The 89,338-nt window shown below is 43.8% G+C and carries 77 protein-coding genes, 3 tRNA genes and 2 riboswitches; of the genes, 34 read left to right on the top strand and 46 right to left on the bottom strand.

Annotated features, from left to right (window positions below):
* Nucleotides 1-129: 129 nt before the first annotated feature.
* The 4 genes from B0I21_RS18985 to B0I21_RS18970 all read left to right on the top strand — a co-directional run bounded on the left by B0I21_RS18985 (nt 130) and on the right by B0I21_RS18970 (nt 4,143).
* The gene (locus B0I21_RS18985; protein WP_133642072.1) at nt 130-762 is read left to right on the top strand and encodes a hypothetical protein; all 633 of its coding nucleotides are present in this window, start codon (nt 130-132) and stop codon (nt 760-762) included.
* Nucleotides 763-951: 189 nt separating this feature from the next.
* Complete coding sequence (locus B0I21_RS18980; RefSeq protein ID WP_133642071.1) at nt 952-1,767, top strand: DUF2971 domain-containing protein; 816 nt, start codon at nt 952-954, stop codon at nt 1,765-1,767.
* 440 nt (nt 1,768-2,207) lie between these two features.
* Nucleotides 2,208-2,669 (top strand): JAB domain-containing protein, encoded by a 462-nt coding sequence (locus B0I21_RS18975; protein ID WP_133642070.1) that lies wholly within the window; start codon nt 2,208-2,210, stop codon nt 2,667-2,669.
* A gap of 733 nt (nt 2,670-3,402) precedes the next feature.
* Nucleotides 3,403-4,143 carry a hypothetical protein gene (locus B0I21_RS18970; RefSeq protein WP_133642069.1) on the top strand — a complete coding sequence of 247 codons (741 nt, stop codon included), beginning with the start codon at nt 3,403-3,405 and terminating at the stop codon, nt 4,141-4,143.
* A gap of 79 nt (nt 4,144-4,222) precedes the next feature.
* Here the strand turns inward: B0I21_RS18970 and B0I21_RS18965 are convergent, their stop codons facing one another.
* The 7 genes from B0I21_RS18965 to htpG all read right to left on the bottom strand — a co-directional run bounded on the left by B0I21_RS18965 (nt 4,223) and on the right by htpG (nt 14,593).
* A complete protein-coding gene (locus B0I21_RS18965; RefSeq protein WP_133642068.1) occupies nt 4,223-6,151 on the bottom strand; it encodes an NACHT domain-containing protein in 1,929 nt (642 codons plus the stop codon).
* A 433-nt stretch (nt 6,152-6,584) separates the two neighbouring features.
* Nucleotides 6,585-7,364: a HEPN domain-containing protein gene (locus B0I21_RS18960; protein ID WP_133642067.1), complete on the bottom strand. Its 780-nt coding sequence runs from the start codon at nt 7,362-7,364 to the stop codon at nt 6,585-6,587.
* Between the two features lie 14 nt (nt 7,365-7,378).
* On the bottom strand, nt 7,379-8,539 hold the full coding sequence (locus B0I21_RS18955) for a DUF262 domain-containing protein (protein ID WP_133642066.1): 1,161 nt from the start codon (nt 8,537-8,539) through the stop codon (nt 7,379-7,381).
* A 443-nt stretch (nt 8,540-8,982) separates the two neighbouring features.
* A tRNA-His gene (locus B0I21_RS18950) sits at nt 8,983-9,056 on the bottom strand.
* 314 nt (nt 9,057-9,370) lie between these two features.
* Nucleotides 9,371-11,047, bottom strand: coding sequence for a glycoside hydrolase family 32 protein (locus tag B0I21_RS18945; RefSeq protein ID WP_133642065.1), 1,677 nt, complete (start codon nt 11,045-11,047; stop codon nt 9,371-9,373).
* Between the two features lie 23 nt (nt 11,048-11,070).
* The gene (locus tag B0I21_RS18940; protein ID WP_243836265.1) at nt 11,071-12,408 is read right to left on the bottom strand and encodes a sugar porter family MFS transporter; all 1,338 of its coding nucleotides are present in this window, start codon (nt 12,406-12,408) and stop codon (nt 11,071-11,073) included.
* Between the two features lie 298 nt (nt 12,409-12,706).
* Entirely contained in the window at nt 12,707-14,593 is a 1,887-nt protein-coding gene (gene htpG / locus B0I21_RS18935) for a molecular chaperone HtpG (protein ID WP_133642064.1), read from the bottom strand.
* A gap of 167 nt (nt 14,594-14,760) precedes the next feature.
* Nucleotides 14,761-14,854, top strand: a riboswitch (SAM-I-IV-variant riboswitch).
* A gap of 63 nt (nt 14,855-14,917) precedes the next feature.
* Between htpG and B0I21_RS18930 the strand changes: the two genes are divergently transcribed.
* A complete protein-coding gene (locus B0I21_RS18930) occupies nt 14,918-15,196 on the top strand; it encodes a 5-oxoprolinase (RefSeq protein ID WP_243836264.1) in 279 nt (92 codons plus the stop codon).
* A 255-nt stretch (nt 15,197-15,451) separates the two neighbouring features.
* Here the strand turns inward: B0I21_RS18930 and B0I21_RS18925 are convergent, their stop codons facing one another.
* Nucleotides 15,452-16,570, bottom strand: a complete 1,119-nt coding sequence (locus B0I21_RS18925; protein WP_133642062.1) for a DUF2891 domain-containing protein — start codon at nt 16,568-16,570, stop codon at nt 15,452-15,454.
* A gap of 183 nt (nt 16,571-16,753) precedes the next feature.
* On the opposite strand from B0I21_RS18925, the gene B0I21_RS18920 reads away from it, so the two are divergent.
* Nucleotides 16,754-17,914: an MFS transporter gene (locus tag B0I21_RS18920; protein ID WP_133642061.1), complete on the top strand. Its 1,161-nt coding sequence runs from the start codon at nt 16,754-16,756 to the stop codon at nt 17,912-17,914.
* A 28-nt stretch (nt 17,915-17,942) separates the two neighbouring features.
* On the opposite strand, the gene B0I21_RS18915 is transcribed toward B0I21_RS18920, so the two are convergent.
* The 3 genes from B0I21_RS18915 to B0I21_RS18905 all read right to left on the bottom strand — a co-directional run bounded on the left by B0I21_RS18915 (nt 17,943) and on the right by B0I21_RS18905 (nt 21,102).
* Complete coding sequence (locus B0I21_RS18915; protein WP_133642060.1) at nt 17,943-19,046, bottom strand: DUF3810 domain-containing protein; 1,104 nt, start codon at nt 19,044-19,046, stop codon at nt 17,943-17,945.
* Nucleotides 19,024-20,085, bottom strand: coding sequence for a nucleoid-associated protein (locus B0I21_RS18910; RefSeq protein WP_133642059.1), 1,062 nt, complete (start codon nt 20,083-20,085; stop codon nt 19,024-19,026). The genes B0I21_RS18915 and B0I21_RS18910 overlap by 23 nt, the downstream gene beginning before the upstream one ends.
* Nucleotides 20,086-20,196: 111 nt before the next feature.
* Entirely contained in the window at nt 20,197-21,102 is a 906-nt protein-coding gene (locus tag B0I21_RS18905; protein WP_133642058.1) for a histone deacetylase family protein, read from the bottom strand.
* 275 nt (nt 21,103-21,377) lie between these two features.
* Between B0I21_RS18905 and B0I21_RS18900 the strand changes: the two genes are divergently transcribed.
* Nucleotides 21,378-22,037, top strand: a complete 660-nt coding sequence (locus tag B0I21_RS18900; RefSeq protein ID WP_133642057.1) for a YceH family protein — start codon at nt 21,378-21,380, stop codon at nt 22,035-22,037.
* A 390-nt stretch (nt 22,038-22,427) separates the two neighbouring features.
* Here the strand turns inward: B0I21_RS18900 and B0I21_RS18895 are convergent, their stop codons facing one another.
* Complete coding sequence (locus B0I21_RS18895) at nt 22,428-22,793, bottom strand: YkvA family protein (protein ID WP_208292396.1); 366 nt, start codon at nt 22,791-22,793, stop codon at nt 22,428-22,430.
* Nucleotides 22,794-23,017: 224 nt separating this feature from the next.
* Here B0I21_RS18895 and B0I21_RS18890 point away from each other — a divergent pair, with 224 nt between their 5' ends.
* Nucleotides 23,018-23,914, top strand: coding sequence for a cation diffusion facilitator family transporter (locus B0I21_RS18890; protein WP_133642055.1), 897 nt, complete (start codon nt 23,018-23,020; stop codon nt 23,912-23,914).
* A gap of 254 nt (nt 23,915-24,168) precedes the next feature.
* Here the strand turns inward: B0I21_RS18890 and B0I21_RS18885 are convergent, their stop codons facing one another.
* From B0I21_RS18885 to fucP, 8 genes are all read right to left on the bottom strand, one after another.
* Nucleotides 24,169-24,960 carry an L-fucose dehydrogenase gene (locus tag B0I21_RS18885; RefSeq protein ID WP_133642054.1) on the bottom strand — a complete coding sequence of 264 codons (792 nt, stop codon included), beginning with the start codon at nt 24,958-24,960 and terminating at the stop codon, nt 24,169-24,171.
* 12 nt (nt 24,961-24,972) lie between these two features.
* On the bottom strand, nt 24,973-25,800 hold the full coding sequence (locus B0I21_RS18880) for an amidohydrolase family protein (protein WP_133642053.1): 828 nt from the start codon (nt 25,798-25,800) through the stop codon (nt 24,973-24,975).
* An 11-nt stretch (nt 25,801-25,811) separates the two neighbouring features.
* A complete protein-coding gene (locus tag B0I21_RS18875) occupies nt 25,812-26,669 on the bottom strand; it encodes a fumarylacetoacetate hydrolase family protein (protein WP_133642052.1) in 858 nt (285 codons plus the stop codon).
* Nucleotides 26,670-27,023: 354 nt separating this feature from the next.
* Complete coding sequence (locus B0I21_RS18870) at nt 27,024-27,788, bottom strand: SDR family NAD(P)-dependent oxidoreductase (RefSeq protein WP_133642051.1); 765 nt, start codon at nt 27,786-27,788, stop codon at nt 27,024-27,026.
* Between the two features lies 1 nt (nt 27,789).
* Nucleotides 27,790-29,100: an alpha-L-fucosidase gene (locus tag B0I21_RS18865; protein ID WP_133642050.1), complete on the bottom strand. Its 1,311-nt coding sequence runs from the start codon at nt 29,098-29,100 to the stop codon at nt 27,790-27,792.
* A gap of 30 nt (nt 29,101-29,130) precedes the next feature.
* Entirely contained in the window at nt 29,131-30,795 is a 1,665-nt protein-coding gene (locus B0I21_RS18860; RefSeq protein WP_133642049.1) for a UxaA family hydrolase, read from the bottom strand.
* Nucleotides 30,796-30,798: 3 nt separating this feature from the next.
* Nucleotides 30,799-31,131 carry an L-rhamnose mutarotase gene (locus B0I21_RS18855; RefSeq protein WP_133642048.1) on the bottom strand — a complete coding sequence of 111 codons (333 nt, stop codon included), beginning with the start codon at nt 31,129-31,131 and terminating at the stop codon, nt 30,799-30,801.
* A 47-nt stretch (nt 31,132-31,178) separates the two neighbouring features.
* Nucleotides 31,179-32,435, bottom strand: coding sequence for an L-fucose:H+ symporter permease (fucP, locus tag B0I21_RS18850; protein WP_133642047.1), 1,257 nt, complete (start codon nt 32,433-32,435; stop codon nt 31,179-31,181).
* Between the two features lie 196 nt (nt 32,436-32,631).
* On the opposite strand from fucP, the gene B0I21_RS18845 reads away from it, so the two are divergent.
* From B0I21_RS18845 to B0I21_RS18825, 5 genes are all read left to right on the top strand, one after another.
* Nucleotides 32,632-33,513: a helix-turn-helix domain-containing protein gene (locus tag B0I21_RS18845; RefSeq protein WP_133642046.1), complete on the top strand. Its 882-nt coding sequence runs from the start codon at nt 32,632-32,634 to the stop codon at nt 33,511-33,513.
* 73 nt (nt 33,514-33,586) lie between these two features.
* Nucleotides 33,587-34,177, top strand: a complete 591-nt coding sequence (locus B0I21_RS18840; RefSeq protein WP_133642045.1) for a YceI family protein — start codon at nt 33,587-33,589, stop codon at nt 34,175-34,177.
* A gap of 115 nt (nt 34,178-34,292) precedes the next feature.
* Nucleotides 34,293-34,685 (top strand): rhodanese-like domain-containing protein, encoded by a 393-nt coding sequence (locus B0I21_RS18835; RefSeq protein WP_133642044.1) that lies wholly within the window; start codon nt 34,293-34,295, stop codon nt 34,683-34,685.
* A 5-nt stretch (nt 34,686-34,690) separates the two neighbouring features.
* Complete coding sequence (locus tag B0I21_RS18830) at nt 34,691-35,065, top strand: DUF423 domain-containing protein (protein ID WP_133642043.1); 375 nt, start codon at nt 34,691-34,693, stop codon at nt 35,063-35,065.
* A gap of 15 nt (nt 35,066-35,080) precedes the next feature.
* A riboswitch (Fluoride riboswitch) is annotated at nt 35,081-35,142 on the top strand.
* A 40-nt stretch (nt 35,143-35,182) separates the two neighbouring features.
* Nucleotides 35,183-36,418, top strand: coding sequence for a chloride channel protein (locus B0I21_RS18825; protein ID WP_133642042.1), 1,236 nt, complete (start codon nt 35,183-35,185; stop codon nt 36,416-36,418).
* 149 nt (nt 36,419-36,567) lie between these two features.
* Here the strand turns inward: B0I21_RS18825 and B0I21_RS18820 are convergent, their stop codons facing one another.
* Together B0I21_RS18820 and B0I21_RS18815 are read right to left on the bottom strand one after the other, a co-directional pair.
* On the bottom strand, nt 36,568-37,647 hold the full coding sequence (locus B0I21_RS18820) for a hypothetical protein (protein WP_133642041.1): 1,080 nt from the start codon (nt 37,645-37,647) through the stop codon (nt 36,568-36,570).
* A 681-nt stretch (nt 37,648-38,328) separates the two neighbouring features.
* Complete coding sequence (locus B0I21_RS18815; protein ID WP_133642040.1) at nt 38,329-39,015, bottom strand: carboxylesterase family protein; 687 nt, start codon at nt 39,013-39,015, stop codon at nt 38,329-38,331.
* A gap of 96 nt (nt 39,016-39,111) precedes the next feature.
* Here B0I21_RS18815 and B0I21_RS18810 point away from each other — a divergent pair, with 96 nt between their 5' ends.
* Nucleotides 39,112-39,402, top strand: coding sequence for a hypothetical protein (locus B0I21_RS18810; RefSeq protein WP_133642039.1), 291 nt, complete (start codon nt 39,112-39,114; stop codon nt 39,400-39,402).
* Nucleotides 39,403-39,620: 218 nt separating this feature from the next.
* Here B0I21_RS18810 and B0I21_RS18805 read toward each other — a convergent pair whose 3' ends face one another.
* The 6 genes from B0I21_RS18805 to B0I21_RS18780 form a co-directional block, all read right to left on the bottom strand.
* Nucleotides 39,621-40,697 carry a glycoside hydrolase family 18 gene (locus B0I21_RS18805; protein ID WP_133642038.1) on the bottom strand — a complete coding sequence of 359 codons (1,077 nt, stop codon included), beginning with the start codon at nt 40,695-40,697 and terminating at the stop codon, nt 39,621-39,623.
* Between the two features lie 310 nt (nt 40,698-41,007).
* Entirely contained in the window at nt 41,008-42,066 is a 1,059-nt protein-coding gene (locus B0I21_RS18800; RefSeq protein ID WP_133642037.1) for an alpha/beta hydrolase, read from the bottom strand.
* Between the two features lie 11 nt (nt 42,067-42,077).
* A complete protein-coding gene (locus tag B0I21_RS18795) occupies nt 42,078-42,650 on the bottom strand; it encodes a DapH/DapD/GlmU-related protein (RefSeq protein WP_133642036.1) in 573 nt (190 codons plus the stop codon).
* Between the two features lie 94 nt (nt 42,651-42,744).
* Nucleotides 42,745-43,566 (bottom strand): AraC family transcriptional regulator, encoded by an 822-nt coding sequence (locus tag B0I21_RS18790; protein ID WP_133642035.1) that lies wholly within the window; start codon nt 43,564-43,566, stop codon nt 42,745-42,747.
* 58 nt (nt 43,567-43,624) lie between these two features.
* Nucleotides 43,625-43,810, bottom strand: a complete 186-nt coding sequence (locus tag B0I21_RS18785; RefSeq protein WP_133642034.1) for a hypothetical protein — start codon at nt 43,808-43,810, stop codon at nt 43,625-43,627.
* A 39-nt stretch (nt 43,811-43,849) separates the two neighbouring features.
* Nucleotides 43,850-43,937, bottom strand: a tRNA-Ser gene (locus B0I21_RS18780).
* 414 nt (nt 43,938-44,351) lie between these two features.
* Between B0I21_RS18780 and B0I21_RS18775 the strand changes: the two genes are divergently transcribed.
* Nucleotides 44,352-44,425, top strand: a tRNA-Arg gene (locus B0I21_RS18775).
* A 253-nt stretch (nt 44,426-44,678) separates the two neighbouring features.
* Here B0I21_RS18775 and B0I21_RS18770 read toward each other — a convergent pair.
* The gene (locus tag B0I21_RS18770; RefSeq protein WP_133642033.1) at nt 44,679-44,870 is read right to left on the bottom strand and encodes a hypothetical protein; all 192 of its coding nucleotides are present in this window, start codon (nt 44,868-44,870) and stop codon (nt 44,679-44,681) included.
* 315 nt (nt 44,871-45,185) lie between these two features.
* On the opposite strand from B0I21_RS18770, the gene B0I21_RS18765 reads away from it, so the two are divergent.
* Nucleotides 45,186-46,463 carry an aminotransferase class I/II-fold pyridoxal phosphate-dependent enzyme gene (locus B0I21_RS18765; RefSeq protein ID WP_133642032.1) on the top strand — a complete coding sequence of 426 codons (1,278 nt, stop codon included), beginning with the start codon at nt 45,186-45,188 and terminating at the stop codon, nt 46,461-46,463.
* A 255-nt stretch (nt 46,464-46,718) separates the two neighbouring features.
* Complete coding sequence (locus B0I21_RS18760) at nt 46,719-47,243, top strand: YceI family protein (RefSeq protein ID WP_133642031.1); 525 nt, start codon at nt 46,719-46,721, stop codon at nt 47,241-47,243.
* Between the two features lie 169 nt (nt 47,244-47,412).
* Here the strand turns inward: B0I21_RS18760 and B0I21_RS18755 are convergent, their stop codons facing one another.
* The 4 genes from B0I21_RS18755 to B0I21_RS18740 form a co-directional block, all read right to left on the bottom strand.
* Entirely contained in the window at nt 47,413-48,126 is a 714-nt protein-coding gene (locus B0I21_RS18755) for a pirin family protein (RefSeq protein WP_133642030.1), read from the bottom strand.
* Between the two features lie 84 nt (nt 48,127-48,210).
* The gene (locus tag B0I21_RS18750; RefSeq protein WP_133642029.1) at nt 48,211-49,113 is read right to left on the bottom strand and encodes an aldo/keto reductase; all 903 of its coding nucleotides are present in this window, start codon (nt 49,111-49,113) and stop codon (nt 48,211-48,213) included.
* Nucleotides 49,100-49,780 (bottom strand): FKBP-type peptidyl-prolyl cis-trans isomerase, encoded by a 681-nt coding sequence (locus B0I21_RS18745; RefSeq protein WP_133642028.1) that lies wholly within the window; start codon nt 49,778-49,780, stop codon nt 49,100-49,102. Before B0I21_RS18745 ends, B0I21_RS18750 begins: the two co-directional genes overlap by 14 nt.
* A 9-nt stretch (nt 49,781-49,789) precedes the next feature.
* Nucleotides 49,790-50,776 (bottom strand): glycosyltransferase family protein, encoded by a 987-nt coding sequence (locus B0I21_RS18740; protein ID WP_133642027.1) that lies wholly within the window; start codon nt 50,774-50,776, stop codon nt 49,790-49,792.
* 113 nt (nt 50,777-50,889) lie between these two features.
* Between B0I21_RS18740 and B0I21_RS18735 the strand changes: the two genes are divergently transcribed.
* On the top strand, nt 50,890-51,828 hold the full coding sequence (locus tag B0I21_RS18735) for a zinc dependent phospholipase C family protein (RefSeq protein ID WP_133642026.1): 939 nt from the start codon (nt 50,890-50,892) through the stop codon (nt 51,826-51,828).
* 212 nt (nt 51,829-52,040) lie between these two features.
* Nucleotides 52,041-53,885, top strand: a complete 1,845-nt coding sequence (locus B0I21_RS18730; RefSeq protein WP_133642025.1) for a TonB-dependent receptor plug domain-containing protein — start codon at nt 52,041-52,043, stop codon at nt 53,883-53,885.
* Between the two features lie 777 nt (nt 53,886-54,662).
* On the opposite strand, the gene B0I21_RS18725 is transcribed toward B0I21_RS18730, so the two are convergent.
* From B0I21_RS18725 to B0I21_RS18715, 3 genes are all read right to left on the bottom strand, one after another.
* Nucleotides 54,663-54,965 carry a GIY-YIG nuclease family protein gene (locus tag B0I21_RS18725; protein WP_133642024.1) on the bottom strand — a complete coding sequence of 101 codons (303 nt, stop codon included), beginning with the start codon at nt 54,963-54,965 and terminating at the stop codon, nt 54,663-54,665.
* Nucleotides 54,966-55,245: 280 nt separating this feature from the next.
* Nucleotides 55,246-58,887, bottom strand: a complete 3,642-nt coding sequence (locus tag B0I21_RS18720) for an ABC transporter permease/M1 family aminopeptidase (RefSeq protein WP_133642023.1) — start codon at nt 58,885-58,887, stop codon at nt 55,246-55,248.
* Entirely contained in the window at nt 58,880-59,764 is an 885-nt protein-coding gene (locus B0I21_RS18715) for an ABC transporter ATP-binding protein (RefSeq protein WP_133642022.1), read from the bottom strand. The genes B0I21_RS18720 and B0I21_RS18715 overlap by 8 nt, the downstream gene beginning before the upstream one ends.
* Nucleotides 59,765-59,933: 169 nt before the next feature.
* Here B0I21_RS18715 and B0I21_RS18710 point away from each other — a divergent pair, with 169 nt between their 5' ends.
* From B0I21_RS18710 to B0I21_RS18675, 8 genes are all read left to right on the top strand, one after another.
* On the top strand, nt 59,934-60,473 hold the full coding sequence (locus B0I21_RS18710; protein WP_133642021.1) for a hypothetical protein: 540 nt from the start codon (nt 59,934-59,936) through the stop codon (nt 60,471-60,473).
* Between the two features lie 3 nt (nt 60,474-60,476).
* Nucleotides 60,477-61,430, top strand: a complete 954-nt coding sequence (locus B0I21_RS18705) for a DUF4407 domain-containing protein (protein ID WP_133642020.1) — start codon at nt 60,477-60,479, stop codon at nt 61,428-61,430.
* A gap of 52 nt (nt 61,431-61,482) precedes the next feature.
* The gene (locus B0I21_RS18700) at nt 61,483-61,785 is read left to right on the top strand and encodes a DUF4342 domain-containing protein (RefSeq protein WP_133642019.1); all 303 of its coding nucleotides are present in this window, start codon (nt 61,483-61,485) and stop codon (nt 61,783-61,785) included.
* A gap of 112 nt (nt 61,786-61,897) precedes the next feature.
* The gene (locus B0I21_RS18695) at nt 61,898-62,449 is read left to right on the top strand and encodes an NADPH-dependent FMN reductase (protein ID WP_133642018.1); all 552 of its coding nucleotides are present in this window, start codon (nt 61,898-61,900) and stop codon (nt 62,447-62,449) included.
* Nucleotides 62,450-62,478: 29 nt separating this feature from the next.
* Complete coding sequence (locus B0I21_RS18690; RefSeq protein WP_243836258.1) at nt 62,479-63,417, top strand: N-formylglutamate amidohydrolase; 939 nt, start codon at nt 62,479-62,481, stop codon at nt 63,415-63,417.
* Nucleotides 63,401-65,248: a flavohemoglobin expression-modulating QEGLA motif protein gene (locus B0I21_RS18685; protein WP_133642017.1), complete on the top strand. Its 1,848-nt coding sequence runs from the start codon at nt 63,401-63,403 to the stop codon at nt 65,246-65,248. Before B0I21_RS18690 ends, B0I21_RS18685 begins: the two co-directional genes overlap by 17 nt.
* A 6-nt stretch (nt 65,249-65,254) precedes the next feature.
* The gene (locus B0I21_RS18680) at nt 65,255-66,268 is read left to right on the top strand and encodes an ATP-grasp domain-containing protein (RefSeq protein ID WP_133642016.1); all 1,014 of its coding nucleotides are present in this window, start codon (nt 65,255-65,257) and stop codon (nt 66,266-66,268) included.
* Between the two features lie 212 nt (nt 66,269-66,480).
* Nucleotides 66,481-67,077, top strand: coding sequence for an RNA polymerase sigma factor (locus B0I21_RS18675; protein ID WP_133642015.1), 597 nt, complete (start codon nt 66,481-66,483; stop codon nt 67,075-67,077).
* Between the two features lie 322 nt (nt 67,078-67,399).
* On the opposite strand, the gene B0I21_RS18670 is transcribed toward B0I21_RS18675, so the two are convergent.
* Nucleotides 67,400-68,626, bottom strand: a complete 1,227-nt coding sequence (locus B0I21_RS18670; protein ID WP_133642014.1) for an ROK family transcriptional regulator — start codon at nt 68,624-68,626, stop codon at nt 67,400-67,402.
* 556 nt (nt 68,627-69,182) lie between these two features.
* On the opposite strand from B0I21_RS18670, the gene B0I21_RS18665 reads away from it, so the two are divergent.
* Together B0I21_RS18665 and B0I21_RS18660 are read left to right on the top strand one after the other, a co-directional pair.
* Nucleotides 69,183-72,431: a SusC/RagA family TonB-linked outer membrane protein gene (locus B0I21_RS18665; protein WP_133642013.1), complete on the top strand. Its 3,249-nt coding sequence runs from the start codon at nt 69,183-69,185 to the stop codon at nt 72,429-72,431.
* Nucleotides 72,432-72,441: 10 nt separating this feature from the next.
* The gene (locus tag B0I21_RS18660) at nt 72,442-74,208 is read left to right on the top strand and encodes a RagB/SusD family nutrient uptake outer membrane protein (RefSeq protein ID WP_133642012.1); all 1,767 of its coding nucleotides are present in this window, start codon (nt 72,442-72,444) and stop codon (nt 74,206-74,208) included.
* A gap of 113 nt (nt 74,209-74,321) precedes the next feature.
* Here the strand turns inward: B0I21_RS18660 and B0I21_RS18655 are convergent, their stop codons facing one another.
* Genes B0I21_RS18655 through B0I21_RS18645 form a run of 3 tightly spaced genes read right to left on the bottom strand, consistent with a single transcriptional unit; the run spans nt 74,322 to nt 76,056 of the window.
* Nucleotides 74,322-75,443, bottom strand: coding sequence for an aldose epimerase family protein (locus tag B0I21_RS18655; protein ID WP_208292395.1), 1,122 nt, complete (start codon nt 75,441-75,443; stop codon nt 74,322-74,324).
* 60 nt (nt 75,444-75,503) lie between these two features.
* Complete coding sequence (locus B0I21_RS18650) at nt 75,504-75,683, bottom strand: hypothetical protein (protein WP_208292394.1); 180 nt, start codon at nt 75,681-75,683, stop codon at nt 75,504-75,506.
* 28 nt (nt 75,684-75,711) lie between these two features.
* The gene (locus tag B0I21_RS18645; protein WP_243836256.1) at nt 75,712-76,056 is read right to left on the bottom strand and encodes a DUF6122 family protein; all 345 of its coding nucleotides are present in this window, start codon (nt 76,054-76,056) and stop codon (nt 75,712-75,714) included.
* Nucleotides 76,057-76,156: 100 nt separating this feature from the next.
* Here B0I21_RS18645 and B0I21_RS18640 point away from each other — a divergent pair, with 100 nt between their 5' ends.
* Nucleotides 76,157-76,498, top strand: coding sequence for a HopJ type III effector protein (locus tag B0I21_RS18640; RefSeq protein WP_133642009.1), 342 nt, complete (start codon nt 76,157-76,159; stop codon nt 76,496-76,498).
* A 149-nt stretch (nt 76,499-76,647) separates the two neighbouring features.
* Here B0I21_RS18640 and B0I21_RS18635 read toward each other — a convergent pair whose 3' ends face one another.
* Nucleotides 76,648-77,166 (bottom strand): hypothetical protein, encoded by a 519-nt coding sequence (locus tag B0I21_RS18635; RefSeq protein WP_133642008.1) that lies wholly within the window; start codon nt 77,164-77,166, stop codon nt 76,648-76,650.
* A 144-nt stretch (nt 77,167-77,310) separates the two neighbouring features.
* On the opposite strand from B0I21_RS18635, the gene B0I21_RS18630 reads away from it, so the two are divergent.
* A complete protein-coding gene (locus B0I21_RS18630; protein WP_133642007.1) occupies nt 77,311-77,517 on the top strand; it encodes a hypothetical protein in 207 nt (68 codons plus the stop codon).
* A gap of 208 nt (nt 77,518-77,725) precedes the next feature.
* On the opposite strand, the gene B0I21_RS18625 is transcribed toward B0I21_RS18630, so the two are convergent.
* Together B0I21_RS18625 and B0I21_RS18620 are read right to left on the bottom strand one after the other, a co-directional pair.
* Nucleotides 77,726-78,577 carry an NAD(P)-dependent oxidoreductase gene (locus B0I21_RS18625; RefSeq protein ID WP_133642006.1) on the bottom strand — a complete coding sequence of 284 codons (852 nt, stop codon included), beginning with the start codon at nt 78,575-78,577 and terminating at the stop codon, nt 77,726-77,728.
* Between the two features lie 31 nt (nt 78,578-78,608).
* Nucleotides 78,609-79,451 (bottom strand): aldo/keto reductase, encoded by an 843-nt coding sequence (locus B0I21_RS18620; RefSeq protein ID WP_133642005.1) that lies wholly within the window; start codon nt 79,449-79,451, stop codon nt 78,609-78,611.
* A 129-nt stretch (nt 79,452-79,580) separates the two neighbouring features.
* Here B0I21_RS18620 and B0I21_RS18615 point away from each other — a divergent pair, with 129 nt between their 5' ends.
* Together B0I21_RS18615 and B0I21_RS18610 are read left to right on the top strand one after the other, a co-directional pair.
* Entirely contained in the window at nt 79,581-79,790 is a 210-nt protein-coding gene (locus B0I21_RS18615) for a DUF6965 family protein (RefSeq protein ID WP_133642004.1), read from the top strand.
* 55 nt (nt 79,791-79,845) lie between these two features.
* Nucleotides 79,846-83,187, top strand: coding sequence for a DEAD/DEAH box helicase (locus B0I21_RS18610; RefSeq protein WP_133642003.1), 3,342 nt, complete (start codon nt 79,846-79,848; stop codon nt 83,185-83,187).
* A 22-nt stretch (nt 83,188-83,209) separates the two neighbouring features.
* Here the strand turns inward: B0I21_RS18610 and B0I21_RS18605 are convergent, their stop codons facing one another.
* The 3 genes from B0I21_RS18605 to B0I21_RS18595 form a co-directional block, all read right to left on the bottom strand.
* Nucleotides 83,210-83,671, bottom strand: coding sequence for a hypothetical protein (locus tag B0I21_RS18605; protein WP_133642002.1), 462 nt, complete (start codon nt 83,669-83,671; stop codon nt 83,210-83,212).
* 60 nt (nt 83,672-83,731) lie between these two features.
* The gene (locus tag B0I21_RS18600) at nt 83,732-85,513 is read right to left on the bottom strand and encodes a DUF4091 domain-containing protein (protein ID WP_133642001.1); all 1,782 of its coding nucleotides are present in this window, start codon (nt 85,511-85,513) and stop codon (nt 83,732-83,734) included.
* A gap of 387 nt (nt 85,514-85,900) precedes the next feature.
* Nucleotides 85,901-87,535 (bottom strand): ABC-F family ATP-binding cassette domain-containing protein, encoded by a 1,635-nt coding sequence (locus tag B0I21_RS18595; protein ID WP_133642000.1) that lies wholly within the window; start codon nt 87,533-87,535, stop codon nt 85,901-85,903.
* 454 nt (nt 87,536-87,989) lie between these two features.
* Here B0I21_RS18595 and B0I21_RS18590 point away from each other — a divergent pair, with 454 nt between their 5' ends.
* A complete protein-coding gene (locus B0I21_RS18590; RefSeq protein WP_133641999.1) occupies nt 87,990-88,847 on the top strand; it encodes a TraB/GumN family protein in 858 nt (285 codons plus the stop codon).
* The last annotated feature ends 491 nt before the right edge of the window (nt 88,848-89,338 follow it).

The following is an 89,338-nucleotide window of genomic DNA, read 5'->3' as shown; positions in this document are numbered from 1 at the left end:
GCAACTTTACATTAGGTTTGGGGATAGACTCAAGCTCAATAGAGGCTTTTAGGGTTAGATTAATTATCCACTGACACAGTTGGAGTTACACTCCCATTTCTAAAAGAAGACGGAAGGTTAAATTACTTCATGGTTGACAACTATCTTCAAAAGGAAGAACTAAAATCGCATTTCACGAATCCAGAGCTATTAAGAAACGCTTTAAGATCGGAGAACTTGACCAAGCAATTCACTTTAAACACGAAAGACTATCTATTTGCTTTAAACAGTTTCTATCCTCGGGTAAAAGGCGTAATGAACTATATAGATAACGTGCGCAGTATAGCAGAGCGCCTCGATGACATTTTCAGCCCAACGCCGGAAGGTTTCTTTATTGACTTCAAAGAAGAGGCTCTTGATCAGCTAAAGAAAAAGTATCCCGATGTAATTGATGCGTATCACAAGCTTGGAAAAGAACAGCTTTGTAAGATCGCCTACTCAAAAAAGCATATTGCTGACGCGATAGTGAAATATGACAAGGAGCATACTGGAGCCGGTAATTACGACTTTTTGGATGAGATGAACTCTACATTTAGCACCAATGAGTTCTATTCGACTGAAATGATTAGAACTACGTTCAAAAGCTTGGTCGAGAAGTACAATTTGCCTTATTGCAATAAGAAGAAATACATGTCGGATTTCAATCGATTTTTCAGGCTTAGCGGTAGAACATCGCGTAGCAATGTGAAAGGATATGTAATTTTGGAAAAAGTCTTCAATTAAGCGAATATTACATTGTAGATCGTTAGTCCATGATATTATATAGGTGTAAGCCTGTTAATATTGTGGATTACGATTTCACCTATTATTACGTAAGCAACTTATACATTGATAACTTATCAAATAAGCCATAAAGAAGGCGTAAATATCGCAGAAAAGGACGAACTTTAAACTCAATTCACCGCTAACATAATGAGTAAAGAATTCATAGTCAATACAAGACAAACCACTTTAGACCAATTAGAACTTCCACCTACAGTCTATAAATATAGAACGTGGGAAGATACATATCATAAGCGGTTTATAACTGAAAAAGAAGTATTTCTAGCTTCACCTAACACTTTTGAAGATCAATTAGACTGTCATAATCCAACTAGGTTCGATTTGCTTAAAGATAATCAGATATACGAATACTATTTCCTTGATTCGAAAAGGATTAACTCAAAATTCACTCGCCAACAACATCGCGAATTTGCTAGATCACATACAAAAAGAGCACCCTTCAAAAATAAATTTAGACTTGCGGAATGGCAGAATCATTTCGATGAACAATATTTTAAACGCACCGGAATACTTAGCTTAACTGAAAATTGGAACAATGACAAAATGTGGGAGAAATACGCAGACAATGGTAATGGCATATGTATAGGTTACAAAACAAGCGAACTATTTAAATACCTTGGAGGTGGAGGTCCGGTGCATTATATGGATAAGCTACCAATTATTTATCCGCTACCCTTCACCAGCGACGAAGCAGCACTTTTTCAAAGAGTCTACTGCAAGACTTCCCAATGGTCTTTTGAAGAAGAGTATAGAACAAAAATGTATTGGAATTTCGAAGCCAGCACCGAAGACAGGCGGATAATACTTCCAACGAACTGCTTTCAAACTATTATATTAGGAGACAATTTATCCGCAGAGGCTATTCATGAAATCAAGGATGCAGTATCAGCATCAATTGGAGAAATTGAGGTAATATCACGAAAAGATTATATCACTAAGGTTTAGTATTTAGAATGCGAAAGCGAATCAATGCACCTTAAAATTCCGCAGATTTATCGAAATCAGAGTACGCTAACAAACGACCCTCAGACGCCCCCTTTTATACATTACTTATCATCGAGCTTCATACAGAAGCCCTTTTAGATTGTCAAAAAACTCAGCTGATAAATTAAAGTAGCTGATTTACCGACACATACTTTTAAATGGCAAATGGCTTGAAAATGCTTTGATAACCCCATCCTCAAAAATGCTCTGGAATTCATTCTATTATTTTCAGATGACATTTCCGATTTTCTAGATCTCAAAAATTCAAATATATATATTTTTTAAACCATGGATTTCTGATAGCCCTAGGCTTATATATATGAGCGAGTTAATAGTATCTATCAAATAGTCCCCTCCAATCTACCTGACAGAATTCATTTTATTAACAAACCTTAAAGCTCATGAAAACACAAAGTAAAATCTCCAACGTATCGGAGATAAAAGTACAATTTTTGCCCACTTTTAAGCCTTCAGAACGACCAACTATCAAAGAATCTACACATGCCTATTCTGTATTAAAAACGCAATGGGATGAAGGTTTAATGCAGTTCTTGGAAGAGTTCAAAGTAATCCTTCTAAACAATGCTAATCATGTGCTTGGCATAGTTGACATCGCAATGGGTGGCAAAGACACTGTTACGGTTGATCTACGTGTCATATTTTCAATTGCCCTCACTGCATCCGCATCAAAAATAATAATGGCACACAATCATCCGTCTGGAACATTATCACCGAGCGGACATGATCTTGCGCTAACAAAAAAAGCGATTGAAGCTGGAAAGCTGTTGGATATCGAGGTCTGTGACCATATTATCCTCACCGCTGAATCATACTACAGCATGAGAGACAACGGAGACATGTAACCATTTAAAATATAGGCTTGATGAAATCAAACGAAAAATCTGTACCGACTATCGTATCAGTAATTATGTGGATCATATCATTGATAGCTTTCCTAATTGTGATGGAAGTCGTCATACAGATAATAAGCTCCATACTGGCTTTGGTATTTATCATTATGCTTGTCGTGATTACAGTTGGCATTATTGCAGTGGTAATTAATAGTACTGTGAAATAGCAATTATCACAAATGAAATTTTCAAACATCTTCGCTCTGAAACTATTGACGGTTTCCGCTAGATGTTTGAAATTTCACATTATTGATGGTTAAATACCGAAGAATTAAATATCTTTGCGTCTAGACATATTAAGACATTAAGCGTTAGCTGAAAGTTCTTGCGTAAAGAGAACCTGAGAAATTCAAAAATTACACAGCAAGGACAGCAATGGTAACGTTCTACGCGTATATGCGTGGAGCGTAACCTATCTGTTGTTTGTGTAAGGCCATCTCAGGTGCCTCTTTCGGCAGCAGCTCTAGGTTATAGCTCCACGCTTATATTATAAACCACCGAATTTGGCGCTAGTCGGTCTAAACAGCTGCTATGACATAATTTTCATTTCTTTACGGATTCCCGTAATTTAAACGTTCCTGACAATCCTATTTTCACAAACAATAAGCGATTATCAATAGATAGCTCGCCGCTTATCATTAACCAAATCAATTTCCTTGAGCAAGAAATCCAATACATACAAAAAATGAAAAAAACAATTTTATCATTAGCCGTATTTGCTTCAATGCTAATCAGCTGTTCAGACAATGATGTCGATCCGACTGAAAAATTAGAGGAGTGTCGAGTAAGCAATATAAATTTAAACGGTGAGATTATTAGCTACACATACGATGCTGAGGGAAAAATTAGCGCCTATGACGTAAAGACTGAGAACTATTCTGAGCAAGGTACGATGATCTACAACAACGGCGCTATTGTGGTGAAAGGGTCGTATTTAGAAGTTGGATCCAGCGGGGGACAATATGAGCGAATATATAACCTGAATAGCTCAAATCAAATTACATCGTCGAACCGCGGTAGAAGATTTGAATATAATGCTGACGGTTTTCTAACTAAAGTTTACCTTCGGAATACAAGTGACAACTATTATAGTCTTACTTACAATAACGGTAATTTAGTTAAAGAGCAGGCATATGAAAATGGCAAAGCGACGGATTACATAAGCAGATTCGAATACAGCAATGATCCCTACTTTCTTTTTAATCTGTCGGCGATAGGCAGACGAATGACTGTCGTATTTTTGGAATATGATGAAATGGCACTTCAAGAACAAGGATATTTTGGCAAAATTAGTAAAAACAAGGTTAAATCTATCGATGGATCCCCGGTTACATATTCTACGGATAGCCAAGGGAAAATATCATCGTTGGAATACAAATACCATTCTGACAAAAATATCGTGTCATTCAATCGCAGCTGTAAATGATTCAATTAAGATAAAAAGCTTCAGATGAATGAAGCTTTTTATCTTAAATTTAGCAATGACACCCAAACAGCAGGGGTCTCTATATCAAGTCAACCAAATCTCTTTCGTTCTCCTCAACCTTCTTAATAAACTTACTACAGGAGTCGATCTCTAGCTTTAAATAGGTCATTAAATTAGCATAAATATCATTCAAAATTTTTGTATCGAAAAGTTGGTAAACTTCTTCAAACTTCAAATCATCAAAAGTTATTTGGGTCAAATTTATCGAAGGATCAATTAAATCACTCTTAACAGCAATATCCACATCATCCGAATCCATTTTAATAGTTAAATTGTCACTAAAATTTGGTAGGATAAAATCGCTGATTGCACTATTCGTGCGAATCTCTTTGTATAAATATCGATCTAATTCGCGTGTGTAATTGATATGAACATATATAGTTTCATAAATTGATGCCCTTCTTAATAAACGCAACGAATATCTAGTTGTTGTTTCCTCTCTACTACCTCTGCTATACAATATCCGCTCCAGTTTAAAACCTTCTATAAAAAAGTTAAGCAAAATCTCCCCTCCAGTTTGAAAACTGGGCTTAGTCATTTCAATATTTAAGTCTCTCAAGAGAGGTAAATAGAAGTTTTTACTATAATTATACTCATCTTTTTCTTTTAAGAGGTCTAATAAGTTTTCGACTTCCTTGGAATGACCATCTCCCTTGATCGCAAATGTCTGTCTAATTTTTTTATAGACTCTTTTGTTTTCATCATCCTTTAATTCCGCTATAAATAACGCACAAAAGTATTCTTGAAGCGATCTGTGGGAAAAAGACAGTTGTCCATCGTCGTCAGTCCACAGGGATATGGCTAACTTCAGATCTTTCATAAATAAACCAGTGTCAAATTTCACATCTTTTTTATTCTTTATGAGACTTATTTTTTTGACTGCGTAATCGACATCGAAAGCAAATTGATCTTCAAAATATGATAAAAAGCTGAAGGACTTTAAAATTTCTTCAAATCCTTCTTGGTCTAAGCCACACCTTTTCTCTCTTGTAAATCCTAACTTTGTCTTACTGTCATGTTCGGAAAAAAGAGCATTAACTACTCTGCGGTAAAAGATATATTTCTTATCTGGTATCGAAGCGTGACTTTGAAAAGTCAACAAATAAAGGGAAAGCAAAAGTGGGTTTTTTAGAAAGCTTTCGATATGACGTGTGTCTCCTTGAGATATTGACTTATAAGCTTTTTCAGCCAATTCCTTTTCCTGTGAAAGCTGTTTAAACACAAAACCCATTATTTCTCCATCTTTTATAGTTAAATCCTTCATACGTAAGTTAGTAAACAAAGGCAAGTTCTCAATATTTGAAAAAGGTCTAGTAGTGATGACAAATTTATTGCATACATACTTGCTTACGAAGCTATTTATCTCTTTAATTATTTTCTGCTTAATCCGTTCTTCAAGCTCATCAAACCCATCAAAAAAGAATACAAATTTACCCTGATCTAAAAGCCTTTCAAGAATGCTATTATTAGTACTAAGCTTATTTATATTACAAGTTGATTTTATATGGTCTTCTAGAGAGATGGTTCCTTCATTTAAATACCTTAATTCAATTAAAATAGGGATGAATTTCTTTTCGTAAATGCTATTCAGAAATAAGTGCTTTACGAGTGTACTTTTTCCACTTCCAGCGTCACCGATTATTGTAATACAGTTATATTTGTTAAATAAATCAACTCCGCTCTCTGTGTTGACAATCTTTAAACCGTCTAAAAGTTTAGAAGGAAAATATATATCATAAAGGTATACGGGTGTATTTCCGCGCAAAAGTGTTTTAACATGGGAGTACTTATCTTTGTGCTTGGTTAAATAAACCTTTAAATCTTTACCTATATATTGCATTATTTCATCATAGCCTATATCGGTAATGTCTTTTAAAAACGTTTTGGCTTCATCAATAAGCACCTTGGTAAAACCGACAACAAGTGTTTCAAGAACTTTTTCTTCCATATTAATAATTGCGTTTGGTAATAAGGCATTCCGTTTTGGAATTACCGCTATTAAGATACGCCAAACTAAATAAAAAAGGAAATAGTATTTCAAAAACTATTCCCTTTATCTTGTTACTTAGTTTGTCATACTTAAAGCTTTGGTAACTCCTCACTTCATAATAGCTTTCTCTGTATTTTGACCAAGCGAAAATGCTTGTTCAAAATCCAACCGCTCTTAGAATTTGGCTCGCCTGCAGATCGGTCAGGCTACGATGTTGTCATTATTTTAGATAAGTCAAGGCTCGACCCAACGCTGATCCAAAATATCGCCAACAGTCTCCGTATACTTCGTACATATTGCTGAATCATGCTTCCGCATTTCTTTTCAGCGACCTTCGCTCAACTCGCAGTCGGCGAGCAGATTCAAGGGATAAAAATTGATGCTTTTTAAATTACATTCCTGCCTCGAGTGCTATTATAGGATTCCCACAATGGCATAAACAAATAATAAATGCATAAGTTAAAACCTCGATTTTAATTTTAGAATCAGCTATTTCTACATCATTCTTTGGGTTATTTAGCACTTGACCATGAACAATTTTATGCCTATCATTCAGAAACTCATTGATAAATTCTTCAAATAAACTTTTTTTATCCTTTACCTGATCTTCGTGTACTGTATTATAGAAATAACCTTTGTCAACGGCATAGGGAAAACATTTTACATTCGAAAAAGCGTAACGCTTTAACCTTTCTAGCACTTTCCTTGAGGCTTTACGATCATTCTTAAAAACTTCTTCGAGTTTAGATCTTGATAGTCCTTTAAAAAAATTCGGTTCGCCAAATTTTTTTAATATTTCCTCCAAGATTTTAGGTGTTGGATTCTTATTATTGGTTCTTAGGAAAGGCTCTAACACTAAAGCGGTTTTGTATCCATTAAAAGCTTCCCATAGCTTTTTCTTAATGGATTCCACATTACTTCCATGCTCATCAACGTGTGTAAAATACTTAGCGTGTGTTCTAAAAATGGGGTCTTTTACATTGAAAAAATCCGTAAAATGATTTAGGTCATCTACGATATCCTTCACTATATCTTTATATATTCCTTCAAAGTGACTAACAAGTAAGACATGTGCCGACCGGCATAAAGTAATATATACTTCAGGAGACGTCTGATAACTACGAGCTAGATCTAATAATGTGTCGATCTCGTTAAAACGGATCTCAATCATTTCCAGACGATTGCTTACAAAAGTACTCCCCTGCATCCTAATACTTTTTTCGTCGCCTCTATTCGATATTTTAACTTATTCGTATCTAAATAACTGCCTGAAACAGAATTATAGAACTCTTTATCAAAAAATAAATCTAACAAAGCTCTTTTTTTATCTCTTATGTCTACGCCTTCTTGTAGAGCGTCATGTATTCCTATGGCAAATGCGTCAAAAACAGCAATATTAAATTTGGATTGCAGAAGTAGTTTTGACTTAGCTCCATGGAATTCATCTTCGTTATCTTCTTCAGTTTTATACTTAGAGAATATTTCACCACCATAATTAAGGACGATATACTCCATTGTGTTTTCAAAATCTACTTTTAAAGCATTTAAAGCCTGAACATCTAGATTATTAAACTCAGACATTGTATCGTCGAGAAAATTACTAAATCCTCTATCTTTAGACTTTTTAAATTGAGCATATCTATTGTTTGTTAGTGCAAAAAAACGCAATGTGATTTCCACATCTTCCATTTTTTTTACCTTATTATTATCTTTCGGTGTCTCATTATTGATCTGAAGCAGTTTTCTAAAGTTAATATTCTTAGACAAATCCTTAAGTAAATTATTAAATCGCCCCCCATAAACTGCATTTCGCAACTCTTGAGCCTCAAGTTTCACTGAACCAGAGTTGAGCCGTTCGAAAATGTCAAGTTTTACTTGAGCATCGAGAGTGGAATCAATTCTCAAACATTTGATACTGCGTTCTTCTAAACGCCTAGTTAAAAAGGGCGGAAGATCTTTGTAAAAGCATCCATTTAGCTCGCTAAGAGTTTCTAGTCCTTCCAATGGGTATAGATTTTTTAAAAAATTCTTGATTGCCGTCAACCTTTGCTGTCCATCTATGACAGAATATCGAAATTCATCATCCTCAGTTTCACTATCCACGTCTATATCCTGAGAAATATATACTGTGGGGATGGGAATATTTAAAATCAAACTTTCTATCAGCTTTGAAGATGTTTTGTTATCCCAACGATGTCTTCGTTGGTATTCGGGATCGAGCTTTATAATATTTCTATCAAGTTTTTTTATTAGCGTCTCAATATCATACTCTATACTTTGGGTCTTTACGGTTCTTTCCTTTGCCTTGTCCTGTAATATTGATAGATTATATTTTAGTGTTTCCATACTTTACCTTTTGCTATATGTAAATATCAACATTATGTTTCAATATAAGAGATATGATTATTCTAAATTATATGCCATTTAAAATAATTGTTGGACAAATTTTACCGTAGAATCAAAAATCCATCTGGTCAACATACCTAATCAAGCCATAATAATTACAAGGTTTAAACATGAAAATATCTTGTCCGATTTATAAAAAATCTACACTTAATCTCTTAAATTCGTATTTACATCTATAAACAGAAGGGAGGCAAAACACAAAACGTGAGACAAGAAATGAGACAAAACAACTCCAAAAGCGGTTAAATTTACCGTTTTCAACTAAAAACAGTATTAGTATTAAATTATATTTTACACACAACTCACAACAATTTTAAACTGTAATAAACTGATAGTAAGGGCCATAAAACAAAAATAGAGGCCTTCTGGACCTCTATTTTCTGGGTAAGTAATGGGGCTCGAACCCACGACCCCTAGAACCACAATCTAGTGCTCTAACCAACTGAGCTATACCTACCGTGATTTTGATGACACAAAAGTAGAACAAATACCCATATCCTCCAAATATTTTAAACAAAATAATGGCGCGTCGCAGCAAGAAGTTCATTCTGAACTAGATAATTTTTTAAAGGGTTTGGCTTGTGCGGCCAAGTTGCGCGCTAGAGCTTATCAAGGAGAGAAACAAGCTATTGGAAAACTAAGTATGGGCCTGTTTCCGGACATTTAGACAAAAAAATCCACGAATACATCGGAGCATTGCGGTTACTCTGCTCCAATGTATAGGACACGATAACAAGTGTAGCTTTTTGCGCTGCGTCCGATCTACATGTTTTACCAAATGCTTTTCAATTCGTACAGCTCGCCAGTCAGCAAAGTGGCCGATCCTCCCGATGTACTAAGGCTGTATTGCGTGTTCTTCGGATCCAGATTATAGTTAATGGGCATAAAAACCTCCCCTTGGCTTGCGAAGATCTCCACGCCAATACGGTCAACGAAAATCCGGAGCTCCTGTTCGCCGTTGATCAGCGGGGCATGTGTACGCACATTGTCTACAACGAGTTCCTGCTCGGCCACTTGGTATATAACATGCAGACCACGTACATTGATATGTATGCTATGCGCGTCTTTCGGCTTTATACGCAGTCTGATCTCCGCCAATTCGCCGTGAAAGGAGTCCAGTACATTCGCGGAGGAGGCGTTGATTGTACTGCTCGTCAACTTTTGGGTATTTGTGCGCAAGGCCGATAACTCACTGACGGGTTGGCGAATAATGCGTATGCCGCGCGCTGTTTTTCGCAACGCTATCGTCATCGGTATACTCATGGACTGGTTAAATGCGCTGCCATCTTGATTGGTATGCGTGCGCCACCAGCCAATCTCAACGCGACGCCCTTGAGGCTCGTTGCTAAAGGTTTGCGCCGCATAATAATCACGCCCTTGCTGGCTAAACATACGCTCTTCTTCGGGGGTAAAGGTCTTCCCGTCAAAGGTGCCAATCGCATACTGGCTATTGGCACCAGTAAGCACCCATTTTCGTTTGCCTGCGGCGCCTTCTACCGGCAATTCGAAAAATTCCGGACATTCAAACAGGTAACGGTCGTTCCCCTGCCCACCCAATACTTTGCTGGCAAAAGTCCAGGATTTCATATCGGTAGACGTGAAAAAATGCATCGCGTGCTGCTCCCCTTCTTCCGTTACGTACACCACCAAAACCCAATGTTTAGAGGGTTCATGCCAAATCACTTTCGGATCCCGATTGCCATCGGTGATCTTAGCTATGATCGGCGCTTCTAATTTTTGAAAGGTTCGACCATCCGGGCTGTGGGCCAATCCCTGTGTCCAACTCTTTTCCGCAGCCGTATAAAAAAGCAACAAAGGCGGCTTTTGCGCTGATCCAAAGCCAGATGAATTCTTCGTATCGACAACTGCTCCCCCGCTAAACATCGTTCCGAACTCGTCCGGATAAAGTGCTTCCCCCAGTTCCTTCCAATGCACCAAATCTTTAGAGACGGCATGTCCCCAATGCATATTGCCCCAATTTACGCCGTATGGATTGTGCTGAAAAAACAAATGATATTCTCCGTTGTCATACACCAAACCATTTGGATCGTTCATCCAGCCTCGTTTCGGCGAAAAATGAATTTGACCTCGACGTGGCTCCTCGTATTCTCCTTGCTTGTTGTCGCTATCCGTTTGTACGACGGGCTTGAAGGCCTGGCTCTGCTCCGGTAAGCCATCCACCTGGATCGTAAGCGAAGCGCCCTTCCAATCGCTGATATCCAAATAAGCAAACCAATCTGCTTTATCGGCAGCCAGCTCTGCAGTGAACCAGCGTACTTTTTTATTGTTGACCAACAGGTCAACTTGCTTTTGGGCAGCACCGTTTTTTATCGGAATTTGAAGAAACTGCTTTTCGCCACGAAAGGTCGTGGAGAAATGGGTTTGTCCTTGCATCGTGCCTACTATCGCAATCAGGAAAAAGGTAATCAAAAAAAATGGTCTATTCATGGGGTTGAGGTTTACAAATACAACTAGGATTGGGCTACGCTTTTACCAACCTCTTCCAACGATCTTCCTTTTGTTTCTGGCATCATCTTCCACACGAAAAGCAATTGCAAAACCATAAAACCAGCAAAAATTAAAAAAGTATAACCACCCCCCAGCATCTCGGTTAGTGCGGGAAAGCAAAACGTTATAATTGCAGCCATCACCCAATGTGTTAAACTGCCCAAGGTCTGTCCTTTCGCCCGTACATCATTTGGAAAGATTTCGGAAATAAACACCCAGATAACCGCGCCCTGCGAGAAAGCGAAAAAGGCGATATACACCATCAGGTAAAGCGTGACGGCCACGCCTTCGGTGTTGCCTGCAAAAAATGAATAGGACACCAAAGCGAGCGATCCGATCAACCCAAACGAACCGATTAGCATCAACTTGCGCCGGCCTACTTTATCAATAAAATTAATTGCAATTAAGGTGAAGGCAAAATTGACCAAGCCGATCCCTACCGAAGAAAGCAAGGAGCTTTGTGCGCCCAATCCTGCCATTTCAAACACGCGCGGTGCGTAATAGATAATCGCGTTGATACCGGAAACCTGATTAAAAACGGCAAAAAGGATAGCCAGCATCACGGGCACCCGATTTGATTTGGAAAATAATCGTCCATCTCGTTGAGTTTGGTTCTGTGCGGCCAGGATTTCTTCGATATCCTCTGCATACCGATCGCCACTGATTTTCTGCATGACGCGGATAGCTTCTTCTTTTTTATTGCCGTGCAAAAGCAACCAACGTGGACTCTCGGGCACCAAAAATATCAGAACAAAGAATAGGAAGGCTGGAAACGCTTGAACGCCTAACATCCAGCGCCAAGACTCTTCGCCAAACTGTCCGATAAAGTAGTTGGATAAATAGGCGATCAAAATCCCGAATACTACATTGAATTGAAACAGGCCCACCAGCTTACCGCGGGAACCGGCGGGTGAAATCTCTGAGATATAAATAGGCGCCGTCACGGATGACACGCCTACGCCAATACCGCCTAGAAACCGAAAAATAATAAATATACTCCAGTCTTGCGCCAAAGCCGTTCCAATGGCCGAAAAGAAGTACAAACTGGCTACGAAGAACAAGGTATTCTTTCGTCCGAAGCGGTCAGAGGGATAAGCGCCTAAGGCCGCACCGAGCACCGTTCCGAATAGCGCAATAGCCATTGTGAGTCCGTGCTGAAATTCATTAAGCGACCAAAATACTTGAACGGCCTTCTCCGCACCGGAGATCACGGCCGTATCAAAACCGAATAAAAAACCGCCTAACGCCACGACAAATGACCAGGCCAAGATTGAATTTTTCTGCATTGTATGTTCCTTCATTGATTAGTTTATAACTTTTGGTGTAAGCTGTACTTCATTATTGACACCCAGCCAATCCGCTCTTGCTCCATGCACAAATAGGGCAAATTCCTAGCTATCGCTTAGTATATAAAGTCCATCTATAAAACTATAGATTTTTTAGGAGAAACTAACGGTTATTTTTTAGGAGATTGGTAGGTTATCGGCTTTTACAAACTTGCTAAAACGATGAAAGTGCCGAAAAAAGCTGCACGAAACAACTTTTTTAGACACTTTCAATCGGCAAAAAACTTTCGTTCTTGCTTTACGTTAAACGATCTTAGATCATCTCTACGCTACGTTTCACAAACGAAGTCAAATCCGCACCCGTTAACAAGCCTCTTGACAATAACGCCAAATCAAAAGCCTGTTTTGCTAACTTCGCGCCATCTTCGTCACCGCTTTCGATAATGCGTTTTACAAGCGGGTGGTTTCCATTTACCGTTACCTTATAATTATCAGGTAGCGTACCGTAGAAGCCCATTCCACCACCTGTCTTGGCCATATCCTTCATACGACGCATGAACTCGTCAATCGTAACCGATACTGGAAGATCATCTGCTGCTAACGCATCGATCTCGACCTTCATATCGCCTCGGGCAATCGCTTTTTCAAATATCTCAGAAGCCTTCTTGGACTCGTCGTCAGAAAGTAGCAACGTCTGCTGTTCGTCTTTCGGAATTAATTTATCAACCACGTCCGCATCAACACGTTTTGCCTGCACTTTCTCGCCACCTTTCTGCTCCAAATAGCCGGTAAAATGCGTATCCAATGGACCATCCAGCGCCAACACATCATATCCTTTCGCTTTGACGGATCCGATGAAACCGTCTTGTTGCGCTGGATCATTGGTGTATAGGTAGACGATATTGCCATCTTTGTCTACTTGGATGTCTTTCACTTTCTCGTAATACTCTTTGAGCGTATAGCTCTCTGCATCTGTATTTTTCAATAAGCAGAAGTCGTTCGCTTTCTCGGCAAACTTCTCATCACTTAGCATACCGTATTTAATGAAGAGCGCAATGTCGTTCCATTTTGCTTCGAAGTTTTTGCGGTCGGCTTTAAATAGCTCGTTCAGCTTATCTGCAACTTTCTTCGTGATGTAGTTGTTGATCTTTTTGACGTTGCTATCGGCCTGTAAGAATGAGCGGGAAACGTTCAACGGGATATCCGGTGAATCGATAACACCCTGCAATAACATTAAAAATTCCGGAACAATATCTTTCACCTCATCGGTGATGAATACTTGGCGAGAATACAACTGGATTTTGTTGCGCTGTATTTCCATTTCGTTTTTCACCTTCGGGAAGTAAAGAATACCAGTCAAGTTGAATGGGTAATCGACGTTCAGGTGAATCCAGAAAAGTGGCTCATCCATAGAGTATGGATACAATTCGCGATAGAAAGCCAAGTAATCTTCATCCGTTAACTCGGAAGGCGATTTCGTCCATGCTGGATTCGTGTTGTTAATAATATTATCAACTTCGATGGATGTATATTTCGGTTTACCTTCTTCATCTTCGCCATCAGGCTGCGATTCTGATTTCGTTCCGAAGCGAACAGGTACAGGCAGGAATCTTGCGTATTTATTTAAAATCTCACTTAAACGAGCTTGGTTTAAAAATTCAGCGGACTCGTCGTTGACATGCAGAATAATGTCTGTACCACGGTCAGTGCGTGTTCCTTCCGAAATTTCGTACGAAGTACTACCGTCACAAGTCCAGTGCGCGGGTTCTGCTCCTTCTTGGTAGGAAAGTGAGTCAATTTCCACACGATCGGCCACCATAAATGCCGAGTAGAAACCTAGTCCAAATCGGCCTATAATTTCGTTCGCATCATTGGCTTCCTTGAATTTCTCCATGAATTCCGTGGCTCCGGAAAAAGCAATCTGGTTGATATATTTTTTGATCTCATCTGCCGTCATACCAATACCACGGTCGGAAATGGTGATCGTTTTTGCTGCTTCATCGAATTTCACATCCACCGTAAGATCGCCCAAGTCACCTTGAAACTGCCCTAACGAAGAAAGACGTTTGATCTTTTGCGATGCATCAACGGCGTTGGAAACCAATTCCCGTAAAAAAATCTCGTTATCCGAGTAGAGGAACTTTTTGATCACCGGGAAAATATTCTCGGTGTGTATCGAAATACTACCTTTTTCTTGCATATGATTTTTTTGTTTTATCTATTTTACACGCAGACCTGAACAAGGAATATTCCAAAACCCAAATTTGCGACAGGATGACAGTTTGCTGACTCATGCATTGAAATAAACTGACGACTTTACATTTTTTTCAAAAAAATTTGGATACAACAAAAAAGACTACTAAGTTTGTAGAGTATTCAGAATTGCTTAGGCAATACCAACCGAGTGTGGTCACCACGGTGGTTAAATAATACGGGTAAAGAGCCAAAAATGTGTTTAACGTTTGTTTTTACACCCACAGATTTCTGAATACAATTTATGGTTAAACTTTTAATTTTAAATTGTATGTCAACAGCATTTCATCTATCAGCACATCTTCAGGAGCAGTTCAACAACTATTCAATTCCTGAATTGATCACGTTTAACAATGACATTGTAGAAAGCAAGGGTTGGGGAGCTTCCCGCTCTACCTTCCGCAATGCTATCCTTAAGGCCCTGGCAAAAAAAGGCATCGACCTCTCGCCTATTATCTCGAAAGAAGACGGCTTCAGCAGCATCCAGATCGTCAAAGTGCGTTTGGAAAATAATGCCCTCGTGCCGCTTGGGGTAATGCGTAGTGCATAGGACGTATTGGGTAGAAAGTATTGGGTAGTGCGTAGTGCGTAGTGAGATTTTTTTTGTAGATGTTAGTACTTAGTATGTAGTACATAGACTAGTGTATTGAGTACAAACTTTATTACTTTTCACCTCTTACTTTTCACTTCTTACTTTTTAATTTTTACTTTTTAATTTTTACTTTTTAATTTTTAATTTTCTACTTTTTAATTTTCTACTTATCAACTGCGAGCCATAGGTACGATGGCGCGGGAGCCATAGGTATTAGTGCTGATTTGACAGCGCTAGCAAAGCAAATGTCCCTAACCAATGGCTCCCCATGTAATCGTCGTCAGCAATATTTTTCAACGAAAACTCGATATGTTGATTGGCTAACGGGATTAAGGTAGCCTGCAATTCCGGTATGGCTTGGCCAATGCCATACAGGCAGTTTGCACGGCTGAAATTCAAGCCATCAAGGTGGACAAGCTGTCCATCGGTGCGGTCGCTAACAATAGCGGGCTTTAAAAGCTCCATATCTTGTTCGAAAAGGATAGGCATAAAATTCAATAGCCAATTTTTATAGTCGTCTTTTGCCATCACTTTGCTCATGAGGTACGCCTCTTCGAGGCAGGGCGATAGAAAATCAGATCCGCTGGGCTCGTAGGCCAAGTCGCAATTTTTATCGGTTTCGTAAAGGCGTATGCTGTTTGTTTTGATGGCGTTCAGCAAGTCGGCATCGCCTACCGCCTCTGCATACTCATACATCAATGTTAAGCTGAAGGCGGTGTTGTCATGTTTGCCACTGCGAATAGGATAAACAAGTTTTGTAAGATATGCCTGTGTACGCTCAGACAATAAATCCGCCAGTGGCTGCAATACATTCGCCCATGCTTTGGCATCGGGATCATTCCACGATTTAAGTTCCTGCTGCAATTTTAAAAACCAAGCCCAGCCGTAGGTACGTTCAAAGCTGAGGTTGTTTTTGTCATTGAAAAAAGCCATTTCTACCGCTAGGTTTTCTTTGTTGATATGTTTTTTCAAAGACGCCCGCACCGCGCCATTTTCATCCAGATCGGGGTAGGTTTTTAGCAAGCGCACGATCGACCAATAGCCATGTACGGACGAATGCCAATCAAAACAACCATAGAAAATTGGGCGCGATACCTTCGGCTCCTTTAAATCTGCAGCACTGCCAAGCACCTCCCCCATTTTATTCGGGTATTCTACGGTTAAACAATGGGTAGGCAGCGCAAATATCGTCGCTGCTTTCTCTTTACTGAGTGTTAGTCGTTCTGGAGTTTTTGTAGCGGATGCCTTATTTTTATCATGTGATTGGCATGCAATGCCTATCAATAGAATCAATAACACACCAAAATAAGGGAACAATCGTCTAAAACACATAAGATGCCTGATTAAATTCGTCAACAAATTGGCCTAAAGTTAAAAATTACAAACGTTTAAACGCGCGAAGTCACGTAAAAAGTTTATTTTCTGAGGAAGGTCTGGAAATTAACCTGTTCATAAAAAATTAATTATTCGCATTGACCAATAAAAGCTACCTTTGCCGTCTCACACAGATAATACATGAACAAAGCACTAATCGCCTTAGCCATTGGTGGATTAGCCATCGGTATGACAGAATTTACCATGATGGGTATCCTTCCAGACATTGCAAAAGATTTAAACATCGATATACCTACCGCCAGCAATCTAATCGCCTTATATGCGCTCGGCGTGGTTGTTGGGGCACCTACCCTCGTGGCCTTCACGGCAAAATATTCACCACAGCGCGTATTGCTGTTTTTAATGCTCCTCTTTTTTATCTTCAACGGCATTTTTGCTTTTGCGCCCAATAAGCTGTTGCTCCTAACGTCTCGCTTTATCGCAGGCCTGCCCCACGGCGCATTTTTTGGCGTGGGCTCGGTGGTAGCGGCTAGGCTAGCGAAACCGGGGAAGGAAGCACAGGCAATATCCATGATGTTTACTGGAATGACTATCGCCAATTTAGCAGGAGTGCCCCTAGGCACCTACGTTGGCCATCATTATTCCTGGCGAATAACTTATGCACTTATTAGTCTTTTGGGTTTGGTTACATTCCTGGCCATTTATTTCTGGATGCCGAAGATTGAAGCAGACCGGACAAATAAAATCATGAAGCAGATAGGCTATTTTGCACGGTGGGATGCCTGGTTGATGGTGGCTGTTATCGCGATCGGAACGGGTGGACTTTTCGCCTGGATCTCCTATATCGCGCCGCTCGTCACGTATGTTTCCGATCTTGATGCGGACCGTGTGCCAATCATCATGGTGCTTATTGGGCTGGGTATGTTTTTTGGGAATATCATCGGCGGAAAGCTTTCGGATACCATCTCTCCATCGAAAGCGGCGATATTGAGTTTTTCGGCCATGTCCGTTTGCTTGGTCGTTGTATTCTTCACGGCCCATATCACCATCCTGGCATACCCGATGGCTTTCATCACGGGCATGATTTCCTTCTCTATCGGCTCGCCTTTACAAATGATGCTGATCAACAATGCCAAGGGAGCGGAAACATTTGCCGCTGCCGCCGGACAAGCCAGTTTCAATATAGGCAATACACTCGGCGCTTATCTTGGTGCCATTCCCATCACGTTGGGCTATGCTTACAATTACCCGTCGTTGATAGGTGTCGTTATGGCTGCAACAGGCGCTATTTTAGCCTACACCTTCTTGGTAAAAGTGGTACGCCCTAAGATGAATCTTTAAGCTAAAAAAGAGAAATAGCTTCCCTTTTTTACGGCGTATGTTGTTGCTGCTTATCCCAGGCAATGACCAAGCGAGACATAAGCGAATAGCGAGCAAAGCCTTCGGGCTGATTGTTATGCTTCAAGTAACCGCCGTAAAAGAAACTCATTACCCGGTCTACCGGGCCGCTGTATGCTTTCCAAAACTGGCGTTCGTCGGCATAATCTTGCTTTACCGCATCTGTTAATTTGCCGATGTAAAACTGGTAGCGCCGCTCATCCTGAACGTAGAGCGGACGAAGCAGGTACTGCACCGTCTCGTAATAGGCGGCGTATTGGTAATGTGGATTGGCATGATCATGCAGGGCGACAAAAGCAATAAAATTACATTCATCCTCAAAGCCTACGCCCATTTGATGGGCTAATTCATGGACAACGGTGAAAGGATAGCCTACCATTGGGGCGATACCATTCACCTGTACCTCTTGGGTAAAGGGATTGAGGTAGCCAGTAACGGAGAAATAGGATGTAAGCGCGCTGGAGAGCGGTTGCTTGGCGTGAATTTGCGTGCGCGAAAGCATAGGAAACACCGCATCATTCTCCTCCATAAATTGCGCTAACTCTTTGCGTGTACTTTCTCGCGCTATGTCTGTCGTTGGTAAGCTTGCGCGCAGCGCATTGGCCTTGGCAATATAGCGATCCAATACATCGAAATAATCTGCGCTATCAATCTGTTCTACCTTTAAATTTAACTGCTCTTGAAGGGGTACCCGATAGTAATTCAATCCCCAACTTAGGTAAAAATAAAGGTAGGAAGACAACAGCAGGATCACGAGCTGTACAAACTGCCGAAGGGCTAAATATCCTTTTTTCCTGAACAATGTAGCTAGGCAACGAATAAGCAGCAACAAGATCAATACCACGAAGCAGGCATAAAAAATATCCCCAAAACTAAAGGGCAGCCAACCAAACAGCCATTTGTGCACATGCGAAAAAAGCGGATAAAAGCCCCTGCTGTAATACCGTTCGACAAACGCAGGAGATTGCTGTATGCCCATGATCAACAGCAACGCAGCTAATAACACACCTAACGTCATCAAATAGCTGCGTAGGCTGAGGGCTCCTCGGCTGCTAAGCTTGTGTCTCGTTTTCAAAATATAACTTATAATAGTGAAGTCCCCGCTCCTCGTCAAATCCCGTCTCTATATAATCGCGTTTACCGTGGATGTAGATATGGAAATTTTTATCAAGCTTCAACACCGATTTATAGGTCGACGCCATCTTCTTGACAGCTGGTGTGGCTATCTCGAAACTGGATTGGAAAGCGGTATCAAACTCTTCTTCGAAATTTTGCTGGTAGCTTTTAAATAGCGCAGCCGCATCTGGATTGGCAATAACTTCTTCTTCAAACTCACTTTGATCAAACGTTTCTTTCGTTTTAAAGTAGTTCATGGAGCGGTTCAGCAAGTCGATCTTGTCGGCACTTTCCAGCTCAAAGGTTTCATCCAGCTTCTCGTTGACAAACTTTTTATATACCTTCATGATATTCCCTGTTTGTTGGTAATTATCATTGCGGGTACGTATTTTTAAGAAATCATCTTTCCAGTAGACAGCTTCCGATTGATTGGTTTGGTCGACGACCAATACCTTGTAGCCCTCTTCTTCCTCTACATTGACAATAACTACCCCTTTGTCCAATTTGTTGATATTGATGGCTTCTTGTTCGTAATCAAGGTCAAAACCTTCTCCATTCGGGTATACCTTAAGATAAGCCTCTTTATTTTCAGATTTGAAAATACCAATGGCATCGTGGTCTTCGCCCTCCATCTGCACGTTTTTTAGCGCGACGATATACAGTTCCCCACCTTTTATCTTCGGGTGCTCGGAAACTTCATACAAATGTTTGGCAAGCTGCTGCGACATATCATGAAAGGCGATCTTGTCGTCGAAGTATTGCTTGGCGAAATGGTATACTTCGTTTAGTTGTAAATCTTCGTTGGGATGATAAAAACGATATACTTCATTGGCTTTGCCGAAGGGCTTCATAAAGTATTGCATTAACAAATCGGGCAACACTTCGTCTTGACTAAGGTCTATAGGACTATCTGATAACACAAAATACTCGTCCTGTGCTTTATTGCCTACCCGATGTATGGACAGTTGGTCAAATATGGCGTCTTGGTGAAAAAACATGGGGAAAATTAAAAAGTTAAAATTAAAAAGTTAAAAGTAAGAATTAACAAGTCAGAAGTCAAAAGTGAGAAGTTGAAAATAAAAGTGAGAAGTTAAGCATATAAAAAACTATTAAAGATCAAATATCTGTATGGCGGCCTTGAACGTATTGACGTGCGCATTGACAATATCCTTGATATGGGTAGAGTATCCACCCCCCATGCTTACTTGCACGGGGATTCCGCGTCGACGGCAGATCTGAAAGACGCGTTCGTCGCGCAATCGACATCCTTCTTCACTGAGCTTCAGCTTCCCGAGCTTATCAGTCGCGAGTACATCGACACCTGCCTGATAAAATACAAAATCTGGACGCACGCGATCGAAAACCGGCGCTAAATGTTGATCCAGCAGGGTGAGATATGCATTATCATCTAATCCATCATCCAGCGGCACATCTAAGTCTGATTGTTCTTTGATAAAGGGAAAGTTCTTTTCGCCGTGCATGCTAAATGTAAATATCTGCTGATTACCTGTAAAGATGTGTGCGGTACCATTTCCTTGATGCACGTCTAAATCAACAATCAGTATGCGCTCGGCGAGTTTCCGATCAACGAGGTAGGCCGCCGCCACGGCTTGATCGTTGAGCAAGCAAAACCCTTCTCCAAAATCACGGCCTGCATGGTGTGTACCGCCAGCAGTATTGAACGCTACACCATATTCCAACGCATAAACACTGGACCGTATGGTGCCTTCCGCAAGATAAAACTCGCGATCTATCAATTCTTTTGACAGCGGAAACCCTATTCTACGCACCATCCGTGCGTCTAAGGTTAAGTCTAACAGCGCTTGCACATAATGCCCATCATGCGCCAACAGAACGTCTGCGTGTTGGGCCAATTCCGGTGCAAAGAAATTAGCACTGCTGACGACGCCTTCGTGCAGCAATTGCGCCGGAATAAGCTCATATTTTAACATGGGAAAGCGATGTCCTTCCCGCAGCGGATGTATGTATGCGGCATGATGCGCAATTCGTAGCACAGTCTTTCTCTTTGATTACCGCGAATTTACTAAAAGATTTAAGGCTAAAAAATTCCTTTCAACAATGATCGCTTCACGTGGTGCTATCTATTTTGAAACCTATATATTTTTTTTATCTTCGAAAGCGAAGGGCCTGTTTAGATCTACACGGTGAACTTCGCGTCGACGGCGGCTCGCTATCTCGAAAAAAATTAACGAAGGCGCAATCGGCAAGACACAAAAAATGGATAGCAATATTCTTAAATAGGTGTTCAGGCCAAATAAATTGATAACAGATGGAAGAAACAGCGAGCTTACCGCTATTACGTGCAGAAGAATTACGTGTTTTAGGATGTCTTATGGAGAAAGCCAAAACGACACCGGAATATTACCCCATGACGATCAACAGCTTACAAGCTGCCTGTAATCAAAAAACATCGCGTAAGCCTGTCGTATCTTATGACGAACATACCATCATGGAGACGTTGGACCAGCTACGGAAACGTGGCTTGGTGTCTACGGTGGTCGGCGGCGGCAGCCGCGTCACCAAATACAAGCACAATGTCGCCATCCAATATCCCTTGATTCCGCAAGATTTGGCGGCGCTCTGCTTACTCCTTTTACGAGGGCCGCTGACTCCCGGCGAGATTAATTCCAATGCGGGTCGTTTATTTGATTTTGAAAGCATTGACGAGGTGCAAGAGGTATTGAACCGTCTTCAAGAACAACAACCAGCGTTTGTTAGGATGCTGCCAAAGCGCGCTGGACAGAAGGAAGTGCGCTACGTGCACCTTTTAGGCGAGATCAATGAAGAGGATTACGACACCGCGGCTACGGTAGAACACAGTGGCGGAGCAAGTCAGGTACAGGACCTGCAGGAACGCGTTGCCAACCTGGAAACGCAGTTATCGACATTACGGGCAGAATTCGATCAGCTTATGCAGCAATTAACCTAGCGACCTAAACAAATGGCGGAACAAAGAACCGCCTATGGAGATAAAAACAAGGCAATATCAGGATATACTGTGCTATTGCCTCTTTCAATTGTAGTAAAATTACTACATCTATTTAAAAATATAGGCACTTTTCGTATGTTAACACAATATTATATAAAGTTAATATGTGCAAAACGATTTGGGCATGCAAATTGTTTATATCGGTGTTGAACAAACAACGAACAGTAAACAATAATGAGAAGAACACCCCTAACTACATTTCTAGTACTGGCATTTGTGGCTTTTGTACTTATCTTTGCCACTACTTGCTCTGGTATAGGGTAAGGTATTGCGTAACCAGCTATGCTATCCAACAACGTGAAGATTTCAACGAGTTTCTACAAGAAGCTTTTATGAAATAGCCGCTGCTGTATTTTCCTTGAAGGTTTTATATTTCCGCATTTCGTCCGTGAGTTTCGCTACGGCATACCCTACGATAGTAAGATCATCGATCCATCCCAGCACGGGGATCACATCTGGAATGGCGTCTAAAGGTGAAACCACATAGACAATGGTACCGACAATCACCGATAAATTCCATTTATTCATTTTGTAACGTCCTGCTATCGTGTCCCTACCCATCGCAATAAGCAATTTGAAGTCGCTGGCTTTTTCGTTCAAGTTTGCCGCTTTTGCCTCCGCACTGTCAAATTCCTTTGTGGATATCGACATTTTCCGAAACTGTTCGAAGAGCTGAAACGCTCGTATCCATCGCATCTTTTTCATAGCAGCAATATACTACTTTTTAAAAACCCTTTTCGAGTTTGTCTTAGACTTTAACAATAACCTTACAAAGTGCGGCATAGTCGATTACTTAAATTCGTCGATATATTCGTCCTATTTGTGCTGTTAAATAAATTTTTGTCGCTCTTACAGTCTTTTTCCTGATCGACATCGAGACAGTTCAAATAAATGCCCTATCTTTGGCAAAAAAAAGACGTATGTCAAATTCCGATAAAGCTATACGAACGACATATTTCAGCATACTGACAAACTTCCTTCTGGCCTTAATTAAGTGGTTAGCAGGATTTTTTGGAAATTCCTACGCGCTTATCGCAGATGCTATTGAGTCTACAGCAGACATATTTTCTTCGTTTCTTGTATTGCTAGGCCTAAAGTATTCCAAACGTCCAGCGGACCAGTCTCATCCTTACGGACACGGTCGTATCGAGCCGCTTATCACGTTTATCGTTGTTATTTTCCTTGTGATTTCCGCTTTCGTCATTGCAAAAGAAAGTATAGAGAATATAAAAACACCTCACGATTTACCTGAACCTTGGACCTTAATTGTGCTTGCCGGTATTATTATTTGGAAGGAGATTTCTTTTCGAATTGTGATGAAGCGCAGCAAGGCTTTAAATAGTACCTCCCTAAAAGCAGATGCCTGGCATCACCGATCTGATGCCATCACCTCCGTAGCAGCGTTCATCGGTATATCGATAGCTTTGTTTGCCGGCGAAGGCTATGAAAGTGCTGACGACTGGGCAGCACTCTTCGCGTCGGCACTTATTCTATACAACTGCTACGGTATCTTTCGCCCAGCGCTTGCGGAGATTATGGATGAAAACAGGTATGAAGAGCTGGAAGACGATGTGAGAAAACAATCGTTAAAAGTGAATGGTGTGCTATTGATCGAGAAATGTTACATCCGGAAAATAGGGATGCTATTTCAGATCGACCTCCATGCTGTCGTCGACCCCAACATATCGGTGAGAGAAGGACATGACATTGCCCACCGATTAAAGGATTACCTCATTGCCAACATACCCAATATCGGCAACGTATTTATCCATATCGAGCCCTTCGACAAAAACTCGAAATGCGATCACAGTAAGTAAGTCGGTACATGTATTTTGCATCATCATCCAGCAATTAGAAAGCTACGCCGCAGTATAGCATGACGGGGAGACATCCGCTCAGCATACCGCCTCACATCTGCCACCCCGTCAATCTTACGTTCCAACCGTCAAATCTTAAGCTTTGGTACTAACTTTTGAATTTTGACTTGTCACTTATCAATTTTCACTTTTAAATTTTAACTTTTAAATTTTAACTTTTCACTTTTGAATTTTGACTTATTACTTTTTAATTTTTAATTCTCCTTAATCAACGAACGATCCAAGTGTACATAACCACCGTCTACATGAACGAGTTGCCCAGTCGTGTGGCTTGATTTTTCAGATAATAAGAACACGGCTGTATTCGCAATTTCTTCGGCCGTAGTCATCCGGTGTTCCAGCGGAATGCGGTCTGTAATCTTTTTAAGCGTCTCTTCTGGATTATCCAAGGTCTGAATCCAGGAGTCGTACTGTGGCGTAGCACATTCGGCAACGATGATGGCGTTGACACGAATACTGTATGGCAATAACTCTACGGCCCATTCGCGCGTTAAGGCATTTCTCCCGCCGTTAGCTGCAGCATACGCTGACGTGTTCCCCTGCCCCGTTTCTGCTGTTTTCGAGCTGATATTTAAAATCGTGCCCTTAGCCACGCGGAGGGCATCAATGCAGTGATGCGCCATCAGGTAGTAGTGAATTAAATTCTTGTGCAAAGAAGCCACAAACCCTTCATAATTACCCGAAATAAGTCCTACACCATCGTTGTGGCCTGCATTATTGACCAGTCCATCGATACGGCCATAGACCGCCAAGGTCTGCTCTACAGCATGTTTGCAATGTGCAGGATCTGAAAGTTCGGCTTCGACACTTAGTGCTTTACCGCCCAATGCTTCGACCTCTGCCTTCACGATGTCATTATCCGCCTGTTTACGTCCTACGATGACCGGCACAGCGCCTTCTTTGGCAAGCGCAATAACAATTGCTTTACCGATACCTTTCGCACCACCGGTGACGATGAAAATCTTATCCTTTAAATTTAAATCCATTATTTTTTCAATCTATACATGATAAAAGCTTGCCGCATTGCCACCCCAGAACGCCTGACGTTCATCTTCTGTAAACCCTTCCAAGCTATGTTCAGCGACTGCGATCACCTCCGCATACGATGCAGCCACAAGACAAACAGGCCAATCCGTGCCAAACATCACCCTGCTTTTACCAAAACAGGCAATGGCGTGGTGAATGTAAGGCTTAAAATCATCTGGCGTCCAGTTTTCCCAGTCCGCTTCCGTCACCAAAGCAGACACCTTGCAATGCACATTCGGAAAAGCTGCTAATTCCTTGATGAAAGCAGCCCACTCCTCAAACTCTTTCGCCCGGATATTTGGCTTGGCCATATGGTCCAACACAAATCGTTGAGCTGGATTTGCGGCAACACAGGCCAATGTGCTTTGGTAATGTCGTGGGCGAATGAGCAAATCGTAGGTGTAATCGTAAGCCGTTAAAGCCGTAATGCCACGCAAAAACGAGGGTCGGATTAAAAAATCAGGATCCTCTTCTGCTTCGATCACGTGGCGAAATCCTTTCACAATTGGAAACTGCTGGTAATGCGCCAACTGATCAGCGATATCATCGGCCTGTAAGTCTACCCAGCCTACCACTGCCTTCACCATAGCATACATGGTAGAAAGGTCGATTAAAAACCGAGTCTCCTCCGCAGATTGCGATGCCTGCACCGCGACGACAGCATCAATACCGTTTTCCTTAAGCTGCGGTGCTAAGTCTGTCGGTAAGAAATTGCGTTGGATGGCCGACATCTCATCCGTTATCCAAGCGTCGCGCTCGGCATCAAAAATCCAGAAGTGCTGGTGGGCGTCTATGCGCATAAGCTATTTTTTTATTTTTGTGAGTATGCAACGACTTCTTGACGAGATTCACCCAAATAGTCGGCGCCCAGTTCAATCACATCGCCAGCTTTCAGATAGATAGGTGGATTAAAGCCCAGCCCAACACCTGCAGGTGTACCTGTCGAGATAACATCACCCGGCAATAAGGTCATGAACTGAGAAACATAGGAAACGACATGTGCCACCGAGAAAATTAAGTTACTGGTGTTTCCGTCTTGGTAAGTCTCGCCGTTTACCTTCAACCACAAACGTACATTGTTGATATCTGGAATTTCGTCTGCCGTAGTCAGGTATGGCCCCATAGGCGCAAAGGTATCACATCCTTTTCCCTTATCCCACGTGCCGCCACGCTCTAATTGATAGGCACGCTCAGACACATCATTATGCAATACATAGCCAGCAATATAGTTAAGCGCATCATCTTCGTCCACATAAGACGCTTTTTTGCCGATTACAATACCAAACTCCACTTCCCAGTCTGTCTTCTCTGAGCCACGCGGGATCACGATTTGATCATAGGGCCCAACCAAAGAGGTTGTAGACTTCATAAAGATAATAGGCTCCGCTGGAATCGCAGCTCCAGTTTCCGCTGCATGGTCTTTATAATTCAGACCGATACAAACAATTTTAGACGGGCGCGCAAAAGGAGCACCTAAGCGACTGTCCGCAGGAATTTCAATAAGTCTACCCGCATTAGCCTTTACGAACTCGTCCAATCTTGCCAAGCCATTCTCCGCAAAGAACTGCTCGTTATAGTCGCCGCCAAAAGCAGATACATCGTAATTTACACCATCAATCTGAACACCGATATGTTCTCTTCCAGTTTCTCCGAAACGTATTAATTTCATGTTATTTTAGTATTTGAGAGTGGGTATTGTATTTTTAGTATTTAGTATTTAGTATTTAGTATTTAGTATTTAGTATTTAGTAATAACAAATACCACAATTAACCGCCCCACTCTTTTTATTTTTAAATGTTATCTTTTTAATGTTTATTGCCGAATCCTGACTTTTGATCTCTAACTTCTGAATCCTAACTTTCGATCTCCAACTTCTGAATCCTAACTTTCGATCTCTAACTTCCTAATTCCAACTTTTGAATTTTCACTTCTTACTTTTTACTTTTGAATTTTCACTTTTCACTTTTGACTTTTTATTTTTGAATTTTCACTTCTTACTTTTCACTTCTTACTTTTCACTTTCTAATTATTCAACTTAATAAAGCCGCCATCGATTGGGTAATCATTTCCAGTGATGAAGGCTGCATCATCTGAACATAGAAACAAGGCCAATTTAGCAATTTCTTCTGGCTTGGCCATCCTGCCTATCGGTTGCGATTGCGACAGTTTTTCAAACATTTCCGCTTCCTGACCGGGATAGTTTTTCGAAATAAAACCATCGACAAATGGTGTATGTACGCGAGCTGGCGAGATCGAGTTCGAGCGGATATTATCCTTCATATAATCGCGTGCTACCGACATGCTCATCGCGTAGATCGCACCTTTACTCATCGAATAGGCAAAGCGATCCGCGATACCGACGACAGCTGCAATAGATGCCAAATTTAGGATCGCGCCGCCGCCATGCTGCTTCATTTGCGGAACGACGGCGTGCAAAGCATTGTATGCACCTTTCACATTCACTTGAAACACACGTTCGAAATCTGCCTCTGCACATTTCTCCAGATTGCCCACATGGGCTATTCCGGCGTTATTTACCAATATATCCACCTTACCAATAGCAGATACGATAGCTGCCACTTCAGCTTGATCACTGACGTTACAGGCGTGAATTTTCGCAGAACCACCCGCAGCGACGATATCCGTCACTACGCCTTGGCCTACCTCGGCATTCAGATCCAAAATATGCACGGCGGCACCTTCTTTCGCGAATAGCTCTGAAATTGCACGACCTATTCCACTGCCACCACCCGTAATAATGGCTACTTTGTCTTTTAATTTTGACATATTATTTAATACTTAGCTTTAATACCAAATCATCCGCGTGGCGAAGTCCTTCGGGGAGTTGTACCACAAGGACATCGTTTTCCAGCTGATGATATTTAATTTTTGTTTTACCATCGAAAGTTGATAGCGAAGACAATTTAGCGGTAAAATTGGGAATCAGAAAATTGTCCTTTTCCGAATTTAGGATATGTAAATAAACCGTTTTTCCTTTTTTCGTCAGCGCATAATCATCCGTTGGCGGTATAAATCCACCTTCGGTGTCGTAGATTGTTTCCCCATACGTTTTCAACCATTCACCCAATTGCCTGAGGCGCTCTTGCTGGTAATCCTGAATCTCGCCGTTAGGCATCGGCCCCACATTGAGAAGCAAGTTGGAACCATAACCGGCTGCTTTTACCAAATAACTCAGCACGTCTTTAAACGATTTACGCTGCCTATCTTTAATATCGAAGCCCCAAGACCCCGCAATCGTGCCGCAAACTTCTTTTGGAAGACTGCCTACGGCATCTGCTGCAGTTCCAAAACCGGTGGTGTTATGTCCGGGTAGGTCGCGCTCAAACATCTGGAAATCTTCCCCTTCGATGGGTGCGATATGGTGGTTGTTGCCGACCAAACAATGGGGTTGCAGCTTATGAATTAACGAATAAATCTCATCATAATGCCAGTTCGCCTGGGGCTTGTCCCAGTGCCCGTCGAACCAGATCCCATCGATGTGTCCGTAGTTTGTCAGCAGTTCGGTAAGCTGCGTCTTCATAAATTGTATGTAGCTATCCCAATTCCCGTTATCGGCATTTCTGCCCGCTATACCTTTGCCCGTACCCCCAAAAGGTAGATAGTCATCCCGCTTCCAATCCAGTAAGGAATAGTAGAACATGATACGAATACCTTCCGCGCGGCAAGCCTCGACAAGTTCTTTAACAATATCCCGCTTGAACGGCGTCGCCTTTACGACGTTATAGTCCGATGCTTGCGAATTCCACATCGAAAAGCCATCATGGTGCCGCGTGGTAAATGTAATATACTTCGCACCAGCATCCTTAAAAAGCTTAGCCCATGCTTTCGCATCAAAATCGATCGGGTTGAAAAAGGACGGCAGCAACCCGTATTCATCGATACCAAGATTTTTATTGTTCATCACCCATTCACCATCACCCAACACCGAATAGACGCCCCAGTGTATAAACACACCAAAGCGAGCTTCTTCAAACCATTTTCTGTTTTCTACATTTGCCGGTGTCGGCTGATAGGCAGTTTGTGCAGACGCGCTGTTCAACATGCCGAGCAGCAACGCAAAGATCAATAGCTTTCTCATATTGATAAATTTTAGTTTATAATGACTAGACTACAACGAAACGCCCCTTCGCCATGGAATGAAATCATCCTGTCCAAGCTGGACAGCCTTCGGTTGCAACTCCCCACTTGCCACCGCAATAACATATTCCAATATACGATGCGCCGCTTCTTCGATGGTTTCTTCGCCATCGATAATGGTACCACAGTTTAAATCAATGATATCCGGCATCTTTTCAAAAGTTTTCGTGTTGGTCGATAACTTGATCACGGGGGCCACAGGGTTGCCCGTTGGTGTTCCCAAACCGGTTGTAAAAAGCACAACATTGGCACCAGCCGCCACCTCAGCCGTGGTGCTTTCTACATCGTTGCCAGGTGTGCACAAAAGGTTTAAACCTGCGAAATTAGCCAGCTCTGGATAATCCACAACGGCGGTCACCGGCGATGTACCTCCTTTTTTGGCTGCACCGGCCGACTTAATGGCATCGGTGATCAACCCATCGCGGATATTCCCCGGCGAGGGGTTCATGTAAAATCCAGAACCGTCGGCTTCGGCCTTCGCATTGTAGGTCTTCATCAGGTGCATAAATTTTTCGGCCGTGGCTTCATCGATACAGCGATCACTCAGCTCCTGCTCGACACCGCACAACTCTGGAAACTCCGCCAAAATAACCGACCCTCCGAGCGTGATCAACATATCCGAAAGGTAGCCCAAAGCAGGGTTTGCCGATATGCCCGAGAAACCGTCGGACCCACCGCATTCGAGACCGATACACAGTTTATCCAAGGACGCTGGACTACGTTTCTGCTCGTTTGCCATGCTCAATCCCGCAAACGTCGCTTTAATTGCCTTTTGCATCAATTCCTGTTCGGTACCCTCCAATTGCTGTTCGAAGACAAAAAAAGGTTTATCAAACTGCGGGTCGCGCTTTTTGATCTCCTCTTTTAAAATGGAAGCCTGCGCATGCTGGCAACCCAAGCTCAATATGGTAGCACCCGCCACATTGGGGTGCGTGACATAGCCCGCCAATAGACCACAAAGGGCATCGGAATCCATCCGCGTGCCACCGCAGCCCATATCGTGATTCAAAAACTTGACACCATCGACATTTGCGAACAACCTATTTTCACGCACATTTGCCTTTGCAGAAGACAGATCTACCGCTAAAAGTTCGTCAACAGAGGCTCCGGACTTATAGCGTGCAATAAGCTCGTCCACCTCGTCCGAATAATCTTTCGACTCCAGTTGATAGCCCAACTTCTCCTCCAATGCCGATTTCAGCGTCAGCACATTTCGGTTTTCACAAAATACCAGCGGAATGACCAACCAATGGTTTGCCGTACCAACCGTGCCATTGCTGCGATGAAAACCATTGAAGGTCCGCCCTTTAAAGGCAGACACATCGGGCTTAATCCAAGAAAGCTTTCTTGTGCCCATCTTAAAATCGTCGGATGCATGTCGCAAATTTTCAGTGCTTATGAGCGCTCCCTGCCTCACGGCGACATTCATCTTGCCCACCAACACGCCGTACATAAAAATCGACGCATCTTGCGGCAATGCGGTGATCGTAAATTTATGTTTTGCGGCAACTGCCTGTAGTAAGGGAAACTGAACGCCCTTAAAGTCGACCATAAATCCTTCCGGTAGGTCCCGCAGGGCAACCAAGACATTATCCTCCGGATGAATTTGCAAATACGCCAATCGTTCTCTTTTCATTATCTAGTATAGCTCAAAAATTTTATTCATCATCACCCACTTTTCGCCCGGCTTTGCTCCGGGAACGGCTTGCTGAAATTTCCACATCAAGGCCTCCCATTCCTGGACTTTCGCATTGGCAGCATCCATCTCGGCTTTGCGTTCAAATGTAAACGTATCATCTACATCCATCAGCATAAATAGGCGGTTACCAAATCGGTATATTTCCATGTGGGTCACACCAGCATCGCGGATAGACGCTTGTATCTCAGGCCATACTTCCGCATGGTATGCTTCATATTCGGCGATCAAATTTGGATCATCTACCAGATCCAAGGCCATTGTTATTCTTCTCATACTCTTCTTTGGTTTATTATTTTAGCGTCTTCCACGCTTATCCAGTTTTAATGTCCAGCGACAGCTTCACTAATGGCGGCTTTCCGGTTGTTCCAGGCAAATAAGGCGACTACGATAAAGCAGGCCAGCACCACATAGTACGCAATTTGAAAGCTTCCAATGGAATCTGATAGCTGCCCAAGCAGCGGCGGCAATACAGCCCCGCCCACGATAGACATCACAATCAGACTGGATGCAGACTTCGTATCGGCCCCAATCCCTTCCACGCCTACGGCGAATATGGTCGGAAACATAATTGACATAAAGAACGCGATGCCAATCAGTGCATACAACGTTGCCATACCTGTACCATAGATAACAACAACCGTCAGTAAGGCGGCGAGTATAGCATAGAGCAACAAAAGCCTGATGGGTGCGATATAGCGCATAAAGAAGGTTCCGATAAACCTACCCAACATAAAAGCCAGGCCAGCAGCGCCCGAATAATAACTGGCTTCGCTAGCGGCTATTCCAGCCACATCGGTCGCAAACATCACCAGAAAACTCAGTACACAAACTTGTGCGCCTACATAAAAAAACTGTGCGAGCACAGCCCAACGCACGTTTTTGTGCCGGAAGGCATGTATAACACCTTTTCCACTATCGCCTTCTTCTTTGATTTCAGGTAATTTTGTACATATAAACAGCAGCGTTACTGCGAGGATAATCAGTCCTATAACAAGGTAGGGACCTTTTACGGATGCTGTTTCTGCCTGTATGTAGGACAAACGCGCTTGCTCACTGAGGGCAGCGATTTCATCTGCCGTTTTGGGCTCGTCTGTCAAAATAAACTTTCCGCCTAACGTGGGTGCTAAAAAAGCGGCCAACCCGTTAAAAGATTGTGCGAAATTTAGACGTTGCGTGGCTTTGGTAGGATCGCCAAGAACAGTCATATACGGGTTTGCAGCAGTCTCTAAGATGGTTAATCCGCAAGCGACCACAAACAAAGCGCCTAAAAAGAAATAGTAATTGACGGTATTGGCAGCGGGTACAAAAAGGAAACAGCCGATAGCAAACAATACAAGGCCCACCACGATACCTGCCTTGTATCCAAACCTTTTCATGATCATGCCCGCAGGAATTGCTAACAGGAAGTAAGCGATAAAAACGGCCGAGTCGACTAAGGAAGCCTGAAAGTGCGTAAGACTAAATGCGTTTCGCAAATGCGGGATCAGAATGGGATCTAAATTGTGGATAAAACCCCAAAAGAAAAACAGGGACGTTATCAATACTATGGCTAATGTATATTTTTTGTTTTGCGTCATAAGATTTACATTGGAACTGTAAAGCTAAACTAAATGAGAACTTCTACATTGAACTATTTTACCGAATAAATAAACTATTTTATCATCTATATTCGATGTTTTATCCGTATCATTGAATAAATCAATTAGTGAATGACGATTGGCCAATCCTTATGCATTGGATCGACATATTGCTATTTAATTCTTTTTGTAAACAATGTACATACAGCGACTTCATCATAGCGCTTTACAGACGGGCTCACTCACGGTTCGTCATGACCATGCGCCACAAAATCATAACATCTGGCACTACCACGAGGAATTGGAGTTCATCTATATCAAAAAAGGAAATGGAACTTTTTTCGTGGGCGATTGCATTCAGCCTTTTTCCGATAACTTTTTGGTGTTGATTGGCTCCAATACGCCTCATTATTGGCTGTTCGACGAGCAATATGTTCGCGAGGAAGCTCCTGCTCGTGCAGACATCCATGTGGTACATTTCAAAACAGATTTTTGCGGCGCCGACTTTCTCGACCTGCCAGAGGCAGGCCTTATCAAAAAGATGTATAGAAAAGCAGGGCGGGCCATTTCGCTAGACATCAAAAACAGCTTCCTACCGCAGTTTTTCGATAGCCTGCTTCCTAAAACTCCGCTTTCGCGCCTTAGTAGTTTACTGGAAACGTTATGTGCCATCAGCGAACTACCTTCCTGGACAACGCTGGTTAGCGAGGGATACAGCAATCCCCAACAGCAGGAAGACCACGGGCGAATGAACAAGATCTTTGAACACATCCGGCTGCATTACCGCGGTAAAATTCCACTGGAAGAGATTGCCCAATTGGCCGGCATGACTTCAAACTCCTTTTGTCGATATTTCAAACAAAAGACAGGAAAAACGTTGATCCAATTTGTAAATGAGTTTCGGATCGGGCAAGCCTGCAAAATGCTGAATGATACGCGAGCCAGTGTGAAGGAAGTCTGTTTCGATTGCGGCTTCCAGAATTTCGTGAGCTTTCACAAAACGTTCAAATCCATTATGTCCACAACACCATCCAGCTACCGCGACGCGGCAAACAAAAGCCTTATGGCGCAATTTTAATTTCTTATCATACATCAATGGCGCGGCAACAGCCTTTGCTGACCTTTGTAGCAAGAAATCAAATAAGAAAAAAATGAAAAATCTATTTTCCGTTTTATTTGCGGCAACATTGTTAGTTAATGTCGCTTTTGCACAGGTAAAGTGGTCTGTTGACCCCGCTCATACCAATGTCCTTTTCGCTGTCAACCACTTAGGAATTTCCATGGTTGATGGCCAATTCAAAAAATTAGAGGGCGCCGTAGAGACAAAATCTGTAGAAGACTTTAACAATGCTACTGTTGGCTTTACCATCGACGTCAACAGCATCGACACCCGCATTGAAGCACGCGACGGCCACTTAAAAAGCGATGACTTTTTCAACGCGGAAAAATTCCCGACCATTACGTTCAAAAATGCGGTTTTGAAAAAAGCTGGAAAAAGCAAATACACGTTGACCGGTGATCTTACCATTCGTGACGTCACAAAAAAAGTAACATTTGACGTGGTACAGAACAACGGTATCATTACCGATCCATGGGGAAAAACACGCGCAGGTTTTACTGCGAAAACGACGATCAATCGCTTAGACTACAACATCAAATACAACGACAAATTGCCGTCGGGTGTAGCTGCTGTGGCGGCAAACGTGGAAATCGTTGTCAATACCGAATTGGTAAAAAACTAAACGTAGAACAGACGATTAAAGGCCGCATCAATTACGCGTTGATGCGGCTTTTTATTTGAAAAGTGTCTGCGCCTGCTCTTTCTCGTAAGTCCTGCAGATTCGCTATCTTTGGAAGATGAAAACCATTTTTCAGCTTGTTTTTTTCTTGGGCATATCGCTAGCGAGTATGGGCACAGCGCTCGCCCAACAGATCCTTCCGCCCGCGGCATTTGCTGATAGCATATCCGATTCTAGGGTGCTCGTACTTGACGTACGTTCTCCAAAAGAGTTTAAACAAGGCAGTTTGGCACAGGCCATAAACATCAATTGGAACGATACCATGCTATTTAAGGAAAACGTCGAAAAATTAGACAAGTCGCGACCTATGTACATCTTTTGCCAAAGCGGAATCCGAAGTGCCAAAGCGGCGGCGTATCTACGTGAGCGGGGCTTTACGGTTTTCGAACTCGAGGGCGGACTGCAAAAGATAAACAACGAACAAGAACAGAACCCACCATCTACAGACTAATACCTATGCAAACTATTGTTTTAACGACGGCAGCTATTTTCGGAACGTTGGCCATTATCCTGGGCGCATTTGGTGCGCATCTTTTCAAAAAATTTCTACCGGAAGACAAGCTCCAGTCTTTCGAGGTGGGGGTTCGCTATCAGATGTACGCAGCCTTGGCGCTCCTCACCGTGGGCTACAACAATGATTTCTCCCAGTCGGCACAGCAATGGGCATTCTATGGCATCGCGATCGGCACCGTGTTATTTTCATGCAGTATCTACGGACTGTCTTTCGCCTCTTACTGGAAAGTGAATCTTCGGTTCTTAGGCCCCATAACACCGTTAGGCGGCTTGCTGATGATCGTTGGTTGGGTAGCCTTGCTTGTTAGCTTCTATTAAAAATTGTATATTTGCTATAGCTGTGGCAATGATATCTGGCCTTAAGCGCTCGCAAAGCTGATGATGTCTACTTAATTTGAATAGCTCAAATCTATTGATAAGTGGAATTTTTATAGCATGGCAAACACCTTTCCTTTCGACAAAAAAATAGCCGGCAAATGGGTTTTATCCATTCTGCTGATAAGCTTTCTCATAGGTAGCACCTCTGCATTGTTTTTATATGCGCTCCAATGGGTAACGGCCTATCGCGACACGCACCATTGGCTTATTGCGCTGCTACCGTTAGCAGGCGTCGTTATTTTATGGTGGTACCAACGCTATGCTGGTGCAGCGCAAAAAGGTAATAATCTGTTATTGGAAGCCTATTACTATCCACGTATAGCTATTCCTTGGAAAATGGCGCCGATGATTGTGCTCAGCACGTTGATGACGCATCTGTTTGGCGGATCGGCAGGTCGCGAGGGCACAGCCATACAATACGGTGGTACCATTGCCAGTCAATGCAGCCGCTGGCTGTCCTGGTCGAAGCAAGAGACTCGAATTCTGCTTTTGTGCGGTATCGCTGCTGGCTTCGCTTCCCTGTTCGGCACGCCCTGGGCAGGGGCATTATTTGCGATCGAAGTGGTGCAGGTAGGCAAAGTAAGGTGGAAAGCATGGATCCCGATCGCATTGACGGCGCTCCTCTCCAATTGGGTATGTGGCCTATACGGCAGCCTGCATACTCACTACCCGATTGTGCAGACCGTTCCGAACCTTTCGCTCGCTACCGTCGGCCATCTCCTCCTAGCAAGTCTGGCCTTTGGCTTGGCCGCCAAATTTTTTGTCTTTACCAGTGATGGCTTTAGCGCCTTGTTCCAAAAAATAAAGTTTCCATTGTTGCGGCCATTTATTGGCGGATTGACAGTACTACTGATCGTGCTTTGCTTGCAAAGCACCAAACATATCGGATTGGGTATACCGACGATTCTGGCCTCTTTCGATACACGGTTGCTTCCCTACGATTTTCTTATAAAAATAGTGCTGACGGCAATCACACTGAGTGCCGGTTTTAAAGGTGGTGAGGTTACACCTTTGTTCTTCATCGGCGCCACCTTGGGCAATGCGCTCGCACTGATTATCCCTTTACCAATGGCCCTACTTGCCGCGACAGGATTTGTAGCGGTATTTGCAGGTTGCACAAAAACACCAATAGCCTGCAGCGTCATGGCCATCGAGCTCTTTGGCTGGCAGGCCGCGCTGTTTTTTATCACGGCCTGTATCGTGAGCTTCTTGGTTTCGGGAAAACAAGGGATCTACAGTATGCAAAAGATACAAAAGCCTGGACGGTTCTTTCGCCAGGTATTCCGTAGTTAGTAACCTTAAAATATACGCTGGGAAAAGCTATTGATTTTTCGTAAGGATGGAACGCGACGGCCGAGGGTTTCTTAGATATGCATAGCAGTAAACCTTAAAAGCAGGTTTACCGCTGAGTTGTTGACCGCTAAAAAGATGATTGCGTGTCGTTAAAATTGGGGCAAAGTAGAATCGTCGCGGCTATCCAACGCGAGTCCGACGGGGGTGCCGTACAGCGATGTATCGAAAACTTGATCCGGAGCCACTTCGCCGTTGTCCGTCAACCTAAATCGAAAAATCTTTTTTGTACGATCGGCAACGTATATAAATTGTCCACTTGCTCGGGCATCAATAGCCACATCAAAAGGCTGCGTAAGTTGTGAAGCCACGCCGGTAATGATGCGGGAAGGCGCAATGCTAGATCCAGAAGCCATTCCACTGAAATTGTCGAAAATAAGAATCCGGCCCGTCCCTACCGTCGTACCGTCGCCAAATTCAGCGATAGCCAAAATGTTCTTAACCGTGTCGTAGGTCATGCCATAGAGGTTTCTGGCTCCTTCAATCGTTAGCGTACGGCTAGGCGACAATCTTGCGGTCGAATCGGCTGCATTCACGCGTCTTGTCACGATGTTTTCAAACACATATATTCCCGGTGCATCGCCTTGTTTGCCGACATAGAGATTGTTGGCCCTATAGGCCGCCCCCCACATATTTAAATTGCCCGTAAAAAACTGCTTCCACGGTTTACGCATCTGCGATATGGAATTAGGCCTATCAACCACAAAGATGCCGGATCGCTCACCATCAGCATTGACAACGAAGAGGGCATCGCTAGCACGGTGATAAGCGAATCCGCGTACCTTTTTTAACAAGGAACTGGCCATCATGGCGCCATTCACCATTTGCCCTTGCGGCTGCAACGTCGTCACATAAATAGAAGAATCATTTTGCACAGTATCCCGATTAGCACTTGCCTGAATAATTGACTTCAAAAAAGGATTGAATAGAATCACTCCACCGCCACGCGCCATAGATAAATGCGCACTATCTAATCTGAAAACGGATGAATCCGCTTTCTTCATAATGCGAATGTTTGTATCGGCAATGCCCTCATTATTCGTTTGGTATTCTTCAAAGGAAACGTAAAGTCGCGATATATCGGTAATCCTCGCTGAAGGATCTGCACCCTCATCAGAGCAAGACATAGCGAACAAGGAGACAATTAAAAACGTGAAAATCCAGTATTTCATCAGCAAATACAGTTGTAAAATCTTACCTAAATAATGCCGTCAAGTTACAATTTTTTACGGTAAAAACAGAGTTCGCTAATCACTAAAATAGCAAGTTGTTGTTTGGAATACTTCCCCGTGCAGATTGCAGTATATAGCATGCTGTGTTAAACAAATTTATTTGATCTATTTTACAAGACCAATGAATTTCACCTTGCATGTCTTTCTGCCATTCCTCCGGATTAATATCCCGTTGAACACGATAGACCTCATTTTTCAAGAATTTGAATAGTAAGGTATTCAGCAGAAAAAGTGGGTGGGCCATGCTATCACGAAACAATGGAGGGACGACTGATCAAAAATTGCATAAACAATTGTAAAAATACCCAATTCAAATAAAAGTGTATTTAAAGTTTGCTTTTCTCATTGAAGAGCGCTAATTTCACCGCAGGAGTTCTTCCTCTATTCATCCTATGTTGCCCATACATTAGCATACTGCATAACACGAGCGTTTTTAGTGAAAAGTTATGACTACAATATTAGCTTGCGATGTTCCGTAAGCGCACGATAGTTCATTTTTGTTGTTTAGTAATCTGGTGAATGCTCAAACGTCCCGTTTATACGGGACGGCTGGGCCACTGGAGAGATCATTGGTGTTTCTCCATTCATATGCATGGTGCGCCACGCGATGCTGTATCCCTTTTATCTGCGCTGCTTTAACATCCAGGTGTAGATCTCGCGATTCTTTTCGTAAAGGTATTCTATTCCGTGACCAGCATTTTCTAATCGGGTAAACTTCATATTGCCCTTGCAAAATCTCAATTGGGCGGCAATTCTTTCCGTTTCTTTAATCGGAATTTTGTCATCAGCGGTACCGTGAAATGTCCAAATTGGAATATCCCGTAGGTTACAAATACGGGAAGTATCGCTATCGTTGATTCCTCCGCATAATGGGACTATTGCCGCAAAAATTTCTGGAAAATCCATAGCAACGGTATACGCACCGTAACCGCCCATACTAATCCCTGTAACATACATCCGCTTGCTGTCGATTCTATACTTTTCTGATAAATCCAGGTACAAGGAGTCAAACCAATTTTCGTTAGACCAATATTTATTGTCAGGACATTGCGGAGAAGCGATGATAAATTCAAAATCTTCGCCTTTATCAATGAGGTAAGGTAACCCATAGCCCTTCAGTTTATTCAAATCCTGCCCTTTATGTGAACCGCCGTGAAGATAAACCACAACTGGATATCTTTTTGATGTTTTTGCATAATCTTTTGGTAAATATAAAAGGTAGTTGTATTTCGCTTTAGTCTTTTCCTGCGCAAGTAATTTTGCAAATGGGATAAAAAAGCATAAGAAAAGTAGAGTTTTTAAATTCATGGTCTTTTTTTAAGGTAGTAAGTTAACTACATAATTTAACATCGCTTTTCAACAGACGATAATTGTCTTTACATTTAAATATAACAGATTTTGAACATGACACGAACTACAAAAACCATCGTTTGGATCAACGTAGCGCTAGCGCTGATTTTCATATTAACTATCTTGAACGAAGAATTTTTAAAAATAAACTTTCTAAAAGGCGTATTGACTTTTGTACACGAATTATTTATTTTTCCGATAGCTGCCATAGTAATTTTAAGCACGCTGTACGCTGTTGTTGTGGTTTTCACAAAGGAGGCTATAGCTGTAAAGATTGGCTTTCTATTGACGGTTCTCGCAACTATTTTTCTAACATTTATCTTACCGAATCTAAAAAATGTATAAAATCGTTTATCAGGGTTTTGACTTCGACCTCCCCCTGATGGACACAAAGCTATCAAGCGGACTGCTAATGCGAATTGGGCTCGAATACCGCAGCCGGTAACCAACAAAAGCAGCTTAAAAAAGCTGCTTTTGTCTAGTCAAGCGTTCGGTATTAAACCCGTAAAGCACAGCGGGCTTCATTTATCCTGAAATCACTCAATCTTTCAAACTTACCGCTATCAGTTTCTGGCAGGGTTCATGATTTGAATAGCCTGACGGGTGCTGTTAAAGGTTGGCACATGATTATAGTCCCTACTCATTCTGTAAGCACCTACTCCCGCAGTATTATTCGTTCTCGTCCAATTCGCAATGTCCCATAGCCATCTCGTCGCCCGCTCATCGCCCCCGGGCGTATCTTCACCGCCATTAGGATATATGAACTCGTCGCCATTGGTTAGCACAATTAACTTGTTTCTCTCAAAAGCATTAAGCAGTGGGTTAAGATCGGAAACTTGACTTCCGCTCCAGCGCCGGTTTCCTCCAACATACGACTGAAAGTTTACGTAATCATAATTGCTTCTAAATGGTGTGTAAATGGTGTTATAACCTAGACTCCCTCCGGCCACATCCACATCGGTGTCATAAATGTAAATTGGCTTTACGCCAGCCCTGGTTAAATTCCCAGCAAGCGCATTAGGTCCAAAATATTTGCTAATAGATGTTAACACCGCTCTGGCGTTGCTAGCTGGAGCATCACCGCCGAAAGTACCAGTCTCTATATCCACATCAATTCCATCCCAGCCCATTTCAACAATAAATTTATCGTACATGGCCTTTGCCCAGTGATCATATGTGCTATTTGCGGAAAGCGACGTTCTTTGGGTTGTGGTCGTATCTTTTTGTGATCCATCGTAAAAAGCATCTATACCAGGAAAAGTACATATTAAAATCTTTGTTCCCTTTGCTTGTAAAGCGCGCCAATGTGAAGGGTCTCTATCCCACCCGGCAAAGGCGACAACGATATCGACACTATCAGGTACATTGAGCATAGACGATGCTTCAACAGGATCGTTCCCGTCGGCAACCAAGTAACCAACGAATAACGGGTGTGGGCTATTCTTATACGCTATTAAATTTGCCAAGTAATTTGGATCGTCATTGACGGCCGCCATGCGTCCATCCGATGCATTCTCCATAGCCACACCCTGTTCAGCATTGAGCATCGATTTTTGGCACGAACTGAAAAAAGCAATGGGAATGAAAAGAACAGGAGCTATTCTCTTAATAACATGTTTAAAAAGCTGTTTTTTGATCATAATAGTATATGTTAAGTTTATAAAAATGTAGCAAATATTAATTACAACCCCCTCAACACCCCACAGAACAACATATTACACTGTAAACCAAAGTAATTCAAGTATAGGCAACTTTTAATCAATTTTCAAATTATTTAACATCAATTGTTTAAAATATTATCTAAATAAAACAAAAAAGAAAACACACATAGAAAACCGTGTAGATTTATCTGTCTTTTTCAATCAGCGTTTAACACCATACCTTCAAAATATTGTACGTACACGTGATTGTGTCAAGAACGAAAATTGCAGTAATGATCACTTCCTTGGTTTATTTGAGGTGTTGCTTAAAAAATACACCTAACTTCTCAAATGGAATGACTTCAACCTTATCATACAAATCAACGTGCACAGCATTGGGTATAATCATTAATTCTTTCGGTTCGGCGGCCATATTGTAAATATCTTCGCTAAAATAACGGGAATGTGCATTTTCGCCTGCAATAAGCAACATTGGGCGTGGCGATATTTCTTTGATGTAGGATAAGATAGGCATATTCATTAATGAAAATCCATTGGTCAACGTCCAGGCTGCATTAGAATTGATGGAGCGTGTATGAAAACCTCTATTGGTTTTGTAATAATCAAAATAATCTTTTACAAATTGCGGTTCATCACCTTTCAGTGTATCCGGATTTGGGCAGTTTCCATATGCAGGCGTTCCTGATTCTGCATCTTTCCAACGTTGCTGGCTCATTTGCTCCAATGTTTTTGTACGTTCTTCTAAGGTTACTTTATCATAATACCCTTTTGAAGAAGCACGTGGAATATCATACATACTTGTAGTAACTACCGCTTTTATCCGTTTGTCAATAGCTGTTGCATTGAGTGCAAATCCTCCAAACCCACATATACCGATAATACCGATTTTGTTTCTGTCTATGTTTTTCTGTATGCCAAGAAAATCTACTGCGGCGCTGAAATCTTCCGTATTGATGTCAGAGGAAGCAATATTTCTCGGTTCGCCGCCACTCTCGCCGGTGTAAGACGGGTCGAATGCCAGCGCGATAAATCCACGTTCTGCCATCTGGTTAGCATACAAGCCCGACGATTGTTCTTTCACAGCCCCGAAAGGTCCACTAATGGCAAGTGCAGCCAATGGTTCGCTACCGTGATTTTTTGGAATGTACAAATCCCCTGTAAGGGTAATCCCGTAGCGATTTTTAAAGGTTACTTTTTGGCGGGTTACTTTATCGCTCAAGTCAAACGTATAGTGTTCTGCTTCTGCTGTATCGCTCATTTTTTCTGAATCTTGATTGTTTGTTTGCTGTGTACAGGATTGCCCTAAAAACATCAGACTTACTACTGCTAAAATTGATAATCTTTTCATATGGCTCTATTTTAAATGGATTTCATGATTTTTGCAGGGATACCGCCTACAATCATATTATCGGGAACGTCTTTGGAAACAATCGCTCCTGCGGCTACTATGGCATTTTCGCCAATGGTTACACCTTGCAAAATGGTAGCACCTGCCCCAATCCAAGCATTCTTTTTGATGTGGATATGCCCGGCGGTCAGTGTTGCCCTCCTCCCTGGTGTCAGGGGGTGTCCTTCGGACAACAGGCTAACCTTCGGCGCTATCAGTACACTGTCTTCAATGGTAATTCCCCCCAAATCGAGAAAAACGCAATCAAAGTTGATGAATACGTTTTTACCTATTGTGGTATGTTTTCCGTAGTTGATATGTAAGGGTGTAAAAACGGTTGTCGTTTCGTCAATTGAGGAACCTGTGATTTGGCTTAATAGATCTCTTATTGTGGCTGGATCGGCTGTACTGTTCATTTGAACAAGTATCTTTTTCGTATGGCCACAAGCTTCTCCTATTTTAGCATATTGGGGGTCGCTGAATGGTACGCTTTCTTGATTTCGTAGCCGTTCAAAGATAGCTGCTGTTTTTATTTTCGTGTGCATGGCTTAGTATATGAAGTTAGCCTGCAAAATTAATAGCAAAGCCCCATAACGGCTTTGTTATGAGGCTCAACTAATCTTTCTTATAGGCTCAAATTTACAGATCTGTCGGTCGTATCCCGTACTGCTTTTTAAATGCCGTTGAGAAATGGGAAGGGTTTTTAAAGCCTACTTCCATATAGACGTCTTGTATTTTTTTCTTTTCTTCTTTTAGCTGTATGTACGCCATTTCCAAACGTTTTTTTATCAGCCATTTTTGAGGTGTGAGGTTGCTTATTTTTTTGAAATCTCTTTTAAAAGTAGCTAAACTCCGACCTGTAAATGATGCAATTTGCTCCATGGTCAAGTCATCCATATAGTTCTCGTTTAAGAATTCCAAAATATCTATTTTCCAAGGTTCGGCGAAGTCGAACAATATCGGATAAAAAGCTTCAGAATTGTTCAGTAAGGCATAAATTCCTTCTTGCAATTTCAACTGTGCCACACCCTCCGTGGGTTTGACACCCTCGTCAAAATAAGGGGTGAGCGATTGAAACAAGCTACTAATATCTGCTTTGGGCTGTATCTTAAAAACATTTTTTTCGGAAATGGGCGCAGGGTCAGGTATGTAAGATTTATTGATTTTATTATAAAAATCCCGTAACAACGCACGTTTGAATGTTAAAGAAATCCCTTTGTATAACTCGCTGCCTTTACTGTTTTTATACATCATTAACCGATGGTCACGCCTTATAAACGCACATTCGCCTGCTTTTATCGTGATCTTTTTATCTCTATCGTGAATAACCTGTTCACCCGAATACAAATACAATAATACATGTTCCGGCGTAGCGTGTATGCATTTTTCGCTGTAGTCCGAATAACACGAAAGAAATATCCCCGAATAGTTTATAGTTTTCAACGAATCTGCCTGTTCCATATAGCCTGCTATTCACTCCTATGCAAAGATAGCCATTGGTCCGTATGTTTTCTTTACGCTAAAGCTCAATAAACTTTTCTGAGCGGCTCACCATCTCGAATTTTATCGTTTGTTTCGTGGTAAACTTATCGTACAAAATTTGAATATTCTCCATACGGCATGTATCGATCAAAACCGTCGTAGCACTCAAGGAAGCTCCCGCTTGATATGCCCCGGCCAACGCTTCGGTTCGAATCCAAATCATCCTTAAACAACAAAAGCAGCTAAAAAAGCTGCTTTTGTTTGGCGGAGAGTGAGGGATTCGAACCCCCGGACCTGTGACAGTCAACAGTTTTCAAGACTGCCGCATTCGACCACTCTGCCAACTCTCCGCGACAAAAGTACGAATTTTATCAATCTTGCAAAATTTTATTTCAAAATTATGATAGCCATTAGCCTGTCCTTCGGCAAACACATTGATTGCGAACTCAATAAAAACAACGCCTATCAATATGTATCGAACCGGAATTCCTTTTTTGTACCATCCTTGCTCCTTCAAGGGCTGAAGGCCCCTCTCCTCCCACATGGATTGAGTCCTTCCGGCAACACATGCGACGACTGTTGTCGTGCCGGAATGCTTGAATCTTTGAGCACAACATCATAGCGCCATTCTCTTCCAGAGACCGCTTACCTGCCTGCTAAGTATATGTTTGGCATGCAATACGTTACTCCCAATCTGTAAAAAAGTAGCATTTTTATTTTGCAAAACAACAGTTATTATATACTTTTGTTCCACTGAAAAGGAGGCGCCAATAGCTCAGCAGGATAGAGCAACGGTTTTCTAAACCGTCGGTCAGGGGTTCGAATCCCTTTTGGCGTACTTAAAATCCCCTTCATTTAATCATGAAGGGGATTTTTTTTTGCTCGCAGAATGACGCCAGTTGATTGCTGATAAAAAAGGAATACAGGTTACATCGAGCGTAGCAGCCATCCTCGTGCACATTTTCTGTCAAGACATACGACCAAAGTTAACCCGTACAACCTCCTAAGCAGCAAGTTCAGTTTGGTACAGCCCGGTTCCGCTAATAGCGTGCAGAAAAGTCTATACAGATGGCAAACTACATGATAGCGTCTTACTCCATTCCCTTGTCGAAGGCCTGATCGCCCTCCCGCGCCTGCATCCTACGCAAGATACGAACGACGTACAGCAACGAGACACATAACAAAACGGTCAGCGTGCCCAGTACAGGGATGCTATTTGTGTTCACATTCCAAGTGAGCACCAATAATAGAAAAATCGTGGTCAAAATAATCTGTAGTTTCATAATTGTGCGGTATAGCTACTACAATGATAGCATATTTCGAACATCTCCACAAGACATTTGAAATAAATATTTCAAAATGAAAGACGTAATTTTTTAGGTAGTTCGGCACAGACATTTCCACCATTCACGAAAGAAAAACGAGCTCTTCCTAAGCGAAGTTACTCCGAAATTATAATCAACACAACGATAGCTTTCCACGAAAATGAAAACGAACATTCTTGCACTTGTAATATTGACGAGACAGGTTGCCAAAACAAAAAAATTGCTCTAAATTGTTATACGATTTCACTGCATCGCCTTTAAAACAATTAAATCATGATTGACAAAAACACCTACCCAAAATTGACCTTCAAAGACTTTGAAAACATGCCAAATGTAACCATGCTTGAACGAGCTGCAGCCTTTGATGATTTCCTAGATTACCTCGACGATAACGGCCGATTAAATTACCGATTGGTGAACCAAACGGGCTGTGCGAATGAACTATCTGTACATGGCAATGCGATTGTTCCTAACGGTGAATATGTAAATTTTGTATCCAACGATTACCTTGGCTTTACACAACATCCCAAGGTAAAACAAGCGGCGATAGACGCCATTTCTACGTATGGCACCGGTGCGGGAGCCTCTCCTGCTATTGGCGGCCATTACAGTTACCACCAACTGCTGGAAAATAAGATAGCTCAATTTTTCGGAAAAACGGATGCCATTCTTTATACCACGGGCTACACGGCAAATAGCGCTACTATACAAGCACTTTTAAAGAAAGAAGACATCGCCATATTGGACATGGCCGTGCACGCCAGTATCTATGAGGGTTGCCTAACGACCAATGTGAAAACTTTTTTGCACAACAACATGGAGCACCTAGAGCAGGTACTCAAGCACAGTCAAAATCAATACCGAACTAAAATGGTCATCATCGATGGTGTGTATTCGCAGGATGGAGACATCGCAAAAATTAAGGATATCCTGCAGCTTGTGAAACGTTATGGGGCCTATCTGCTGATTGATGATGCACACGGTGTAGGCGTACACGGCAACACTGGTCGAGGGATATTGGAGAAGGAAGAGCTCCTGAAAGACGACGATATTATTATCACTGGCGTATTCAGCAAAACATTTGGGAGCCTTGGCGGATATGTCGTCGCACAACCCGAACTGATCAGAATGTTGAAGTTCCAATCTCGGCAGCACCTCTTCTCGGTGAGCATGCCACCATCGCAAGCAATGGCGGCCGTGCAGGCCATGGCCTTGCTGGATGAAGAGCCGCAATGGCAGGCGCAGCTGTGGAGAAATATAAACTATTATAAGGAAGGGCTAAAAAGTATAGGATTCAATATTGGGAACACAGAATCGGGCGTGATACCGGTAAAAATAGGTGATCCGACCTTGACGGCAAAGGCAACAAATATGCTATTCTCAAAAGGTATCTACTCCAACTGCATCATGTATCCTGCTGTGGCAAAAAAGGATGCTCGAATACGCATGTCCATGATGGCAACACACAGCATTGCACAACTAGACCAAGCGCTCAATGCATTCGATCTCATGAACGCCAAGCTGCATATCGCCACAAAGCCCAATTTATAAATCCGCTAGCGCATGCTCAACACAAGAAGATTTTTTTTATTAAAGCCAACACGGAAGCTCACTAACTGATGGACAGCCTTATAGATAAAATTCCGCGCAAAATATACGAGGTAAGATGTGTATTTCCTGCGCAGAATACTATATTAGCTAAAACAAAAATGCCCTATACGTATGTTCTACTATTGTATATCAACGTATCAATTCATTTTTTTTAAACATTAGTAAAGGATAAAAGTAAAAAAAGACGACAATAATATGGCAACGTGGAATTTAGATAAAGCACATAGCGAACTTGAATTTAAGGTAAAACACATGATGATTTCCAATGTGAAGGGACAGTTTCAGGACTTTAACGTCACCGTGGAAGCAGATTCAGCAGATTTGACGCAAGCACAGGTAACTGTGGAGATAAAGACCAGCTCGATAACAACAAAGAACGAACCGCGTGACCAACATTTAAAAAGCGACGAGTTTTTCAATTCGTCCACCTACCCGGAAATTACCTTTGTTTCAACAGAAATAACAAAGGTAGACCAAGATGAATTTACACTCTTAGGAGATTTGACTATTAAGGGTGTCACGAAACCTGCTGTTTTTACTGCCGAATTTGGTGGTTTGGCGAAGGACCCTTGGGGCAATCAAAAGGCCGGATATACTGTCTCCGGGAAAATTAACCGTCAAGATTTTGGGCTGACCTGGAACGCGGCCTTAGAAACGGGGGGCGTGATGGTGAGCGAAGAAGTAAAATTCCATGCCGACGTTCAATTTGTACTGGCATAAAGCAACTTAAAAATACCGTGTAAAAAAGCAAGACAAGAACGTCTTTGCAAATAGGATCAATAACGACGAAGCAATCTCGCTTTAGTAAAAAATAGATTGCTTCGTCCTACCTGCGCTTGAGGAAAGATTTCCCTCCATATGCAGTGACCTTTTAGGCAGTATATCGCTCTTAGCGCATAGCGACTTCCATCAACAGAAATTCAGCTTCAGTGACAGCCTTCACGGTAACCTCGTTCGTGTCGGTTATCGCTAGACCATCCCTATCGTGAAGGCTATGGCCATCCACGGTTATATGACCGCTTAGGTTAAACATATAAATACCTGTTCCCTCTCCTTTAACGTGGTACGTTTTTTCCATGCCGTCTTCAAACTTAGCAAGACTGAACCAAGCATCCTGATGCAGCCATGCGCCGTCATCTTCTGGAGAGGGAGATATAACCTGTTGAAAGGTATTTAGCCGGTCTTGAGGGTTCAGCGTCAACTGATCATACCGAGGTTCTACATTTCGTTGGTTGGGCAGCACCCAGATCTGCAAAAACTTAACCGGATGCTCTTTACTCTTATTATACTCACTATGTGTGATGCCCGTTCCGGCACTCATCACCTGAATATCTCCGTTGCGTATCACTTCGGCATTGCCCATGCTGTCCCGATGTTCAAGATCGCCCTGCAAGGGAATCGATATAATCTCCATGTTGTCGTGCGAATGTGTTCCGAAACCCATGCCCGCAGCGACATGATCGTCGTTCAATACGCGTAACGTTCCAAAACTCGTACGCTGAGGATCAAAGTAGCTCCCAAAACTAAACGTATGTCTAGACTCAAGCCAACCATGATTGGCCTTGCCCCTCGAATCTGCCGAGTGAAATAGATAATTTGCCATCTTAAAACCTTTCTATTTTTTTTTCTTAGTACAAATATCCCACAACGCCGTGGTGCACGCATTGATGTAGGGTAAGAAATGCAGCTACAGATGATCGGTATAGGAGAGTTTGCGCAAGCCCCTCTCCAGTTCTAAGCGCGATGCAGATGACAACAACTTGAATTTTGCTATTGTTTCTTTCAAATCACGCAGTTGTGCCAATGTGCGCACACCTATAGCCGCCACATCGACTACATCCTGGGTTAACGCATACGCTAATAACACTTGCGTTCGGCTGATGCCTAATTCTTCTGCTGCCTTATCTACATTACGTTTTGCATGCCCCACTTCACCAGATGTTAGTTGCAGATACTTATCCATTGCTTTATCGATCAACAGACCTTGTGTCAAGGCACCACGACTGATGACCGCAATTTCTTTAGACCGCAACAATGGGAAAACATCTTCAGGACGCCTATCTAACAAATTATACTGCATCATCACACTGGCAATATTGGATTTGCGGGCATATTCCCGGATGACGTTCGGGCGAATAGAAGAAATACCGTAGTAGCGAATTTTCCCTTGCTGAACCAGCAACTCAAAAGCCTCTATAATTTCATCAATAGGGTCTTCTATCGTGCCTCCATGCAATTGGTACAGATCGATGTAGTTGGTATTTAAACGCGATAAGGAAGCTTCCACCGCTTTGATGATATAGGGCTTGGATGCTTTCCAATCCCAAGTTGTTCCATCCGAACGCCATTGGTTTCCGACCTTTGTCGCGATCACGACTTTGTCTCGAGCAGGACGCAAGGCCTGCCCTACAAGCTCCTCGTTCATTCCGCGCTCGTAAAGATCCGCGGTATCGAAATAATTTATTCCCGAGGCCACAGCCTCTTGTATAATATCCGTATTTAATTTTGTAGCCCCACCTTTCATCGACATACAGCCGATCCCGATGGGCGATACCAATAACGTGGATTTTCCTAATTTAGTTAACTGCATTATTGTCTTTTATCCCAATCAATTCAATCTCAAACACCAGCGCGCTATACGGTGGAATATCGGCTCCAGCGCCACGCTCCCCATACCCAAGTTCCGAAGGGATGTAGAACTTATATTTCGAACCCACCGTCATTAACGGAATGCCCACTTGCCAACCTTTTATAACGCGGTCTAATCCCAAATCAATCGGCGCTCCGCGATCGTATGAGCTATCAAAGACCTTCCCATTTGCCAATGAGCCCTTGTAATGAACGGTCACTTCGTCTTCCGCAGTAGGCTTCGCCCCGGTTCCTTCCTGTATCACTTCATAAAACAGCGTGCTATCAACGGTTTTGATGCCGGCCTTACCTTTCAAGCTGGCAAAAAACGCCGTTTCTTCTTTTTTCATCAGGGCTGCTTTCTCGTCTGCCGCTTTGGCAAACGCCGCTTTGATGATGCGTATGCCTTCCTCTTGGCCTATCAACCTATTCGCTCCCTGTATACCGTCGTTAAGGCCTTTTAAAAAGCTAGCCGATTGTATCTCCACGCCGTTAGTAGACAACGACGAACCTACATCAATACCGAGGGCGTATGACACCGAATCACTCGTTGATTTCAGTGTTTGCGCTTTACCATCAATCACCTGTGCCATAGCAAGTGCCATGATACCATATCCTATCTTCTTCATTCTCTATATTTACTTGTGTTTTTCTACAATATTGGTCACAATTTCCCGTGTCACATCGGGGTAGTTGACGTTCACTTTATTTTTTCCATTCAGCCAAGCCTCAATGGCATAATCGTATTTTCTTTTCAAACTATTAATAACCGGAATACCCATTTGTTCCAGCGCTGCGGCATTAAGATGCTGCTCGTATTGATTTTTCATTGGCACGACCAGCAATTTCTTGTTCAGGTAGAGGGCCTCGGCCGGCGTTTCGAAACCGGCCCCGCACAATACACCCGACGAGTGGGCCATACTTTGAATAAAACTATCACTCTGTATCGGGTTTATCGTAACATTTTTCAACGAAAACTTCTTCTTGTTGTGTTTGGAATATACATCCCACTGCACATCAGAAAACTTGGACAGATTTTTCAACAAATGCGCATCATCATACGCCGGCAGATACACCGTGTAATGCCCGGCATCCTTGGGTTCCAACTCACGGATCGATTGTCGGATCACGGGCGTGAAAATATTCTTGCTGTAAGACTTGAAATGAAAGCCGTAAGATACGCTCGTGGGCGCATAGTTTTTCATAATGAATTTACCCAACATATCCTTCTCATCTGGTTTTGGACTTGCCGCATCAAGCGCACCGATCTGGTGGCTTAGCCCAATGCACGGTACATCCCGCGTCTGACAGGCCCAGGCCGAGATCGGCTCAAAATCATTGATCACCAAATCATACTGCTCTACGGGTAGCGTGTTTATCTCCTGCACAAACTTGCGCACCGTAGAACTTAGAAAGGTTCGCCAAAGATCCACACCGCCCGATTTACCAAAGATAAAGCTTAAGCCGTGTAAACGATACTTCACCGGAAACGGCAACTGAATATCTGCCTGAATGCCACTGACCAACACATCAACTTCTCCCAGATCTTGCAAGATGGGAATGATATCAAGCGCCCGGCATAAATGCCCATTTCCTGTTCCCTGCACAGCATATAGTATTTTCATAGTCGCATTTTTTCCGATCCCCAAAGTACGCATTTTATCCAAAATCCGCTGTATTAAAGTATTTAAATGAGTTGATTTTTTGTTAACTTTATATGAATTTATACGGACCAATTATGAAAAAAAATACGCTCACCTATATCGGTCTTCCGCTGCTATTGCTATGCTGTTCCTGGGGGTTTTTCGCACATAAGCACATCAACCAACGTGCGGTATTTACCTTGCCAGCCGACCTTGCCCCATTTTATAAAAAGCATATCGACCTGATCACTGAAAAGGCGGTGGATCCAGATAAGCGGTGCTACATTGACACTGCAGAATCTCCGCGGCATTTTATAGATATCGACGATTACGATGCCGGTGTTATCGATTCCATCCCGATACATTGGTCTGCCGCCAAGGAGAAATACCGTGAGCGGACGCTTATGGCGCAAGGTATCATTCCTTGGCAAATACACTTTACTTACCAAAAATTGGTAGCTGCATTTACCAAGAAAGACGTACAAGCCATCATTCGCTATTCCGCAGACATTGGACATTACGTGGCGGATGCCCATGTGCCCTTGCATACCACGAAGAATTACAACGGGCAGTATAGCGGGCAGATCGGTATACATGCGTTTTGGGAAAGCCGCATTCCCGAAATGTTTGCAAAGCAATATAAGCTTTTGGTCGGGAAGGCAGTATACCTGGAAAGTACGCTCGACACCGCATGGACAATTATACGGGAAAGCCATGCATTAGTAAACGATGTATTATCGATCGAAAAGGAACTTTCTGCCACATTCCCCAAACATCAGCAGCGAAGCTACATCACACGCAACAACACATTGATATGGAGCTATTCCGACGCCTATACGACAGCATACCACGACCGGATGAACGGCATGGTAGAACGGCGCATGCGCCAATCGATATGGCGAGTAGGCTGCTATTGGTTTTCGGCTTGGATAGATGCCGGGCAGCCTGAATTGAATCTGCAATACAACGCCAAGCCCGACGCAAGAGAACCAAAAACCAACGACAAGATAATAGGTCGGGAGGAATGGCACTAACGTAACTTACTGCATGATGGGCCTTTTAAAAAATTGCTAGATAAATTTTTAAAAGGCTCGGCTTGTTGCACCGTCGTTGATTTTTTTTGCGATAGCGACCTGCTATCGTGAAAAATTCGCCTCGGTTCGTTTAAAAATAGGCTATAAAAATTTCACCATGTAAATCTAAACAGACACTAAATGATTACTTTTGCCGCTTTAATACATCATGCATGTTCAAATACGCGATAAGTTTATTGGCTCTGGCGCCGCTATGGGCACAAGGGCAGGATACCACCAATATCCGGGAAGTTATTATCAACCAAAACAGGTTACAAATTCCATTCAATAAAGACAATCGGAATATAGAGATTATAACGGCCGAGCAGATCCGACAGCTGCCAGCACGAAACCTAAACGAGGTTTTGGGTCTATTGAACGGTGTAGACCTGCGTCAGCGTGGGCCATTTGGTACGCAGGCCGATATTAGTATTGATGGCGGCAGTTTTGATCAGACCTTAGTCTTGCTCAACGGCGCCAAGGTCTCTGATCCGCAAACCGGCCACCACAGCCTGAACTTACCGATCCCGCTGGATGCTATTGAACGCATTGAAGTGTTGCGTGGTGCTGCAGCCCGGATCTATGGCGTCAACGCGCTGACAGGCGCTGTGAACATCATCACGAAAACCATTGCAAATACCTCCATACAGGCCAATGTTTACAGCGGAAGCTCCTTCAAAAACAGAGATGAAGAACAAAAGCCAGGCATCTACTACATGGCCGGGACGCAGCTTGGCGCGAGTCTTTTCAAAGAAAGCCATCAGCATCAGCTCTTTTACAGTAAAGACAAATCTAACGGGCAGCGGTATAACACCGCATCAGACAATCAGAAACTGTTCTATCAAGGCAAGGCTCAGATCGATGGCGATAACGAACTGGAATGGCTAGGAAGCTACATCTACAACGACTTCGGTGCGAACGCCTACTATGCCGCGCCAGGCGACCGCGATGCTCATGAAACCGTAGAAACGGTCTTTGCCAGTGTGAGCTCCAAACATCAGTTCAACGAGCGTTTTTATGTAAGTCCGCGCATCAGCAACCGCTACAACGAAGATTTTTATGCCTACACGCCGAGCGCAGTAAGCAAACATTACAACAACAGTTTTTCCGCCGAGCTGAATAGCCGGTACAGCACGCTATTTGGCGACTTTGGTTTTGGTCTCGAATCGCGGCTGGAGCGCATAAACAGCACGAACATGGGCAATCATGCCCGGAATAACCATGGGGCTTATGCCGAATTCCGAACAGAAAATTTAAAAAATATCATCCTCAATGTAGGCGCGTATGTCAATTACAACACACAATATGGCTGGCAGGTATATCCCGGTTTTGATTTGGGCTACAAACTGGATCCGCATTGGAAAGTGGTATTAAACGCGGGTTCCAGTCAACGCATTCCAACCTTCACTGACCTCTATATCAAGCAGCCTACCAGCACAGGAAACAGCGCACTACGCCCCGAAGATGCCTGGCAGGCTGAGGGTGCCTTAAAATTTGCCAATGAGCGAATCATCGCCCACGCTGGATATTTCTACCGCAAGATCAACAACTTTGTGGACTGGGTGCGTTACAATCCCGAAGCGGGGCCCTACCAAGCCGAAAATTTAGGGGAAAACACGGTGCGTGGATTGAATACAAACGTAGATTATCAAATTCCGTTGAGCGGTACGCTTAAAGTTCGCTTGAACGCAGGCTATAATTACCTCGATCCGACGTTTAGATCGCAAAGCAACGCTATTTCCCGCTATCGCTTGGAAAACCTAAAACACCAAGCGAAGTTAGTTGTAGCGGCCTCGCAACACCATTGGAGCGCCTCCATAGCAAATCGGTTTAACCAACGCGTATCCGACGACTCCTATTTCCTTTCCGATCTACGCATAGCGTATAATTTTCCGTATGTATCCGTGTACGCCGATGCGCAGAATGTATTTGATGTTACCTACCTCGAAAGCGGCGCCATCCCGATGCCCGGAAGATGGTACACGGTAGGCCTGAAGTATCAGTGGACAAAGCGTTAATATAAGTAGCGGCAAAAAACGAACCCGTAACCTTCATTGCAAGGCAACGAAGCAATCTCCTTTTTTTATCGGAAGATTGCCGCGTCGTCGTGCCTCCTCCTCGCAAGGACGTTCAAGCACCTTAATTTCGTCATTTAGAAAGCATGACGCGGCAATCTGCATTTTTATAGACGTAAGATTGCCGCGTCGTCGTACCTCCTTCTCGCAAGGACATTCAGACCCTAGAATGCGTCATCTAGGAAGCATGACGCGGCAATCTGCATTTTTATAGACGTAAGAACGCCGCGTCGTCGTGCCTCCTCGTCGCAGGAACATTCAGACCGTTAAATGCGTCTTTGCGAGGAAGCATGACGCGGCAATCTGCATTTTTATAGACGTAAGATTGCCGCGTCCTCGTACCTCCTCCTCGCAAGGACGTTCACGCACCTTAATTGCGTAATTTAGAAAGCATGACGCGGCAATCTGCATCTTTATAGACGTAAGATTGCCGCGTCGTCGTGCCTCCTCCTCGCAAGGACGTTCAAGCACCTTAAATGCGTCTTTGCGAGAAAGCCTGACGCGGCAATCTGCATTTTTATAACGTAAGATTGCCGCGTCGTCGTGCCTCCCCCTCGCAGGAACATTCAGACCGTTAAATGCGTCTTTGCGAGGAAGCATGACGAAGCAATCTGCATTTTTTTAGACGTAAGATTACCGCGTCGTCGTGCCTCCTCCTCGCAGGAACATTCAGACCGTTAAATGCGTCTTTGCGAGGAAGCATGACGCGGCAATCTCTTACTACCAATATTTAACCTCTCGTTGGTACAGGTCTTCCCACAATGGGTTCATCTTATTGATCAATGCTTCCTTTTTCGCTCTGCTACCTGCTTTAATTCGTTTTTCCTCATGGATAGCCTCCTCTATACTCGAGAAGCTTTTGAAATAAACGAGTTTATAAAGCTTATATCTCTTCGAAAAAGATCTCCGATGTTTATGGTTGATGTGTTCATACATCCTAATCTGTAGATCTGACGTAACCCCTGTGTATAACGTGGTATTATTGAAATTAGTAATGATATAAACCGTACCGCCAAAAACCATAGTTTAACATTATGTAGTACTTCAATTTGACCTATGAATTTGCATCGACAAAAAGATTTGTCTTCTTCTGCGAGCATAGTCGAACCTCCTCCGCGCAGGAACATTCAAGCACCTTAAATGCGTCATTTAGAAAGCCTGACGCGGCAATCTGCATTTTTATAACGTAAGATTGCCGCGTCGTCGTGCCTCCTCCTCGCAAGGACGTTCAAGCACCTTAAAATGCGTGGTGCCTGACTCTTGCAAGGACATTTATCTCAAACTTTTTTACAGTGGCTGCTTATTAAAGGCTCTTTCGGTTATCGTCAGAATTCGTATCAATCAGCTTATTGTACGGATCCACACCAACTTCCGTCGGCTGTTCCGACACGATGATGGAAACCTTATTATTTACCCGAGATACCTTATGCTTCGCAAGGTAGAGCTCGTGATCGACCTCATGCGATCCCTGCTTCTTACGCTTTCCGAGAACACCGATGTCCACATAGTCTTGAAGGGGCAGCGAAGATTGGTCTTTACCGGCTATTTTTTCCTTCAACCCTTTGCCCTGTTCGTCCGTGTATGTACGCTTTCCTTTTTCATTCGTTCTGTATTTTTGAACTTTGAACGTAATGTCGACCTGATACTTTCCATTCGCTAATTTTTTGTAGGAAGCCTCTTGCACATCATTATCATAGAGCGTAATCGTTTCATACATGTCTTTAATTAGGTATTGTAACGAATCTGGCGTATGCTGTTTGAGCAAAGCGACAAATTCCAGCGAATTGGTGTACGGCGCTTCTTGAAAAGCCACACGGGCTACATATTCTTTCAAAAAATTATTGAATGTAGCTTCGCCCAGAAAATCACTCATGGCATACATCACGACAGCACCCTTGTTATAGTGAATGTACTGTTGGTTTTCATTCCGCGTCAGTGGGTTTTCCTTCAACTGCTCGTTACCCCGGCCTCTTAAATAGCTATCCAATGACTCTTTAAGAAATTTGCGCATCTGCGTATGGCCATAGGTTTTTTCCAAAACTTTTAACGAGCTGTATTCCGCCATGGATTCAGAAAGCATTGTAGAGCCCTTCACATTTGCCCCTATCACTTGATGCGCCCACCATTGATGCGCAAGCTCATGTGAAATAACGTTGTATGGATAATCTACCGCATCCGGGTTTTCATCATCCACTTTGGCGATAAAACCGATGCCTTCCGAAAAAGGTACCGTATTGGCAAACGCCTGTGCAAACGTGCCATGCGTTACGGGGAACTCGATAATCCTCATCTGATTAAACTGGTATGGACTAAACGAGCGACCATAGTAATCAAGCGATTTCTTCATAGAAGCCATCATGCGGTCGAGGTTGTAAGTATGGCCGTCGTGGTAGTAAATTTCCAAATTAATGTTTTGCCAACGTTCTTTTTTCAGCGTGTATCGCGCCGAGATAAATGAATAGAAGTTTAACATCTTCTGGTCCATTTTATAGCGAAAATATCGACGACCCTTATCTTGCCATTCTTTTTCCAAAATACCGGGTGCTATAGCGGTTTGATCCAGATCGGTACTTACTGTCGCTTCAAAACGAATCCAATCCGAATCATTCGCGATATACGTGTTCTGCCGCGCCTGCGTATCGTTTGGCTCTGCCATCCGGTCGCGATTTGGCAATCCATATTTCTTACGCACATCGTTGTCCACCAACTCCACGCCTTCTTGGTAGCCAATATTCGGGAAATAGCTATTATTGATAAACGTGCCATTACTTAAAATCGGCGACCTATCATACAAAAAGTTGTTTGGTTTGTTTTTCACCTGTGCAAACATGGCGAGACTATCGCCAGGCAGCAAAGGCGTACTTAAGGAAAAAATATCGAAGCCTGCAAGACTATCTTTTCTGACCCGCTTCGCACCGGCGATATGTATAGAATCCATTAAATCATTGTAATTGATAAAGATAGAATCGATAGCTGTTCCGGTTTTGTTTTTCAAGACATAGTTGATCTTCGCAAGAAAATTGCGTTCCGTCGGGTAAATATCCATATTTACCTTGACGTCCACAATGCGGGGCTGCGGACGCCCATCGTACATTTTGTATTTCTTTTCATAGTCCACTTGCTCCTGCTCATGCTCTTTCACCGATACATACCTCTCGAGGACATTGGTTTGCCGATAAATGGCAAAACCTAATACTAAAAATACAGTAAGGGCGAATACACTGGGAATATACACCGTGCTTGTTAAGCGGCTTTTAGCTGTACGTAAACGGTCTTTCACATCCGCAATGATGCCACGGCGCCAAAACAGCAAGGTAATACCACTTAGAAACAACACGAAAAGCAGCCAGTAAACCTTATACCAAATGTAATGGCGCACGTCAGCATAACCATTCATGTCCGAAAAACTATAGCTAGGCCCCTCGTTAAACTTAAAGATAGACTGCTCAATGCCTACTTTGCTCAGCAAAGGAACAGCAATCACGATAACCAAACACACAAAGAAGCCGACGTAGTAATTTTTAAAAAACGAGTGGATAAAGAGTGCAAACAAAATCAGGATCATGTAATTCAGGAAGTCGAGCACAAAAAGTTCATACAGATAGTGCCACAGCTCCACGTGAAAATAGCCTTGAGCGAGCTGATAGCCAACACCGGTCAGCATGCTGATGAGCTGCACCAAACAGGCGATCTTAATCATCGCAATAAACTTGGAGAGAAACAGCGTCCAATTAGGTACAGCGGTAGCGTCAACCACCAGATGCATATTGGCCAGGCTGGCACGCTGCACTAACAGGCCAGAAAACAGATAAATGATTAAGGTTAGAAAGAAGCTATAGATGCTGCTCGTATCTTTTAACATTTTCCACGTTACGGGATACGTCTCTGTACCATAAAGCTGTCCTGAAGATGAGGCCATGACGGCGACAAGCAGCACAGCAAAAATCATCATGATAATGAATATCCAATTGCGCACAATGTAGCGGAAGTCGTAATGCGACAGGCGCCAGGCTGTTTTTAGATAAGCCACAAAAGAAAAGTCAAGATTCACCTGAGGCAGATCAATCGCCATGATGCTACCAAAATTATTTTTGGTGACGCGCTTGCCAGCCTTGGCTTTACCCAACTGTATCCCCGATTGGGAGAAATCGAAATTTAAGTACACCAAAGCGAGCACCACTATGCCTAAGCCGAGCCAAATAAGACGATTGTACACAATGGCCCCTTGGAAAGGAATGTTTCGAAAGTTTTGCTCGTCAATAGTCCAATACTTCGTTTCGAAACGCATAGCCTCGAAACCAAACGGATCGATGAGGGAGGCAAGGAACTCATTGTCCATATTGCTTCGCAATTGACCCAAAAAGGCATCCAGCACAAATAGGAAAATGATAAATATAAATCCGATGTAGATATTGCGTGTATACGTAACCAACGCAAAGACGATGGCCCCGAACAGAATTAAGTTTGGTATAACGAAGTAAAAGTAGGCTTGCAGGTAAGACCAAAGATGGTTAGGCCCGAGTAAGTCTGGGTTGACATTAGGCAGGAACTGCGCCGCTAAAAACCCGAAGGTCGTCGTGCAAACGATCAGGATCGTGACGCAGAGCGAGCTTAAAAATTTTGCAGAAAGATAGGAAGCCTTGTCTAGCGAATAGGAAAACAAGACATGGTGCACATTGTACCGAAAATCCCTATAGATAGAACCACCCACAATGGTCGGTAGCACGAAGTACACAAAGATAGACAACGCATTGAGCATACCGCTCACACTTTGTGGAGAGTTGGCATAGACCGGATTCGATGTGCTGGCTGTTGCCTGATCGAATACGCCCAAGCTCGTACTCATACTGAATAGTGCAAAAGCAAAAAACAGCGCAGCATAGATATAAAATGCCGGATTCTTGATCCAACGCTTGAGCTCAAAAAGAAAAATCGAACTAAACATGCTGTGCTTCTTTTTTAAGGTTTACGAAATAGACATCCTCCAATATAGGCTTCACTTCGCGAACCGAATCGTCGGGGCGCTGCGCGCTATACATCCGAATGTTTAGGGAATTATCTGGATTGTAGTTCGATGAAATAATGTTGTACAGCAGGCTTTCTGCTTCGAAGTCTGCACGCGCAATGGTCTTTGTCCAGATCTTACCGGCAAGGCTGTCCTCCGCCTGTTGTGCCGTGCCCCGATACAATACCTTACCCCCATTTAAAATGGCCAGTTCATGGCACAGCTCGCGCACATCATCCACGATGTGTGTCGAAAAAAGCACGGTATTATCGGTACCTATCTCCCGCAACACATTCAGAAAACGTTGTCGCTCGGCAGGGTCTAGACCTGCCGTTGGCTCATCAACAATAATCAGTTGTGGCCGGTTAAGCAACAGCTGCGCAATGCCGAAACGCTGCTTCATCCCGCCCGAATAGCCACTCACACTTTTATCCCGCACATCAAACAAGTTGGTGATTTCAAGTACTTCCTGGATAATCTTCTTTCGATCTACCCTGCTCGTAATCCCTTTTAGTTGCGCGAAATAATCCAGCAGTTCCTGCGCCGATATATTCGGGTACACGCCAAACTCCTGCGGAAGATAGCCTAACACCTTCCTCAGGCTCATCTTGTCGTGCAAGACGTCTATATCACGGAATCGGATGCTACCCCTGTCGGGTTGTTGCAAGGTCGCGATAGTACGCATCAATGACGACTTTCCCGCACCATTTGGCCCTAGTAAGCCAAACATGCCCTTTCCTATTTCAAGATCAATATGATCAAGCGCTTTAACGCCATTTTTGTATGTCTTTGTTAATCCGGTTATTTGTAAACTCATGGTCTGTAGCTTTTTTTACTATAAGTAGAGGTTTGCCAGATTTTGTTACACAAGAGATCCGTTTTTTTTACCGACAATCTTCCGCCTTTCGCCTACGTTTTGGTTGCGCTCACCTAAAACCACTACTTCAATCGCCTACTGACCATGTACATTTGAAAAAACAACGACAATGGGATGGTTTACACGATTTAAGAAAAAGGAAGCTACAGCGCAGGCAGCGACGGCGGTTCCGTCGCCCGAAACAACGAAGCAAATTAGCGTTGATAATAGCCAGCTCAATGGGGCATCGGTACATGATCAGCAGGGTATTTTCCTAATCTATGCTTACCTGCAGCAGGACTTTGAAAACCGCGGCTTCAACGATGCATTGATCAGCCCTGATGAAGGGTATAAGAACGATAATATCCGGCTGATTAAGTATGATTTGGAAATTTTGGTTCACCAAATAAAAACGTACCACGAATCGCTGATGAAAGATATAGAGTTTCACATACATTCTCGCGGACGAGCCGGGTTGATCGACTTAGTAGACGAACTAAAAATCAAGCAAACAGATTTACTGGCCCATATGGAAAAAGTGAACGAATTTGAGCAATCACTGAAGAGTGACGCTGGCTTTTGTGAGCGCGCCATTTTGGCCTATAAACGTGGTTTTATGAAAGGGATGGCCTCGATCACACAAACCTATTTATTATCAAAAAAATTCTAGGAAATGAAAGATTGGTGGCTTAAACTCGGATGCTTCCTGACCGGTTTCAATTATAATCTGGTAAAAAATTCCAGTGAACAATCTGCAAAAAATGTAAAGAAATACACCTCGGCCATGCTATTGATCGTATTGGTTTGGATATTCATCGGTTACAGTTTTGCTACGCGTTATCTGCATCTGCCGCTGCTGGGTGGGATAGTCGGCGGATTACTGATGGCATTTGTCATTATCCAAATCGAACGAATCATCATCCTGTCGACAAAAGTAAGTGCCTGGTCAAGTGGCTTCCGGGTCTTGCTGGCCGTTGTGATGTCTATATTGGGCGCTTTTATTATGGACCAGATCACGTTTAAGGACGACATCGAACTCCGCAAAGCGCAAGTCATGGACCAGCGCGTAAAATTGGCCGTAAAGCAATCGGAAGACGACTTGCAGAAACAAATTGCCGATCTGGATACCATGATTGCCGCAGCGACGCAAAAGTATGACGCAGTTAGTTTAGATCTAAAGAAGAACCCCGTTATCGTCACCACGTATACCAACAACAGTGTAACGAAAGACAATACGGGAAAAGAGCTGAACAGCACGCGCTCCACGAACAGGTCGGTTATGGAGAACCCGAAGAAAATAGAAATGGAGCAGTTGCATAGACAGATCGAAACCTTGCAAACGAAGAAGTTTGAACTTGCAGCTTCGATCACCACGATCAAAGAGCGGAAAGAAAAGGAACTTAAAGCGAAAACGGGCTTCTTGGATGAACTCACGCTTCTGCATGATGTAGTCACCTCTTCAAAAATAGGAATCTTCGTCTATCTGCTGTTTATGCTGTTTTTCCTCGCTATCGAACTGTTCGTACTCGTTATGAAGCTGACGGACAAGGAATCAGACTATGACAAACTGCTTCAGCATCAAACTAATATCCGCATGCAAATGCTTGAAAAACTACGTTTACCGTAAACAAGCACGGCATCAAATTGTTGTATTATTAAACCCTTAAAAATAAAATACTATGTCAATCAAAGAAACTTTTTTCGTAAATGGCGAGAACCTTCTGAAGAAAATCAAGGAGATTATTGCGGAAGGGAATGTTACCAAAATCAGTATTTCCGATAAATCTGGAAAAGAAATCATGAGTTTTCCCGTTACCATAGGTGTTGTTGGCGTTGTTTTCGCGCCCATATTTGCTGCTGTAGGTGCCTTAGCGGCGCTACTGACCGAGTGCAAAATCACCGTTGAGAAAAAGAAAGACGATACACCTCCCCCACCGGATGGTGAAAATAATCATGAGCGAACGATTATTGAAGTTAAGTAAGTCCGATGCGAAAAAGAGGAGCAGCCACATGTTGCTCCTCTTTTTATTAGGAATAAGGAAAGAACTTAATCTGTCTACCGTTGTTTTCTTACTAACAACAAAACGAAATAGTATGGCAGACAAAAAAATAGGCATCCTCGTCGGATCGTTACGGCGCGGATCGTTCAGCAAAAAAATCGCTCATTTTTTTATAGAAAATGCTCCTGAAGGCAATAGCATGGAGCTTATTGAAATCGGTCATTTGGAGCATTACAACCAAGATTTTGATGAAGATGGAAGCCCAGCGAGCTACGGGCCTTTCCGGGAAAAAATCAAGTCTTTGGACGGCGTTATATTCATTACACCAGAATACAACCGGTCTGTACCCGGCGTGCTTAAAAATGCGCTTGATGTGGCCTCGCGCCCCTATGGACAAAGCTGTTGGGATGGTAAGCCCGCCCTTGTGGTCTCTTCATCCATCAGCAACGTGAGTGGTTTCGGCGCCAACCACCACCTCCGCCAGTCGCTCGTGTTTTTGAACATGCCTACGCTGCAGCAACCGGAGGTGTACATCGCCAATGTGCAAAACCTTTTCGACGAGGAGGGAAAACTAACAAAGGACGACAGTGCAACGTTTTTAAAAGATGTATTGACCGCCTACGCCACCTTTCTAGAGAAGCATTAAGCGTATCTAGCCCGGTTCAAATAAGCAGCATGGAAAGGCCTATTGCTAAACGCAATAGGCCTTTCCATGCGCGGTCAACGAAGTGGCTGGAAACACGCGCAGAGCGCAAGCTGCACGCGGTGCTTGCAAACTATTTACCTGCTCTCACGTTATACATACTGAAAGCAATCTCATACTTTATGCCAAAACTTTTTCAGTATAACATAAAAAAATCCGACAGCCCGTTTTGGGCTTTTGCTATCCATGATGGTCATCATATTGACCCTGCACTACTTCCCTATTATCAATTGGAAGATACGCAACAGCTGCGTGAAGAAGACCCGTATACCGGCAGTATGGCAGAACTCCCCGTCAATCAATTTATCGTGCGCACATCCCGATTTCAATTAGACATCAATAGGAAGATGGACGAAGCGATTTACCTCACCCCAGCATTGGCTTGGGGACTGGAAGTATGGCGGGAGCAACCACCAGCAACATTATTGGCCACGCTACAGGAAGACCACAGCAGCATGTACAGGCAAATTGATGCTTGGATCGAAGACACCATAGCGCAGCATGGCTACTTTATTGTCTTCGACCTGCATAGCTACAACGCCAGACGAATGAATCCAGAGGAGGTAGTCGACACGGCGGCAAATCCACAGATCAACCTGGGTACCCATTATAACCAGGAACGCTGGCGCCCGATGATTGATCGTGTGTTGAAAAGTGTCAACAACCAACAAATCATCGACCAGGCGATTGATATTAGGGAAAATGTAAAATTCAAAGGCGGTAATTTGGCGCAGCACATCCTTGGAAAGTTTGGTGATAAGGGTTGTGTACTCTCCATTGAGTTCAGGAAAGATTTTATGGATGAGTGGACAGGCGTTCCGTTTATGCCTGTCATTCAGGCTTACAAGCAGCTTCTTCTGCACGTGCTAAAGGACCTGCAAAATATGCCCGGGTATGGAAGCACTAGATAAAGTATTACCGCAGATATTGCGCGCTATTAAAGACAAAACCCCTATACACAAACAGATACCAAACACCGGGAAAATTGTCTTTAACAAGATAGTGCCCTACCTATTCATCTATAGAATACCGATGGATGGAAAAGACAGGTTACTGGCGGAACTGGCCAAGTCGGAGTTAGCCAGCGTAATCTATGCCCCTGACAAATCAAATCAAGAGATTAATAGTTGGATAACCAAAACGGCAAAAGCCTTAGCCGAAGAATTCGGCACCTGCTTGTTGGTGGAGGTTTGGAACGCCGAGGATGAGGATCAGGCATCTGACGTAGCCATACACCTATCGCAGAAGAATGCGTTGGGGCTGGCAGAGTACTTAACGAAAAACATTCGTACGGAATCTCCAGAGCTATTTGTCGAGTTGAAAAGAGGAACGAAACTACCAACTCCTCCAGAAACGCCCCCCCTGGCCGACGCTCAAGATGCAAAAGATAATCTGGTGCTTTCCCTAGGTCTTTCTATCCGTAAACGTTATGAAGACCGCGAAGGTAAACACTTACCATTGATTCTGCGCAATATGCGGGAAAGCTTAGCCAAAAGCCTTTCGCGACTATTCTTCGAGTTCGTTCGGGTACACACCAATGTGCGTGCCGCAGACTTTAAAATGAAAGTTCATGAACGCTTGAACGAAGAGATTTACGAGATAGATGCCGTGTTGGCAAAAGAAAGCCAGCGATTTGATTTTTTGCTATTGACAACGCCTATCAATGCACACGACGCTTGGTTGCAATTTAAAAAAGATAAATTCCGACAGGCTCCCGTATTTCATTACCGTCCGATGCCTATCGATCCGGATGTGGTGAAACGCAACCTGTACAACTTACGCATTGAAGATATTTACGATCCGACTATCGCCTACCTATTTCGGGATAAGCGACGAGAGCTGGATGATATGATGACGATGCTGGGCTCCCGCGGTACGCCGGATTTTAAGTACGGTAGTTTGATGGTTTTCGGAAATGTGAGCGACAATCTGTACGAGCTGGCAAAAGCGTTGTTGATTGCGATTGATAGTATCCCGCAGCCCGAACTGCACGAAGATGATTACCTGGATGCCAAGCAGTTTGCACAGCTGGCCAAGGAAGAAATATCCTTTCTTCAACAACAGGCCCCTACGTTTAGTACGAGTGTACGCATTCGGGAAGACATCTCGGGGGTGATGGTGAACCATGGCGTGTTGAATATCAGCAAACAATATAAAATAAGTCGCCGAAGAGCCACGGCGCTCATCCAGCATGAGGTAGGAACACATATCATCACCTACTTCAACGGGAAAGAGCAAACCTTCAGCCTCTTCAGGCAGGGGGTGCCGGGCTACGAGCAATTGCAAGAGGGCTTGGCTGTGCTGGCCGAATACTTGGTGGACGGATTGACTAACGACCGCCTACGTATTCTCGCGGGGCGGGTATTGGCAGTGCAACATATGTTGATGGGACATAGCTTTGTCGAGACCTTTGATATGCTTCATGAGGAGTATCGCTTTGATCAAGAAACGGCATTCACGATGACGATGCGCGTGTATCGATCGGGTGGGCTAACAAAAGATGCTCTTTACTTGCAAGGCTTTACCGAACTCATCCATTATATACAAGCCGGAAAGGATATCGATATCCTGACTATCGGAAAGATACGCGAAGACTATCTGCCGATCATCGCTGATTTAATGCAGCGGGGCATCTTAAAGCAGCCGCTATTAAAGCCTCGCTACCTGCTAGACCCTTACGTCAGTAAGATCAAAGAGGTGCATCACTTCGCGAGTATTTTTAAAATGATAAATTACGAATAAGTATATATGAACATTGCATTTTTAATCAACCAAACCCATAAAGAAGAGGTTGTATTCACGACCACGCTCTTGGCCTTTAAAGCCCATAAACGCGGCCACAAAATCCTTTACATCGGACTAGCGGATTTTTCGTATCACGGCGAACAGAGCGTGGGTGCGCACTGCCGCATCATCGAACCTAGCGAAGAGATTGCCGACGAGGAAGCCTTGCTCGCCGCACTAAGAGATAAGGAGAAAGTTTTTGTGGACTCCAAGCAAATGGATCTTCTATGGATTCGATTTGATCCTGTACTGGATATGATCAGTAGACCTTGGGCATCGGCCACCGCCTTGCAGTTTGCCCAGCTAATCAAACGTCAGGGCACCTGGGTGATCAATGACCCCGATAAATTGTTGGAAGCTTCGGACAAGCTGTATTTGGAACGATTCCCGAAAGAGATACGCCCGGAAACCGTCATCACGCGAAGCTATGAGGACGTTATCCAATTTTTAGATCGACAGAAAGATCAGATCATCCTGAAACCGTTAAAAGGCTCCGGCGGTAAAAACGTATTTCTGCTAAAAAAAGACGAGCGCCACAACCTCAAACAAACCGTTGAGGTGATTGCCCGCGATGGTTATTTGCTTGCACAGGAGTATCTGCCAGCCGCAACCAAGGGCGATATACGCTTTTTCCTCGTTGATGGCAAGCCCCTTGTCGTCGACGGTAAGTATGCCAGTGTGAACCGCGTACAACAAAAAGGAGACATCCGGAGCAATATACACCAGGGAGGAACAGCACAGGCGGCTGTAATCGATGAGAAGCTTCTTCAAACGGTGGAGAAGGTATCCAAAAAATTGCATGACGACGGCATGTATTTCGTTGGCCTGGATATCGTGGGTGATAAAATTATGGAGATCAATGTGTTTAGTCCGGGTGCATTGGGCCATGCGGGTAAGCTTAACGATCGCGACTATGCAACCGTCTTGCTGGAAGCGATTGAACAAAAATTGCTCGAAACAAAGCAGCAGGATAGGTAGGGTAAACTATCTCGCGTACTACAACATCTCATGGCCGTCTCCGCGTGTAATTGCGAGACGGCCATAATCTTTTATCATACATCCATTGTAGGTAGGATCAGCTACGGAAGCGCCATGTATTAAATTTTGTTACAAAACCTTTTAGAATACCAGTGGTTCATTGGTAGACTACTTCATTTGGAACAACCTCTGGTGAAGAATAGGTAATAGAGATGGGAACATTTAACCAAACGCTGAGTAGCGAATTTTGCAAGTTACTTACCGCTCGAGACCGGAAGGCGTTCGAACTGCTCTACGAACAGTACGGAGCAGGTATTTATAACTTGATACACCATTGCGTGGGTTCAGAGCAGCTGGCGAAAGCGCTGTTTAGAGATGCGCTATGTGCCATATGGAAAAATCTAGATGCCTTTTTTCAGCAAAAAGAAACCTTTTTCATTTGGGCTGTATCCATCGTAGGAAAAACAGTAAACTGTCATTTTGATCAACATACAGCAGGCAGCGACAAAGCTGATGTGTCTTCGAAAGAATGTCATAACGTATTTCCGATCAACCCTTCTCGTGATAGCAGGGTTCCATTTAACTTCATCCGTCCTACGCAGTCATACGACAAACCCGAAGCAACCAACGTACGCCTTTGTCCTATCCATCTGTTAGATCTGGGAACCTCTATTTCGAGCGCAGCACATCAAAATAAAACCGCTAATTTCCAAAACGCGCTGGCAAAACATATCATGCAGGTACTTCGCGAAGCCAGACAAGCGAAACAGCATGCGAACGGGAAAGTGAATCATAAAAACTCCGCTTAACAGACGACTTCAAACCTATATTTGTTAGCCCTCGTATCGCGGTTCGCACCGCATTAGCAACGAAAATACCTATACCTCTCGACGGCCATTTGCAATTCTAATTTAATTCTAATCTAATTTTTACCGAAAATTAATACGCAAAACCTATTTTTATAAAAAATAATTATCGATCGATTAATTTCGACACATCAGTTAGTTAATGCAATTACATATACAATATTTGTTTTTTTAATGTTTTATTCATGGTGGTTAGGGCTGTCTCCCTTGCTTGATATCAAGTGGGAGACGCCCTTAATTTATGTAGTGCCCACCATGTATAGGATCAAAATAGCGTATCGAAGTATCGGTTTATCGAATACAATACAATTCCTTTTATCGACCCATTTGCCCCCAGCGTAGAAACCTCAAGCCGACAGCTATTTTTCAACGCATTCATCGCATAGGTTTGAATGCCCTGTTGAATTGGTAAGGTGATCAGCGAGCCTGCATCGGCAAATTTGCCACTCATCACAATAAGTTCTGGATTAAACAACTGGATAAGATAAGACATGGCTTTACCTAAATTTTTCCCCAGGTTGTATATTAAGTCGATGGCATATTGGTCGCCTGCATGTGCCGCTTCGATAATATCCTGCGGCAGCAGCGTCTCGACATGGTAGCGTTCGCTCAACAAAGTAGGCATTTGTTGATGGATATCTTCACGGGCTCTATTGACCAATGCAACACCGGAAGCTACCGTTTCCAGACAGCCCCTTTTGCCACAATAGCAAAGCTGCCCGTCTTCCACGAAAACCATATGCCCCACTTCGCCCGAGAAGCCTTCATGCCCCATATACACCTCCCCATTAATCAGGATACCTAAACCTATGCCCCAATCCATCTGGATAATCAATACATTCTTTAGGCCGCGAGCCGCTCCAAAATTCAGTTCGCTCAGGGCGGCTGCTTTGACATCATTCAACAGAAAGACCTGTTTGTTAAAAAGACTTTCCAAATGGGCTTGTAGGTTGAAACCGGGAGCTACGAAAAATGTCTGGTTTTGCCCTCGCGCAGAATCCACAAGGCCGGGCATCAAGACCCCGATGCCACTGATCATGTTCCAATCTACGTGATGCTCCTCGACAAATCGCGTGATGATCGCGACCAATTCGCTAACATCCGAAGCCTCTTTGCTTAGCGATAGTGAGTAAGACTTAGCCTCATAGACGAGCTCATTATTATTGTCTAAAGCAACCAGGCGAACCGCAAAACGTTCTATTTCTAAACAAAGAATGGTAAATACCCCGTCACAGAGCTGGTATAAGTTTGGTTTCCTTCCACCGAGCGACTCCCCTTTCTCTCGGTGTTCTATCAGCCCTTCGTTCAACAGTTCCGTTAACATATTGTTCAACGTAGGTAGACTTAGGTGCACGCGGCTAGCGATATCGCTTACCGATAGCGTGCGGTGCTCGAAAATGGTTTTTAGGATCCGCAATTTCAGATTATATATTTTACGATCTTTTGCGGAAACCGTGTCCGCCTTCAACCGCAGCTTATCTATCGTCCCCATTTTAATTGATTCATAGTGGGTAAATGGTTCAAGTTAGCTAAAATAATCGAGTTGTAGAAACACCAAATATTTTATATTTCATAGATAGTTTAATAAAATTTTTAAAAAAGATCTCTTATTTATAACAATTTATAATTAGCTTTAAGGAATATCCGGTTGATCTATTCTGAAAGAATCTAACTTTCGAATAGACGTGATATGTGAAAAATCTACCTAACTAACGTACTGGAGCTCTTAGCTTCCGCACTTATATAAGCATGCAAGTCAACCAAACATGAATACATTCCATACTATTGAAATGAACTTACGAGACCGCTCCCCTCCCTAAGCTTTGCTTCGAAAAGCTATGTCACATTCTTTTCTCTAAACCAACAAATACGCACGTCTTTAATCAAACAAGACAAGTAACTACTAACACGATATGGATGGACTTTCCTACCCTCAGCAAAGCCGCCTATACCAAAAAACATTTATGAAACCGACATGTACATGGAGCTACACAGCGAGCCATGATATACATGGAGGGCTCATTAACCATGAAAAAACTAACTAAGAAATGAAAAAAGAGACCTTATCTGAACTCTCGAAGGTGTCCTGTCTTTTCCTCTTTCCCCTTTTTATAATGGGCCAAGAGGCGAAAGCAAGCATTTTGCCAGCATACCGTTGGCAGGTTCCCGTAACCCAACAATCGGTCACCGGTAGTATCGTAGATGAGACCGGCCAACCGATCATCGGCGCGACCATCTCGGTAAAGAACAGCAGCAACGCCGTATCAACAGATGTCGACGGAAAATTTGCTATCCTTGCACAGCCCGGCGATGTGCTGGTCATCAAATACATGGGTTACATCGCACAGGAGCTAACCCTGGCCAACCAATCCAACCTGGCTATTACCTTACAGCCCGACCAAAGCTCGCTGGAAGAGGTCGTCGTTGTGGGGTATGGTACGCAACGGAAGGCAAACATCACCGGTGCGATCAGCAATATTAAAGCCGATGATCTTGTTCGCGTATCCCCATCCAACCTCTCTAACACCCTCGCTGGGCGGGCGCCGGGTGTTAACGTCACGAACACGTCGGGAATGGCAGGCGCCTCATCGCGGCTTCGCATTCGTGGTAGCTTCGCGGAGCCTCTTTATGTCATCGACGGCATTGTGCGTGATAAAGCAGCATTTGATGTTTTGGAAGCCAATGAAGTCGATCAAATGAGCTTCTTGAAAGATGCTGCTACCGCAGCGGTGTATGGCACCCGTGCGGGGAATGGTGTGGTGGTCGTCACGACGAAAAAAGGGGTAAGCCAAGCGCCCGTTTTCAACGTGCAGAGCAACTATACCTTTAACAGCCCTACCCAGACACTATTGGCCGATCTGACGACCGCGACAGACGAGCTTATCTATCAAAACCGGGTAGCGGAATTCCAGGGACTTCCTATCCCCAATGGTGAGGACGAATTCGCCTACTTCGCCAACAGGAGCTACAACGCCAACGATTGGATCTGGAGAAATCCATTTAGCCACCGGCAATCGGTTAGCGTAAACGGAGGCGGCGATCGCATCACTTACTTCGCCTTGGTCAACTATCGCGGAGAAAATGGGTCTTATCAATCGTTGGATCACGAAAAGTTTAATATCCGAAGCAATGTTTCGGCAAAAATATCTGATGCGTTTAGCATCGATTTGAACATTGCAGCCAACCAAACAAATTCCAATCGGTTTTTCTGGCCATTCAGCACATCATCAAATGACGACGATTTTGATGTTTCCGATTTCTACCGGGTAACCTTTAATTGGCCGAAGATGTATCCATTTTATTTGAATGAAGATGGCTCACCGTCATCCTCCAAGACTCCTTTTCCCGTGCAAACGCCTATGGGCAGCTGGCAGGCCTGGAACGTGATCGACCAAGTGCTGGGCGATAGGTACATCGATCGAAAAGTACGGCAGGTAAATCCTATCCTTTCGCTAAACCTAAAATTGGACAAGCTTGTGCCCGGCTTGTCGACCAGAGTTGTGGGTAGCTACCTGGCAGAAGACTATCTACGCAAGCGCTACATGAGTTTTCAGAAAAACTACACCTTTCAGTCTTTGGATCCGTCTGGAAACAGATTCATTCCCGCCCCGCCGGATGAAAACAGGATCAACATCTTTACGTTTAGCCAGCCACAACCCTTTGTGGATTACGTTTCGCAACGCAAATGGGAGTATCAGTTGAACTGGTTCTTAAACTATGCGCGCGCATTCGGCAGGCACAACATTGACGCGATGCTATCGCTCGAGCAGTGGGAATTTGGATTGACGAATATCAACTCGCTCGCCGAAAATCCAATTACCGCCTTAGACCAAATGTTTGTCTATCCAACAGATCGCACCTTCCGGTATACCAATGCCTTTGAAAACATCAATGCCCGTCAGGCGGCAATCGGTCGCGTCAACTATAACTTTGCCGATCGATATATAGCCGAGTTCTCATTCCGGTACGATGGCGCGGTACTATTTCCGGAAGAAAAGCGATGGGGATTTTTCCCGTCCATGTCGGCCGCTTGGCGCTTGTCTGAAGAGGGCTTCTTTTCGGGTATCAAAAAAACCGTAAACGATCTTAAAATCCGTGCCTCCTACGGTACTACGGGGAACTATCTGGATGAAAATGCCGATCCCATCAGCCAGTTTACTTACGCAGAGAAATACAATACCACGACGGGTTCCATTTTTGGTGATCGCTACTACAATGGTTTGGCATATGGCAATACGCCTAACCCGTTGGTTACCTGGACCAGGTCGCAAAGCTATAATGGGGGGATAGATTTCGCTTTTTTACAGCATAAGTTAAGCGGTAGCGTTGATGCCTTCTTAAGGCAAGAAACCGATATTTTGGCCAGCCGGACAATTCGACTACCAGATACTTACGGTAGAACGCTGGCCAAGGAAAATTATGCTGCGCGAAGCTATCGCGGTGGCGAAATTACCTTGAATTGGAACGACAACCTCGGGCAAGTTGCTTACGGAGTCTCCGCCAACATCGGCTACGCCATCGACCGCTGGGATATCTATGATGAAGAGCCAGCCTATGGCCCCAACGGAAATATGCATTTCCGTTCCCGAATTGGAAGACCGCATAACCGCCTCACAGGATTGCGGGCAGTGGATCTCGTGCGCACACAAGCGCAACTCGATGAGTTGCTGGCCGCAGGCTTCACCACCTATGGAAGAGCACCCTATCTCGGAATGATCTTATTCGACGATATTCGAGGAGCAAACTTTAGCGACGGCGGCGATGGAAAAATTGATGAAAACGATGAGGATTTACTATCCACCAATAATTCTCCGCGCTATAATTACGGATTCGCACTTAACGCCGCCTGGAAAAACTTTTCCATATCAGCCTTATTCCAGGGTGTACTGAAGTATGACCGCATGATCAGCAACCAGGAAGGTGGCGGTGTTCGCCAGCACGGCGGAACGTTCAGACCGTACTATCCACTTTGGACGGACGATGTTTGGACAACCGACAATACCGACGCAAAATATCCAAGGCCGGTAGGTAGCAATTGGGCCGAATCTGGAAGTATGCCCTCCACCTTTTGGATCCGGAACGGCGCTTACATGCGATTACGCGACTTAAATATCACGTACTCCCTGCCCACCGATTGGGTAAATACGATCAAGTTGAAAAGTGTCAGCCTGTTTTTCAATGGATCAAACCTCTTTGTGCTATCGCCGATGACCGAGTTTCAAGATCCCGAACAACTCAACTATGACTCCTATCCGGTCATGAAGACATTCACATTGGGATTAGATGTTAAATTTTAAAGGACAAATCATGAAAAATATAGTTCAATTTCTATTAGCTTCCCTATTGTTCACCTCCTGCAGCAATACCCTTTCTATTGAAGATCTGCAATCGTTGGATGAGGAAAAGGTGTGGAACGACCCGAATCTCGTGAACGCGTACCTGGCCAATCTCTATACCTTATTTGGCAATTGGAACACGCAAGCCGATTTATACAGCGACCAATTGGTAAACATCAGCTTTACGACAAATTTGGTCACCATCCAAAACACGACATTCAAATCGTGGGATTATGAAGAAATCAGGAAGATCAATACTGCTATTGAAAAAGTAGCGGCAAGCACCGGCCTAAACGAAGATCAAAAGTCAAATGTGATCGGTCAGGCCTTATTTATGCGTGCCTATATGTACTTTGATATGGTGAAGCATCATGGTGGCGTGCCCTACGTAACTACTGCGCAAGACCTAGCACAGGATGATCTGCAGGTGCCGAGAAACAGTACCAAAGAATGCTTTGACCTGATGCTGAAGGATCTGGATGAGGCCATCGCCTACCTCCCCAAAACCATACAAAAAGGATCATCCGATTATGGCCGCATCGATGGCAACTTTGCAACGGCCTTTAAGGCAAAAGTTTTGCTATATATGGCATCCCCGCAGTTTAATCCAGGAAATCCATACGGTAATGTACACTGGGCTACGGCTCATGCAGCGAATAAACTGGCTTATGAACAGCTGCTTGCCGAGGGTTACAGCCTTACACCCGACTATGCCAATATCACGTTGCAGGAAAAAGGTCCCGAGGTGGTGTTCGCTGTGATCAATGCCTACCCCAACAAAACAGCAAACTGGGATTATGGCGTGCGCCCCGGGTCGGAGAGCAGAGGTCCAGCGAACGCCGTCCCTAGCTGGGAATTTGTCAAAGCTTTCCCTATGGCCGACGGCAAGCTTTATAATGACCCAACAGGCAAATATTACCGCTCAGACAACGAATTTCTACAGCGCTATTGGGAAAACCGTGACCCGCGATTTGAGAAATCAATTGTATGGAATGCTAAAGTCTACGAAGTTTCTAGAAAAGTAGGTAAGCGCCAATACACGTCATTGGGCTTGGCCGACGCATTGGATGACTTCGGCGTAAACCCTAACGCGAGTGTAAGCTCGACAAACCTGAGTCGCTATAGCGGTTTCTTTATCCTGAAAAATAGTCGGCTTTCCTTGCTACAAACCGAAGTACAGACACAGTATGATATTGATTTTGTGCTGATGCGATTTGCCGAGGTTTTGCTCAACTATGCCGAAACAGCCAATGAAACAGGAGATTTTTCGACAGCATTGGCGCTCTTGAAACAAATTCGCCAGCGTGCGGGCATTGAGGCTGGAAACGACGGTGCGTATGGCATCAATGCCAGCACGAAGGAGCAACTTCGCGACGCCTTGCTGGCCGAACGAAATATAGAGTTTTGCTTTGAGGGTCACCGCTTTTGGGATTTGCGGAGGTTACGCAGATTGGATATTTTGGATGGCACGACGAAGCACGGTGTCGAGGCCATTGCCATCAACGCAAACGGAACGGATATGAGCTTGGCTGCGGCGAAAGAGCTCGTTGATAATGATCAGCTGGTGGAAAGTCAATTTCGCTACAGTACCCTGCAAGTTCCCATCGTAGGTGAAAAAATAAACCGCGTTCCGGAAACATTCTACTTCTTCCCTATCCAGCAATCGGTAATGGACAGAAGCCCAACAGTAGCGCAAAACAGCAATTGGGGCGGCAGCTTTGACCCCACCCTCCATTAACACGATGTGTTGACATACCATCGGCCTCCACCATGATTCGGGCTGGAGGCCGACTTGTTTCGATATTATTCCTTGTACAGCTTCGTTTTTGTGTACCAACAAGCGTTATACGCTCAATCCCTAGCGCTAAACTTATACACACATACATGACTATATGTATCGCCAGGCTCTAGTATGGTCGATGGCCAATCAGATTTATTGGGAGAGTCTGGGAAATACTGCGATTCTAGGCAAATGCCTGCTTGTTTTTTATAAACAATACCTCTTTTTCCTTTGCGCGATCCATCCAGCATATTCCCCGTGTACACCTGTAGCCCCGGTTGGTCTGTATACACATCCATCTGGATGCCACTTTTGGGAGCGTATAGGCTTGCCGCAAGCCGAGTAGAATCCCGCTGTGTATTTAAAACAAAATTATGGTCTATGCCCTGTACGATGGCTAATTGATCGGCGGCATTTCCTGGTTTGCCTAAGGCATCGGCAATAGCAGTTTTTGTCCGGAAATCAAATGGCGTATGGGCGACCGGCCAATAATCGCCGGTAGTGATCAAATCTTGGCGCAAGAGCGTAAAACTATCGGCATTGACATACAAGCTATCTTGCAGTATCGTATTATTGGGGTCTCCAGACAAATTGAAGAAGCTGTGGTTGGTCATATTGATTGGCGTTCTCTTATCCGCTTTACAGGTATAGTGAATAGCTAGGCTATTATCCGCTGTCAACGTGTAGCGGACTTGCACAGCCACCTTGCCAGGAAATCCACCTTCGCCATCAGGTGAGGTATAGCTTAGCAGCAAGCTACTATCCGAAAGCTGTCTGCCCGTAAAAACTTGGTTTTGCCAGCCCGACGCGCCGCCATGTATGCTATGCTCGCCACTATTAATATCCAATCGTACGGTGTCATCATCCAAAATGAACTTTCCGTGGTCTATACGATTGGCTACGCGACCGATTGTCGCACCAAATGAAGAGGGCTTTGCCGTGTATTCGTCGATATGATCAAAGCCCAATACTACATCTCTAAATGTTCCTGATCGATCAGGAATCCAGAGTGACACGATACGTCCACCATAGTTTGTCATGCACAGTTCAGCACCTTGCGGGTTACGCAAGACAAACAGATGCGTGGAGTCGCCGTGCACGATCCCTTCAAAGTTTACTTTCTTTAGTCCGGAGTATGTGGTATCGTTATGCTGGTCCGCCGCACAACGGCAGAAAAAAAATGATAACGCCATAAGAAGCGCACTGAAATGGCATATGGTTTTCATCTGGAATCGTGGTTTTACGTTGGTAACTTATTTATCAAAGCCAATGTACGAACATTCCTGCTGAAACACCTTAATCATTTTTCTGTTGAGACGAAGCGACAAGCGGATGAGAAATTCTGCTATCTGCAGTGCTAAGTCAGCCCAAGAAATAAGTCCTGTAAAATGCAGTTCGCGCTCAGCGGGCTGGTCGGCTGTAGCTCGACGCATCATGCTTGTACGTAGCGGCAAGCCGGTGTTAAAGCCATTTTCCTAATTGGCAGTCAATAAAATCCGTCAGCATATGGAACAACAGACCTAACGTAATGAGTTGCAACACCGAGCCGCGCTTCGAAAAGAGGAACAGCACCGTGTAAATGCCTATGGCCACATAAGAGTGTAACAAATGAAAGCCCACGCTACAGCGATTGGGGTCAAATATCGGATCTGCCAAAAGGTGATCCAGATCGACCAGCATCGTGCTCAATAAAATCAACCAAGCAAACTTCCAGCGTTGACGATAAAAAAGATAGGCGATTCCTGCTGGTGCTAGAAAATGTAGCCCATAATGTATAAGCGGTTGCATGGTAGCCGATATGTCCATCCTCCAAAGATACATACTGTACCGGTTTGCCTGCTTATTTTCCGAAATATATAATAGTTTTGCAGGAGATAGACAAAAGAACCATTCATCATCACATATTATGTCGAAAAAAATCGAAACACTACTGGAGGATTTGCGTACAAAAAGAATCCAGTTTACCGATGTCATTGCGCACATTGACAATCTTTACCAACACACAGCAACCGCTTTTAGCAATGGCGAGGCTTCCAACACCGCTCATCAAAACCAAGGCAGCGCAAAGGTTTTCGCGTTTGCCCGCATCAATAGCCTTTCCAAAGCGGATACTTTACTACTCTTCGCGGAACATTACCAGGCCGTGCTGAATTCGCCGACCGGAACCGATCATCAAAATATTCGTCAGTTTAGCCAGCATGGTTGGGAAGGAATCGTCTTTGAAGGCGATGTATTAGTGGCCAAGTAACACCAAAATGATAAAGCACAAAAAAATTATATTCAAATCATTGTGAATTTAAAAAAATACTGCTATATTTAAGTGCGTCAAAACTATCCACATTTTTGTGGAGTATATCTAGTAGGAAATTCCCCGTCGTGAGATAGGGAATTCTTTTTTTACTGCTTTTTTATCGACGTGCTGAACGAACCATCTTTTAGCTCTACAGCGTCAAGCACCTCTAGGCCCCGCACGGCAATAAGGGTTCCTGAGAAAGATCCTTCTATAGCATGTTCGTTGAGGTCATCAATTTCGAAGGTAAACGCATCTAAGAGAGAAACAGTACCTCGGGTAGCTGCGAAATTCGCCTGCTGGTTATCGTTTATTCGGGAATAGGTCGCTACAATATCGAATGTAGAGTCGTCATCCAACATATAGGTGCCCACGGAAACTCTAGCATCTTTGGCCAGTACGTTGATTTTCATCCAAGAGGATCCATCTCGAGTGCCCGTAATTTCTAAGCTATTGCCCCCCTCTACCCAGCGGGCAGATACGTTATTGTAAATCTCTACTTTATCGTTGACGGTGACCTTTAAAAAATTTGTCTCATCACCCAAATTATCTTTTACCCGGTCACTGCAGGAAGTGAACAAGAGCAACACGGCTAGCAGCGCCTGCATTATAAAACCTAAATTCATTATTTTATACAGAAGTGTAAGTTGATTGACAAAAATACAACAATAATCATGCTCTACTCCTATAATTTAATTTTATTTCGTAAAATCAATAGCAAAATAGCAAAAACCCTTTACGGATGTATATTGTTCAATATTTAAAAAGATATGCACACGATACAGCTTATAGAACGAAAAGGTAATGATCTGACCTTAGAGGTCAATGATAAGGATAGCGTAACGGTTTTGGCCGAAGTAACGCTGTTCGACGATGGAAACTTCAATGCGCGTGTCGGCTCGCACCATGTCGCAGAAGAAATGAGAAATGACATTAACCACTTTTTGGCAGAAAATAAGGTTACATATGAGGAATGATGGGCCGACTAAGGATTTCATGCCGATATTAACCAACATGTAAAGTTGGGGGGATTCTTCCCCCTGCTTTACGTATTAAGGCAAGGCTCCATCAGTTAGTCGGCTAAACCTACAAGGCTTCAATGGTCCAGTTTCCCCAACGCGGCGAATAGGTCTTGACAGCGCGGCCAGAAGTTGTCACGTGTAAGCTGCTAATTGCCGAAGGCACTTATCCCCTTTCTTTCAAATATTGTATGACGGCAATAACATCATCTTGCCCGTGGCCCGCAGCACTGGCAGCTTGCAATGTTTGCATAACGGCGCCGCCGGCCGGAAAGTCTGCGCCAAGATGTGCGGCCAATGCTGTATCTTTCAACATGAGATCCAACGCAAAGGCCGGCGAAAAGTCGTTATTTATTAGTAGTGGCGTTTTCACTTTAGTAGCGCCGCTGCCGCTGGCACTGGCATTGACGATCTCTAGCATATCTTCTCTGGAAAGACCCAATGTATCGGCAAACAAGGTCATTTCGGCCAATCCTTGGTAGAGGATGGATAAAAAATAATTGAGTGCAATTTTTGCAGCTAGTCCCTTTCCGTTTGCACCCAGATGCTTAATCGTTTTTCCCATCTTTTCCAGGTAAACGCGGGCGCGGTCCACATCCTGTTCGGCACCGCCAAGCATAAAGAGCAGCGTACCTTCCTTGGCCGGTGTGGTACTGCCCGCTACCGGGGCATCAAGTAAAGAAGCTTGCTTCACTTGAAGCGCTTGCCCGATGTGTATGGAGCAATCTTGCGATATGGTACTCATATCCACAAACAATTTGCCCGCAACAGTATGTATCAATACCTGCTCATATACATCCTTGGCCGCCCGATCATCCGTAAGCATGGTAAACACAATATCGCTATGCGCCAATAGCTCCGTGATGTCATCCGCCACACGTGTCGACGGATCAAAGCCTGCGGTGCGCGCCGACGTCCTGTTGTATACCGTTAGCGGAAATCCAGCGGCCTCTAAATTCTTTGCCATAGGGTGCCCCATATTTCCCAATCCTATAAAGCCTACTCGCTCCTTATTCATCTGTCTGTTATTTTTGTTCTAAAAAAAATTGTTAAACCCTATCTGGCCAATTATTTGGCAACTCTCCACTGAAACCCATCTCCGGCAAATGATCGATCTGGCTCATTTCATCCGCAGATAATTCAAAATTGAAGATATCCAAATTTTCTGCTATACGGTCTGCCGACGTAGATTTAGGAATCACGGTTACATCGTGTTGTATCACCCAACGTAAACATACTTGGGATACGGATTTTCCATGCCGTTGGGCGAGTGCCTCCAAGAGCGGATTACCAAAGACCTTGCCACGCGCCAGCGGCGACCAAGATTCTACAGCAATTCCTTTGCTTTGGCAATATGCTAATACCTCCGGTTGCCAATAGCCAGGATGAAACTCAATCTGATTGATAGCCGGTGGCACCCGCGCAGTTTCTAGTAAGGCATCCAAATGTTCAGGCCAGAAATTACTGACACCGATTGTTTTTATCTTTCCTGCTGCTTGCAGCTCTTCCATTGCGCGCCATGCATCTGCATTGGCCTGACGCCAATTGGTATAGTTCTTTGCATTGGCCGGCCAATGAATAAGGTAAACATCGATGTAGTCCATACCCAGCTTTCCTAAAGACACCTGAACGGCTTCCTTGGTTTGCGCATAGCCTAAATTTTCTCGCCAGAGTTTTGTTGTTACCTTAATCTCCTCCCGCGGAATACCGCTTTGTTTAATGGCTGCTCCCACCTGTTCTTCATTGCCATACTTGGCCGCAGTGTCAAACAAGCGGTACCCGAGTTTGAGTGCGTGGAGGACCGCCGCCACCCCTTCCTCATTCGTCGCTTTGTACGTTCCAAATCCCAATACAGGTATCCGTTGTCCATCATTTAATTGTATCTGTTGCATGGCGAGTTTTTTGTGTTTCTATTTCGAAAGATCATTCTACGAAAATGATAAATGCAATTTAGTTGAAATCTCCCTATTATTAGCCACGCTGATATAAATAGCGCTGGTTAATTTCCTACTTTTGCTTTTATGACGATAGATGAATTGAAGCAAGCGCTGTTGGGGCGATCATTTCCTAAAGACGTGGTGATATCCCCCGACCAAGTTGTTTTTGATGCAGAACTTTTTTTGCGAACACAATTTATAATGGTGGATGCCTGGAAAAAAGACTTGGAAAAATGCCCTGCATATATCCGACTTCTGCGGTTCAAGGATGCTATCGCTAATTTAGAACAGTAAACTACGGAAGCCCCGACACAGTGAACTCGGTGCTTCTGTACATATCTCCCCTATTATGCGACTCCCTACCGGAGAATATATCCTTGAAAACATTTCCTTTGCTACCTTAACAGAGGTAGATCTGCTTGCGCATTATCAAGGCGTAGAGATACCAAGCCGCGCGGCCTTACATCGCCTGCGCGTGAGCAACCTATCCATAGGTAATGGGGAATTTACTCTAGGTGAATCTATTCCATGGGACGCACAAACGCGCGTTCGACAAACCGACACTTCACTCTCCATACATTGCTCTTGCCGGCATGCTGAAAATTTCTTGTGTTACCATGAGTTGTTTACATGGATGGCCTTGATTACAGTGCCCGCACTACGGCATTTTTTTGATACAGGCAGCAGACGCTTGCTTTTTCAAGATTATGCTCGACGCTACGGCTTGGAGCAGGAAGACAACCTTGACAGCTATTTCGAGTTGCGCTATGACAAAGGAAATTTACTCGTATCCCCTAAAAACGATGCCATCCTCATGGTCGACCCCCACAAAAGTGATGATATGCTCCAAGTGCTGACCAACCAAGTGCATAGAAAAACCGGCGTTGCAGAGAGCAAGACGCGCGTGCTCGTGCTCTGCCGGCACCGTTTCTATGATCATCTTCGATTTGAATTGCTTGATGTGGCGCTAAGCGCATCCGGAAAACCCAAAGGTACCTTTGACCTCGTCGACCCGAAGCAGCTACTGTGGAAAGCAAAAGATGCCCAAGAGGCAAAATTTTATGCCGCTTTGGCTAGTTTTGAGCAGCACTACAACGAAACGGAGGATGAAAGCACCTTCCATGCACTGCAGATCGTCGCGTCCAACCCCTTAAAATTTCCGTTCTACTACCATGACCGCGACATTTCCGAAAAACTCAGCAGCAAGTCTATCCGACCGATACATGTCAAGCAGCTGGATACTTCCATGGAACTGTTTGTCTTTAAAAAAGAACCGTTTTATGAAGTGAGCGCCTATTTGATTTGGGAAGAGAAACGTATTCCCGTAAAAGAGATGGTCGTGACGCATGGATATTTCCTCCAAAGACAAGCGGACTTATTTTTGGTTCCTAGCTTCTCCACCTTGACGCTCATACACTATTTCAAAAAGCAGCCCGCCCTGCTGTTGGTGCACCAATCCAAATACGACGATTTTTTGGCTCGGACGCTCGCTCCCATGGAACATCTACTGAAGATAAATTACGCCTACATACGTAAGGCAACGAAAGAAGAGATAGCGATACAGCAAGCAGATAGTGAGCGCATTATATACTTTAGTCAAGAGGGCAGTTATGTGCATATCACGCCCGTGATGCGCTATGGAAATATCGAAATCCCGATAAGCTCACACAAGCAGATCAGGGCGCAGGATGCCAACGGCAATCTGTATGAGCTGGACCGACACTGGACGGACGAGGATACCTTCAAAAAAATGGTATCCATACAGCACGAAGATTTTGGGGAGCAAGAGCAAGAGCGTGATTTTTTTTACCTGCACCAACAGCAGTTTTTGGAAGATGATTGGTTTCTAACGGCTTTTGAAGCTTGGAAAAATGAAGGTATCACCTTGTTAGGCTTTCAGGAGTTGGGACTGACTAAGCTAAATCCTAACCGGGCGAAAATCGACATTAAAGTCTTGAGCGGAACGGATTGGTTCAACAGCAAGTTGGAGGTAAGCTACGGAGAGCTTAAAGCATCGATCAAACAGGTACACCGCGCTATTCGGCACAAAAGCAAGTACGTGCAGCTTGATGACGGAACCTATGGCATACTGCCTGAGGAATGGTTCAACAAGATTGCACGCTTCTTTCAGCTGGCTGTGCTAGATGACACCACGCTTAAAATACCGCAAATAGCACTTTCGGAAGTCGAAACTCTTTTTGCCGAACATGCGGTCCAAACCGGACTGCGCCAAGGGATGGATAGCTATCGAGCACAAACGGCGCTATTACGTTGCCCAGCAAAAGTGGTCGTCCCGGCCACCTTGCAAACTACCCTTCATCCCTATCAACAAGATGGTTTACAATGGATGAATCAATTGGCGTCTATGCACTTAGGAGGCTGCTTAGCCGACGATATGGGCTTGGGCAAAACAATACAGGTCATCGCATTTCTCTTGCTACAGCACGGCGATAAACTTCCTAAACAAAGCGTAGTGATTGCACCGACTTCTCTACTTTTCAATTGGCAAGCTGAATTTAAAAAGCTAGCCCCCTCCCTGCGCGTGCTGTGCCTCCACGGCAGTCAACGCGAACTGGACGATGTGCATCTATCGCGGTACGACGTGCTACTGATCAGCTATGGCACCCTGGTAGCAGACATCGGAAAACTACGGAAACGCGCCTTTCAGGCTGCAATACTGGATGAATCTCAGGCGATTAAAAACCCTACATCAGCACGATATAAGGCCGCCTGCCTACTCCAAGCGCAAACCCGTTTTGCCGTAACGGGTACCCCTTTGGAAAATAGCACATACGATATCTATGGCCAGCTATCCTTTGCTTGCCCGGGGTTATTGGGAAGCAATACCTATTTCAAAGATACATTTGCGGGGCCTATTGATCGTTTTGGAGATCGCAAACGCGCCGTAATCCTCCAACAGACCATAGCGCCTTTCCTATTACGGCGAACGAAAAAACAAGTCGCGAAGGAATTGCCCGAAAAAACAGAAATCACGATCTATTGCGAGATGGGCGACGTGCAGCGCGAAATCTACGATAACTATGAGGGCGAGTTACGCGACTACCTCGAAGGGGTTCGTGACGATGAGGTCAGTCAGATCAATATGCATGTGCTGGCCGGGTTAACCAGACTGCGCCAGATTTGCAATGCTCCAGCACTTTTGAAGGAAGGATACGCCAACAGCATATCAGCTAAAATGGAGGTGTTGATGGAGCAGCTATCACAACTGACCGGAGACCACAAGGTATTGGTGTTTTCGCAATTCGTAGACATGCTTGACTTGATTCGAGAGGAACTAGATAAACGTGTTATACCATATTCGTACTTAACCGGCCAAACAAAGCACCGGGGCGAGCTGGTCAAAGAGTTCCAGGAGGACAAAAAGAAACGCATCTTTTTAATCAGTATGAAAGCAGGTAGTGTAGGCCTAAACCTTACGGCGGCAGACTACGTGTTTCTTATCGATCCCTGGTGGAACCCAGCGATAGAAACACAGGCGATAGATCGTAGCCACCGCTTAGGTCAGGACAAACCCGTGATTGCAGTGCGACTAATCTGTCCGAATACCGTGGAAGACAAAATCATGAAATTGCAAGACAAAAAAAGAGATTTGGCTGTGGACTTAGTGAAGACAGACGTTGATTTTGCTACAAAATTCAGCAAAAAAGAATGGCTCGATCTGCTGCAGTAAACGAGCCCTTCTCATCCTGATACTATTGTTTTGTCAATACCAAGCCGGTATCGAAATTAAGCTTGTTAAAGTCTTTAAAGACAAATTTTCCATCCTTTTCTTCCACATCGCCATAGCCTTCTTTGGCTGTCTTCCCATCCAGTCTGAAGGCAACCTCCCTTACGGATGTCATCCCTTCGGACTCAAACGTATAGTTGGCCAGCAATAACCCATTTTCTACTTCTCCTTCCAGCGTTCCGCTGTTATGGTCTTTCTCTTTCCAAGCGTAAGTAAGGTGTCCCATGGCTTTCGTCCCTTGAATGGTCAGGTGCAACGCTACCGTATCACCATCTTGTTGATAGGTATAAGAGCCCGCTATGTCATGTTCTGTCGCAGAAGTGCTGCTGTCTGCTGTAGTCATCTCCTCGGAAGTCGTTTTTGTCGACGAAGATCCGCAGGCTGTGCACAAAAATAGACCAGCGAAAATAAAGGCTATTGTTCTCATGTTTGTTTGTTTAAGTAGCTAACAATCAAATCATGTACCAAAAGCCAAGTGCGACGGCACTCAATTAACCAACTTGGCTGACAAATCATTCAATAAATCCTTTGCTTGATTCAGATTGGTATTCCATTCGCGGTCGCGAACAACGCTATTCATTTTTGCTATGGCATCTTTTAACTGCTTCAATTCTTCCCGTTTCCCCTTCTGCTCCAATTGCTGCTTCACCATCTGTACCTTTTCGTAATCCTGAATGCCTTCTAACAGCCGTTCATAGCGAATCGAACTTCTCCCGTGAGGATACACAATATAGGTATCGCCAGCAGGCCAAGTGCGAAAGCGTGAATCTTGAAGCGGGTTTTCCACCCAGGAATTGAAGGCCCAGCGTAGCATCCCATCGAAACCTGCCGCCTCGGCATACCAAGCCAAATAAGCGGATTCCGCAGGCTCAGAAAAGGTAAACTGGTTTGGAAAACCATCACTACAGCAAATGTAAAAGGTGGTGTTGAGTCCGCGCGACTTGCGGCTTTCAAGATCGTCCGTAGCGAATGGGTGCCCGGCAGAGATACTAATATCCTCACTATTTGGATAGCGTTGGTAAGTCTTTTGGTTGTCGGCATAGGATACACCCAACTCCGGACACACCTTGCTCAAAAAAGCGAAGGCAGCATCCATTTCTTCACGCGAGCGTTCATCCGTAGCGATATTGGTGATCTCCAACCAGCCTTTCGTGCGCAGGTGCTTGACAAAATCTTTCAAAAATGGTGTCCACAATTCTTCAAAAATCGCCGTACCTGGTTTTGCGGCCACATTGACCAGCTTATTTTGGCGTTGATCACGGTAGTGGATTTCATTATTCCAAGGAACAATGGAATAGCAGTTTATCATTTTCTTGACGCCCAAGTCCATCATAAATTGTACCCAACGGTCGAAAACCGTGTAATCATAGGTCCAGCTGCCGTCGATGTTCTTGGTCCATGTGATCATATCTGCATAGGGGTCATAGGTCTGCACATTCCACGGGTCTTTATTGAGCGTTGTGGTGATCACTTTTTGCCCTAGATCTGCAAGGGGCTGCATAGCCGTCTTTAAGGCATCAAAATGAGCATCCGACCAAACTTCAGTACCGGAAACCCGAGCTACTGCAGCCGGGTGCTGCCACTGATCGAGATGATAGATCCAAGCGGTGGGTGGCGGCAGAACTTGATCAATAACTTCGATGTCTAGCTGCAGACCTTGTTTGCTAACAGCCGGCCCCTGCACAGTTATCTGACCGCGGTAATGCCCAGCGCTTGCATCCGAAGGAATATCAACCAGCACCCAGATCGGCCTTACCGTCTTCCCTTCCACCGTGTAGGTAGAAACGTCGTCCAACATATCCGGCACGAGCGAGGAGGCAAAGTCTTGTGGCTTCCGATAACCGCAGCCCGGACCAAATTCGTCTGTCATCACATAGCGCACAAATCGGGCTTGTATCGCCGAATCGGGCAACATGTGGCCTGCCTCATTTTTAAATGCACTCGCCGTGATGCGCAGGTCTTTCAATTCAGCCGACGTCCAAAGCAGGATCTGGGCAGACAGCCGTTCTCCACGCCAGCCTCTTATGGCCTGCTGCTTATTCTCCGCAAAAGCAGGCGCTACGGATTTCGAAAATCGCTTGTCTATGGTAACAAAGGATGAATGCAGGCCAGGGGTAACTGCCGACCAATCTGAAAGGGTATCCGAGGTTGGATCGGGCAATTCTTGAAAATCACGGGGTAAGGGACTTGATGTCTGGGCGACAACATTCGACAGACACCATACTACACAGCCTAACAACCAATAGCTTTTAACAAAAGATGTACTCATAGTTTGCGATCATAAAATACGTATAAACAGCAAACTAAATAAAATACTTTGGTGATACAAATGCGAGGTCGACGCAAACGATTGACCTATTTTACGAATAGCATTTGCCGGTTGTGTTCCACCTGATGGCCTTATAAATCTATTCCACACAGTGCCCGAGCGCATGGATCAAAAGCCACAGTTACATAGCATGAGGCGCCTTAAAAAAACGACGTACTGAAATGTTCTGTGTGCTTCCAGAAGCGTCTTGATCGCAGCAGCAGGCTATTTGGTACCCAATTTTAATAAAAAAACCAAATCCCGTTCAGAGGGATTTGGTTTTAAGATAGCCTTTAGCCTAGGGTTGGCGACTTGGTTGTCCGCCGTTTCATTATGCTATCGCAAGCGTTATTTTTTCTTTGCGTAAAGTTCTTCACGCTGTGCCTTTACCACTTCAGAATTGATATACTCGTCATAGGTCATCAATTTGTCGATAATACCATTTGGCGTCAGTTCGATAATGCGGTTGGCCACCGTCTCTGTTAGCTCGTGGTCACGAGATGTGAATAGCATGGAGCCTCTAAAATCTTGCATTCCATTATTCAATGCGGTGATCGACTCCAAGTCAAGGTGGTTGGTAGGCTCATCGAAAAGTAAAAAATTGGCGCCTTGCAACATCATTTTCGAGAACATACAACGCATTTTTTCGCCCCCCGATAGTACAGAAACCTTTTTCATAACTTCCTCACCCGAGAACAACATCTTGCCCAAAAAGCCCCGGATAAATTGCTCATCAGCATCCGGTTTTGTGGTGTAGTTACGCAGCCAATCCACCAGGTTATCACTTACTCCTTCGAAATATCCTGCATTTTCGATAGGCATATCCGTTGGTGTAATGGTGATACCCCATTTAAAATCGCCCGTGTAGTCCGTATCGCGTCCGGCCAAGATTTCATAAAATGCCGAGGTTACCAAAGAGTTCTCTGACAAAACGGCGATCTTATCACCCTTATTGATCATAAAGGTAATATCCTTAAAGTAGGTTTCTCCGTTCACGGTTTTGCTCAATCCTTCCACGCTTAAAATTTGGTCGCCCGGCTCCCGATCCATTTGATTGAACATGATTGCCGGATACTTCCGGTTTGACGGTTTAATATCTTCGATGTTCAATTTGTCGAGTGCTTTCTTACGGGATGTAGCTTGTTTTGATTTGGAAGCATTGGCCGAGAAACGACGTATAAATTCCTGCAGCTCTTTCACCTTGTCTTCCATTTTTTTGTTCTGATCTGAGCGTTGTTTTAACGCCAACTGAGAAGACTCATACCAGAACGAGTAGTTACCGCTGTAGATCGTCATTTTACCGAAATCGATATCGACGATATGCGTACATACATGATCTAGAAAGTGGCGGTCATGGGAAACGACTAGTACCGTCGCCTCATACCCTGCCAGAAAATCTTCCAACCAAGCAATGGTATTGATATCCAAGTCGTTGGTAGGCTCATCCAAGATTAACACATCCGGATTACCAAATAGCGCCTGTGCAAGCAGAACCCTTACCTTTTCGTTACCATCAAGCTCTTTGACCAGCTTGTAGTGTAGTTCTTCTTTAATACCAAGGTTGCTTAACAGCGTTGCTGCATTGCTTTCTGCATTCCAGCCGTCCATTTCAGCAAATAAGCTTTCCAATTCGCCCGCTCGCTCGCCATCTGCATCAGAAAAATCCTCTTTCATATAGATCGCGTCTTTTTCTTTCATGACCTTATACAACTCCTGGTTTCCCATCATTACCGTTTCTAAAACGGTAAACTCATCAAACTGATAGTGATTCTGGTTTAACACAGACATACGCTCGCCCGGCGTAAACGATACGGAGCCCGTTGTTTGGTCGACTTCGCCCGATATAATTTTAAGAAATGTGGATTTCCCGGCACCATTCGCGCCAATAATTCCGTAACAGTTTCCAGGGGTAAATTTTAAATTGACATCTTCGAACAGTACACGCTTGCCGAATCGAAGGCTTAGATTTGAAACATTAATCATGCCGCAAAGATACGCTTTATTCTTGGATTTTTGATGCTTATTTAGAGTGCATTAACACCGATTGCCCCCATAGTTTTGTCAAAAAAAAGACGATCAGCCTCCCCCACTTTCAGAGGACAGCCTTAAAAAAGATTCTCTACTACTAGCTTCGAAATTGAGGTTTTATTAATAGGGATTAGCGGACATATAGGATAAACATTCTTTAGTCTTTAAGCTATATTTTTCAATGATGATTGCGTAATACAGATGGTAAATAAAAAAATGCAACTGCGCAAAACCTGATGAGGGTTAATTTCGGCAGATGAATTATGAGCGAATTAATACGTTCAAAGCATAAAAAAGCTATGTATTACTTATTGCAAGCCCATTAATTACCATAAAAATGAATAAAATTTTAAAAAACTGTAACAATCTGACCTATGCACCGACTAACCCTTTAAACAACTTATAACGTATGATCAAGATACAAGCAATCTTCCTAACCTTTACAGCCCTTTTCTTCTATGTATTTACGAGTGCGCAGGAAAACTCGTTGCTGTGGAAAATTTCTGGCAATGGATTGGAAAAAGATTCTTACCTATTTGGCACCTTGCACATGTCATGCGGCGAAGATTTCCGCATTCCTGAAAAGGTGAAAACTGCTTTGGGCGCTACCGATGCGCTCGCGGTAGAAGTTGATGTGACGGATCCGAAAAATGCGGCTTTGCTACAAAGCAAAATAGCACCGAAGCCACATTTCTTCGACAGCCTATCGGCGGAAAAGAAGAAAGCAATAGATAGCGCATTAATAGCGAACGAAATTCCGCCAGCAATTTTTGATCAGGTTTCACCGACCGTGGCCATCTCGCTGCTTGCCATAAAGGGCTTCGATTGCCCAAGCATGCAGGATATTAAAATGATGGAGCATGAATTAAAAAACCTACCCGAATCCAAAGAAAAGCCTATTGCTGAGCTGGAGAGTGCCACTTTCCAAATAGATTTGCTAGATAGCCTATTCTCTGCCGAAGATCTTTACAGCTACCTCACTTCATCCATGGATACCAAGGCGGTTACCAAAAACCTGGTAAAAGCGTACTTCAGCGAAAACTTACAAGAAATCGAAAAAATCACGATGAATACGGCATTTCTATCAGGCCCAAAACAAGAGCAGCTTTTAGATACGCGTAATCAAGCTTGGATGCAGAAAATGCCGGGCATGATGAAAGGGAAATCGTATGTATTTGCGGTTGGGGCGGCACACCTCGTCGGAAAAAATGGCGTTATCCAATTGCTACGCGATAGCGGCTATACAGTTACCGCTGTTAGCGAGTAGTTTACAGCAAAAAAATGAAAAGTTAAAAGTTAAAAGTAAAAAACATCTAGCTGCTACCCTATTCTACCTACTAAGTACTATCTACTAACTACTAAATCATATCTCAATTCTTACTACGGGCTACGCAATACCCTATGTTCTAAACAGTAAAGATTGCCGCGCCGATTGAAAAGTAAAAAGTTAAAAGTAAAAATTAAAAAACATGTACTCGATAGCCTATTCTGTATGATAAGCACTACATAATAAGTACTTCACCATATCTCAATTCTCACTACGACCTACGCACTACCCTATGTTCTAAACAATAAAGATTGCCGCGCCGATTGAACAGTAAAAAGTTAAAAGTAAAAAGTTAAAGGTAAAAAACATGTACTCGATAGCCTATTCTGTATGATAGGGAGTGTAACTCCAACTGTGTCAGTGGATAATTAATCTAACCCTAAAAGCCTCTATTGAGCTTGAGTCTATCCCCAAACCTAATGTAAAGTTGC

The sequence above is a fragment of the Sphingobacterium paludis genome, from assembly GCF_004364125.1.
Taxonomy (GTDB): domain Bacteria; phylum Bacteroidota; class Bacteroidia; order Sphingobacteriales; family Sphingobacteriaceae; genus Sphingobacterium; species Sphingobacterium paludis.
The sequence above is the reverse complement of the archived record's forward strand: the minus strand, read 5'-3'. Positions and strand labels throughout refer to the sequence as shown.

Coding starts and splice junctions, on each gene's coding strand:
- B0I21_RS18790 (WP_133642035.1), bottom strand. CDS start 43,566: ATGGAACAGGCAGATTCGTTGAAAACTATAAACTATTCGGGGATATTT.
- B0I21_RS18870 (WP_133642051.1), bottom strand. CDS start 27,788: ATGTCAAAATTAAAAGACAAAGTAGCCATTATTACGGGTGGTGGCAGT.
- B0I21_RS18695 (WP_133642018.1), top strand. CDS start 61,898: ATGGCAGACAAAAAAATAGGCATCCTCGTCGGATCGTTACGGCGCGGA.
- B0I21_RS18600 (WP_133642001.1), bottom strand. CDS start 85,513: ATGAGTACATCTTTTGTTAAAAGCTATTGGTTGTTAGGCTGTGTAGTA.
- B0I21_RS18645 (WP_243836256.1), bottom strand. CDS start 76,056: ATGGACATATCGGCTACCATGCAACCGCTTATACATTATGGGCTACAT.
- B0I21_RS18785 (WP_133642034.1), bottom strand. CDS start 43,810: ATGATTTGGATTCGAACCGAAGCGTTGGCCGGGGCATATCAAGCGGGA.
- B0I21_RS18740 (WP_133642027.1), bottom strand. CDS start 50,776: ATGAAAATACTATATGCTGTGCAGGGAACAGGAAATGGGCATTTATGC.
- B0I21_RS18730 (WP_133642025.1), top strand. CDS start 52,041: ATGTTCAAATACGCGATAAGTTTATTGGCTCTGGCGCCGCTATGGGCA.
- B0I21_RS18590 (WP_133641999.1), top strand. CDS start 87,990: ATGATCAAGATACAAGCAATCTTCCTAACCTTTACAGCCCTTTTCTTC.
- B0I21_RS18805 (WP_133642038.1), bottom strand. CDS start 40,697: ATGATCAAAAAACAGCTTTTTAAACATGTTATTAAGAGAATAGCTCCT.
- B0I21_RS18940 (WP_243836265.1), bottom strand. CDS start 12,408: ATGAAGGAACATACAATGCAGAAAAATTCAATCTTGGCCTGGTCATTT.
- B0I21_RS18760 (WP_133642031.1), top strand. CDS start 46,719: ATGGCAACGTGGAATTTAGATAAAGCACATAGCGAACTTGAATTTAAG.
- B0I21_RS18855 (WP_133642048.1), bottom strand. CDS start 31,131: ATGAGAAGAATAACAATGGCCTTGGATCTGGTAGATGATCCAAATTTG.
- B0I21_RS18690 (WP_243836258.1), top strand. CDS start 62,479: ATGGAAAGGCCTATTGCTAAACGCAATAGGCCTTTCCATGCGCGGTCA.
- B0I21_RS18845 (WP_133642046.1), top strand. CDS start 32,632: ATGTACATACAGCGACTTCATCATAGCGCTTTACAGACGGGCTCACTC.
- B0I21_RS18820 (WP_133642041.1), bottom strand. CDS start 37,647: ATGAAATACTGGATTTTCACGTTTTTAATTGTCTCCTTGTTCGCTATG.
- B0I21_RS18895 (WP_208292396.1), bottom strand. CDS start 22,793: ATGCGATGGATACGAGCGTTTCAGCTCTTCGAACAGTTTCGGAAAATG.
- B0I21_RS18750 (WP_133642029.1), bottom strand. CDS start 49,113: ATGCAGTTAACTAAATTAGGAAAATCCACGTTATTGGTATCGCCCATC.
- B0I21_RS18605 (WP_133642002.1), bottom strand. CDS start 83,671: ATGAGAACAATAGCCTTTATTTTCGCTGGTCTATTTTTGTGCACAGCC.
- B0I21_RS18955 (WP_133642066.1), bottom strand. CDS start 8,539: ATGGAAACACTAAAATATAATCTATCAATATTACAGGACAAGGCAAAG.
- B0I21_RS18715 (WP_133642022.1), bottom strand. CDS start 59,764: ATGAGTTTACAAATAACCGGATTAACAAAGACATACAAAAATGGCGTT.
- B0I21_RS18660 (WP_133642012.1), top strand. CDS start 72,442: ATGAAAAATATAGTTCAATTTCTATTAGCTTCCCTATTGTTCACCTCC.
- B0I21_RS18875 (WP_133642052.1), bottom strand. CDS start 26,669: ATGAAATTAATACGTTTCGGAGAAACTGGAAGAGAACATATCGGTGTT.
- B0I21_RS18800 (WP_133642037.1), bottom strand. CDS start 42,066: ATGAAAAGATTATCAATTTTAGCAGTAGTAAGTCTGATGTTTTTAGGG.
- B0I21_RS18795 (WP_133642036.1), bottom strand. CDS start 42,650: ATGCACACGAAAATAAAAACAGCAGCTATCTTTGAACGGCTACGAAAT.
- B0I21_RS18595 (WP_133642000.1), bottom strand. CDS start 87,535: ATGATTAATGTTTCAAATCTAAGCCTTCGATTCGGCAAGCGTGTACTG.
- B0I21_RS18980 (WP_133642071.1), top strand. CDS start 952: ATGAGTAAAGAATTCATAGTCAATACAAGACAAACCACTTTAGACCAA.
- B0I21_RS18665 (WP_133642013.1), top strand. CDS start 69,183: ATGAAAAAAGAGACCTTATCTGAACTCTCGAAGGTGTCCTGTCTTTTC.
- B0I21_RS18765 (WP_133642032.1), top strand. CDS start 45,186: ATGATTGACAAAAACACCTACCCAAAATTGACCTTCAAAGACTTTGAA.
- B0I21_RS18620 (WP_133642005.1), bottom strand. CDS start 79,451: ATGCAACAGATACAATTAAATGATGGACAACGGATACCTGTATTGGGA.
- B0I21_RS18890 (WP_133642055.1), top strand. CDS start 23,018: ATGTCAAATTCCGATAAAGCTATACGAACGACATATTTCAGCATACTG.
- B0I21_RS18970 (WP_133642069.1), top strand. CDS start 3,403: ATGAAAAAAACAATTTTATCATTAGCCGTATTTGCTTCAATGCTAATC.
- B0I21_RS18945 (WP_133642065.1), bottom strand. CDS start 11,047: ATGAATAGACCATTTTTTTTGATTACCTTTTTCCTGATTGCGATAGTA.
- B0I21_RS18670 (WP_133642014.1), bottom strand. CDS start 68,626: ATGGGGACGATAGATAAGCTGCGGTTGAAGGCGGACACGGTTTCCGCA.
- B0I21_RS18840 (WP_133642045.1), top strand. CDS start 33,587: ATGAAAAATCTATTTTCCGTTTTATTTGCGGCAACATTGTTAGTTAAT.
- B0I21_RS18920 (WP_133642061.1), top strand. CDS start 16,754: ATGAACAAAGCACTAATCGCCTTAGCCATTGGTGGATTAGCCATCGGT.
- B0I21_RS18960 (WP_133642067.1), bottom strand. CDS start 7,364: ATGATTGAGATCCGTTTTAACGAGATCGACACATTATTAGATCTAGCT.
- B0I21_RS18985 (WP_133642072.1), top strand. CDS start 130: ATGGTTGACAACTATCTTCAAAAGGAAGAACTAAAATCGCATTTCACG.
- B0I21_RS18745 (WP_133642028.1), bottom strand. CDS start 49,780: ATGAAGAAGATAGGATATGGTATCATGGCACTTGCTATGGCACAGGTG.
- B0I21_RS18770 (WP_133642033.1), bottom strand. CDS start 44,870: ATGAAACTACAGATTATTTTGACCACGATTTTTCTATTATTGGTGCTC.
- B0I21_RS18965 (WP_133642068.1), bottom strand. CDS start 6,151: ATGGAAGAAAAAGTTCTTGAAACACTTGTTGTCGGTTTTACCAAGGTG.
- B0I21_RS18680 (WP_133642016.1), top strand. CDS start 65,255: ATGAACATTGCATTTTTAATCAACCAAACCCATAAAGAAGAGGTTGTA.
- B0I21_RS18835 (WP_133642044.1), top strand. CDS start 34,293: ATGAAAACCATTTTTCAGCTTGTTTTTTTCTTGGGCATATCGCTAGCG.
- B0I21_RS18815 (WP_133642040.1), bottom strand. CDS start 39,015: ATGAATTTAAAAACTCTACTTTTCTTATGCTTTTTTATCCCATTTGCA.
- B0I21_RS18825 (WP_133642042.1), top strand. CDS start 35,183: ATGGCAAACACCTTTCCTTTCGACAAAAAAATAGCCGGCAAATGGGTT.
- B0I21_RS18635 (WP_133642008.1), bottom strand. CDS start 77,166: ATGAATTTAGGTTTTATAATGCAGGCGCTGCTAGCCGTGTTGCTCTTG.
- B0I21_RS18900 (WP_133642057.1), top strand. CDS start 21,378: ATGGAAGAAACAGCGAGCTTACCGCTATTACGTGCAGAAGAATTACGT.
- B0I21_RS18625 (WP_133642006.1), bottom strand. CDS start 78,577: ATGAATAAGGAGCGAGTAGGCTTTATAGGATTGGGAAATATGGGGCAC.
- B0I21_RS18865 (WP_133642050.1), bottom strand. CDS start 29,100: ATGAGAAAGCTATTGATCTTTGCGTTGCTGCTCGGCATGTTGAACAGC.
- B0I21_RS18755 (WP_133642030.1), bottom strand. CDS start 48,126: ATGGCAAATTATCTATTTCACTCGGCAGATTCGAGGGGCAAGGCCAAT.
- fucP (WP_133642047.1), bottom strand. CDS start 32,435: ATGACGCAAAACAAAAAATATACATTAGCCATAGTATTGATAACGTCC.
- B0I21_RS18615 (WP_133642004.1), top strand. CDS start 79,581: ATGACGATAGATGAATTGAAGCAAGCGCTGTTGGGGCGATCATTTCCT.
- B0I21_RS18880 (WP_133642053.1), bottom strand. CDS start 25,800: ATGCGCATAGACGCCCACCAGCACTTCTGGATTTTTGATGCCGAGCGC.
- B0I21_RS18975 (WP_133642070.1), top strand. CDS start 2,208: ATGAAAACACAAAGTAAAATCTCCAACGTATCGGAGATAAAAGTACAA.
- B0I21_RS18650 (WP_208292394.1), bottom strand. CDS start 75,683: ATGCGTCGAGCTACAGCCGACCAGCCCGCTGAGCGCGAACTGCATTTT.
- B0I21_RS18630 (WP_133642007.1), top strand. CDS start 77,311: ATGCACACGATACAGCTTATAGAACGAAAAGGTAATGATCTGACCTTA.
- B0I21_RS18640 (WP_133642009.1), top strand. CDS start 76,157: ATGTCGAAAAAAATCGAAACACTACTGGAGGATTTGCGTACAAAAAGA.
- B0I21_RS18725 (WP_133642024.1), bottom strand. CDS start 54,965: ATGGTTTTTGGCGGTACGGTTTATATCATTACTAATTTCAATAATACC.
- B0I21_RS18885 (WP_133642054.1), bottom strand. CDS start 24,960: ATGGATTTAAATTTAAAGGATAAGATTTTCATCGTCACCGGTGGTGCG.
- B0I21_RS18675 (WP_133642015.1), top strand. CDS start 66,481: ATGGGAACATTTAACCAAACGCTGAGTAGCGAATTTTGCAAGTTACTT.
- B0I21_RS18830 (WP_133642043.1), top strand. CDS start 34,691: ATGCAAACTATTGTTTTAACGACGGCAGCTATTTTCGGAACGTTGGCC.
- B0I21_RS18735 (WP_133642026.1), top strand. CDS start 50,890: ATGAAAAAAAATACGCTCACCTATATCGGTCTTCCGCTGCTATTGCTA.
- B0I21_RS18685 (WP_133642017.1), top strand. CDS start 63,401: ATGGAAGCACTAGATAAAGTATTACCGCAGATATTGCGCGCTATTAAA.
- B0I21_RS18700 (WP_133642019.1), top strand. CDS start 61,483: ATGTCAATCAAAGAAACTTTTTTCGTAAATGGCGAGAACCTTCTGAAG.
- B0I21_RS18710 (WP_133642021.1), top strand. CDS start 59,934: ATGGGATGGTTTACACGATTTAAGAAAAAGGAAGCTACAGCGCAGGCA.
- B0I21_RS18925 (WP_133642062.1), bottom strand. CDS start 16,570: ATGTGTTTTAGACGATTGTTCCCTTATTTTGGTGTGTTATTGATTCTA.
- B0I21_RS18930 (WP_243836264.1), top strand. CDS start 14,918: ATGTCAACAGCATTTCATCTATCAGCACATCTTCAGGAGCAGTTCAAC.
- B0I21_RS18720 (WP_133642023.1), bottom strand. CDS start 58,887: ATGTTTAGTTCGATTTTTCTTTTTGAGCTCAAGCGTTGGATCAAGAAT.
- B0I21_RS18610 (WP_133642003.1), top strand. CDS start 79,846: ATGCGACTCCCTACCGGAGAATATATCCTTGAAAACATTTCCTTTGCT.
- htpG (WP_133642064.1), bottom strand. CDS start 14,593: ATGCAAGAAAAAGGTAGTATTTCGATACACACCGAGAATATTTTCCCG.
- B0I21_RS18860 (WP_133642049.1), bottom strand. CDS start 30,795: ATGAAAAGAGAACGATTGGCGTATTTGCAAATTCATCCGGAGGATAAT.
- B0I21_RS18705 (WP_133642020.1), top strand. CDS start 60,477: ATGAAAGATTGGTGGCTTAAACTCGGATGCTTCCTGACCGGTTTCAAT.
- B0I21_RS18910 (WP_133642059.1), bottom strand. CDS start 20,085: ATGTTTTTTCACCAAGACGCCATATTTGACCAACTGTCCATACATCGG.
- B0I21_RS18810 (WP_133642039.1), top strand. CDS start 39,112: ATGACACGAACTACAAAAACCATCGTTTGGATCAACGTAGCGCTAGCG.
- B0I21_RS18655 (WP_208292395.1), bottom strand. CDS start 75,443: ATGGCGTTATCATTTTTTTTCTGCCGTTGTGCGGCGGACCAGCATAAC.